The organism is Streptomyces sp. ICBB 8177 (genome assembly GCF_003144095.1).
GTDB lineage: Bacteria > Actinomycetota > Actinomycetes > Streptomycetales > Streptomycetaceae > Streptantibioticus_D.
Window position 1 is genome coordinate 1,825,333 of the sequence record NZ_NSKH01000018.1, and the last position, 115,343, is coordinate 1,940,675.

Sequence of the window (115,343 nt, forward strand, 5' to 3'; positions counted from 1 at the left end):
GCAAGTGCGTCGAGAACTACGAGGCCCTGCGTACCGTCATGGACGCGACCCCCAACTCGTACCTGGCGTACAAGGGCTGACGGCGAGCCAGGCCGGCCGGGCAGGCGTCGGCCGGGCCGGACTTGGCCGAACCGATCCGGGCGCCGAGGGCGTCGGCAGACGGCGAGGTCGGGCGGAGTCCGGCGCAGTCAGGCGGGAACCGGGACGGCAGGGAGAACGTTGACAGGTGGTGAGCGGCGCGAGGTGCGCGGCGGGGGCGCACTGCCGTGCCCTGCGGCGGTCGACGCGCCTGTTGGCGCTCGCGGTGGCCGTGGCGCTCGTCCTTCTCGCAGTCCCGGCGCGGGCGGCCGCGGGCCAGCCGGGCCGCGCCCTACCGGACCACGCGCGGTCCGCCGCTGTCGCTCCCGCCGCCCGCGTTCGACAGACCCCCCTCGGCGACCCGGTAACCGTCACCTTGAACGCGTTCACCCCGTCCCTCCCGAAACCGGACGACACCCTCACGATCACCGGAGACCTGGCCAACGCCACGGACCACCAGATCACCGGCAGCCATCTGGGCGTACATGTGGGCGATGGTGGCGAGGTCACCGGACACACCGAGCCGGTGGCCGCGGTGGTGCCCGGTGAGACGCTGCCGTTCACGTTCAAGGTGCCGGTGTCGGCGCTGAATCTGCGCGGAGCAGGCGACTACACGCTCACCCTGGCGCTGGCCGGGTCGTCGGGCGGCTCGCGGCTGGGACAGCTCCGGGTGCGGCTGCCCTGGTATCCGCCCGGCACGCAGGGCAAGCCGCTGGACGTCGCCGCTGTCTGGCCGGTCACCGACACGCCGCACGAAGAGGCCGTCTCGCTCGGTGAGGGCGACGCGGCGCAGCCCGTCTTCCGGGACGACGAACTGGCCCGTGAGTTCGCAGACGGAGGCCGCCTGCACCAGGTCGTCGCGGTCGCCGCCGGACTGCCGGTCACCTGGACGGTCGATCCCGCGCTGCTGGACGAGGCGCAGGGCATGGCGGGCGGCTACCGCGTCGCGAACACCCCGGACAGCGGCAGCCCCCAGGACAGCGTGCCCGGCACAGGCGACACGGTGGCCTCCTCGTGGCTGACGGCGATCCGCGGTGCGGTGAAAGACGGCTCGGTGGTCGCTCTGCCGTACGCCGACCCCGACCTGGCCTCGATCGCGCGCCAGGGCGCGGACACCGGACCGCTCGCCACGCTCCTCCACGACTCGGTGAGCTTGGGCGAGACCACGGCGGCGCGGACGCTGCGGACGTCGGTGCGCGACGACGTGGCCTGGCCGTACGCGGGCGCCCTGGACACCGGCATCGCCGCCCTGGCGAAGAAGCTGGGTTCGACCGTCCTCCTCGCCTCCGGTCAGGGTCTGAGCACCGGTGCCTCCGAGCCGAAGGTCTCGATCGGCGGCGGGGCGACCGCGCTGGTCGGCGATCCGGCGATCGACTCGGTCCTGACCCGGTCGCCGGCAGGCGCCGGAGACGTGGCCTCCGCCCGCCAGGAGATCCTGGGCGACCTGCTCAGCGCCGAGCGCGATGCTCCGGACGGGCCGGGCGGTCTGCTCGTCGTACCGCCGCGGCAGATGTCCGCCTCGACCGCCCAGGCCCTCGCGGCGGCGTTGAAGGCAGCCCAGGGGGCAGGATGGGCCAAGGTCGTCGGCCTGAACGGCATCGCGAACGCGTCCCCAACGCCTCGTGCGGCCTCCGACACGGCTTCCACGGTCGACGGTACGGCTTCCACGGTCGACGGTACGGCTTCCACGGCCTCCGGCACCTCCGATGAGGTTCCTTTGGCCTCCAGCGCCTCCGGCGAGGGTCCCACGGCCTCCGGTGCCCCCGGCGAGGCTTCCATGGCTTCCGGTGCCCCCGACGGGGCCTCCACGGCCTCCGCCGCTCCAGGGGGCCTCGGCCCGGTTTCCGGGCGAGCCCCCGCCACCCCCGCCATCCCCGTAGCCATCGCGCCCACCCGCCCAACCGTCTCCGCCACAAGCTCCAACCCGCCCACAAGCTCCGCCCCCGCCACAAGCCCCGTCTCCGTCTCCGTCTCCGCCGACAAGACCCCCACCGCCTCGGTCGGCCCTCCGGAGAGTTATCCACAGGCCTTGCGGGGGAGCGAGCTGTCGGCGGACGATCTTCACGCGGTAGCCGCGATCGAGCCGGACCTCGACACCTTGTCCCTGGTGCTGTCCGCCCCGGCCCGGACCACGGACGCGGTGCACCGCGGAATGCTGCGAGCCGTATCCACCGGGTGGCGGGTGGACGCGGTCAGTGGCGACACCGGCAGCGAGACCTCGTACACGAAAGGAGTGCGTGCCTATGTGGACAAGTCGATAACGTCCGTGCGCCTGCTGCCCAAGCTCGGCACGGTCACGATGGCGGGAAACTCGGCGTCGATCCCGGTCACGGTCGCCAACGGACTGCAGCAGCCCCTGAGCGGACTGGAGCTGCGGGTCACCTCCTCGGCGTCCGACCGGGTCACGATCGGCAACCCCACCACGGCCGTACGCGCGGCGGCCGAGGCCAACCACACCGTGCAGGTGCGGGCGCAGGCGCACGCCAACGGTCCGGTGCAGGTCACCGCACAGCTCTACACGACGGCGAACGACCGTCCCTGGGGGAGCCCGATCACCTTCCAGGTCCGGGTCAGCAAGATCTCCCCGCTGGCGATCGGCGTCATCGCGGGCGGCGTCCTGCTGGCGTTCCTGGCCGGAGCGTTCAAGATGCGGCAGGCCCGCCGCAGGCAGGCCCCCGACGGCCCTGGCCCGGACGGGTCCGGCCCCGGCGCGGCCGGGTCGTCTCCCGGGGGACCCTTCCCGGACGGCGAGACGCCGAAGGGCCCCGCGCCGGAAGACAAGGACTAGGCGGCCACCAGCCACTCCACAGTCCTCCGCCCCGCCTCCCACCGGACCGACCTCAACCGATCTCATCGGAACCGCTCCCACCGGACCGATCTCACCAGACCGACCGAAGGCGCCTTGAGAACCCTCGGGCGACCACGGCGACGCCCGCCCGAGGAGTGCGGTCGCCCCGCCCGAGGACGGCGGCTTCCCGCCTGCCCGATCGCCCCGCCCGCCCGCACAGCGACGCGCCCGGAGTCGCTGCCCGGCCGCCGCTACAACCGTGCCGCCGCCCCCGCCGGAGTGGCTCCGCGGGTGTCCAGCAGGAGCTGAGCCTTCACCGCCAGCCCCTGGAGGTCGTACGTGCGGTGGTGCTGGAGGAGGACCGTCAGGTCGGCGTCGGCCGCGGCCTCCCACAGGGAGTCGGCGCGGGGGACCGGGCGGTCCAGGACGCGCCAGTCCGGGACGTAAGGGTCGTGGTAGCTGAGGGACGCGCCGAGGTCCAGCAGCCGCGAGGCGACCTCGCGCGCCGGTGCGCCCTCGTCGTCGGCGACGTCGGCCTTGTAGGTGACGCCCAACAGCAGGACGCGCGCGCCGCGCACCGACTTGCCGTGTTCGTTGAGCAGCGCGGCGCAGCGCTGGACGACGTAGCGGGGCATGCGGGCGTTGACCTCCTGGGCCAGTTCGACCATGCGCAGCGGGTAGCCGAGGGTGCGGGCGGGATAGGACAGGTAGTTCGGGTCCAGCGCGATGCCGTGGCCGCCGACGCCGGGGCCGGGGCGGAACGCCTGGAAGCCGAACGGCTTGGTCTCGGCGCAGCGGATCACGTCCCACAGGTCGATGCCCGCGTCGTGGCAGAAGACGGCCATCTCGTTGACCAGCGCGATGTTCACCTGCCGGTAGTTGGTCTCCAGCAGCTTGACCGCCTCGGCCTCGCGGGGACCGCGGGCCCGCACGACGCGTTCGGTGAGGCGGCCGTAGAAGGCGGCGGCGGCCTCGGTACAGGCGGGGGTGAGGCCGCCGATGACCTTGGGGGTGTTGGCGATGCCGTGGTGCCGGTTGCCGGGGTCGAGGCGGCTGGGGGAGTAGGCGAGGTGGAAGTCGCGGCCGGCGCGCAGGCCGGAACCGCGTTCCAGGATCGGGCGCAGGATTTCCTCCGTCGTTCCCGGGTACGCGGTCGACTCCAGGACGACGGTGGTGTGCGGGCGCAGGTGCGCGGCCAGGGTGCGGGCCGCCTCGGTCACCGCGGACAGGTCGGGGGCGCGGTCCTCGCCCAGGGAGGTCGGTGCGCAGATCACGGCGGTACGGGTGCGGCCCAGGACAGCGGGGTCACCGGTGGCGCGGAATCCGGTGGCCAGCATTCGCCGTACCTCGGCCGCGGTGAGACCGTCGAGGTGGGAGCGCCCTGCGTTCAGGCCCGCAGTGATGGCCGGGTCGGTGTCGTAGCCGATGACGTCGATCCCGGCGGCGGTGGCGGACTGGGCGAGAGGCAGTCCGAAGTGGCGGAGTCCGATGACGGCGAGGTCTGCGGGCATGGAAGGTCAGCCCCTTAGGTGTCGCGCACGGCGCGGCCCGGGCCGGACCGCGTGTCGTCCCGGACCTGCGCGGTCCAGAATTCCTGGATGAAGCCATTTAAGGCTAAGCAGAAATATGACTGATATTCAGTATTGAACGCTTCGTGTGGCGCGTGGCCCCTTCGCCGGTCACCATCGAGGGGAAGGGCCAGGGCGGCACGGGAGAGACCGGGCGCGAGGAAGCGCGAGCGAGGAGGCGCAGTGAAATCGGCGCAACTGGGGCCGCAGGAACGCGCGCAGGCGCTGGCCCGGATGGCGGAGCAGGAACTCGACGTCCTGGTGGTCGGCGGCGGGGTGGTCGGCGCCGGCACCGCCCTGGATTCCGCGACCCGGGGCCTGCTGACCGGACTGGTCGAGGCGCGTGACTGGGCGTCGGGCACCTCGAGCCGGTCCAGCAAGCTCATCCACGGCGGCTTGCGGTATCTGGAGATGCTGGACTTCGCGCTCGTCAGGGAGGCGCTCAAGGAACGCGGGTTGCTGATCAACCGCCTGGCCCCGCACCTGGTCAAACCGGTGCCGTTCCTCTACCCGCTCCAGCACCGCGGCTGGGAGCGGCTGTACGCGGGCTCGGGCGTGGCGCTCTACGACACCATGTCGGTCTCCTCCGGGCACGGCCGCGGCCTTCCCGTCCACCGCCATCTCACCCGCACCCACGCGCTGCGGGTCGCCCCCTGCCTGCGCAAGGACGCTCTGGTCGGCGCGCTGCAGTACTACGACGCCCAGATGGACGACGCGCGCTACGTGGCCACGTTGGTGCGCACGGCTGCCTCCTACGGTGCCGCGGTCGCCAACCGGGCTCGCGTCACCGGCTTCCTCCGCGAGGGGGAACGCGTTGTCGGTGCCAGGGTGCAGGATGTGGAGCAGGGCGGCGAGTACGAGGTCCGCGCCCGCCAGGTCGTCAACGCGACCGGGGTGTGGACCGACGAGACACAGGCGATGGTGGGGGAGAGGGGGCAGTTCCACGTCAGGGCGTCCAAGGGGATCCATCTGGTCGTGCCCAAGGACCGGATCCACTCCTCGACCGGGCTGATCCTGCGCACCGAGAAGAGTGTGTTGTTCGTGATCCCGTGGGGGAGGCACTGGATCGTGGGCACCACCGACACCGGCTGGGACCTGGACAAGGCGCACCCCGCCGCGTCCAGCGCCGACATCGACTACCTGCTGGAGCACGTCAACTCCGTGCTGGCGGTCCCTCTCACGCGGGACGACGTGCAGGGCGTGTACGCCGGATTGCGCCCCTTGCTGGCCGGTGAGTCGGAGGCGACCAGCAAGCTGTCGCGCGAGCACACGGTGGCGCACTCGGTGCCGGGCCTGGTGGTCGTGGCGGGCGGCAAGTACACCACCTACCGGGCGATGGCCAAGGACGCGGTGGACGCGGCCGTGCACGGGCTGGACCGGCGGGTCGCAGACTGCTGCACCGAGGAGGTCCCGCTCGCCGGGGCCGACGGCTACCACGCGCTGTGGAACGCGCGGGCACGCATCGCCGCGCGCACCGGGCTGCACGTCGTACGGGTCGAGCACCTGCTCAACCGTTACGGGTCGCTGGCGCAGGAGGTGTTGGACCTGATCGCCGAGGACCCGTCACTGGGCGAGCCGCTCGCCGCCGCCGACGACTACCTGCGCGCGGAGGTCGTCTACGCGGCCTCGCACGAGGGTGCCCGCCATCTGGACGACGTGCTGACGCGGCGCACCCGGATCTCCATCGAGACGTTCGACCGGGGGGCGTTGAGCGCGCGGGAGGCCGCAGAGCTGGTCGCACCCGTCCTGGGCTGGGACAAGCAGCAGGTCGAGAAGGAGATCGAGCACTACGAGAAGCGGGTCGAGGCGGAGCGGGAATCGCAGCGTCAGCCCGACGATCTGACCGCGGACGCGGCGCGCTTGGGCGCGCCGGATATCGTGCCCCTTTAGACCGTGCGGCCACACCTGCATCAGGCGTGACGGGGGACGAGAGGGGCGGAGGGTGTCCGACCAGGGGCGGCTGGTGTCCGGGAGGTACCGGCTGGCCGAAATGATCGGCCGCGGGGGCATGGGCACGGTCTGGCGAGCCGAGGACGAACTGCTCGGCCGCCAGGTCGCGGTGAAAAAGCTGCGTGTGCCACCGCAGTTGCACGACGACGAGCGCGAGACGCTGTACGAGCGCACGCGCCGCGAGGCCCGCAGCGCGGCCCGCATCACCCACCCCAACGTGGTCGTGGTGCACGACGTGGTCGAGGACGAGGGCCTGCCGTGCATCGTCATGGAGTACGTGCAGTCACGCACCCTCGGCGACGTGCTCAAGAACGACGGCCCGATCACCCCGCGCGAGGCGGCGCGAATAGGGCGCGGCATGGTGGCGGCCCTGCGGGCGGCGCACCGTGCCGGCGTGCTGCACCGGGACGTCAAGCCGGCCAACGTGCTGCTAGGGCTCGACGAGCCGGAGGAGGACGACAGTTGGCCGGGCGGCCGGATCGTTCTGACCGACTTCGGCATCGCGTCGGCCACCGGGACGTCCACGCTCACCCGTACCGGCGAGCTGATCGGATCGTTCGACTACCTCGCGCCCGAGCGCATCACCGGCGGCAGCCCCGGGCCCGCCTCCGACCTGTGGGCGCTCGGGGCGACGCTCTATCAGGCCGTGGAAGGCGTGGCACCGTTCCACCGGGACACGCCGATCGAGACCGCGTACGCCATCGCCGCGGAGCCGGTGCCGCCGTCGCGCAACGCGGGCCCGCTCGCCCCGGTCATCTCCTCGCTGCTGGAGAAGGATCCGGAGCAGCGGATGTCGGCGGCGCAGGTGGAGCGGCTGCTCGTCTCCTCGGTCGAGACGGTGCTCACCAGCGGTACGCCGCCGCGTGGTGTCCCGGCGGCGGGCGGTCAGGGCCCGCGTACGACGCCGTCCTGGGCGACCGGCGAGGCGACCGCAGAGACGGCGCCGGGAGCGGCGGGCGAGACCGCGACAGGCGCCATCGGCACCAACGGCGCCACGGGCGCGACCACCTCGACGGGTGCCGTCGGGGCGGCCGAGGGCCCCACCGGGGTGGTGCCGAGGCAGGCGGGCGCCCCCGGCGAGCCGTCGCACGCCTCCGGGGAGTCCCCGTACACCGGCGGCGACGCCGTCGTTCCCGAGCCGCGCGCGGTGCCGGACCAGGAGACGACCGCGCCCACCACCAGGAGCGCGGGTCCGGCCACCGCGACGACCACCGGCCTTGCCGCTGTGGGCGCGGACGGCGGAGCCGACACTGCGGCCGAGGCGGGGACCGGCGGACAGGGCGGTTCCCGGCGCAGGGCACGGCGGCGCGGCCCGCGTGTCCTGGTGTGGACGGTGGCCGCGCTGGTCCTGGTGGTCGGACTCGGCACGGGCGGGCTGTTGTTGGTGCGTCACCGCGACGACGACCACGCGGGCGGCTCGCCGGGCGGTGGCAGCCCGGCGCCGTCCACTCCGGCACCCTCGCCCAAGCCGACCGCCCCGGCGGGGTACCACTTCGTCAACGACAAAGCCAAGTTCTCGGTTGCGGTCCCGGACGGGTGGGTTCGCGACTCGCAGTCCAACGGCACCGAGATCGACTACGCCAAGCACCAGGGCGACACGGCGTTCCTGCGCATCAGCATCGAGAACTTCGCGGGCCCGAGCCCCCTGCAGCACTGGCAGGATCTGCAGAAGACCCTGCAGGCGCACCACAATGGATACAGTCTGCTGCGGATGAACGCGACCAGCACCACGGTCAACGGGGTCCAGGAGCCGGCGGCCATCTGGGAGTTCACCTGGAACGGGCCTTCGCAGCTCGAGCACGCCATCGACCTCGGTTTCGGCCAGGAGGGCGGCACGGAGTACGCCATCTACGTGCAGGCCCCCGACGCCGACTGGGCGAACTGGCTGCCGGTGTTCGAGAACGCGATCAAGACGTTCCGCCCCACGTCCTGACACTGCCGTCGGCGACGTCGTGAACCGGCGTCATCGCGCGGCCGGTTGGGGCCGCAGGGCGGAAACGCGACGCATACCGGCCGAAGTGTGAACAACCGCATACCGGTCGAAGTGTGAGGAGCCGGTCGCGGAACCGGGGGCAGGGACGCGGATGTCCTTGGCGCGAGAGAGAATGGCCCGGGGCAAGCGCATCGACCCCGAGTCCACCTGGTGCGCCCGCCCGAGGCACCGTCACACCGATCTGCGAAGGACGTTGATGACCCAGGCGCAAGGCTCCACCGGCCGTCTCCTCGCCGACCGCTACCGCCTCGGCGAGGTCCTCGGCAAGGGCGGCATGGGCACGGTGTGGCGGGCGGTCGACGAGACACTGGGCCGCACGGTGGCCGTCAAGGAACTGCGCTTCCCCGGCAACGTCGACGACGACGAGAAGCGCCGCCTGGTCACGCGAACGCTGCGTGAGGCCAAGGCAACCGCCAGGATCCGGGCGAACGGCGCCGTGACCGTCTTCGACGTGGTCGAGGAGGACGACCGCCCGTGGATCGTCATGGAACTGGTCGAGGGCCGTTCGCTGTCCGAGGTGATCCGTGCCGACGGTCCGCTGCCGCCCAGACGCGCCGCCGAGGTCGGGCTCGCCGTGCTCGACGTACTGCGTGCCGCGCACCGTGAGGGCATCCTGCACCGTGACGTGAAGCCGTCCAACGTCCTGATCGCCGACGACGGCCGGGTCGTGCTCACCGACTTCGGCATCGCCCAGGTCGAGGGCGACCCGTCCGTGACGTCCACCGGCATGCTGGTCGGCGCCCCCTCGTACATCTCGCCGGAGCGCGCTCGCGGCCAGAAGCCGGGCCCGCCCGCCGACCTGTGGTCGCTGGGCGCGCTGCTGTACGCCTCGATCGAGGGAAGGCCGCCGTACGACAAGGGCTCGGCGATCGCCACGCTGACCGCGGTGATGACGGAGCCGCTGGAGCGCCCGAAGGTCTCGGGGCCGCTCGCGGAGGCCATCCACGGGCTGCTGATCAAGGATCCCGCCAAGCGGCTCGACGACGCGGGCGTGCGGGCGTTGCTCGTCGGTGCGCAGAGCGCGCCGGACACCCCCGTCGTCGAGGCGACGCGCACCATGGTGCTGCCCGCCGACCCGCAGCCCGTGCCCACCGACGTGCGCCGCCCCGCGCTCGCTACCCGGGCCGCCTCCGCCGCGTCGACGCCACCGGTGCCGACCCGCTCGCCGTCCGTACCTCGGCAGAAGAGCGCCGACCCCGCCAAGGCGGCCAAGGCGGCGCAGGAGAAGGTGCTCGGCGCGCTGCGCAGCGTGCGAAACGCGGCGGCCAAGCCCGACCCCGAGCCGCGGCTCAAGCCGGTCGCGGCCACCGCGCCGCTGTCCCGCTCCCGCGCGTCGCTGACCGACGTCGTTCCGCGCCGCACGCTGGTCGTCGTGGTGGCCGTCGTCGTGCTCGTCGTGCTCGGTACGGTCATCGCCATAGCGGCCAGCGGCGGCGGAGGCGGCAAGGGGAATTCGGGCACGAAGTCCGGTCAGCGGCACGGCACTTCGAAGGAAGCCGCAAACGGCGCGGCGAACACCAGCCCCTCGGCGCAGACGTCCTCGCGCGTGGCCGACCCCGCGAGCCCCGGCGCCTCCGGGGGCGCGTCGGCACCGCCGGCCTCCGCGTCGGACGGGACGGCGGCGGGTGTGCCCGCCGGGTATGTCACGCACCAGGACTCCGGCTTCCACTTCTCCATGGCGCTGCCCGCCGGCTGGCACCGCATAGCCACCGCCGGCGACTACTCGGGCGCGGTCTTCGCGGCCTCCGACGGCGGCTTCCCGCGGGTCCAGGTCGACTACAGCTCCTCGCCCGGCAAGGACGCGGCGGCCTCCTGGCGGCAGTTGGAGCCCAGTGTCGCCGCCAGCAGTCAGGACTACCACGGGCTGGGCATCAAGAAGATCGCGTACCAGAGCTTCGCGACCGCGGCCGACTGGGAGTTCACCCGCACCGACCACGGCACCTCGGTGCACGTCGTCGACCGGGGCTTCGCCGACGCCCACGCGGGCTACGCGATCATGTTCAGTTGTCCGGCGGCGGACTGGAACGCGGCCTCTTGCGCGCAGATGCGGCGGACCTTCTTCCAGACCTTCAAAGCGGCCGACTGACCCGCCCCGAGCACGTATCGTAAAAGTCCGCAGACCGTCCGCAGTCGGACCGTGTGTGATCGGATATGGACAGGCGCGACCGGACGTGTCCGGCGTCGTCCCTCGTGACCGGGGCGGCCGGGGCTTGGCCGGATGCTCGGGGGGTACGTACCGCGGTGGGCGGGCCGTGGGCCGATGACTGACGCGCTCTTGGGGAGGGGCCGTGGAGGAGTACGCCGGGCGGGTGCTGGCCGGCCGGTACCGCCTGCCCCGGCCGCGCGCCGACGAGTTCGAGCTGGTGGAGACCCGTGCGTTCGACACCTACAGCGAACAGGAGGTCCTGGTACGGCAGTTGTTGCTGCCCGAGATCGTGCAGGCCGAGGTCGTCGGCGACGCGCCGGCCGCGGGGGGTGGCGGAGAGGGGAGCGATCCGGCCCGCCGTGCGCTCGAAGCGGCCCGAGCCGCCGCGGCCGTACCGGACCACCCCAGGCTCGTACAGGTCTTCGACGTGCTGGTCGAGCACGGCAGCCTTTGGGTCGTCTCCGAACTCGTGCCCGCCCGGCCGGTGGCCGCGCTCATAACCGAGGAGCGCCTGAGCCCCTACCGCGCCGCCGAGGTGGCCTCCGATCTGCTCGGCGGCCTCGGCGCACTGCACGCGCACGGCTGGGCGCACCGCAACATCACCGCGCAGACCGTGCTGGTCTGCGACGACGGACGCGCCATACTCGACGGGCTCGCGTTCGGCGCGGCGCAGGAGGCGCTGTGCGGCTACGACCCGGTACCGGCCCAGGTGTTGACCGCCCCGCGCCGCGAGGGGACCGCACAGGGCGACGCGGACGCCGTCGGCGGCGGTGACGGCGATCGTGCGGAGGGCGGCGGCGCGCGCGATCGCGTGGGCTGGGGCGGGCCGGACTCCGCCCTCGCCCTGGAACGGGCCTGGCAGGCGCGCCTGACGGTCGTCGGACCGGTCACCGAACGCTGGGCGCCCGAGCAGGCCGCGGCCCCCGTGGGCGGCAACTGGCAGCTCGCTCCCCCGGTCGGCCCGGCGGCCGACATGTGGGCGCTCGGCGCGCTGCTCTTCCGCTGCGTGCAGGGGCACCCGGCGTTCCCCGAGGAGAGCGCCACCGAACTCGTCGCCCTGGTGTGCGCGCAGCCGCCCGCGCTCGCCGAGGAGTGCGGTCCGTTGCGGCCGGTCGTGGAGTCGCTGCTGCGCCAGGACCCGGACGAGCGGCCCGAGTTCGAGGAACTGCGCGGCTGGCTGCGCTCGCTGGTCCGCTCGGCGCCCGAACCAGGCGTCGGCACCCGCACCCTCCAGGTCCCCTCCGACCACGTCGATCCGCGCAGGCTGCCGGAAGTCCGACGCAAGGGCGAACTCGTGCGGCTGCGTGGACGCAGGGCGTCGCGCGGTCACGTCGAGCACGGACGGCACGCCCGCGCGAGGAGGACGCCGCGGACTCCGGTCGCCGTACCGGAGCGCGAAGCGCCGCTCGTGACACGGCAGGCGACGCGCGCGGACGCGCCCGCCCACCGCGGCCCCCGGCGTCTCGGCCTGCTACTGGTCGCATTGGTGATCGCCGCGCTACTGGCCGGACTCGCGTACGCGACGCTGCTGATGCCGCACCGGCGTACCGGCACCGGCGCGCGGCCCGCGCCCGGTACGGGGTCGGTGGCGTCGACCGGTACGCAGGACGCGCCGACGCCCAGCGACCACTCGATGGCGCCGGGGCCCGCCGTTCCGTCCGGCTTCGCGCTGCGCAAGGACCCGGCGGGGTTCACCGTCGCGGTGCCGGACGGCTGGACCAGGTCCACCGGCCCGGACAACGAGGCGGTCTACGCGTCGAACGACGCCACCTATCGTCTCGTCGTCGCCGACGGACGTGACACGGTGGCGAGTTACGGTTCCGACCCGCTCACGTACGAGAACCAGAAGGAGCCGGAGCTGTCCGACTTCCGCGCGAGCAGCTGGGCGTCATCGTCGGACGTGAAGAACGTGCAACTGACCGGCGCTCCGGCGGCGGAAGGCACGTTCACCTGGCGCGACCCCGATTCCGGTGAGCAGTTGTACGCCCGCAATCTCGCGGTGCTGAACGACGGCGCCTACGACGTCGTGCTCGTCATCGGCCCGGACGACCAACAGGCCTCGGTCGACACGGACTTCACGGCAGCGGCGGGCAGCTTCCGCCCGGGCGCCTCCTGAACGGCCTCACATACTCCTTGAGGTGCCGGCCTGTTTGCGCTTCGCAGCCGTTGACGCTTCGCACGCGCTCGCGTAGGCGCCTCGTCGCGGCTCGCCCTCCAACGAGTGACGGATGAGGAGGCGGCGCGTCCCCGGTGATAGACAACCCGGGTCCGGCGCACGCGAGTTTGGAGTCACCCCATGTCCATCGACACCACCTCCGCGCACGTTCCGGTACCGCGTCCGGCCCTCAGGCCCGTGGACCGACCGGCGGACGTCGTAGAGGAACACCGGCTCTCCTTTGACGGGTTCGGCTTCGTCGCCCGGGTGGTGCGCGGGGCGGACGCGGACGGTGAGCGGCACGCGGGCAACGGCAGGAGTGACGGGGGCGGCGGGGGCGCCGCCGTCGCGCCGCTGGTGGTGTTCGGCGGCTCGTCACAGGACCGGATGTCGTGGGCGCGGCATGAGCGGTGGCTCACGCCGTTGTGCCCCGTGGTCACCGTCGACCTGCCGGGCTACGGCGAGGCCGATCCGCTGCCGACCCGCTACGGCATGGACTTCCTGGCCGCCGCCGCCCGCCACATGCTCCACGAGCTGGACATGCCCCGTGTCAACCTGCTGGGCGCCTGCTTCGGCGGTGCCATCGCGCTGCGGTTCGCCCAGCACTACCCGGACACGCTGGAACGACTGCTGCTGGCCGGCATGACGCCGTACGTGCCGGAGGAGTACGCGCGGGCCGTGCCGCTGTGGCTGCGGATGCTGGACGACGACCGGCATGCCGACATGGCCGACCAACTCGTCGGACGGTTCATGTCGAACCCCGGCGCCGGTGACATCCGGCGGCACGCGGCCATCTCGCGGCTGATCCACCGGCAGTTCATGGAGCAGACGCCGCGGCAGATCCGGATGGCGGTCGTCGACCACAACACCCGCCTGCTCAACCACGAGTGGTACCGCCCGGAGCGGGTGGCGGCGGTGCCCACGCTGGTCTTCACCGGCGAGCACGACTCACTGACCACGCCGGCCATGGGCCGCGCGCTCGCGCAGCGACTGCCCGGCGCGGTCTTCACCACCGTCCGGGGCGCCGACCACCTCGTGCACATGGAGAGGATCGAGGAGTTCGCCGACCTGATCGCCCGGTTCCTCACCGGCCGGCCGCTGGACGGCCTGCCCTACCTCAACGCCGTGGAGACCCCGCGACCTTCACCCTGTGGATAACTCCCACGGCGCCCCGCCCGGGTCCATGATGGCCACACGGCGGACGAGAGGAGGCGGACGCCGGCGGGCACCGCGGCCGGCGGTGTCCATGAGGGACCTCAGGCGTTCGTGGGGCCTCTCTCAACGGCGGCCGTGCCCGGTGCGGGGCCCGTCCGACCGCACCCGTGACAGCGGGACGCGGCGGGGCGGACGCGCGCGTACCGTGGGAAGGGACTCCTGACGTAGCGCGCGCGAGGAGGACCCCATGGCTGCCGGTCCGGTGGACTACGCGGATGTGATCGTCGTGGGGCTCGGCCCCGGTGGGGAGGATGCCGCTGGAAGACTCGCCGACGCGGGACTGGACGTGGTGGGCGTCGACGAACGGCTGGTCGGCGGGGAGTGTCCGTACTACGGCTGCATTCCGTCGAAGATCATGGTGCGGGACGCGGACCTGCTGGCCGAGGGGCGCCGCATTCCCGGGCACGCCGGGACGGCGATGGTGCACCCCGACTGGCACCCGGTCGCCCGCACCGTGCGCGAGGCCACCACCGACTGGGACGACAAGATCGCGGTGGACCGGCTGACCGGGCGCGGCGTGCGCTTCCTGCGCGGCACCGGCCGCCTGACCGACCGCGACGAGGTGACCATCGCGGACGCCGACGGCAACGAGACCGCGATCCGGGCCCGCCGTGCGATCGTGCTCGCCGTCGGCAGCGAGCCCGCCGTGCCACCGGTCCCGGGCCTGGCCAGGACGCCGTACTGGACCAACCGCGACGCCATCACCGCCGAGGAGCCGCCGCGCTCCCTGCTGGTGCTCGGCGGCGGCGCGATCGGTCTGGAACTGGGGCAGGCGTTCAGCAGGTTCGGCACCGCGGTGACCGTGGTCGAGGGCGCCCCGCGCCTGCTGCCGCGCGAGGAGCCGGAGGCACACGAACTGCTGCTGCGCGTCCTGACCGAGGACGGGCTGAACGTGCACACCGGCGCCGAGGTCGGCTCGGTGGAGTACGGGGACAGCTGCGGCTTCACCATGCGGTGCGCCCGCGGTGAGCGCTTCACCGCGCAGCGGCTGCTGGTCGCCACCGGCCGCCGTACCCCGCTGGCCAGGCTGGGCGTGGTCGCCGTCGGGGTCGATCCGGACGCGCGCGCGATCCCGGTGGACGAGCGGATGCGGGTGATCGCGCCGGGCGGCGGCAGGCCCGGAGTGTGGGCGCTGGGCGACGCCACCGGCAAGGGCGCGTTCACCCACGTGTCGATGTACCAGGCGGAGCTGGTGGTGCGCGGGGTGCTCGGCGAGGGCGGCGCGCCCGCGGCGTACCACGCCGTGCCACGGGTCACCTTCACCGATCCGGAGGTCGGCGCGGTCGGGCTGACCGAGGCGGAGGCGCGGCAGCGGGGGCTGGCGGTGCGCGCCGGGTTCACAGACCTGGCGGCGAGCAGTCGCGGCTATGTCCACCAGACGGGCAACGCGGGCTTCGTGAAGGTGGTCGCCGACATGCTCAGCGGCGTCCTGGTGGGCGCGACCGCGGCCGGGCCGTACGGCGGCGAGATCCTCGGGGCGCTCGCGGTGGCCGTCCACGCCCGGGTACCGCTGGCGGTGCTGCGCGAGCAGATCTGGGCGTATCCGACCTTCCACCGGGCGATCGGCGACGCGCTGAAGGACGCCCTGGCGGGCACCCCGGCACCCTGAGCCAACGCTGGACGGCGACCGCGGCGACCGCGGCGACCGCGGCGACCGCGGCGACCGCGGCGACCGCGACCACCGCGGCGACCGCGGCGACCGCGGCGACCGCGACCACCGCGGCGGCTTCGGCCGCTCCGCGACTCCGGCGGCTCCGCGACTGCGTCCACTCCGCGATCCGGCGGACGCGGCGGCTCCGGCCACTCCGCGACTCCGGCGGACGCGACGGCTCCGGCGACTGCGGTGGCTCCCGCGATCGGGCTCGTTCGCCGACCTTGCGCCTTCGCCCTCGGGCCCGACGGCCTCGGCGTTCCCCAACCGTGCCAGCCCCGCTGCCCCCCGGCCCCGCCAACTCAAGCGACCGCCCGGCCCGCTCCCGCCCGTACCCGCAGCGTCTCCCGCCCCCGCGGCGTCCCACGCCCCGCCTCCCACTCCATCCGCCCCCGCCCCCCGAACGCCTGACCGCCGCCCTCCCGCCCCAGAAAGAAACCGCCTTCGCCCCAGAAAAAGCCTCACCGTGCCAGCAATCACTGGCGCATTTGTGGATGACCCGTGAATACCGGTTACCGCCGGGTATCCAAAAGCGCGCGGCGGTCGTAATCTCGCGCCATGACGGATGCGCAGGCCTCAGCCACGACTCCCGACGCTCCCGACGCCACCGACGACGGCACGCCGGGCGGTGTCCCCCGCAATCCCGTGCTCCCAGCGGGTCCCCGTACCGCGGCCGACGTCGTCACCCCGGAGCTGGTGGCCCGCCTGACCCGGGGCGTCACCGGCTCGGGCCGTACCGCCAACCACACGCCGTTCACCGGCGAGAAGCTGGCGGACCTGCCGGAGGCCACCCCCGAGGACGTCGCCGCCGCCTTCGAAGGGGCCCGCGCCGCCCAGCGGGCCTGGGCCGAGACCCCGGTGCGGCGGCGCGCCGCCGTGCTGCTGCGCTTCCACGACCTCGTGCTGCGCCGCCAGTCCGAGGTGCTCGACCTGATCCAGCTGGAGACCGGCAAGACCCGGCTGCACGCGCACGAGGAGGTCCAGGCGGTCACCGTCGCCGCCCGGCACTACGGCCTGAAGGCCCCCGCGTACCTGCGCGCCAAGCGGCACACCGGCGCCATCCCGGTGCTGACCAAGGTCACGGAGCTGCGCCACCCGCGCGGTGTCGTCGGGCAGATCGCGCCGTGGAACTACCCGCTGGAGCTGTCCATCGGCGACGCGCTGCCCGCCTTCGTCGCGGGCAACGCGGTCGTGATGAAGCCGGACACCGAGACCGCGCTGACCGCCCTGTGGGCCCGCGAGCAGCTCATCGAGGCCGGGCTGCCCGCCGACGTCTGGCAGGTCGTCATCGGGGACGGGCCGGTCGTGGGCCCGGCGGTCGTGGAGCACGCCGACTACGTGTCGTTCACCGGCTCCACCCGCACCGGCCGTGACGTCGCCACCCGTGCCGCCTCCCGGCTGATCGGCGCCTCCCTCGAACTCGGCGGCAAGAACGCCATGCTGGTGCTGCGCGACGCCGACCTGGACAAGGCCGCCGAGGGCGCGGTGCGCGCCTGCTTCTCCTCCGCCGGTCAACTGTGCATCTCCATCGAGCGGTTGTACGTCGAGGAGTCGATCGCGGAGGCGTTCCTTGAGCGCTTCGCCGTCCGCACCCGGGCCCTCAAGCTCGGCACCGCGCTCGCCTACGGCGCGGGCATGGGCTCGCTCGCCGGACAACGGCAGCTCGACGCCGTCGTGCGGCACGTCGAGGAGGCGGTGGCCAAGGGTGCCACGGTGCTCGCGGGCGGCCGGGCGCGCCCTGACGTCGGCCCGTACTTCTTCGAGCCGACCGTCCTCGACGGCGTCGAGTCCCCGATGGCCGTGTGCACCGAGGAGACCTTCGGTCCGGTCGTCTCCGTCTACCGCTTCCGCGACGAGGCCGAGGCGATCGAACGTGCCAACGCCACGCCGTACGGGCTCAACTCCTCGGTGTGGACCCGCGACACCCGCCGCGGCGCCCGCGTCGCCGCCGCCTTGCGCACCGGCACGGTCAACGTCAACGACGGCTACGCGCCCGCCTACGGCAGCGTCCAATCGCCGATGGGCGGCATGAAGGACTCCGGGCTCGGCCGCAGGCACGGTTCCGAGGGCATCCTCAAGTACACCGAGGCGCAGACCGTGGCGACCCAGCGGCTGCTGCCGATGGCGCCCTCGCTCGGCATGGACGACGAGAAGTACGCGGCGTTCATGAGCCGCAGCCTGCGCGCGATGAAGGCGTTCCGCCTGCGCTGACCGCGTTCGCCGGCGCGCGCCGCCTGAAACAGCCGCGCCGGTCCGGCCCGCCCCCGTCCCCTCACCACGCCACCCCGCCCGCACCACCTAAGGACTGAGCACTGGTGTCGTACGACTACGACGTGATCGTGATCGGATCGGGCTTCGGCGGATCCGTCAGCGCGCTGCGCCTGACCGAGAAGGGCTACTCGGTCGGCGTGCTGGAGGCGGGCCGCCGCTTCACCCGCGCCACCCTGCCGAAGAGCTCCTGGGACATCCGCAACTACCTGTGGGCCCCGGCGCTCGGCCTGTACGGCATCCAGCGCATCCACCTGCTCAACAACGTGATGATCCTGGCCGGCGCCGGGGTCGGCGGCGGTTCGCTCAACTACGCCAACACCCTCTACGTGCCGCCCAGGGCGTTCTTCACCGACCGCCAGTGGGGCCACATCACCGACTGGCAGCGGGAGTTGGAGCCCTACTACGCGCAGGCCCGGCGGATGCTCGGGGTGCGGCTCAACCCGACGATGACGCCCTCCGACGTCCATCTGAAGGCCGCCGCCGAGAAGATGGGCGTCGGCGACACCTTCCACATGGCCCCGGTCGGCGTCTTCTTCGGCGACGGCGAGGACGCCGACGGTTCGGCGAAGGCCGCGCCGGGGACCGAGGTACCCGACCCGTACTTCGGCGGCGCGGGGCCGTCCCGCAAGGCCTGCACCGAGTGCGGCGAGTGCATGACCGGCTGCCGCCACGGCGCCAAGAACACCCTCAACGAGAACTACCTCCACCTCGCCGAACGCGCCGGCGCCCGCATCCACCCCATGACCACGGTCACCGCGCTCGCCGAGAACCCCGAGGGCGGCTACGACGTCACGGTCGCCCCCACCGACCGCCGCCGCCGCGCGAAGGTCACGCCCCGGGCGCTGCGCTCCCGTTACGTGGTCGTCGCGGCCGGCACGTACGGCACGCAGACGCTGCTGCACCGGATGCGGGACGAGGGACGGCTGCCCGGCATCTCGCCGCGGCTGGGCGAGCTGACCCGGACCAACTCCGAGGCGCTGGTGGGCGCGCAGACCACCGACCGCCGCTACCGCGCGCGCACCGGGCAGCGGCGCGCCGACTTCACCCGCGGCGTCGCCATCACGTCCTCCATCCATCCGGACGAGAACACCCACATCGAACCGGTCCGCTACGGCCGCGGCTCCAACGCGATGGGCGCGCTGTCCATCCTCCAGGTGCCGCACGGCGGGCGGCTGCCGCGCTCCCTCGCCTTCCTGGCCAACTCCGCCCGCCACCCGGTGCTCACGGCACGCTCGCTGTCCAACCGCCGCTGGTCGGAGCGGACCATCATCGGCCTGGTCATGCAGTCCCTCGACAACTCGCTGACCACGTACCGCAAGCGCGGCGGCGTCGGCAAGGGCCTGCTCACCGCCCGCCAGGGGCACGGCGCGCCCAACCCCGACTTCATCCCCGAGGGCGCCGAGGCGGCCCGGCTGATCGCCGAGGACATCAACGGCTTCGCGGGCAGCAACGTCGGCGAACTCATGGGCACCCCGCTGACCGCGCACTTCCTCGGCGGCTGCCCGATCGGCGAGGACGGCGAGCACGGCGTCATCGACCCGTACCACCGCCTCTACGGACACCCCGGCATCGCGGTCGTCGACGGCTCGGCCGTCTCCGCCAACCTCGGCGTCAACCCGTCGCTGACCATCACCGCGCAGGCGGAACGGGCGATGTCGCTCTGGCCGAACAAGGGCGAGCCGGACCCGCGCCCGGCCCAGGGCGAGGCGTACGAGACCGTGGCCCCCGTGCCGCCGCGCAGTCCCGCCGTCCCGCCGGACGCCTTCGGCGCGCTCGTGCTGCCGGTGCCGACGGTGCCGCCGAAGAAGCGGGGGAGGGCGGAAGACTCTGCGAGGTCAGGGCGTGCGGAGCCGCCCGCGCCGCCTTCGGGCACGGCGGACCCGGTCCCGGGCACGGCCGAGCCGCTCCCGGACACGGCGGAGTAGGGGCGCGCCAGGAGGGGTCGGCGTCCACTGGCGTCCTGCTGACTCACTCGATCGAGCGTCGTAAGCCCCTGGGACCCCATGCGTACGAGTCGGGAGCGCATGCGTATGGGTAGGGTGCATCGCGTGTTGTTCGCAGAGCGGCCGGGCCCAGGCGTCCCCGGGACCGACCGCCTCTTTGTGTGCGGCGACCGGGCTGCTGTCCCCTGCTGACCGGTCACCTCTGGCACCGGGGCGAGGTCCCACGACGTGCAACCCAGGCACGCCTCATCGCCCCGGTGAACTCCACTCAGCTGCGCCTGAGCGGTCTCCACGCGTGGTTGTTTCCATCCCGACCGCCCCTGGCTGGAACGGCACTCGGTCCAACGAACCGCCGCCCGGCCGGTCACGTGCCGTACGGGTGATGGGCCCCGAACGGGCTACCCGGCGCACCCCGCGCCGGGCCGCGCCGCGGCCGGGGCCCCCGGGTCAGACCCGGCCCCGGCACAGCTCCAGCAGCGTCATCGCCAGCGCGGTGCCCGGCTTGCCCAGCTGGTCGCTGTACGTCCCGATGATCTCCATTTCGCGTGCCAGGTTGACGCGCCGCCCGCCGGAGCCCAGGCGGGCCCGCTGGATGCCCTCGGACACCGCGACCCGTTCCCGGACCAGCGCGACGATCCGCCGGTCGAGGTCGTCGATCCGTTCCCGCGCGCCGGTGATCAGTTCCGCGGCCTCGTCGGTGCGCGCGCCGGTGTCGACCGCCCCGGCCGCCGTCCCGATCGCGGTCGTGGCCTCCGTCGTGGCCGTGGCCGTGCTGCTCGTGCTCATCCGGTGGCTCCTGCCTGTGGTGCGGAGCCCCGCCGCGCGTACGGTCGCGGAGACGCCAGGCGCCCCGGACCGAAACCGGTCCGGGGCGCCTGATGGATGTCTGGGGTTCGTTCAGACAGCGTGACCATGGCAGCCGGGCCGGCCGGTGCCATAGGTAAACGCGAAACGCGTGCCGCTGAACATGCCGCCATTATGCCCGACGCCCGGCTGCTCCGACCGCCTCCTTCCCCAGGGCCGCCCACGGGACCCCCTGCAAGCCCGCCCACGAGGCCGCCCGCAAGCCCGCCCACGGGACCCCTGCAAGCCCGCCCACGAGCTCGCCCACGAAACCCCGGTGAGGCCGCCCCGAAGCCCGCCGCACGCCCGCAACCGGGCGCCGATCCGGCAACCGTCGTATCAACGGTAGAATCGGAGACCGATCCCTTGTAGCAATCGCCGGAAGGCCGCCCGTGGCATCAGCGACCCCCGCCCCGCTCGACAACGCGACGCCGGACACCCCGGACACCCCTGACGTCGTTCTCGTTGTCGACTTCGGAGCGCAGTACGCCCAGCTCATCGCCCGCCGCGTCCGCGAGGCCCGGGTCTACAGCGAGATCGTGCCGAGCACCATGCCGGTCGCGGAGATGCTCGCCAAGAACCCGAAGGCGATCATCCTGTCCGGCGGCCCCTCGTCGGTCTACGAGGAAGGCGCCCCGCGGCTCGACCGTGCGCTGTTCGAAGCCGGTGTGCCGGTCTTCGGCATGTGCTATGGCTTCCAGCTGATGGCCATCACCCTCGGCGGCTCGGTCGACAACAACGGCCGCCGCGAGTACGGCCGCACCCCGCTGCACGTCGCCAAGCCCGGCTCGACCCTGTTCGAGGGCACCCCGGACGAGCAGACCGTGTGGATGTCGCACGGCGACGCCTGCTCGGCCGCCCCCGAGGGCTTCACGGTCACCGCCTCCACCGACGAGGTCCCGGTCGCCGCCTTCGAGAACGACGCGCTGCGGCTCTACGGCGTCCAGCACCACCCCGAGGTCATGCACTCCACGTACGGGCAGCAGGTGCTGGAGCACTTCCTGTACCGGGGCGCGGGCCTGGAGCCCACCTGGACCACGCACAACGTGGTCGAGGAGCAGATCGCCGCGATCCGCGAGCAGGTCGGCACCAAGCGCGTCATCTGCGGCCTGTCCGGCGGCGTGGACTCCGCGGTGGCCGCCGCCCTCGTGCAGAAGGCCGTCGGCTCCCAGCTGACCTGCGTCTTCGTGGACCACGGGCTGTTGCGCAAGGGCGAGGCCGAGCAGGTCGAGAAGGACTTCGTTGCCGCCACCGGCGTGCAACTGAAGGTGGTCGACGCGCAGGAGCGGTTCCTGACCGCGCTCGCCGGGAAGACCGACCCGGAGGAGAAGCGCAAGATCATCGGCCGGGAGTTCATCCGGGTCTTCGAGCAGGCCGCCTCCGAGGTCGTCGCCGACGCGGGCGCGCACGGCGAGCAGGTCGAGTTCCTGGTGCAGGGCACCCTCTACCCGGACGTCGTGGAGTCCGGCGGCGGCACCGGCACCGCCAACATCAAGTCCCACCACAACGTCGGCGGCCTGCCGGAGGACCTCCAGTTCCGGCTGGTCGAGCCGCTGCGCAAGCTGTTCAAGGACGAGGTGCGCAAGGTCGGCGAGGAACTGGGCCTGCCCTCCGAGATCGTCTGGCGCCAGCCGTTCCCCGGCCCCGGCCTGGGCATCCGCATCATCGGTGAGGTCACCCGCGAGCGGCTCGACCTGCTGCGCGACGCGGACGCGATCGCCCGCGAGGAGCTGACCGCGGCCGGCCTCGACCGCGAGATCTGGCAGTGCCCGGTCGTGCTGCTGGCCGACGTCCGCTCGGTCGGCGTCCAGGGCGACGGCCGCACCTACGGCCACCCGGTCGTGCTGCGCCCGGTCTCCTCCGAGGACGCGATGACCGCCGACTGGTCGCGGCTGCCGTACGAGGTGCTGGAGCGGATCTCGACGCGCATCACCAACGAGGTCGCCGAGGTCAACCGGGTCGTCCTCGACGTGACGAGCAAGCCGCCGGGCACGATCGAGTGGGAGTGACCTCCCGTTTCGTCAACGACCGCACCGTCGCTCATTCGTTTGGGCGGCGGTGCGGTCGTTTGTGCTGGGTAGGGTGACGGTAACGACGAGACTGCCTGTCATGGGAGCACTGATGACCGTCGATCCGCGACGCGCAGGGGACCCGGACTACGAGTGGCCACGCCCGCCCGCGGGCGGTTACACGTCGGACGACCTCGACCGGCTTCCGAACCTGCCGCCGCACACGGAGCTGATCGACGGGAGCCTCGTTTTCGTGAGCCCGCAGACCCGATTCCACCTTCGTGCCATCCGCCTGCTGGAGTACGCACTGCTCGCGCAGGCACCGGACGAGTACGACGTGGACCGCGAGTTCAGCGTCGAGCTGGACCGGCGCGACCGTCCCGAGCCGGATCTCGCCGTGACCAGGGCAGAAGCGGACCGGGGGCCGAAGCAGACCAGACTCCTACCCGAAGACGTCGTCCTCGTCGTCGAGGTCGTCTCGGAGGAGTCCGTGGAACGCGACCGCGAGGTCAAGCCGCGCAAGTACGCCGCCGCCGGCATCCGCCACTTCTGGCGGGTGGAGGGCGACGACGGCCGCCCCGTGGTGTACGCCTACGAGCTGGACCCGGCCACCAAGACCTACGCGCCCACCGGCATCTTCCACGACCAGCTCAAGACCCGCGTCCCCTTCGACATCGAGATCGACCTCACCGCCATCAACGAACGTCCACGGGATCGGCGCTAGCGAACCCCTGGTCAACCGGTGTACCTGGCGGTAACTTCCGTCGCATGACGGACACCAGCGCGCGCCCCGCTCCCGAGCCGATACCCACCGACCAGCTCCAGTTCGCCCTGCCGCCGTCGTTCGGTGACGACGTCGCCGGTGAGCGCCGGTACCGCAAGGAACGCCTCGCCGCCGCCCTGCGGCTCTTCGGGCGGTTCGGCTTCGAGGAGGGCGTCGCCGGACACATCACCGCCCGCGACCCGGAGTTCACCGACCACTTCTGGGTGAACCCGTTCGGGATGTCCTTCAAGCACGTCACCGTCAGTGACCTGATCCTGGTCAACCACTCCGGCCAGGTCGTCGAGGGCCGGTACCACGTCAACCAGGCCGCGTTCGCCATCCACAGCCAGGTGCACCGGGCCCGTCCCGACGTCGTCGCCGCCGCGCACAGCCACTCCACGTACGGCCGCGCCCTGTCCGCGCTGGGCGAGCCGCTGGAGCCGATCACGCAGGACGTCTGCGCGTTCTACGAGGACCACGCGGTGTTCGACGACTACACCGGCGTCGTGGTGGACGCCGAGGAGGGCCGCAGGATCGCCGGGGCGCTCGGCCCGCACAAGGCGGTCATCCTGCGCAACCACGGCCTGCTCACCGTCGGCGACTCGGTGGACGCGGCGGCCTGGTGGTTCATCACCATGGAGCGTTCCTGCCAGGTGCAGCTGGCTGCGAAGGCGGCGGGCAAGCCGGTGCCGATCACCCACGAGAACGCGGTGCACACCCGCGACCAGCTCGGCAACGACCTCGTCGCCTGGATCAACTACCAGCCGCTGTTCCAGCAGATCAGCCGCAGCGAGCCGGACCTGTTCACCTGAGCCGGGGCGAGGCGGCCTTCCGGCTGCGCCGGTCGGGTGTACCGCTTGAGCGGATCGCTCCCGTACCCCGTACACCCGGTCACACAGGTTGAATCGGAAGAATCGGTGACGTGATGACCGGAATCGACGCGATGAACCACACGACCACTGGCTCGAACCCGAACCACCGCGCCGGCGGCGGACCGAGCGGACTGCGTGCCCAAGCCGCCCGCCACGCCCTGCTGCCGCTGCGCGTCTTCCTCGGCGTGACGTTCGTCTACGCCGGTCTGGACAAGCTCACCACGCCGGCGTTCTTCTCCGGAAGCGGGCCCGACGCCCTGGTGACCACCCTGCACGCGGTGCGCGACAGCGCCGCCATACCGGGGCTGGTCGACCTCGCCCTCAGGAGCCCGGCCGGGTTCGGCTACGCGATCGCGTTCGGCGAGCTGGCCGTGGGGATCGGCACGCTGGTCGGCCTGCTGGGCCGGGTCGCGGCGGCGGGCGGCGCGCTGATCTCGCTGAGCCTGTGGCTGACGGTCAGCTGGTCGACCACGCCGTACTACTACGGCAACGACCTCGCCTATCTGATGGCGTGGCTGCCGCTGGTGCTGGCCGGGACGCCCTACCTGTCACTGGACGCGCTGCTGGCGGCACGGCGCCGACGGCGCGGGACGTCCGGCGCGGTGGACGCCTAGGACCGCTTGCGGCGGCGGCGCTGCCGTACCGCCTCCGTCGCCCCCGCCGTCGCGCCGGTCAGGGCCAGGCCGATGCCCAGGGTGGGCGCGAGGAACCACGTGTCGGGGTGCCACAGCCCGGCCGCCTCGCAGCCGAAGGCGGCGGCGATGCCCAGGAAGAGCAGCCCGGCCACCAGGGACGCCGGTTCGAACCGCGGCTCGCGCCGGGCCTCGTCGTCAGGACTGGTCACGCAGCACCTCCAGCTCTCCGGTGCCCAGGCGCAGGTCGAGGGCGATCGTGCCGCCGGACGCGGTGCCCTCGGGGGGCGCGAGGGTGACGGAACGGTTCTGGTCGGGGGCGACCCTGACCTTGTGCTCGCCGTCGCCGAGCCGCACGTCGCCGACGCCGACGTGGGCGGTCACCCGCACGGTGGCGTTCCGCGGCACCCGTACCTCCAGGCGTCCGGCGCCCACCGACACGGACGTCGCCGTCGTCGCCTCGCGCCGCGGCGCGAGCCCGCTCAGGTCGAGCGCCGCCTCGCCCGCGCCCAGGTCGTAGTGCGGCCGGACCTGGGCGGCGGTGGCGGGACGCCAGGTCACGTTCTCCCACCGGGTGCCCACCGAGGGCGGCACCAGCGAGGCACCGGCCAGCAGGACGCAGGTCAGCACCGCCCACGTGATCGTGCCGCCCGCCCGGCGTCCGGTGAACGCGGCGACGACCAGGCCGAGTCCGAACACCGACAGCGCGGCGACCAGACCGATCTCCAGGATCGTGCGCAGCGCGTGCCCGTGCCAGGTCACCGTGGTCCCGATCCCGCAGGCGGCGACCGCCAGCAGGAAGGTGATCGCGCCGAGGTAGGACCGCCGCGGTCGGCTGCCCGTCGGCCGGTCCGCGTCGCCGTCCCGCTCCTTCTCGTACGAGTACGCGCCCTCGTAGCCGGAGGAACCGGCGCCCGGCCCCTCCTCCGGTCCCCACAGGTAGCGCGTCCCGCGGCCGTCCGAGCCGCCGCCCGCCGGGCCGTACGCGTCGGACTTGTCGAACGACACCGCCCCCGCGCCGGTCGTCCGCCACCACGAGGGCGTCGCGGTGGGCGGCGGCTGCGCGGCAGGCGGCGCGTCGGCGGCCTGGCCGGAGGCGCCCGCCAGGGAGCCCTCGCCGTCGCCCTGCCCCGCGCCCGGCATCGTCCTGCGCCGCCACGACCAGTAGACGGCGCCCACGGTGGCGGCGGCCAGGCACAGCGAGAACGCCTGGTTGTCGCCGTTGTCGATGGTGGACAGGAACAGCCCGGAGCCGACCAGCGTGCTCAGCACGGCGGTCAGCGAGCCGCCTTCGAGCCGTCCGGACAACAGCCTGCGCAGCTCCGTCTCGTCCTCGCCCTCCATCGGGATCAGCAGCCAGCCGATGCCGTACGAGATGAGGCCGATGCCGCCGGTCAGGGCGAGGACGGCGATCACGACGCGGAAGACGACCGGGTCGATGCCGAAGTACCGGCCCAGGCCGCCGCACACGCCGCCCAGCACCTTCTGGCGGCGGCTGCGGGTCAGCGGCCTGCGCGCCGGCCCGGTGTCCCGCGCGGCCCAGGAGGCGTCGGAGGAGCCGGTGGTGACCCCGGTCGTGTCGTCGGTCATGCGCCCATCGTGCCGGGTGGGGGAGGCCGACCGGTATCCGTGACGACCCTGGCGGGACCCTGATTCGGGGTCGGGGCACCCGGCGGGCGGTCGGGCCGGGTCCCCGACAGCACCTCGGCGAGGATGCCGCGTCCGCGACCGGCCGCGTCCGGGGTTCCCCGGGGACAACCCTGATGCCGGACCGCCTCCCGCCGTGTGACCATCAAGGCATGTCAGCCACGTCCGCGCCCGCGCCGCCCGCCGGGCCCGCCCGCGACGCCTCCGACGACCCGCCCCCGCCGCGGCTCTACCGCAGCTCCGAGGGCCGGATCATCGGCGGCGTGGCGCGCGGGCTCGCCGGGCACCTGGGCCTGCCGGTGACGTGGGTGCGCGTGGTCTTCGTCATCCTGGCCACGTTCGGCGGTCTCGGCGTGCCGCTCTACGCGGTCTTCTGGTTCGTCGTGCCGCTCGGCATCGGCGGTGTGGACGCGGCGTGGGAGCCTCGGGACGCGCGGTTCTGGCTGGCCGGGCGCAGGCCCGATCGCGGGTCGGTCCTCGCGCTGGTGGTGATGGTCGGTGGCCTCGCGGTCGTGGTGGACAACCTTCACCTCGGCGCCGCCAACGCCTACGTCTGGCCGATGCTGCTGATCGGTGCGGGCGTCGCGCTGGTGTGGCGGCAGGCGGACAACGCGCGGCGCGCCCGCTGGGTGGAGATGAGCCGGGGCAAGCGCTTCTGGCCGCTGGCGCGCGGCGTGGGCGGCGTGGTCCTGGTGGCCGCCGGGGTCACCGCGTTCCTCGTGCTCCAGGGCTCCGCCCGCCACCTCGGCGCGATCGTGCAGGCGTCGCTGGCCGTGCTGGTCGGCATCGCGCTGCTCGCGGGCCCGTACGTCGTGCGCATCACCCAGGACCTGTCGGACGAACGCATGATGCGCATCCGCGCGCAGGAACGCGCCGAGGTCGCCGCCCACGTGCACGACTCCGTGCTGCACACCCTCACCCTGATCCAGCGCAACGCCGACGACGCTCGCGAGGTGGCCCGCCTCGCCCGCGCGCAGGAACGCGAACTGCGCGCCTGGCTGTACCGGCCGGAGGGCACCGGCCGCGAGGACGAGCCGGACACCCTGGCCGATGCGGTGCGCCGCGCCGCCGCCGAGGTCGAGGACCACCACGGGGTGCCGGTCGAGGTCGTGTGCGTGGGCGACTGCCCGCTGGAAGGCGCGCTCGGCGCGTTGATGCAGGCCGCGCGTGAGGCGATGGTCAACGCGGCCAAGTACGGTGGCGGCGGGCCGGTGCAGGTCTACGCGGAGGTCGAGGACGGCCGCGTCTTCGTCTCGGTGCGCGACCGCGGTCCCGGCTTCGACCTGGACGCGGTGCCGGACGACCGCATGGGCGTACGCGAGTCGATCATCGGCCGGATGCGCCGCAACGGCGGCGAGGCACGGCTGCGCGCCGCGCCCGGCGGGGGAACGGAAGTCGAGTTGGAGATGGAGAGGTCGGCGGCATGACCGAGGAAACCCAGGAGACCCAGGGGCCGGCGGCCCGTCAGGTGCGGGTCGTGCTCGTCGACGACCACCGGATGTTCCGCACCGGGGTGCAGGCGGAGATCGGCGAGACGTCCCGTACCGGTGTCGAGGTGGTCGGCGAGGCGGCCGACGTCGACCAGGCCGTCACGGTGGTCACGGCCACCCGGCCCGACGTCGTCCTGCTCGACGTCCACCTGCCGGGCGGCGGAGGGGTCGAAGTGCTGCGCCGCTGCGCGCCGTTGATGGGCGACACGGAGCAGCCGGTGCGCTTCCTCGCGCTGTCGGTCTCGGACGCGGCAGAGGACGTCATCGGCGTGATCCGCGGCGGCGCGCGCGGCTACGTCACGAAGACGATCACGGGTCCGGACCTGGTCGACAGTGTCTTCCGGGTCGCGGACGGCGACGCGGTCTTCTCCCCGCGCCTGGCGGGCTTCGTCCTCGACGCCTTCGCCTCGACCGACGCCCCGCCGGTGGACGAGGACCTCGACCGCCTGACCCAGCGCGAACGCGAGGTGCTGCGGCTGATCGCGCGGGGCTACGCGTACAAGGAGATCGCCAAGCAGCTGTTCATCTCGGTCAAGACCGTCGAGTCCCACGTCTCGGCGGTCCTGCGCAAGCTGCAACTCTCCAACCGCCACGAGCTGACGAGGTGGGCCACGGCCCGACGGCTGGTGTGAACCCGGGGTGGGTACGGGGGGCGGCCTCAGGGCCGTTGGGCGGGCTGGTTAGGCTCGCCGGCATGGACGTGCTCACCCACCTGTTCGTCGGGCTCCACATCATCGGTATCGCCGCGCTGCTCGGTGGCGTGCTCACCCAGATGAACGCGATGCGCGGCGGCGGGGCCCGCGTCGTGCCCGCGATGTTGCACGGCGCGCTCACCATGCTGGTGACCGGCATCGTGCTGGTCGGGCTGAGCGAGGCACAGCACGTCCACCTCAGCGTGCCGAAGATCGGGCTGAAGCTCGCGTTCCTCGTGGTCATCCTCGGCCTGGTCTACGTCAAGCGGGACGAGGAGACCGTCGAGAAGGGCGTGGTGGCGACGGTCGGGGCGCTGACCGTCGCCAACATCTTCATCGCCGTGCTGTGGACCTGATCCCGCGGGTCTTCTGACCCGCTTCGCGCCGCCGGTGCGCCGATCCGCCGCCGCGCTCGGTCGGCGCCCGACCTGGCCCGCGCCCCTTATGCCGGACGCGTCACCCCGTAGATCGGCATCTCCGTGACCGGCTGGACGTCCACCACCGCGCCCGTGTGCGGGGCCTGGATCATCTGGCCGTTGCCGATGTACATCGCCACGTGGCTGATGTCGCTGTAGTAGAAGACAAGGTCGCCCGGCTGCATGTCGTCGACCGGGACGCGGGTGCCCACCTTGACCTGGTCCCACGTCGTGCGCGGCAGTGTCACGCCCGCCGCCGCCCAGGCCGCCTGGGTCAGGCCCGAGCAGTCGTAGGAGTTCGGGCCCGTCGCGCCCCACACGTACGGCTTGCCGAGCTGTGCCCTGGCGAACGCGATCGCCTTGGCCGCCTTCGCCGCGAACGACGCGTCGGACGAAGAGCCGCCGGACGACGAGCCGCCCGACGACTGCTTCGCCCGCTGCCTCTGCTCGGCCGCCAGCTTCGCCGCCGCCCGCGCCGCCGCCTCCTCGCGCTGCTTCTGCAACGCGGCGAGCTTCGCCTTCTGCTGCGCGGTGAGGCTGTTGAGCAGCCCCTGCGCCTGCGCGAGCTTCTTCTGCACGGTCGCCTTGTCGCGCGCCAGCTTCTGCTGCGAGAGCGTGAGCGCCTGCACGCCGCTCGCGGCGCGGGCCCGGGCGTCGGAGGTCCTCGCCTGCTGGGTCTCGTAGTCCGACAACGCCTGTTGCTGCCGCTGGGTCATGCGATCGAGGGTGTGCGTCTGCTCGAACAGCTGCTGGGGGTCGGAGGCGAGCAGGAACTGCGCCGTCTGCCCGAGACCGCCGGTCCGGTACTGCGCGTCGGCCAGCTGCCCCAGCGTGCGCCGCGCGTCGTTGAGCCGCTGGGCGCCCTGGGCGAGCTGGTCCAGCAGCGCGTCGGCCTCCCGGCGCCGGCCGGCGGTGTTCTGCGCGGCCTGGTCGTACCGGTCGGCGGCCAGCTCCGCCTGGTGGTTGAGGGAGTCCACCTCGGCCTGCACCTGGGCGATGGTCGGCTGGGGCCTCGCCGGGGCTGCGGAGGCGTTCTCGCTGAGCAGGGTGACGGTCGCCAGCGCGGCGGCCGTGATGCCGATCGCCGCGCGGGGGCCGGGTATCGCGGCGATGCGGGGGGACGGTTTGCGGTGCGACGCCATGGACGGCGCTCCTTCCGTGGACCGCCCGCCGGTGGCTTGTTCCGCGTGCGGCGGCCGTCGGCGTGCCGGAGGGGAGCCCCGGAAGGCGGAGGCGTACCGCACCGGCACTGCGCCGGTGGTGGGGGACGGCCGCCTTGGCCGAGCACGCTAGCGAACCCGTGGGGTGGGTGTGAAGCCTGAGACGTGATCTGTCCGAAATGCTTTCGTGATCTACGGCACGGCCGGTCGGCGCGTCCGGCACCGAGCCAGGTCAACGCACCGGCCACCGCACCGGTCACCGTTTCCGGGACGCGCCGCGGGCTGTCGGTGCCGCCGCCTAGACTCGTACGACGATGAGCAGCCTCTTCGACGACAACTTCCTCGCCTCGCTCGAACCGCCCGCGGACGAGGCGCCCCCGCCACCGGACGACGACGCCCACGCGGCCCACGAGGGCGCGCCGCCCGCGGGCCACGACGAGCCGGACGACCTGTTCGGCGGTCGCTTCGACGTGCCCGCGCCCCGGGACGCGCACTACCGTGACGGTGTGGCCCGCCCCGTCGTCGATGCGGCCGCGCTGCTCGACGGGCTGAACGAGCAGCAGCGCGCCGCCGTCGTCCACTCCGGCTCGCCCCTGCTCATCGTCGCCGGCGCGGGGTCGGGCAAGACCCGCGTGCTCACCCACCGCATCGCCCACCTGCTGGCCGACCGCGGTGTCCACCCCGGCCAGATCCTCGCGATCACGTTCACCAACAAGGCCGCGGGCGAGATGAAGGAGCGCGTCGAGCAGCTCGTCGGCCCGCGCGCCAACGCGATGTGGGTCTCCACGTTCCACAGCGCGTGCGTGCGCATCCTGCGCCGGGAGAGCAAGCACCTGGGCTTCACGTCCAGCTTCTCGATCTACGACGCGGCCGACTCCAAGCGCCTGATGGCCCTGGTCTGCCGCGACCTGGACCTCGACCCGAAGACGTACCCGCCGAAGTCGTTCAGCGCCAAGGTCTCCAACCTCAAGAACGAGCTGATCGACGAGGAGACCTTCGCCGGGCAGGCGGAGAACCCGTTCGAGAAGAAGCTCGCCGAGGCGTACGCGCTCTACCAGGCCCGGCTGCGCGAGGCCAACGCGCTGGACTTCGACGACATCATCATGACGACGGTCAACCTGCTCCAGGCGTTCCCGGACATCGCCGGGCACTACCGCCGCCGCTTCCGCCACGTCCTCGTCGACGAGTACCAGGACACCAACCACGCCCAGTACACGCTGGTGCGCGAGCTGGTCGGCACGCCGGGGACCGTCGAGCCGGACACCGCCGTGCCGCCGCAGGCCGCCGACCCGGACGAGGCGATGGCCGAACTGTGCGTGGTGGGCGACGCCGACCAGTCGATCTACGCGTTCCGCGGCGCGACCATCCGCAACATCCTCCAGTTCGAGGAGGACTACCCCAACGCGACCACGATCCTGCTGGAGCAGAACTACCGCTCCACGCAGAACATCCTGACCGCCGCCAACGCCGTCATCGAGCGCAACACCAGCCGCCGCCCGAAGAACCTGTGGACCGAGGCCGGCGCGGGCCCGGTGATCACCGGCTACGTCGCCGACACCGAGCACGACGAGGCGCAGTTCGTCGCCGAGGAGATAGACCGCCTCACGGACGCGGGCCACGCCAAGCCCTCGGACGTCGCGGTCTTCTACCGCACCAACGCGCAGTCCCGTGTGTTCGAGGAGATCTTCATCCGGGTCGGCCTGCCGTACAAGGTCGTCGGCGGCGTCCGCTTCTACGAGCGCAAGGAGGTCCGGGACGTCCTGGCCTATCTGCGCGTGCTGGCCAACCCCGAGGACACCGTCCCGCTGCGCCGCATCCTCAACGTGCCCAAGCGCGGCATCGGCGACCGCGCCGAGGCGATGATCGACGCGCTGGCGCTGCGCGAGCGGATCTCCTTCCCGCAGGCGCTGCGCCGGGTCGACGAGGCGTACGGCATGGCCGCGCGCTCGGCGAACGCGGTGCGGCGCTTCAACGAGCTGCTGGAGGAGCTGCGCACGATCGTGGAGTCCGGCGCGGGACCGGCCACCGTGCTGGAGGCGGTGCTCGAACGCACCGGCTACCTGGCCGAGTTGCAGGCGTCCACCGATCCGCAGGACGAGACCCGGGTGGAGAACCTCCAGGAACTCGCCGCCGTCGCCCTGGAGTTCGAGCAGGAGCAGCCCGAGGGCACGCTGGCGGACTTCCTGGAACAGGTCGCCCTGGTCGCCGACTCCGACCAGATCCCCGACGAAGGGGAGGGGGAGGAGAGCGGCGGGGTGATCACGCTGATGACGCTGCACACCGCCAAGGGCCTCGAGTTCCCCGTGGTGTTCCTGACCGGCATGGAGGACGGCGTCTTCCCGCACATGCGGGCCCTCGGCCAGACGAAGGAGCTGGAGGAGGAACGGCGACTGGCGTACGTGGGCATCACCCGCGCCCGCGAGCGGCTGTACGTGACGCGGTCGGCGATGCGCAGCGCGTGGGGCCAGCCCGCGTACAACCCGCCGTCGCGGTTCCTGGAGGAGATCCCGCCGACGCTGATCGACTGGAAGCGCACCGGCGGTTCCTCCCCGTCGCCGAAGGCCTCGGCCGGGTCGTCGGTACTGGCCTCCGGCGGGCGCGGTGGCGGCGGCACGTCCTCGCGGTTCGCGACGCGGCGGGCGGGCGCGCGGGAGCGCGAGGTGGTCGCGCTCACGGTCGGCGACCGCGTCACGCACGACTCGTTCGGCCTCGGCACGGTCGTCGCCGTCAAGGGCAGCGGGGACAACGCGGAGGCGACGGTGGACTTCGGCGGCGAGAAGCCGAAGCGGCTGCTGCTGCGGTACGCGCCGGTCGAGAAGCTGTAGGGCTGCCTGGGCTGTCGCAGGGCTCACCGCTCGCCGTCGTTGCAGGGCTGACCGCTCGCGTTCTCGGGGCTCAGCGGGGGTCGAGGCCGTGGGCGAGCAGCCAGGGCAGCGGGTCCACCGGCGCCCCGCCGTGCGGCCGCACCTCGAAGTGCAGGTGCGGCCCGGTGGTGTTGCCGGTGTCGCCGGAGTACGCGATGACCTCGCCCGCGTGGACCGCGCCCGAGGTGACCCGCGCCGCGCTCAGGTGGCAGTACCAGGTCTGCGTGCCGTCCGGCGCGGTCAGTTCGACCATGTTCCCGTACGACGGGTTCCACTTGACGCGCACCGTGCCGTCGGTGACCGCCCGCACCGGCGTGCCGGGCTCCACGGGGAAGTCGATGCCGGTGTGCATGGACAGCCAGTGCGCGCCGGTCTCGCCGAAGTACGCGCTCAGGCCGCGCTGGGCGACGGGCAGGACGTCGTGCGGCACGTCTCGCGCTCGTGCCTGGCGTCGCGGCAGAGCCGCGCGGCGGCGGGCGCGGTCGGCGGCGGGGGTGGCGGTACGTGCGGTGGCCCCCGAGGCGGTCGTGGCGGCGGCCGTCCCATCGGCGCCGTCATCGGGGCGCTGGTGGACGGCCGTTGACGCGGCGTCGGTCCGCGGGTGGCCGCCGCCGTGGTGCCCGGCCGCGAAGCTGCTCACCGCCGCCGCGGCCACCCCCAGCAACGCGAACGAGGGCACCGCCACCGTCAGCAGGGTGAACCGCTTCGGCGGCGTCTTGCGACGCCGTCCCCCCGCCCGACCACGAGCCCGGCCACGAGCCGGCCGCCGATGCCGGGCGGGCCCGCCGGCGGGGGAGTCGGGGACACGGGTTGCGGCCCCGGGCGGGGGGAGATCGGGGACGTCGGCGGGGTCGGTCCGGGCGGTGGCGGAGTCGTCGTACGCGCTCCCGTACGAGGCGGTCGGCGGCTCGTACGGTTCGCCGTACGCGTACGCGAACCCGCCATCGTGACCACCGGGCAACGGACCGAAAAGCGGATCGTATTCACGATCGTCCACCGTCGACATCTCTTTCGCGTCGGCGTCATGACAATGATCGGCGACTGTATACCGATGTGACAGAACCGGACAATGCCCAGGAATTTCGGGCATACGCGCGAGGAGTGCGAGTGGGGGACGACTCGGACGACTCAGGCCGCGTCGACCGCCTCAAAACTCCCGGAATCGCCTCGCAATGCCTGCCGTACTCCTGCCACGACCTGCGCGTTCACCGCCATCGCGAGATGGCCGACGCCATGCACACCGATATTCTCGATTATCAGATCCGGATGATCGATCCGCGCGGATTCCGTGGGCGCCATGATGTGGTCGGCGTCGCTCCAGAACGCGATGAACCGGGTGCGGCAATCGGGCGCGGGAAGCGCGAGTTCGGCCATCAGCGCGGAATGCGGTCGCATTTGCCGTACGACCGGATGCGGATCGGCGAACGGCACCGCTCGTGTCCCCGCGTGCGGCGTCGCCAGCGTGACCAGCGTCCGCACCCGGACGTCACCGCCGAGCCGCTGCGCGTAGTACCGCCCGATCAGCCCGCCGAGACTGTGCCCGACGAGGTCGATGCGCGGACTGCCGGTGCGCTCGCACAACTCCTCGACGTGGCGCCCGAGCAGCGCGGCCGCGTGCCGGACGTCGCTCGTCAGCGGCGAGTAGTTGAGCGCGCTCACCTGCCGCCAGCCGTGCCGGCGCAGGTTCCGGCGCAACGGGGTGAAGACGGAACGGTTGTCCACGAACCCGTGCAGCAACAGCACCGGCAGCTGCCCGTCGGCGCCTGATCCGGTACGGGCTTCGATGTCCGCGACGGGAACGGGCGCGGGCACGGGCCCGGCCACCGGCGTGCGGCCGGAGGGACGGGGCGGGCCGGAGGGGGCGTACGGAGCGTGCGGGGCGTGCGGCGGGCCGGAGGGCTGTGCCACCGCGGGGGGCGCGGTGCGCTGCCGGGGTACGAGCGCGGGGGGCGGGGGCTCCTGGAGGACGCCGGTCGGGTAGAGCAGCAGGTGCCCCGCGAGCACCGCCATCTCCATCATCGTCACCCTGGCCGCGGCGGCCATCCGCCACAGTCCGTACGGATTCCGGGTCTCGTCGGTCGTCTTGCTCGGGTCGCTGCTGTCCATGGCCTGCCTCCCCGCGCGGCGTACGCGGGCGGCATCGTCCCCGTACGCCCTTGAGGGCAGCCGTAGGGCAGGCGTGAGCGGCTCGGCGGGCGGCCGGGCCGGTACACGGGCCGGGCTGATGGCGTGCCGACGCGAGAGGTGGCGGTCGGCGGCCCGCTCGCACCGCCGTGCCGGGCGGCTGACGGCACGGCGGCGCGGGGCCTGGCTGCGGCTCCCCTGGCGCGCGCGGCCCCCTCGCCACGGAGTCCGGCTGTGGCGTGACGCCGGATCACGGAGGGCGGGACTCGGGCCGGGCGCGCCGTGAATATGTCCCACGTGTGATTTCCCCCTCCCCCCGCGCCGCGAAACTGCCTCGTGCGGGATGCTGGGGGATAACGTTCGTTCACAACATGAGTTCCGATGGCAGCGTCGGCAGCGATGGCACGGCAGGCATGGAGGCAGTGATGGGTGTGTCGGGTCCGATCCGCGTGGTGGTCGCCAAGCCGGGGCTCGACGGCCACGACCGCGGTGCCAAGGTCATCGCCCGCGCGCTGCGGGACGCGGGCATGGAGGTCATCTACACCGGCCTGCACCAGACGCCGGAGCAGATCGTGGACACCGCGATCCAGGAGGACGCCGACGCGATCGGCCTGTCCATCCTGTCCGGCGCCCACATGACGCTCTTCGCCAAGGTCATCGAACTGCTCGGCGAGCGCGACGCCCGCGACATCCAGGTCTTCGGCGGCGGCATCATCCCCGAGGCGGACATCCCGCCGCTCAAGGAACTCGGCGTCGCCGCGATCTTCACCCCCGGCACGACCACCGGCGACGTCGTGACCTGGGTCCGCGAGAACGTCCGCCAGCCCGCGGAGGCGTAGCCCGCCCCCCGGGCAGCCCCGGCCCGCCGGCCGCACCCGGCCGCACCAGCCTGTCGGCAGCGCTCGGCCTGCGGCGCAGCGCCCGTCCGCCGGCAGCGCCCGCCCGCACGGCCCGTCGGCCGCGCGCGCCCGCACCGGCCCGTCGGCAGCGCTCGGCCTGCGGCGCACCGCCCGTCCGGCTTGCCGTGCCCCGGCGCCCTACGCGTCCGGGGCCGGCTGGGCGCGCGTGTCCGGGGGTGTCTCGGCGTGCGCGTCCGGGGCGAGCTCCGCGTGCATCGCGGCCCGCAGCCGCAGCGTCCCCACCAGGCGCTGGAACGCCTCCGACCAGTAGCCCCCGGCGCCGGGTGAGCCGTCCGGCGGTTCTTCGGGTATCGCGGTGAGCGGCTCCAGCCGGTCCGCCTGCGCCGGGTCGAGGCAGCGCTCCGCCAGCCCCATCACCCCGCTGAAGCTCCATGGATAGCTGCCCGCCTCCCGGGCGATGTCCAGTGCGTCCACCACCGCGCGGCCCAGCGGTTCCGCCCACGGCACCGCGCACGCCCCCAGAAGCTGGAACGCCTCCGACAGCCCGTGCGCCGCGATGAACCGCGTCACCCAATCCGCTCGCTCCTCGCGCGGCAGCACCGACAGCAGCTTCGCCGGATCGCCCACCACGGAGGCCGTACCGCCCGCGTCCGCCCGCTCCGGCGGCGGCCCGAGCAGCGCCCGCGCCCACGCGCCGTCCCGCTGCCGCACCGCGGCCCGGCACCAGGCGGCATGCAGGTCCGCCTGCCAGTCGTCGGCGACCGGCAGCGCCACGATCTGTCCGGGCGACCGCCCGCCCAGCCGCTCCGTCCACACCCCCAGTGGCGCGGCCTCCACCAACTGCCCCAGCCACCAAGCCCGTTCGCCCCGGCCGGAGGGCGGTTTGCGGACCACTCCGTCGCGCTCCATCGCCGCGTCGCACTCGTGCGGCGCCTCCACCACGATGCGCGGACCGACCCCCGTACGGTCCAACGCCACGCAGCTGAGCGCCCGCGCCCCCATCCTTGTGGCCAGCGCGGAACCCGGCAGACATGCCAGCAACTCCGCGGCCGTCGCCCGCACGTTGCGGCTGCGGTCGGCGAGCGCCTGCTCCAGGAACGGCTCGTCGTCCGCCGACAGCCGCTCCCGCAGCGAGTCCAGGAACAACAGCCGGTCCTCGGCCCGCTCCCGCCCCCACGTCGAACGCAACAGCGCCAGCCCCTCGGCCGGATCGCGCTCCCGTATCGAGGTCAGCACCGCGACGCGCTCCGCGAACAGCCCCTCCTCCCACAACCGCCGCGCCGCCTCCGGGTCGTCCGCCGCCTGCCCCGCCGCGCCGCGCCCGCCGGAACGCAGCGCGAACCGCCAGTCAGGGTTCAGCTCCGCGAGCCACAGCCCGCGCGGTCCGGCCAGCGCCAGCGCGTCGGGCCGCAGATCGGTCCTGGCCCGCGCCGCGTCCAGCAACGCGGGCAGCACGGCCTCGGGAGCGCGATATCCGTACGACGTGGCTGCCGCCAGCCACTGCGGCAGCAACTCCGCGAGCGCCGGAGCCGTCCCGCGCCGCCCGCCCCCGCCCGAGCCGCCGGCGCCCACGCGGTCGCTGAGCAGCATGGTGAGCCGAACCCGGGCCGCCGCGGGGAGCGGTGGCCGGGGGTCGTGCTGTGCGGGCGCGGGCCGGGGCGCGGCGGGCGCGGGCCGCAGACCCGCCCGCCTGCGCACGGTCTCCACGGCCGCGGCGTCCAGCAGCGCCCGCGCCGGGTCGTCGCTCGCGCCGGGCAGGCAGTCGGGCCTACGGCGGTCGGTGCCGAGCAGGGCGGCGGACAGCAACTCCTCCCAGGAGGGATGCGGCTGAGCGGGGGCGCCGCCGGGAGTCGGCCCAGGCGCGGGGGCCGGGGATGGGGCAGGGTCGGGCGCGGGCCGGGGTGCCGCAGCGGGGGGCGGAGCCGGGGCGCGGGCGGGCCGGGGTGCCGCGGCGGTATCGCGGATGTCCGGGCCGGGCCGCCCACCCGGGGGGCTGTCGAAGGCTGCCCGCCTGCGGGACCCGGGCTTCGCAGGCTGGGCAGTGCCGGCCGACCCGGCTGGTCCAGCGCATCCTTCCGGTCCTGCCGGGCTGGTAGGCCCGGCAACGTCCCCCGCCGGCCCTGCGGGCCCGGTCGGCCTGGTTGCCCCGGCCGGCCCGGCAGCACCCTCCGGTCCCGCAGGGCTCGCGCTGCTCGCGTCGGTCCCGGCAGCGGGTGAACGCGGTTTCGTCAGTGCCATGACTGTTCTCCCCCTTCTGACTTCTGAGCGTGTCGTTCTGCACTCGGCGCCTCACGCTGTCGTTCCCGTGAGCGCGGTCGTGACCTTGTACGCGGCCCGCGGTATGCCGTACTCGGTAAGCGCGGTCGCGCGGTCACGGCCGCGCGGTTGACGCAGCCGTCTCGCCGGACGGCATCGCGGCGGCCGACCCCCGTACGGCTGCCGCGTGCCGTTCACAGCCGTACCGGGTCGCCCGGGGCCTGAGGTGACCAGGCCGTCAGGGGCGTGAAGCCGCGATGGCCCAGCGCGCCGAAGACGGTGACCGGGGCGCCGCCCGAGACCGCGGCCAGCCGCCACAGGCCAGGGCGGTCCAGGCGTCGGGGATCGACCGGCAGCGCCGAGTCCCCTTCCGCGTCCGCCAGTTGCCAGCCCTGCGGCGTCGGCACGGGCACGACCTGGCCCAGCACGACCGGCCACTCGTCCAGCCACGGATCGGCGCGCAGTGCCTCCCCGTACGCCCCGAGCGCGTCCCCGACCGCTACTCCGGCCGGTATTCGGCCCTGCTCCGGCGCGCCGTGCTGAGGTCCGAGCGCGGCGCGCAACGGGAGGGCGGCGGGGTGGTAGGCGAGTTCGGCGTCGACGATCCGGCCGACCGGAAGCGACAACTCCGGCGTGCGGCCCGCCGCACCGAACCCCAGGAGCAGCGCGGGGCGCCCCCGTTCCGTACCGAGCAGCCATATCCGCCGGGTCGTCAACTGCCCGTCCAGTGAGTCCTGCTGGGACAGCACCAGCCAGCGGTCCCGAACGGTGGGGCCGGCGAGCAGTTCCGTGGTGTCCGCGGTGAAGCCGACCCGGGTACGGACGGTGGCCGCCAGGCCCTCGGGCAGCCCGTCACAGCCGAGGTAGCCGCGGGCCAGCAGATGAAGCAGGCTCTGCTCCTCCAGCAGCCGCGTCGGCCAGTCGCCACCGGACCCCGGTATCACCGCCAACTCCCGTGCTCGCGAGGCCAGTCCGGGGGCTTGGGCATCCACCATGCGGGCGGCGACCTCCTGCCAGATCCGCCGGTCCTCGTGGCCCGCGGAGGCCAGGCCCGACCGCAGGGTGTCGGCCAGCCGCTGGTCCAGTTCCGCCGCGCCGGAGGCCACCCGGGACGCCCTGCGCTCCGCCCTGCGCCGGGCCGCCGCCGGATCGGCCACCTCGGCCCTGGGCGTGCGTCGCCGTGTCGCCGAGGCCTGGCGCCCAGCCCGCCACTCGCGCACCCACTCCGGCGCCTCGGCCCCCTCGATGCCGCCCTCCCGGCCCTGGGACCACAACAGGAGGAGCCCCAGGGCGTGCTTGCACGGGAACTTACGGCTGGGGCACGAGCACTTGAAGGCGGGAGCGGCGACGTCCACGACCGTGCGGTACGGGGTCTTGCCGCTGCCCCGGCACAGGCCCCAGACCATGAGCGCGTCTGGGCGCCCGTCGTCCCCGGCCGGGCCCCCGCCGCCCGGCGGCGCGCAGCCCTCCGAGGTGCCCGTGCCGGACCACGGGCCGGGCACGCCGAGCTTGGTGCCCGCCCTGCTTGACGCGGCGTCAGGAGCGAATGCGAGCACCTGCTCGGCCGACCACCGCTGTTCGGTGTCCTCCATGTCCGCAACGCTACGAGCGGCCACTGACAACCGGCTCTGACCTGCGGGTTCGCTGGTTCGGAGGGGTGTTGTCAGTGGTCGGGTGCAAGGTGGATTCACAGGCGGCCCACGGGGGTTGGACGAGGGCCGTGCTGCCCGCGCACGGCCTCGTTCGGGCGCGGCCGTTTCCACATCTTCAGGGGGAAGCCATGTCGAACAACGGGGTCGAGGCATCGCAGAGCAGGACTGAGGAATCCGGGGTCAGGACCGGGGGACCCGGGGCCAGGGTCGGTGGGCCCGGCGCCACGGTCGGTGAACCCGGCGCCAGGATCGGTGGGCCCGGGCCCGGGTCCGGGCCCGGGGCCGAGGGGTCGAAGAACGAGGCTCGGGAATCCAGGACCAGGGCCGAGGGGTCTGGGACCAGGGTCGAGGGGTTCGGGACCAGGGCCGGGAAGTCGACGTCGACGACCATGGCCGGGAAAGCGGCGACCGGGGCCCAGGAGGCAGAGGCCGGGACGGGGGAAGAGGCTCTCAGGCCGCACGCCGAGGACGCCTTCGCGCACGAGTTGAAGGCGCTGGCAGCCGCCGACGACCGCCCGCGTCCGGCGCGTTGGAACCTCTCGCCGTGGGCCGTCGCCACCTATCTCCTGGGCGGGGTGCTGCCGGACGGCACGGTGATCTCGCCCAAGTACGTGGGGCCGCGGCGGATCGTCGAGGTCGCCGTGACCACGCTCGCCACGGACCGCGCGCTGTTGCTGCTTGGGGTGCCGGGGACAGCCAAGACCTGGGTGTCGGAGCACCTCGCGGCGGCCGTCAGCGGCGACTCGACGCTGCTGGTCCAGGGCACCGCGGGCACGCCGGAGGAGGCGATCCGGTACGGCTGGAACTACGCCCAGTTGCTCGCCCACGGACCCAGCCGGGACGCGCTCGTGCCAGGTCCCGTCATGCGGGCGATGTCCGGCGGTGGCATCGCGCGCGTCGAGGAGCTGACCCGTATCCCGGCCGACGTGCAGGACACGCTGATCACGATCCTCTCCGAGAAGACCCTGCCCATACCGGAGTTGGGTCAGGAGGTGATGGCAGTACGCGGCTTCAATCTGATCGCCACCGCCAACGACCGCGACCGCGGGGTCAACGACCTGTCCAGCGCGCTGCGCCGCCGCTTCAACACGGTGGTGCTGCCGCTGCCCGCCACGGTCGAGGACGAGGTGGACATCGTCGCACGGCGCGTCGACCAGATCGGGCGCGCCATCGACCTGCCGCAGGCCCCGCCCGGCGCCGACGAGATCCGCCGCGTGGTCACCGTCTTCCGCGAACTGCGCGACGGCGTCACGGCGGACGGGCGCACCAAGGTCAAGTCCCCCTCCGGGACGTTGTCCACGGCCGAGGCGATCTCGGTCGTCACCGGCGGCCTGGCCCTCGCCGCGCACTTCGGCGACGGGGTGCTGCGCTCCGCCGACGTGGCCGCGGGCGTCCTCGGCGCGGTCGTCCGCGATCCGGCCGCCGACCGCGTCGTCTGGAACGAGTACCTGGAGTCCGTGGTCCGCGAGCGCGACGGCTGGAAGGACTTCTACCGGGCCTGCCGGGAGGTGAGCGCGTGACCACCCAGAAGGAGCCCCGGCATCTCCGGCCTCCCCGGCCGCCGGGCGACGACGACGTGCGGCTGCTGGGCGTACGGCACCACGGGCCCGGCTCGGCCCGCGCTGTACGGGCCGCGCTGGATCAGTACGACCCGCAGGTGGTGCTGGTCGAGGGGCCGCCCGAGGCGGACGCGGTCGTGGACATCGCGGCCGACGAGGGCCTGCGTCCGCCGGTGGCGCTGCTGGCGCACGCTACGGACGAGCCCGCGCGGTCCGCGTTCTGGCCCTTCGCGGAGTTCTCGCCGGAGTGGGTCGCCATCCGCTGGGCGCTCAAGCGCGGTGTCCCGGTCCGCTTCATCGATCTGCCCGCCTCCAACTCGCTCGCGACGAGAGGGGATTGGGCGGACGCGGGACCGGACGAACCGGCGGGGGCGGCTCCCGGCGAAGACGCCGGCCCCGCGCACGCCGGCCCCGCGCACGCCGGCACGGGGGACGCCGAGACCGAGGACCCTGTCCGCATCGACCCCATCGCGGTACTCGCGGAGGCCGCCGGGTACGACGACCCGGAGCGCTGGTGGGAGGACGCCGTCGAGCATCGCGGGGGCGCGGCGGACGGCGGTGACGCGCTCGCGGCGTTCGAGGCGGTGGCCGAGGCCATGGAGGAGTTGCGGGAGCGGTACGGCGACGGCGGGCACCCGCGCGACGCGGTGCGCGAAGCGCACATGCGGCTGCGCCTGAGGGAGGCGCGCCGCGCGTACGACCGTACGGCGGTGGTGTGCGGCGCCTGGCACGTGCCCGCGCTCGCCGCCCGTACGACCGTGGCCGCCGACCGCGCGTCGCTCAAGGGGCTGCCCAAGGTGAAGGCCGAGGTCACCTGGGTTCCGTGGACGCACCGGCGGCTGAGCCGGGACAGCGGGTACGGCGCGGGGATCGACTCGCCCGGGTGGTACCGGCACCTGTTCGGCTGCGAGGACCGGCCGGTGGAGCGGTGGATGACCAGGGTCGCGGGGCTGCTGCGCGCGGAGGACCGGCAGGTCTCCAGTGCGCACGTCATCGAGGCGGTCCGGCTCGCCGAGACGCTGGCGGCGATGCGCGGGCGTCCGCTGGCCGGCCTGGGCGAGACGACGGACGCGGTGCGAGCGGTGATGTGCGAGGGCTCGGACGTCCCGTTGGAGCTGATCCGTGAACGGCTCGTCGTCGGCGACGAGATGGGAGAGGTGCCCGACTCCGCGCCCGCCGTCCCGCTCGCCCGCGACCTCGCCCGGCAGCAGCGGGCGCTGCGGCTCAAGCCCGAGGCCGCCGACCGGGAACTCGATCTCGATCTGCGCAAGGACACGGACGCGGGCCGCAGCAGGCTGTTGCACCGGTTGCGGCTGCTGGGCGTGGAGTGGGGGGCGCCCACGCGTTCGCGTACCGCGGGCACGGGGACGTTCCGCGAGACGTGGCGGCTCAGCTGGGAGCCGGAGTTGACGGTCCGGGTGGCCGAGGCGGGCGTGTGGGGGACGACGGTGGAGTCGGCTGCCACCGCGAAGGCCGAGGACGCGGCGGTGACCGCCGTGACGCTCGCCGAGGTGACCGGGCTGGCCGAGTGGTGCCTGCTCGCCGGATTGCCGGACGCGCTGCCCACCGTGATGCGGGTGCTCGCCGACCGGGCCGCGCTCGACGCGGACGTGCTCCAACTCGCCGAGGCACTGCCCGCGTTGGTGCGTTCCGTGCGGTACGGGGACGTGCGCGAGACGGATTCCGGCGCGCTGCGGGAGGTCGCCGAGGGGGTCGCCGTGCGGGTCTGCGTCGGGTTGCCGTCGGCCTGCGCGGGACTGGACGAGGACGGCGCGGCCGGGGCGCGCCCGCACCTCGACGCCGTGCACACGGCGGTGGGCCTGCTGACCAGAGCCGGTGACGAGCTGCGGGAGCGCTGGGCCGGGACGTTGCACGCGCTCGCCGAACGGTACGGCGGCATAACGGGGTTGATACGCGGGCGGGCGGCCCGGCTGCTGCTCGACGACGGACTGCTGGACGCGGAGCGGGCCGCGCGGTTGATGGGTCTCGCGCTGTCGCCGGGGACCGAGCCACGGGTGGCGGCGGCTTGGGTGGACGGCTTCCTGTCCGGCGGCGGCATGCTGCTGCTCCACGACGAACGGCTGCTGGGGCTGGTGGACGCCTGGCTGTCGTCCGTTCCGGCGGAGGCGTTCACGGACGTACTGCCGTTGGTGCGCAGGACGTTCGCCGGATTCGAGTCCGGAGTGCGGCGCGGGGTGGGTGAGCTGGTGCGGCGGGGGACCGGCACGGCCGGCGGCTCCGCGACGGCTCCGGGCGCCGCGGTGGGCTTCGGTGCGGGGCTGGACCTCGCGCGGGCCGACGCCGTACTGCCCACGCTGAGGCTGCTGCTGGGGATCGCCGCACCGGTGCCCGAGGGGACCGCCGCACCGGCTCCCGCCCTTGCCGGCGCGGCTGCCGCCGCCACCACTCACGACGACGCAGGAGGTCCCGTATGACCGCGACGCGAAACCCCGTACCGGACGCGGTCGCCGAGGCCCCCGTGGCGGACGGCGACGAGCGGCTGCGCCGGTGGCGGCTGGTGCTGGGAGGTGGGGACGCGGACGGCACGGGCTGCGTGCTCGGTGGCCGCGACGCCGCGATGGACCGCACGCTCGCCGCGCTGTACGGCGGCGGCGCGGCGGGCGGTGGCTCCGGGAGCGAACGGGCTGCCGGGCTCGGGGGTTCTGCGCCGCGCGTCGCCCGCTGGCTCGGCGACATCCGCACCTACTTCCCGTCATCCGTGGTCCAGGTGATGCAGCGCGACGCGATCGACCGGCTCGGGCTGTCCGCGTTGCTGCTGGAGCCCGAGATGCTGGAGGCCGTCGAGGCGGACGTTCATCTGGTCGGCACACTGCTGTCGCTGCACCACGCGATGCCGGAGACCACCAGGGCGACCGCCCGCGTCGTCGTCGACAAGGTGGTGCGCGACCTGGAGCGGCGGATCGCCACGCGAACCCGTTCCGCGCTGACCGGGGCGCTCGACCGGTCCACCCGCGTCAGCCGCCCCCGCCACCGGGACATCGACTGGGACCGCACCATTCGCGCCAACCTGCGCAACTACCTCCCCGACTACCGCACCGTCGTCCCCGAGCGGCTGGTCGGCCACGGCCGGGCGGCGCGTGGTGTGACGAAGGACGTCGTACTCTGCATCGACCAGTCGGGTTCGATGGCGTCGTCGGTGGTGTACGCGTCGGTGTTCGGCGCGGTGCTGGCGTCGATGCGGTCGATCGCGACGAAGCTCGTCGTCTTCGACACCTCGGTGGTCGACCTCACCGACCAGCTCGACGACCCGGTCGACGTGCTGTTCGGCACGCAGTTGGGCGGCGGTACCGACATCAACCGCGCCCTCGCCTACTGCCAGACGCTCATCATTCGCCCCGCCGACACGATCGTCGTCCTCATCAGCGACCTGTACGAGGGCGGTATACGCGACGAGATGCTGGCGCGGGTGGCGGCGATGAAGGCGGCGGGCACGCAGTTCGTGGCGCTGCTCGCGCTCTCCGACGAGGGAGCGCCCTCCTACGACCGGCAGCACGCGGCGGCCCTCGCGGCGCTGGGGGCGCCCGCGTTCGCCTGCACGCCCGACCTCTTCCCCGACGTGATGGCGGCGGCCATCGAGAAGCGCCCGCTGCCGGTGCCGGACCCGGAACTCGACGGCGCGCCCCTCATGGTGGACCGATGACGCCGGATCGCCGACACCGACGCTTGGCCGCTCGCCGCTGGCGCAGTACCGCTCGCACTGGCGTCAAGCCGCCCGCCTCTGACGGCGGACCGCCGGCCGCCCGGTGACGGACCGCGCATAGCGGACATGACCCCGCATCAGCCGTAAGCCGGAGACGGGGGTTGCGCCGACCCCCGTCGAGCGTGCAAGGATCGAACCCGTCACCCGGAACGTGTGTCATCCGTACGGGAAGGTCCCCCCACTGTGCTGCCCCCCGCCCTCGCGTTGCCCGCTGCCGTCGTGCGTCCGCGCACCACGGCCGCCCGGCGTGCGCTGTGGGTGGCGTTGCTGCTCGGGGGGTTCCTGGCCCTCGCCTTCGTCTGCGGAGGGAAGGCGCACGCGGACACGCCGGGCAACCAGCCCGTGCGCGCCGCTGCCACCACCCTCCCCGGCGCCGCCACACTGCCCGATCGGTCGCTGTCGTCCGGTCAGGCCACACAGCGCGCCGCGGATCAGGCCACAAGGGGCGTGAACTCGGCCGCAGGTCGGGCGGGTTCGGGCGTGCGCGGCGCGGTGGCGGCGGCCACCGGGGCCGCGCGACCGCTGAACGGTCTGGCCGACTCCGTCCGCGCCACGGCGGGCCGGATCACCGTGCCCGTCGTCCGGGTGGTCGGTGGCGTGACCGGCGGTCACCACGGGTCCGCGCACGGGGGTTCCACCTCGGGCGGGACCGTGCGGCACCGGGGCGCCGGGCGTTCCGGCTCGGACCACGGTGGCGGTTCCGCGTCGCAGGTCAGCGGGCCGCGGGTCTACGACGTGATGGCGCACGGCGCCGCCCACCCGGTCCCGCTCGCGGGCTCGAAGGCGGCACCCCAGCAGGCCCCGGGGCACGCCCCGGCGCCCTCGGACCGCTCCGGACACCCCGTCGAGGGTGACGGCGCGGCCCACCACACGGGTGACGGGCACGCCGACCTTTCCGGGTACGGCGTGCGGTTCCCCCTGAACGCGGTCGCCTCGGGCGCCGCGCGCGGTCCGGTGCCGCCTCGGCGGGCGTCGGACGTCTCCGTACAGCCGGACTAGGCGGCACCGGCCCGGCCCACCCGCGCAACGGCGACGACGCCGCGCGGCGAGGGCGGGCGAGCGGTGCCCTTCGGGCGTGCGGCCTCTCCGGCGCCCACCACGGCCACTGGGCTTCACCACGGCCTTCCGGCGTTCACCACTGCCGCCTCGCGGTCGCAAGTAGGTGCGTCCGTGACGGCGGACGGCCGCCACGCGGTCTGCTCCGGTCGGCCCGTGGTCGGTGAACGGCCGCCCGAGCGCGGTCGGTCCGGATCGCGCCGCCACCGCTCGTACCCCCGTCGCGTCGTCCGACGCGCCCGCGTCATGTGGGACGGACCGGTCCCCGCTCCACCGGTTCCCCAAGCGTCACGTTCGGTTGACGCTCCATCAGTTCCGTTCGCTCATGCGTGAGTCGGGACGGACCACCATCATCGAGGAGCACCATCTCCATGCGTACGAGCATTCGTCGTGCCGTAGTCGTCGTCGCTGCCGCGGGCGGCATCTGGGGCCTCGGCAGCGTCGCCGCCAACGCCGCCACCCTCCCGGCCGTCCCCGGCACCGACGTCACCAGCGGCGCCGTGGGCACCGCCACCGGGGCCACGTCCGGCGTGACCGGCTCCCTGCCCGCCTCGCACACTCTGACCGGCACCGCCTCCGGTGCCCTGAGCGGCGCGACCGGCACCGCGACCCGTACCGCCTCCGGCGCCCTGGGCACCGTGACCGGTGCCGCCGGCAGCGTCGCCGACCCGTCCGGCGCGGTCGCGAACACCCTCGGCACCGTCCAGGGCCTCGCCGGGGTCGGCCAGGTCGAGCAGCCGCAGACCAAGGACGCCACCGGCGACACCCTGGGCGGCCTCGGCGCCGTCAAGTCCGTTCACGTGCCGGACACCACGGGGGTCGCCGGTGTCGCGGGTGCGGCCAGGAAGCTGCCGGTCGGTTCCGTCACGGGCGCGCTCCCGAAGGACCCGGCGGGCGCCGCGTCCGGTGTCACCGGCACCGCGAGCGGGCTGACCGGCGGCGCGGGCCGCGTTCCGTCGCTGCCGGCCGACCCGGGCAACGCGGCCGACGTCGCCAACGGCGTTCTCGCGGCGGGCACCCGGCTGGACACCCTGACCCGGATCGCCAAGTCCGCGCAGCTCACCCAGGCCCTGCCCGGCACCGGCCAGGCCACGTCCGAGGTGCTGCCCCCGGTGGCGCAGGGCGCGGTGGGCGACGTCCTGCCGGTGGCGCAGGGCGTGGTGGGAGACGTCGTGCCGGTGACGCTGAGCGCGGTGGGCAACGTGCTGCCCGTCGCCCAGGGCGCGGTCGGCGGCGTCGGCACGCTGGCGCAGGGCGTGGCCGGACAGGCCGTGCCGCTCGCCGACGGGGTGACGGCCGGCGTCGTGCCGCTGGCGCAGGGTGCCGCGGGCACCGTCGCCTCCAGCGCCCTGGCCACCGGAACCGGCGCCGTCAACGGCGTCCGCTACACCGTGACCGCGGTGCCGGCCGGTGGCGTGGTGTCCGGCGTGACCGGCCCGGTCGGCGGCGCGACGGCGATCCCGTCGCTCCCCGCCCTGCCGACCCTGCCCTCCGCGAGCGCGCTGCCCACGGCCGGCACGCTGCCCACGGCCGGTGTCCCCACCGCCGCCCTGCCGCAGCTGCCGACCGTCACCTCGCTCCCGCTGAGCATCTGACGGCTTGAGCGCTCAAGCGCCTGAGCCCCGAGCCCTGAGCCCTTGAGCGCTGTCCGCTTGGCCGCTTGAGCGGCTGAAGCGGTGCCCCGACCCCGGGCGGCCCGGACGCGTGGTCACTCCCCCCACGCGCCCCGGGCCGCCCGGCCAGCTGTGAATCCGGCCCGCCCCGCAGCGGCACCGGCCTCGCCGTAGAACCGGCCTCGCCGTAGAACCGGCCTCGCCGTAGAACCGGCCTCGCCGTAGAACCGGCCTCGCCGTAGAACCGGCCTCGCCGTGGATTCGTTCGCGCCGCAGAGCCGGTCGCGCCGCGGAACGCCGCCCGGCGGCCCGCTCTCCGGCGCCACCCGTCCGTAGCGCGCAGGCCACGTCCGCGTACGGTTCGCGTCACCCCTCGCGCACGATCCGTCGCTCTGTGACCGTTCTCACCGCCCGGGTGTTCCCTGGAATTTAGACCCTTGCCTGGGGCAGGGATAACCTGCGATGCGGACATGCCGCGTATTTGGCCGACGTGTGCGCCCTCTCACCGATCGCGTAGTCACGCTGCCGCTCACGGCACGCCCACGCAGACACCAAACCGCGATCACAGACCGCGATTCCAGAGAAGCTAAGGGACGGACGCGCGTGGACCTGTTCGAGTACCAAGCGAGGGACCTCTTCGCCAAGCACGGCGTACCCGTGCTTGCCGGTGAAGTCATCGACACCCCGGAAGCCGCGCGCGAGGTGACCGAGCGTCTCGGCGGCCGTGCGGTCGTCAAGGCCCAGGTCAAGACCGGCGGCCGTGGCAAGGCGGGCGGCGTGAAGCTGGCCGCCGACCCGGCCGACGCCGTGGAGAAGGCCGGGCAGATCCTCGGCATGGACATCAAGGGCCACACCGTTCACAAGGTGATGCTGGCCCAGACCGCGGACATCGCGGCCGAGTACTACGTCTCCTTCCTGCTGGACCGCACCAACCGCACCTTCCTCGCCATGGCGTCCGTCGAGGGCGGCATGGAGATCGAGGAGATCGCGGTCAGCAAGCCCGAGGCGCTCGCGAAGATCCCGGTCGACGCGATCGAGGGCGTCACCGACGCCAAGGCCCGCGAGATCGTGGCCGCGGCGAAGTTCCCGGCCGAGGTCGCCGGGGAGGTCGCCGAGGTCCTCAAGAGCCTGTGGAAGGTCTTCATCGAGGAGGACGCCCTCCTCGTCGAGGTCAACCCGCTGATCAAGTCCGGCGAGGGCAAGATCATCGCGCTCGACGGCAAGGTCTCCCTGGACGAGAACGCCGCCTTCCGGCAGCCGGAGCACGAGGCGCTGGAGGACAAGGCCGCCGCCAACCCGCTGGAGGCCGCCGCCAAGGCCAAGGGCCTCAACTACGTCAAGCTCGACGGCGAGGTCGGCATCATCGGCAACGGTGCGGGTCTCGTCATGAGCACCCTGGACGTCGTCGCGTACGCCGGTGAGCGGCACGGCAACGTCAAGCCGGCCAACTTCCTCGACATCGGCGGCGGCGCCTCCGCCGAGGTCATGGCGAACGGCCTGGAGATCATCCTCGGCGACCCGGACGTCAAGTCGGTCTTCGTCAACGTCTTCGGCGGCATCACCGCCTGCGACGCGGTCGCCAACGGCATCGTGCAGGCCCTGGAGCTGCTGAAGACGCGCGGCGAGGACGTCACCAAGCCGCTCGTCGTCCGCCTCGACGGCAACAACGCCGAGCTGGGTCGCAAGATCCTGACCGACGCCGACCACCCGCTCGTGGAGCGCGTGGACACCATGGACGGCGCGGCCGAGCGCGCCGCCGAGCTGGCTGCGAAGTAAGGGACGAGGACAACCACACCATGGCTATCTTCCTGACCAAGGACAGCAAGGTCATCGTCCAGGGCATGACCGGCTCCACCGGCATGAAGCACACCAAGCTCATGCTCGGCGACGGCACCAACATCGTCGGTGGCGTCAACCCCCGCAAGGCCGGCCAGAAGGTCGACTTCGACGGCACCGAGGTGCCGGTGTTCGGCTCCGTCAAGGAGGCCATGGAGGCCACCGGCGCGGACGTCACCGTCATCTTCGTCCCGGAGAAGTTCACCAAGGACGCGGTCGTCGAGGCCATCGACGCCGAGATCCCGCTGGCCGTCGTGATCACCGAGGGCATCGCGGTGCACGACAGCGCCGCGTTCTGGGCGCACGCCGGTGCCAAGGGCAACAAGACCCGCATCATCGGCCCGAACTGCCCCGGCCTGATCACCCCGGGCCAGTCCAACGTCGGCATCATCCCGGGCGACATCACCAAGGCCGGCCGCATCGGCCTGGTCTCGAAGTCCGGCACGCTGACGTACCAGATGATGTACGAGCTGCGCGACATCGGCTTCTCCACCGCGGTCGGCATCGGCGGCGACCCGATCATCGGCACCACGCACATCGACGCGCTCAAGGCCTTCCAGGACGACCCCGACACCGACCTGATCGTCATGATCGGCGAGATCGGCGGCGACGCGGAGGAGCGCGCGGCGGCGTTCATCAAGGAGAACGTGACCAAGCCGGTCGTCGGCTACGTCGCGGGCTTCACCGCCCCGGAGGGCAAGACCATGGGCCACGCCGGCGCCATCGTCTCCGGCTCCTCCGGCACCGCGCAGGCGAAGAAGGAGGCCCTGGAGGCCGCCGGCGTCAAGGTCGGCAAGACCCCGTCCGAGACCGCCCGCCTCGCCCGCGCCGCGCTCGGCGCCTGAACGCCGGCGCTCCGCCGAGGCGTCCGATGACGCCCGGCGCGCTCCACTGAGGCGTTCGAGGGCGCCCGTACGGCCGTGAGGCGGTGCGGGCGGCCCTCGTGCTCGTGACCGAAGGCCCGGTTCCCACCGTTCGCGTGGGGCCGGGCCTTCGTCGTGGTGCCCGGCGTGCCACGGGGGCGATGGCGGTACGAACGACACGTCGACCAATCGGCGGGTACCGGGATGAACCGGGCGTCGTCGGCATCATGGCTCGACGTGACCCAGCTCGCCTCGCCCCCGCCCTCCCCTCCGTCCGCGCGCTACACGCCGCCGCTGCGGGAACGCGCCGTACGCCGCGCTCCCGAGGCGGTCGTTGCGCTCCTGGGCGGGGTGGTGGCGGCCGGGCTCGGGCTCGGCGCGGTCGCCGTGCTGGTGCTGCTGATGTGGATCACCTCGCCCTACCCGGACGGCACTCCCGGTGACGCGCTGCACGTCGCGGCGGCCCTGTGGCTGCTGGCGCACGGCGCCCGGCTGCTGCGGCCGGACGCGCTCACCGGCGGCTGGGTGCCGGTCGGGGTCACCCCGGCGCTGCTGCTCGCGCTACCGCTCTGGCTCGTCCACCGCGCGGCGGCCCACGCCCTGTCCGAGGACGAGCCGGACGGCGACGCGGCCACGGAGGGCAGCCGGGACGGTGACGGTGACGGTGGCGGGGCCGGGGAGGGCGGTGGTTCGCCCGGCGGACCGCGTCGCTCCTGGTCCGGGCGACCGCGCCTGCTGGGCCCGGTCGGTACGACGGCCTGGCTGGTCGGCGGGTATCTGCTGGTCGCCGCGCTGGTCGTGTGCTGCGCCCAGGTGGGGCCGCTGCGCGCCGAACCGCTCTGGGCACTGCTGCGGGTGCCCGTCGTGGCCGCTTGCGCGGGGGCGTCCGGCGCCTGGACCGCCTGCGGACGTCCGCCGATCACGCTGCCCCGGCGGCTGCGCGGGTGGTCGTACGAGATCGCGGTGGCCGTGCGCGCGGGGCTGGCGGGTGCGGTGACGCTGGCGGGCGGCGGCGCGCTGCTGGTCGCGATCGCCCTGGCCTGGCACGCGCACGCGGTCGGCGACGCCTTCACCGGGCTCACCAACGCGCTGTCCGGCCGCTGCGCGGTGCTGCTGCTGGCGGCCGCGCTCGTGCCGAACGCCGCCGTGTGGTCGGCCGCCTACGCCCTGGGCCCCGGTTTCGCGGTCGGCCTGAGCGGCACCGTCAGCCCCGCCGGGGCGCACGGCTACCCGCCGGTGCTGCCGCGCTTCCCCCTGCTGGCCGCACTGCCGCACGGGAGTCCGGCGGTCGCCTGGGCCGCGCTGGCGGTGCCGGTGTGCGCCGGGGGAGCGGTGGCGTGGTTCGTGGGGCGGGCGGCGGTGGGGGACGGCTGGACGGTGGCGCGGATCGCGGGGTCCTGCTGCGGGGCGGCGGTGGTGTGCGGGGGCGCGCTGGCGGTGGCGACCACGTTCACCGCGGGGCCGATGGGCGTGCAGACGCTGTCCCGCTTCGGCCCGGACGGCCCGCTCACCGGAGGCGCGGCGGCGGCGTGGACCGCGGCGATCGCGCTGCCGGGGGCGCTGGGCGCGGGGTGGTGGCACCGCCGCGAGCCGAGGACGCCCGCCGGGGGCGCGGATGACCAGGCCGCCTCCGCCGGAAACGGCCAGGCCGAGGCCCCACGCCCCTGACGCCGAACGGCGTTCAGCCCTGGTTGCCGAACACCGTCCGCAGCGGCTTCGGCAGCAGATGGCTGCACGACTGCCGGGCGGGCGTGGTGAGGGCGTCGTTCACGCAGGTGTAGTAGTTGCGGTAGGCCAGCTGGAACGAGAACGTCGCCGCCACGATCGCCAGCGTGACCGCCGCCGCGACGATCCCGCACACCGCCCCCGTGAACTGCGGGCGGTATGGTCCGGGCCCGGCCTGCGGCGCCGACCGGCCCTGCCCGGCCGGGGCGGGTGACTGCCCCGCGGACAACGCGCGCTCCCGCGCCGCCTGGTCGGCCTGCCCCGCCTTCGCGGTCTGCCCCTCCTTGCCCGCCTGCCCGGTCGCGGCGGGCGGCTTGGCCTTGCCGCGCAGCGCGCTGATGCCCCAGTACAGCGCCAGCGCGCCCAGCAGCAGCGCCAGTTGCGGCAGGCCGAACAGCGCGAAGAACAGTCCCCACATCCCGCCCAGCAGCGCGTACCTGGCCCGCCGCTGCACCGGGTCGGTCACGTCGAAGCGCGGCCCCTGCTGCTGGCGCGCCGGTCGCCCGGGCCCCTGCTGCGCCGGCCCCGGCCCGCCGCCACCGAACGGCCCTCCGCCGAAGGGCCCCGAGGGGCCGCTGCCCCGGCCCGGCTCCGGCTGGTGGCTGCTCCAGCGGTCGCCGCGCGGCCCGTCACCCCGGTCGCCGGAGTGCTCGCCGCCCTCATCGCCCTCGCTCCCGCCGCCGTCGCCCCGGTCGGGCTGCCGCGGCTGCCACGGCCGGGCGGGCGCGTCCTTGGGCGGCGCGGCGAACGGGTTGTCCTTCCCGGGACCGGCGCCCTGCCCGGAACCTGACCCGGCGCCCTGCCCGGAACCTGAACCGCCGGGGGAGGACGGGGTCCGCCGCTCGCGCAGCGCCGGGAGCGCGACCGGAGTGGTCCCCGCGCCGCGCGTGATGGTGATCCGGCCGCTGCTCATCGTTGCTCGCGCCATGCCCTGCCGTCTGCTCCTCGTCCCGCCTGCGCGGCCGTGGTCCGGCCGTCGGCCCCGTTGCCCAAAGGGCGGTCGGCCCCCGGTACTGAGACGCTACCGGGCGCCGCCGCCCCAGTGCCTGCGGGGGCCGTTCGCCGTGCCGGTATCGTTGCTGACGGTCGGCGCCTTCGTAGGGTTCCCCGTATCTCCTGGCCCCTTCGGTTCGTACGACCACACAAAAACACGGTCCCACGAGAAGGAACCCACCCGTGGCCTCCGCCGATTCCCCCGGAATCACCCCCGCCCGTCCCGCCCGCATCGTCGTGCTCGTCTCCGGCTCGGGGACCAACCTCCAGGCCCTGCTGGACGCGGTCTCCGCCGACCCCGGCTACGGCGCGACGATCGTCGCCGTGGGCGCGGACCGGGACGGCATCGCGGGCCTGGACCGCGCCGAGCGCGCCGGGCTGCCGACGTTCGTGTGCCGGGTCAAGGACCACCCGGACCGGGCGGCCTGGGACCTCGCGCTGACCGAGGCGGTCGCCGCGTACGAGCCGGACCTCGTGGTCTCGGCCGGGTTCATGAAGATCGTCGGCAAGGAGTTCCTGGCCCGGTTCGGCGGGCGCTTCGTCAACACCCACCCCGCGCTGCTGCCCGCGTTCCCCGGGGCGCACGGGGTGCGCGACGCGCTCGCCTACGGTGCCAAGGTCACCGGCTGCACCGTCCACTTCGTCGACGACGGCGTCGACACCGGGCCGATCATCGCCCAGGGCGTGGTCGAGATCCGGCCCGAGGACGACGAAAGCGCGCTGCACGAGCGCATCAAGGAAGTCGAGCGCCGTCTGCTCGTCGATGTCGTGGGACGTCTCGCCCGCGACGGCTACCGCATCGAGGGAAGAAAGGTCATCGTCCCGTGAGTACCCCCGACAGCCCCGTGAGCCCCGACCGTCCCGCCGCCGGCTCCGCGGCCTCCCGCCGCCCGGTGCGCCGAGCCCTGGTCAGCGTCTACGACAAGACCGGCCTGGAGGAGCTGGCCCGCGGACTGCACGCGGCCGGCGTCGAGCTGGTCTCCACCGGCTCCACCGCCGCCCGCATCGCCGGGGCCGGGGTTCCGGTGACCGCCGTGCAGGACCTGACCGGCTTCCCCGAGTGCCTCGACGGCCGGGTCAAGACGCTGCACCCGCGCATCCACGCCGGCATCCTGGCCGACCTGCGCCTGGACGCCCACCGCGAGCAGCTGGCCGACCTCGGCGTCGAGCCGTTCGAGCTGGTCGTCGTCAACCTCTACCCGTTCCGGCAGACCGTCGCCTCCGGCGCGTCGCCCGACGAGTGCGTCGAGCAGATCGACATCGGCGGCCCCTCGATGGTCCGCGCCGCCGCCAAGAACCACCCGTCGGTCGCGGTCGTCGTCAACCCCGACCGCTACGCCGACGTGCTCACCGCGGTCGCCGCCGGCGGCTTCGACCTGACCGCCCGCAAGCGCCTGGCCGCCGAGGCCTTCCAGCACACCGCCGCCTACGACGTGGCGGTGGCCAACTGGTTCACCACCGCGTACGCGCCCGAGGAGCCCGCCGCGCCGCTGCCGGAGTTCACCGGCGCCGCCCTGGAGCGCGAGCGCGTCCTGCGCTACGGCGAGAACCCGCACCAGGCCGCCGCCCTCTACACCGACGGCCGCCCCGGCGGGCTCGCCAACGCCGAGCAGCTGCACGGCAAGGAGATGTCCTTCAACAACTACGTGGACATCGAGGCCGCCCGCCGCGCCGCCTTCGACCACGACGAGCCGTGTGTGGCCATCATCAAGCACGCCAACCCGTGCGGCGTGGCCATCGGCGCGGACGTCGCCGAGGCGCACCGCAAGGCGCACGCCTGCGACCCGGTCTCCGCCTACGGCGGCGTGATCGCCGTCAACCGCCCGGTGACCGCGGCGCTGGCGGAGCAGGTCGCCGAGATCTTCACCGAGGTCATCGCGGCCCCCGCCTACGAGGACGGCGCGGTCGAGGTGCTGGCGCGCAAGAAGAACATCCGCGTCCTGCGCGTCGAGGGCACCCCCGCCCAGCCCACCGACCTGAAGCTGATCTCCGGCGGCGCCGTCGTGCAGCACACCGACGTCTTCCAGGCCGAGGGCGACGACCCGGCGAACTGGACCCTCGCGACCGGCGAGGCGCTGTCCGCCGAGGGCCTGCGGGAGCTGGCCTTCGCCTGGCGGGCCTGCCGCGCGGTGAAGTCCAACGCGATCCTGCTGGCCAAGGACGGCGCGACCGTCGGCGTCGGCATGGGCCAGGTCAACCGCGTCGACTCCGCCCGGCTCGCGGTGCAGCGGGCCGGCGCCGAGCGGGCCGCCGGCTCCTACGCGGCCTCCGACGCGTTCTTCCCGTTCCCCGACGGCTTCGAGGTGCTGGCCGAGGCGGGCGTCACCGCCGTCGTCCAGCCCGGCGGCTCGGTGCGCGACGAGCTGGTCGTCGAGGCGGCGAAGAAGGCGGGCGTCACGATGTACTTCACCGGGACGCGGCACTTCTTCCACTGACGGCTGACGGCTGACGGCTGACGGCTGACGGCTGACGGCTGGCGGCTGGCGGCTGGCGGCTGGCGGCTGGCGGCTGACGCCGTCGCGCCGTTGACCATCGCCCGCGCGGGCGGCGGCCGTTCGGCCCTTCCGGGGTCAACGGGCGCCGCGCGCGCCCGCGTTGCCGGTGATGGCGATGACCGGGTGGCGGGCCGGGTCGAGCCAGCGCAGGATGGCGGTCAGGACCGGCTCCGGGACGGCCACGCAGCCGGCTGTCGCACCGTGCCGCGGTCCGAGGTCGTGCAGGAAGATGCCCGCGCCGCGGCCGGGCACCGCGGGGTCGGTGTTGAAGTCGACGACCACCGCGTTGTGGTACTGCACCGGGTAGCCGGCCAGGTGCTCGCTCGCGTGCGGTCCGGTCTCGGTGAGCGGGAAGCCGCCCTGCGACGCGCGGCGCATGCGGTTGTAGTAGCGGGAGTCGGGGTCCTCCACCCACCAGTCGTCCGCGGTGACCCGGTGGTACGGCAGCGCCGTCCCCGGGTCGGGACCCACCCCGAAGGCGTGCGTGAGGCGGTAGACGCCCGCGGGCGTGGTCTCGGTGCCCTGCACGCGCGTCGCCCCGTCGGTGACCCCGTTCGCGCCCACGCGGCCGTCCGCCGTCGCATAGACCTCGCGCCATCCGGCGCCCGTGCGCTGCCAGGCGGTCACGGTGGCGTACGAGGCGTGCGCCACGACCGCGACGACCTGGCCCGCGCCGCCCACCTCGGCCGCGTCGGCGGGACCCGGCGGCGGGCACCGGAAGCCCGCCGTGAGCAGCGGCAGCAGTGAGGCCACCAGTGCCGTTCGCAGCTGTGGTGCCCGGCGTCGCCGCCGGGTTCGTCGTTCTGGCCGGTCCGTCCGGTCCGCGCGAGTCATCGCCGACAGTATGCGGACGCGCCACCCCCGGCCGTGGCAGGACACGGCAAAGGCCCCCGCCCGGACCGCAACGGGGTCCGAGTCTGAGCCGGGGGCCTCCGGCCGGGCCCGACGGCCTGCTTGTCGATGCCTGCTTGTCGACGCCTACTTCTTGATGACGAGCGTGCCGGCCGCGCGGTCGTGCCAGCCCTGGAGCTTGCCGCTGCTGTCGAAGAACGGTGAGATGTAGACCAGCAGCGCGCCGATGTAGCACAGGAAGACGCCGACGACCGGGATGATGTACCGGACGAAGCCGCTGCCGAGACCGGGCACCTGGCCGTTGGCCTCCTTGACGACCCTGAGGCCGAGCGCCATCTTGCCGAGCGTCGCGCCGAGGAACGAGATCATCAGCCACTCGTAGAGCAGCGCGAATATCGCGAACACCGCCATGAATCCCAGCATCGCCGCGATCGCGCTGGTGCCTGCGGCCGCCTGGTCGTGCACGCACTGGCTGTACGCGTCGGTCGTCGGGTCGTAGCCCGAGCAGTCCTTCACCTTGTGCGCGATGCCCAGCACGCTAGCCAGCCCCGCGAACATCGCGATGCCCATGACGACGGAGGTCACGAGCCCGTCGAGCAGCCGGGCGAGGAACCGCTGGCCCATGGTGGCCACCTGGACGGTGCCCAGGTAGGCGATGTTGACGTAGCCGCTGTTGGCCTGGACGGTACCCGGCGGCTGCTGCGGGTAGCCGTACGAGGCGGCGTTCGGGTCGTAGCCCTGCTGCGGGTAGCCGTACTGCGGCTGCGGCTGCCCCTGCTGCGGGTAGCCGTACTGGGGCTGGCCCTGCTGCGGGTAGCCCTGCGGGGGCTGGCCCTGCTGGGGGTAGCCGTACTGCGGAGGCTGCTGCTGGCCGTACGGGTCGCTGGGGCCGGGCGGGTAACTCACTGGCAAGTCCTTCGAGCCGTGGAGCGGAGAAACGGGGACGGCCGGACGCAAGAAGACATCAGGACTCCTACCGCCCCGCACCCCCGTGGCCCAGCTGCCCCATCGTCTTAGCACAGGACATGCCATGTCCAGGCAGCTCCGTCCACCGCGGGCCCCTTGCGGTGAAATGCGTGTTTTGCCGACCGGCGCTGTGTTCTGATTGGTACACCGCGCGCCCCATCCGGGACACTGGGGGCATGACCGCCCAGATTCTCGATGGCAAGGCCACCGCCGCCGCGATCAAGTCCGAACTCGCCGCCCGCGTCGAGGCGCTCAAGGCCCGGGGCGTGACGCCCGGCCTCGGCACCGTCCTGGTCGGTGACGACCCCGGCAGCCACATCTACGTGGCGGGCAAGCACCGCGACTGCGCCCAGGTCGGCATCGCCTCCATCCAGCGCGAACTGCCGGGCGACGCCACCCAGGAGCAGATCGAGGCGGTCGTCCGCGAGCTGAACGACGACCCGGCCTGCACCGGCTACATCGTCCAACTCCCGCTCCCGAGGGGCATCGACACCAACCGGGTGCTGGAACTGATGGACCCGGACAAGGACGCCGACGGCCTGCACCCGATGAGCCTGGGCCGTCTCGTCCTCGGCCAGACCGGCCCGCTGCCGTGCACCCCCAACGGCATCGTCGAGCTGCTGCGCCGTCACGACGTCACCATCGACGGCGCCAACGTCGCCGTCGTCGGCCGCGGCATCACCGTCGGCCGCTCCATCGGCCTGCTGCTGACCCGACGTTCGGAGAACGCCACCGTCACGCTCTGCCACACCGGCACCCGCGACCTGGCGGCCGTGCTGCGCCAGGCGGACATCGTGGTGGCCGCCGCGGGCGTGCCGCACCTGGTCAAGCCGGAGGACGTCAAGCCGGGCGCCGCGGTGTTGGACGTCGGTGTCAGCCGGGACGAGGAGGGCCGGATCGTCGGCGACGTCCACCCCGGGGTGCGCGAGGTGGCGAGCTGGATCTCGCCGAATCCGGGCGGCGTGGGCCCGATGACCCGCGCCCTGCTCCTGCAGAACGTCGTCGAAGCGGCCGAGCGCCAGGCCGCCGCGGACCATGTCGGCTGAGCCGGCCGACGGGAAGGCCGGATTCCCGCAGACCACCGACACCGCGCGGCCCGAGGGCGGCGGCCGCGCGGTCGGCGGCGACCACTCCGCGCCGGTACGGCAGTGGCCGCTGCTGACGGTGCTGGGCGGGGTGGCGCTGGGGCTGGCGATCACCGGTGCGGGCGCCTTCCGGCCCGGGCTGATCGTCGTCGGCGCCTCGCTGCTGCTGGGGGCGCTGTTGCGCTGGCTGGTCCCCTCGGTCGGCATGCTGGCGGTGCGCAGCCGCTTCACCGACCTGATCACCTACGGCGTCCTGGGCGCCGCGATCGTGCTGCTGACGCTCATGGCGCAGCCCAACCCCGTGCTGCACCTGCAGTTCCTCGATCACCTGCTGCGGTTCGCCGTGCGCCGCTGAGGCGGTGGGGCGCCGCACCGGACGGCCCGCGCCCCTCTCGCGGCGAACCCGCCGCACCCGGAGGCCTGTTCCCTTCCCGGTGAAGGGGGCGGGCCTTCGCCGTTCTGCAGCACCGGGCGGTGAGAGCCGGGCGATCACCCTGTATCTGGCCGGATCTCGGCCCAGAGGGAAGGTTTTCCGAAACCAATCTGACCTGTATGCCGTCGCCTTGGGTAGTCATGGTGGGACACCACGCTACGAACGGGGGAATCGACATGGCAGGCTGTCGGCAGTTACCGCACGCGATGTCCGGGGCGTCCGCAGGGCCCGCGCGCACGCTCGCCGGGGACAGGCCCTACGTACCGCGGCCGCGGTCGCCGCTGCCCGGGCCGGGGGAGCGGCGGTGCCAGGATCCGGTGCTCGCCGACCGGCGCACCCGCCGAAAGCGGGCGGTCATCGCCGGGCTCATCGCCACCGCCATCCTCGGCGGCGGACTCGCCAGCGGTCTCGAACACTCCTGTCCGCCGCCCCCGCACACCACGCGAACTCCTTGAGGACGGTGTCCAGCCGTCCCCCGCGCGCCGGGCGTTGAACGGCCGCCCCGGGCCCGGGACGGAGTGGGACGCACCACACCCTCCCGGCGATCCCGGGCGGCCGCCGTCCGATAGCCTGACGGCGGTTCTCTCGGCGTCGAGAGATGAGGTCGCGGGAGCCGGACCAAGGGCCGACAGGGCCGGGGACGCCCACCGTCCCGGGACCGGGGGCATCCCCCCGTAAACACAGCGCAGGAGATCGCAATGACCCGCACTCCCGTCAACGTCACCGTCACCGGTGCCGCCGGAAACATCGGCTACGCACTGCTCTTCCGGATCGCCTCCGGTCAGCTGCTCGGCGCCGACGTCCCGGTGAAGCTGCGGCTGCTGGAGATCACCCCGGCCCTGAAGGCCGCCGAGGGCACCGCCATGGAGCTGGACGACTGCGCGTTCCCGCTGCTGCGCGGCATCGACATCTCCGACGACCCGAACGTCGCGTTCGACGGCACGAACGTCGCCCTGCTGGTCGGCGCCCGCCCGCGCACCAAGGGCATGGAGCGCGGTGACCTGCTGGAGGCCAACGGCGGCATCTTCGCCCCGCAGGGCAAGGCCATCAACGACCACGCCGCCGACGACGTCAAGGTCCTGGTGGTGGGCAACCCGGCCAACACCAACGCCCTGATCGCCCGCGCCGCGGCGCCGGACGTACCCGCGGAGCGCTTCACCGCCATGACGCGCCTCGACCACAACCGCGCGGTCACCCAGCTCGCGAAGAAGCTGGGCGCGGGCGTCGAGGACGTCAAGAAGCTGACGATCTGGGGCAACCACTCGGCCACCCAGTACCCCGACATCTTCCACGCCGAGGTCGCCGGCCGGAACGCCGCCGAGGCCGTCAACGACGAGAAGTGGCTCGCCGAGGACTTCATCCCGACCGTCGCCAAGCGCGGTGCCGCCATCATCGAGGCGCGCGGTGCCTCGTCGGCGGCGTCCGCCGCGAACGCCGCCATCGACCACGTCCACACCTGGGTCAACGGCACGGCGGACGGCGACTGGACCTCCATGGGCGTCGTCTCCGACGGCTCGTACGGCGTCCCGGAGGGCCTCATCTCCTCCTTCCCGGTCACCACCAAGGACGGCTCGTACGAGATCGTCCAGGGGCTGGAGATCAACGAGTTCTCGCGCGCTCGCATCGATGCTTCTGTCAAGGAGCTGACCGAGGAGCGCGACGCGGTGCGCGCTCTGGGCCTTCTCTGACCTCGGGGGCCTGAGCGAGTTCCACACTACTCGTGTCCAGGGAGTGACCCAGAGTTATCCACAGGTGGGGGCGGCAGCCCGCCGTCAGGTTTTCCACAGGCCTGGCGGCGGGCTGTCGCGCGTGGTCAACTTGTCGGGCAGGTGGCCCAGTCGAGGTGGTAGATCGTGGTCAGGCTGCCGTCGGTCGAGTCCATGGTCATGAAGCTCGTGCTCGACGGGTCGGAGGACCCGGCGCTGACGTTGAGCTGGGTGTTGATGTTGAGGTTGCGGGTCTCACCGCAGGGCGCGTAGACGAGGGAGGCGATGCCGGTGACGTCGGAGGCCTGCCAGTCGTCGTCCATCGGGCCGGAGAAGGTGTGCGTGGCGCTGCTGGTCTGCGACTCGCCCTGGAAGTAGTAGTTGGCTCTCTCCTGGGCACTGGCGCCGCTCGCCAGATAGGCGTAGCCGCGGTAGTCGGCCTCCGCGATGGCATACGTGAGCCCCTGGGGGGCGTTGACTCTGACGTCGAGCTGGCAGTTCTTGCGGAAGTCGGTGGGCGCGGCGCCGCCGCCGGTCTGGGCGAGGTAGTTGCTGTAGCTCACGGTGAACGCCGTGTCGTCCGGCGAGACGGCCACCGCCGCGGTCCCGGCAGGGCAGCCGGAGCCGTTGACGCTGACGAGCCCGACCGTGAACGACGGCGGCGGGACGTCGCCGATGGGCCACACCTGCGTGCTGTGGCCGCCGATGAGCGACGACGCGATGAGCGACGCTGCCGCCCCGCCTATGGCTAACGCACCGAGCATGGGGAGGTTCCCTTCGATCGCTGCCGCAGGTCAGGCGGGCGGCACCGGCGGGTGGAGCCAGTGGGTGGAATCGGTGGACCGGGAGCTGCTGCCTGACTGGGGCATGCCAATAATGGGTGTCTCGGCGCCGAGAGGATCCACACGATAGGGCCGCGTCCGACGGCCCCGACAGAGCGGGATCCGGCCGAACGACCGGCTTTTTCGGGGTGGTTGGACGGCCGGTTCTCGCCGTGACGGAGGGTGATGGTGGGCGGTGGACTTGCACGAGGCGGACGCACGTGCGCGATTCGTGTGAACGCCCCCCTTGTACGGGCTCGCGTGGAGCTGGTCTGCCTGTGCGGCCTGCGGGGGGGGCTTGCCCGCGTGAGCCTGCGTGGGACCGGCCTCCCCCGTGCGGACCTGCGTCGGACTGGGCATCGCCTACGGGCCTGCGTGGCCTGGCCTCCCGTGCGAACCTCCGGGGACCAGCCTCCCCGTGCGGATCTCCAGGGACCGGCCTCTCCGTGCGGCCTGCGCGGGTCGGCCCCGCGCGGGGCCGGTCGGGCCGGGCTTCGCGCGGGCCCGCGAACCTGCGGTCCTACCCCGCCAGCACCGCGCAGAGCCTCTCCAGCGCGCCGGTGAAGGCGTGTTCCGGAGGGCTGCCGTAGCCGATGACCAGGGCGGGACCGGCCGCGTCCACCGTCCCGTAGTAGCTCTTGCCGGCCAGCGCCAGGTCCAACCGGGCCGCGCGCGCGACGAGTTCGTCCTCGGACGGGGAGCCCGGGGGCAGTTCCACCACCGCGTGCAGTCCCGCCGCGATGCCCGACACCCGTACACGCGGGGCGTGTTCGGCCAGTGCGGCCACCAGGCGGTCGCGGCGGCCGCGGTAATGCAGCCGCATCCGCCGCACATGGCGGTCGTACGCGCCCGAGGAGATCAGTTCCGCGAGCGTCAACTGGTCGATCACGGGGGAGTGGTGGTCGGCCATCCGCTTCTCCGCCACGACCGGCTCCAGCAGGCGCGAGGGAAGCACCAGCCAGGCCAGCCGCAGCCCCGGCACCAGACTCTTGCTCGCGGTGCCCGCGTAGACGACCGCCGACGGATCGAGACCCTGCAACGCGCCGACCGGTTGCCGGTCGTACCGGAACTCCCCGTCGTAGTCGTCCTCGACGACCACCCCTCCCGTCGCCCGGGCCCACGCCACCACCTCGCCTCGCCGCGTCGGCGAGAGCGGAACGCCGGTCGGGTACTGGTGCGAGGGCGTGAGCAGGACGGCGTCGGTGTCGCCCAGGGCGTCCACGCGGGCGCCGTCCGCGTCCACCGGCAGTTCGTACGTGGTCAGCCCCGCCCGGCGCAGCACGGTGCGCGTGTCGGGGAAGCCCAGCGCCTCGACGGCGATGCGCCGACCGCCGCGCGGCGTACCGCGACCCGTCGACGACGCCCCATGCCCGGCCGCCAGAGCCCTGCCCAGCAGCCCCACGGCCTGGACGAACCCGGTGCACACCACCACCAGATCGGGGTGTGCGCGCACGCCCCGTGCTCGTGACAGGTATCCGGCGAGCGCCTCGCGCAGTTCCGGGCGGCCCCGTGGGTCGGTGTAGCCGAACGCTTCGTTCGGCGCGCGGTTCAGTGCCTGCCGGGCGGCGGCCAGCCAGGCCGCGCGGGGGAACGACGACAGGTCCGGCGAGCCCGGCCGCAGGTCGTACTGCCTGGGCTGCGCGAGCGTGGCCGTCTCCGACAAGCCGTGCTCCGCGGCCTGCGACACGGGGTCGATCAGCGTGCCCGCCGGCAGGGGCGGCTCCGGGCAGGCCCGCCCGGCGACCCGGGTGCCGGAGCCCTGCCGCGCCGTCAGCCACCCTTCCGCGACCAGTTGCCCGTACGCGTCGGCGACCGTGTTGCGCGCGATCCCGAGGTCCTTCGCCAGTGTGCGCGACGAGGGCAGCCGGGTGCCGGCGGCGAGGCGGCCCTCCCGCACCGCCGCCCGCAGCGCCCCTTCGAGTCCGGCCCGCAGACCGCCGTCGCGGGACAGCTCCAGATGCAGGTCGACGCCGTGATTGGCCCGCTCGTCCATGCTTCAAGTGGACCACAACAGCGAGCCAATGGCTGCCTAGGGTGGAACGTATGACGACGACAGCGAACACCACCCAAGCCCTGGAGAACGGCACCGACGCCCCGGTCCCCGCCGAGCCGCAACGCATGCGGCTGCCGAAGCTCGCCCCCGACTTCTACGCGGCGATGCGTGCCCTGGACGAAGCGGCCGGCGACGGCCTCGACCCCGTCGTCAGCGAGCTGATCCGCATCCGCGCCTCGCAGCTGAACGGCTGCGCCTTCTGCCTCGACATGCACACCCGTGACGCCCGGGCGCTCGGCGTCGGCGACCGCAAGCTGACCGGCGTCGCCGTGTGGCGCGACACGCCGTTCTTCACGGCACGCGAACGCGCCGCACTGGCCCTGGCCGAGGCCATCACGACGCTGGGCGAGCACGGCGTCCCCGACGAGGTCTACGACGAGGCCGCCCACGTCTTCGACGAGGCCGAACTGAGCCGGCTGATCGCGATGTCCATCACGATCAACGCCTGGAACCGCATCGGGGTTACGACCCGAATGTCCCCGCCGTCGCGCGAGTCCTGAGGACGCCTCCTGGGGCCCGCCGAGGCGGGTGATCCCCACCGGCGAAGGCGTTGTCAGACCCCTCTGGCAGGATCCAGGCATGAACGGGAACCAGGCCCCCGCAGGGAGGACCGACGGGCAGACGCCACCGGAAGTGCAGGCGCACGAGGTCCGCAGCCGCGCGGAGTTGTCGGCGCTGGTGGCCCGGGGCTTGCGCCCGGAGTACCTGATGTTCTGGGGGCATCGGCCGTCGCGGGACGGCGGCGTGGGACCCGGTTGCCTCAGCCAGTGGTGGCCCGCGCCCTTCGAGGTGGACGGCGTCCGCTACGCCACCGCCGAGCACTGGATGATGGCCGGCAAGGCGCGGTTGTTCGGTGACGAACGGACCCGAATACGGGTTCTTGCGTCGCGCACTCCCGCCGAGGCGAAGAAGCTCGGCCGCGAGGTGGCCGCCTTCGACGAGGAGGAATGGGCGCTGCGCCGCTTGGAGTTGGTGGTCGAGGGGAACGTGGCCAAGTTCGGCCAGGACCCAGCGCTGCGCGCCTACCTGCTGGGGACGCGTCACCGGGTGCTGGTCGAGGCGAGCCCGCTCGACCGCGTGTGGGGGATCGGCCTGGCCGCTGACGACGAGCGCGCGGCGGACCCCGACCGCTGGCGCGGCCTCAACCTGCTCGGTTTCGCCCTGATGGAGGCCCGCTCCAGGCTGGCGGGGGAGGAAGCCTGACGCGGTGCGCCGGAGGGCGCCCCGGCAGCCGTCCGACGGGATGCGGCGCGCCGGGCGGCGGACCGGCGTCGACGGGATCCGGCACAGCGGATGACGGCCCGGAACAGGCCCGATACCGTGCGCCGGGCGGCGGCCCGGGACAGAGACGGGGTGCGGCGCCCCGGGCGGCGGTCCAGGCACCGACGAATCCGGCACAGCGGATGATGGCCCGGAACAGGCGCGATACGTGCGCTGGGGGCGGGGCCCGGTACCCGGTACAGAGACGGGATGCGCCGCTCCGGGCGGCGGACCGGCGCCGACGGGATCCGGTACCCGGATGATGGCCCAGCACAGCCCTGACACGGTCCCGGCACGACCGCCTGGCGGCACGTCGTACGGCGGCGGCCGTCCCGGCCCCCCCAGGGCCGGGCGGTCAGTCCTCCCACCGCATGAGCAGGCCCGCGTCCATGACCTCCTTCAGCGACTGCGCCTTCTCGTCCTTGGGTGACATCAGCGGCTGTTCCGTGTAGCCCCACGGCAGCGCCAGATCGGGGTCGAGCGGGTCGATGTCGATCTGCGTGCCGGGCACGAACGTGCTGGAGAGCACGTAGCAGATACAGGCGTCGTCGGTGAGCGTGATGAACCCGTGGCCCACGCCCTCGGGCACGTACACCGAGCGCCCGGACTCCGCGTCCAGCACGTTGCTCGCGTACCGGCCGAAGGTCGGCGATCCCACCCTCAGGTCGACCACGAAGTCGCGCAGCGTGCCGCGCACACAGGTGACGAACTTCGCCTGGCCCGGCGGGTTCGTCACGCTGTGGATGCCGCGCAGGGTATTGCGGCGGGAGACCGAGTAGTTGATCTGACGGGGCTCGAAGGCGTGGCCGAGCACCCGCTCGAACTCGTCGGTGCGCATGGACTCGTAGAACGTTCCACGGTCGTCGACGATCTGGTCCGGTGTGACGACGTAGGTCCCGGGAACCTCAAGCTCGGCGAAGTGCACGACTTCCCCCACCCCTTTCTCCGAAGGTCGAGAGCGCTTCCAGGCGTGTGCCGGAGCGCCGTGCTCCTGCGGTCGTCAACTCGCGCATAACACAAGGAGCCTAGGGAGCGGGCCATGGAGCCCCGCTCGACTGCGCGACGACCCGGCGGCGGCCGGCCCTTCCCACCGGACCGGCCCACGCGGCCCCGTTCCACCCCGTGACCCGAGGCGCGGCGGCCTCGCGGAGCGATTGTCAGTGGTCGCTGCCAAGCTGGAGGGGAAGCGGGACGAGAGCCGGGAATGCCGGATCGAGAGCCGAGGAGTGTGCACCATGCTCACCACGCGATACGTGCCGGGAGCGCCCAACTGGGTCGACCTCGGCACGCCTGACCCGCAGGCCGCCGTCGAGTTCTACAGCGAACTGTTCGGCTGGGCCTTCCGCTCCGCAGGGCCCGAGGCGGGTGGCTACGGGATGTTCACCCTGGACGGCGCCACGGTGGCGGCCGTGGGACCGCTGACCGAGGAGGGCGCCACCTCGGCGTGGACGCTGTACTTCACCACCGCCGACGCGGACGCCACGGCCAAGGCGGTCGAACAGGCGGGCGGGCAGGTCCGCTCCGGGCCGTACGACGTCTTCACAGCGGGCCGGACAGCCAGGCTCGCCGACCCCACGGGGGCCGAGTTCGCCGTATGGCAGCCCGGCGGCACGAAGGGCCTGGACGCGGTCACCGATCCGGGCACGCTGTGCTGGACGGAGCTGCACAGCACGGACCCGGCCCGGGCGAAGGACTTCTACGCCTCGGTCTTCGGTTGGGAGACCCAGGACTCGCCTATGGAGGGGTTCACGTACACCGTCGTCAGCCCCGCGGGCGCGGGAAGCGCGGAGGCGGCGCACGGCGGCATCATGCCTCTCGCGGAGAACCTGGTGGAGGCCGGGACGTCGTCCAGCTGGCGGCCCTACTTCGAGGTCGCCGACGCGGACGCGGCCGCCGCGACGACGGCCGCCCGGGGCGGAAGCGTGATCATGCCTCCGGCGGAGATACCCGGCGTGGGCCGTTCCGCGGTCCTGGCGGACCCCTTCGGCGCGCCGTTCGCGGTCATCAAGAGCGCCCCGGCGGCGGCCTAGCCCGCGCCCGCGTCCGCGTCGAAGCCCCCGCCCGCGCCGGCCCCCGCGTCGGCCCGATGCGCGGCCGCCTGCGCCGCAACCCACGTCGCACCCGAGTCCGCGCCGGCCCGCGTCGTGCCCGCCCGCTCCGGAGCCCCCGCCGCTCGCGCCCGCCTCGGCTACGCCGAAGTCCCGCCTCCGGTGTCCTCCGCACGCTCGGGCGCCGTCGGAGCCTCCGCGCCCCCGGCCTGGGGCTCCGCTCCGCCCTCACCGAAGCGGGCCAGCGCCAGGGCGCCGACGACGGCCAGGGCGTAGCCCGCGATGGCCAGGCCCGCAAGCCCGTCGCGGGTGCGGTCGCCGAGGGCCAGGACGCCGACCAGCGCGGGGCCGATCGTCTCGCCGATCACCATGCCGGCGGTGGCCACGGTCACCGAGCCGTGCTGCAACGCGGTCGTCAGCAGCAGGAACGCGGTGCCGCCGCCCAGCAGCACGGCGTAGGTCGCGGGGTTGGTGAGCAGGTCGGTGATGCCGAAGTCGGGGATCAGCCGCACCGCGACGGTCACCACGCCGAAGCCGAGCCCCGCGCCGAGCCCCAGCGCCGCCGACCGCGCCCGGGCCGGCAGGCGGGCCGCGGCGAGACCGGCGACGAGTACCAGTGCCGCCGCGCCCAGGGTGCCCCAGCGCAGCGCCGGTCCGCCGGTGCCGTGGCCCTCCGCGCCGGAGGCCACCGCCAGCAGCCCGAGGCCGAGGCAGACGACGAGGACGGCACCCCACTCCGCCCTGCCCAGCGACACCTTCAGCACCCAGGAGGCCACCACCGCCGTCACCGCGAGGCTCGCGGCCAGCGCCGCGCCGACCGCGTAGATCGGCACGGAGCGCAGCGCGACCAGTTCCAGGAGGAAGCCCGCCCCGTCGAGCGTGAGCCCGAGCACGTACCAGCCCTGCCGCACCGCGCGCATCACCAGGCGCGGATCGACGCCCGCGGAGTCGTCCGCGGAGGCCGCGCGGCGGGCGGCCACGGCCTGGAAGACGGAGGCGGTGCCGAAGCAGACGGCGGAACCGAGAGCACAGAGCAGACCAAGTAGCACGCCCCGGACTCTACGGGGCCGCCCCGCCCGGAGCCGACTTCCCACTTCCGGCTGCCCGCCGCCCCGATCGCCGCCACCCTCCGACCCCCCGTCGCCCCGTCGCCCCCGATCGCCGTCCCCTCCCGACCGCCCCCAGTCCACCTGCCGCCCCCCGACAGCCGCCACCCCCCGACCCCGCCACCCCCCGACCCCGCCACCCTCCGACCGCCGTCCCCTCCCGACCGCCCGCGGCCCCCGACCGCCCGCGGCCCCCGACCGCCCGCGGCCCCCGGGACACCCCGCCGCCCACCCGCCGCCCCGCCGTCCGCTCCCCGGGCCGTCCCGGCGCTCGCGCCCTCTTACGTGAGATCCTGTTCGCGGCGTACAACGGCATTGACGTGCGACGGAAGTACGGGAGCGGGGAGAGCGGCGGCGGTATGACGGGACTGAGGTGGCAGGGACCAACCGGCTTGTGGGATCGGTTCGGCGCCTCCGACCCTGGGCTGCTGCGGCTGATGGCCGGGTTGCGCACGGTGGCGTCGATCGTGCTGGCGCTCGCGGTGCTGGCCGCGTTCGGGGCGCCCGCGCCGCTGCTGGTGGCCGGGGCGATGGCCGCCATGGTGGCGACGTTCGCGATCAGCGAGCGGGTGCCCAAGGACCAGGCGGTGACGCTGGCGTTGGGGTTCCCCACCGCGGTCGCGGCGGTCTCGCTGGGCGCGTTGCTCAACCAGTACGTGGTCGCCGGTGACCTGTTCTTCATCGCGTTGATCTTCAGCGCCGTGTACGCGCGGCGGTTCGGCGACCGGGGCACCGCGCTCGGCCTGATCGGGTTTCAGATCTACTTCATCTCGCTGTTCGTGCACGCCCGGGTCGGGATGCTGCCGGAGCTGACGGGGACGCTGGCGGCGGCCTTCCTGGCGGCGGCGGTCGGGAGGTTCCTGCTGGTGCGGGCGACGCCGGAGGGCGTGCTCGACCGGTTGCGGCAGGCGTTCCGGGCACGGCTGGCGCAGGTCGTGCTGACCGAGGCCGAGCTGGTGGGCGAGACGGCCGCCGACCGCGTGGAGAAGACCGTCGACGATTTGCGCCGCCACACCGCGCGGTTGCACGAGTGCGCGTTGATGATCCAGGGCCGGCTGGACGACGGCACCCGGGACGCCGCCTCCGCCGCGCTGCTGCAACGCCGCATCGCCGACGCCGAGATCGCCGCGGAACGCCTCGGCCTGATGTTGATGAAGGCCCGCGACTACGAGGGCGCCGACACCCTCACCCTGCACCTGCCGGACGTGTCCGCGCTCACCGCGCCGAGCGACAGCCCGATCGAGGACGCCACGACGCAGCGGCTGCGCCGCGACCTCGCCGGGCTGCACCTGCTGATCACCCGGCTCGGCCCCGACGCCCCGGGCACCGCGCTCACCGTCATCCGCAACCGGCTGCTGTCCTACCGCGACGAGGAGAACCTGCCGGACGCCCCGCTCGCCGTGCAGGACGTCTTCCGCTGCGTGGGCGAGGCGGCCCGCGCCGTGCTGGGACTGCGGCTGGCCATCAACGACGGCGTGGACGACGAGTCCGACGACGCGCCGGAGACGACGCGTTCGCGCGAGGAGTTCGAGGCCGAGGGGCTGTCGATCGCCGCAGAGGAGGCGGGCGATGAGGACGAGCAGCCGCGGGGCCTGGACCGGCCGACGACCAGGGCGGCCTGCCAGGTCGCGGTCGGCTCCGCGCTGGCCATCGTGGGCGGCGAGTTCCTGTCGTCGCAGCGCTGGTACTGGGCGGTGCTGACCTGCTGGGTGGTCTTCCTCAACACCTCCTCGACCGGCGAGATCGTCGTCAAGGGCTACCGCCGGGTGCTGGGCACGGTCTGCGGTGTCGTCGCCGGTGTCGGCCTGGCCGGGCTGGTCGGCCACCACACCTGGACCGCGTTCCTGCTGGTGCTGCTGTGCGTGTTCGGGATGTTCTTCACCGCGCCGCTGTCGTACGCGCTGATGTCGTTCTTCGTCACCGCGATGCTCGGCCTGCTCTACACGTTGCTCAACACCTACAGCGCCGCCGTGCTGGTGCTGCGGATCGAGGAGACGGCGCTGGGCGCCAGTTGCGGGATGATCGCGGCGCTGCTGGTGCTGCCGGTCCGCACCGGCGAACGCACCGACCAGCAGCTGCGCACCGTCCTGGAACGGCTCAGGGACGTGAGCACCGCGGCCGTGGCCCAGCTCAGCGGCGGCGCGGCCGTGGATCTGCTGGACATGGCACGGGACCTGGACACCGCGCTCGACGAACTGCGCCGCTCCACACGGCCGTTGACGCACCCCATCACGCCGTTGCGGGTGCGCAGGCGCACCGCGCGCTACGTGGTGGCGATGCTGGAGACGTGCGCCTACCACGCGCGTTCGCTGGCGGCCACCGCCGAACTGGTGCCCGACAGCACCAGGATCGCCGCCGACCCGCGACTGGCGCGGGCCGGACGGCGCATCCGCGACAACCTCGACGTGCTCACCGCGTACCTCACCGACGAGCACGCCACCGGCGAGGTCGAGTCGGGCGCCAGCATCGCCGCCATGCTGGAGGGACCGCAGGCGGCGGGCCCGCGCCCCGGTACGGTCACCTTCCGGGTCCTGCGCCACCTGCAACGGCTGGACGAGGGCGTGGTCGGCCTCGCCCGCCCCCTCGGTGTCCCGGTCGCGGGCACGGAGCGCCGGAAGAGTGCCGCCTGACCGACGCCCGGCGCCGAACGCCAACCGGCGCCCGGCGGACGCCCGGCGCCGAGCGCCAACCGCCGCCCGACGAACGCCCGTTACGCCCCCTACGCCCCCAGCACCTCGCGCAGCTGCGTCAGCCCCCAGTCCAGGTCCTCCTTGGAGATCACCAGCGGCGGCGCGATGCGGATCGTCGAGCCGTGGGTGTCCTTGACCAGCACCCCGCGTTCCATCAGCGCCTGAGACACCTCGCGTCCGGTGCCGTGCCCCGGGGCGATGTCCACGCCTGCCCACAGCCCGCGTCCGCGCACCGCGTCGACCGCCCCGCCGCCCACCAGCGCGGCCAGTTCCGCGTGCAGATGGTCGCCGAGTTCCGCCGCGCGCCGCTGGAAGTCGCCGGTGCGCAGCATCGCGATGACCTCCAGGGCGACCGCGCAGGCCAGCGGGTTGCCGCCGAAGGTCGAGCCGTGCTCACCCGGCCGGTAGACGCCCAGCACCTCGGCGGAGGAGACGACCGCGGAGACCGGGACCACGCCGCCGCCCAGCGCCTTGCCCAGCACGTACATGTCGGGCACCACGCCCTCGTGCTCGCAGGCGAAGGTGCGTCCCGTACGGCCGAGGCCCGACTGGATCTCGTCGGCGACGAACAGCACGCCGCGTTCCCGGGTGATCCGCCGCACCCCCGCGAGATAGCCCGGCGGCGGCACCAGGACGCCCGCCTCGCCCTGGATCGGCTCCAGCAGCACGGCCACCGTGCGGTCGTCGATCGCGGCCTCCAGCGCCGCCAGGTCGCCGTACGGCACCACGTCGAAGCCCGGCGTGTACGGGCCGAAGTCGGCACGCGCCTCCTCGTCGGTGGAGAAGCTGACGATGGTCGTGGTGCGGCCGTGGAAGTTGTCTGCGGCGACGACGATCCTCGCCTGGCCGTCCGGCACGCCCTTGATCCGGTAGCCCCACTTGCGGGCGGTCTTCACGGCCGTCTCGACCGCCTCGGCGCCGGTGTTCATCGGCAGCACCGACTCCATGCCGCACAGCTGGGCCAACTGCTCGCAGAACGCGCCGAACCGGTCGTGGTGGAAGGCGCGCGAGGTGAGCGTGACCCGGTCGAGCTGGTCCTTGGCCGCGTCGATCAGCCGCTGGTTGCGGTGGCCGAAGTTGAGCGCCGAGTACCCGGCGAGCATGTCGAGGTAGCGGCGGCCCTCGACGTCGGTCATCCAGGCGCCCTCGGCGGAGGCGACGACCACCGGCAGCGGGTGGTAGTTGTGCGCGCTGTGCGCGTCGGCCTGCCGGATCAGCTCGGCGGGCGAGGCAGGGGAAGAGGCAGGAGAAGCGGGCGAGGCGTGCGGGTCCTGCGGGGCGGGCGCTGTCGGCTGCGTCGGCTGCGTGGTCATGGCGTTCTCCGATCGTGCTGCGCAGGAGGACCTGCGCGCGCGCAGGGCTGACCTGCTCGGGCGTCCGGCGGGGGTGGCCTCTTTCTATCGTCCGCCCGCGCGGCGGGGAAGAAAGCGCGCATTCCGGGTTATCGATAGAGCGCAAGAAAATCCCGATGGTTAGAGTGGCGACGGGCCGTGACTGGCGCGCTGGGATGGGACCGACCATCGGGGAGCGGCCCGGGAAGCGAGTGCCGTGCGCCTGGGCCGACCGACCGTTCGCAAGCGTCCGTGAAGCACGCACGTACAGACCGCCGGAGGACCCCATGGCCCAAGACCCGACCCCGCGCTCCACCGAGTCCACCGCCTTCCGCGCCGCCCTCGACGTCATCCGTGACGTCGAACCGCGCGTCGCCGACGCCATCGGCGCCGAGGTCGAGGACCAGCGCGCCTCCCTCAAGCTGATCGCCAGCGAGAACTACGCCTCCCCCGCCGTGCTGCTGGCCATGGGCAACTGGTTCAGCGACAAGTACGCGGAGGGCGTCGTCGGCCGCCGCTTCTACGCGGGCTGCCGCAACGTCGACACCGTCGAGTCGCTCGCCGCCGAGCACGCCCGCGAACTGTTCGGCGCCGAGCACGCCTACGTGCAGCCGCACTCCGGGATCGACGCCAACCTCGTCGCGTTCTGGTCGGTGCTCTCCCAGCGCGTCGAGAGCCCCGCGCTGGAGAAGGCGGGCGTGCGGCAGGTCAACGAGCTGACCGACGCCGACTGGGCCGCGCTGCGCGCCGAGTTCGGCAACCAGCGGATGCTGGGGATGTCGCTGGACGCGGGCGGCCACCTCACGCACGGCTTCCGGCCCAACATCTCCGGCAAGATGTTCGACCAGCGCTCCTACGGCACCGATCCGGCGACCGGGCTGCTGGACTACGACGCGCTGCGCGAGACCGCCCGCGACTTCCGGCCGCTGATCATCGTCGCCGGCTACTCCGCCTACCCCCGGCTGGTGAACTTCCGGATCATGCGGGAGATCGCCGACGAGGTGGGCGCGACGCTCATGGTCGACATGGCGCACTTCGCCGGCCTGGTCGCGGGCAAGGTGCTCACCGGCGACTTCGACCCCGTGCCGCACGCCCAGATCGTGACCACGACCACCCACAAGTCGCTGCGCGGGCCGCGCGGCGGCATGGTGCTGTGCCACAGCGAGCTGGCCGAGCACGTCGACCGGGGCTGCCCGATGGTGCTGGGCGGTCCGCTGCCGCACGTCATGGCCGCCAAGGCGGTCGCCCTCGCCGAGGCCCGCCGCCCCGACTTCCGCGACTACGCCCAGCGCATCGTCGACAACGCCCGCGCGCTCGCCGACGGCCTGCTCAGCCGCGGCGCCAAGCTGGTCACCGGCGGCACCGACAACCACCTGGTGCTGCTCGACGTGACCGGCTACGGCCTCACCGGACGGCAGGCGGAGGCCGCGCTGCTGGAGTCCGGCATCGTGACCAACCGCAACTCCGTCCCCGGCGACCCCAACGGCGCCTGGTACACCTCCGGCGTCCGCCTGGGCACACCCGCCCTCACCACCCGCGGACTCGGCACGGCGGAGATGGACGAGATCGCCGCCCTGATCGACACCGTGCTCGGCTCCGCGCAGCCCGGCCTGACCGCGGGCGGCAAGCCGTCGAAGGCGCAGCACGCGCTGGAGGAGGGCGTGGCCCTGCGGGTCGCCGCCCGTGCGGCGGAACTGCTCTCCGGCTTCCCGCTCTACCCGGGCGTCGACCTGAGCTGACCTGAGCTGACTGGCCCGTACCCCGGGCCGCCGACCCGTCGGACCCCGCAGCCGACCCACCGGAGGCCGGGCCGCCGACCCGGCCTCCGGCGCCCGCACGGCCGCCGCGCGAGAGGGAGCGCGCGGCCGTGCCTGGCGGGGCCGGGGACCTGAGACAATGGCCGCATGGCCTTCGAACCGTCGCCCGTCGCCCGTCAGCGGCCTCGCGTGCTCTCCGGCATCCAGCCGACCGCGGGCTCGTTCCACCTCGGCAACTACCTCGGCGCCGTCCGCCAGTGGGTCGCGCTCCAGGAGACCCACGACGCGTTCTACATGGTGGTCGACCTGCACGCGATCACCGTGCCGCAGGACCCGGCCGAGCTGCGCGCCAACACCCGCCTCGCCGCCGCCCAGCTGCTGGCGGCCGGGCTCGACCCGGAGCGCTGCACGCTGTTCGTCCAGAGCCACGTGCCCGAGCACGCCCAGCTCGGCTGGGTGATGAACTGCCTGACCGGCTTCGGCGAGGCCTCCCGGATGACGCAGTTCAAGGACAAGTCCGCCAAGCAGGGCGCCGACCGCACCACCGTGGGCCTGTTCACGTACCCGATACTGCAGGTCGCCGACATCCTGCTGTACCAGGCCGACGCGGTGCCGGTCGGCGAGGACCAGCGCCAGCACATCGAGCTGACCCGCGACCTCGCCGAGCGCTTCAACGGCCGCTTCGACCAGGGCGCCGCCCGCCCCACGTTCACCATCCCCGACGCCTACATCGTCCGGGAGACCGCGAAGATCTACGACCTCCAGGACCCCGCGGTCAAGATGAGCAAGTCGGCCTCCTCGCCGAAGGGCCTGGTCAACCTGCTCGACGAGCCCAAGGCCTCGGCCAAGAAGTTCAAGAGCGCGGTCACCGACACCGACACGGTCATCCGCTACGACACCGAGGCCAAGCCCGGCGTCAGCAACCTGCTGACCATCTACGCGACGCTCACCGGGACCGCGGTCCCGGAGCTGGAGCGGCGCTACGAGGGCAAGGGCTACGGCGCGCTCAAGACGGACCTCGCCGAGGTCTTCACCGAGTGGGTCACCCCCTTCCGGCAGCGCACCCAGGAATACCTGGACGACCCGGAGTCGTTGGACTCTGTCCTGGCCAAGGGCGCGGAGAAGGCCCGCGCCGTGGCGGCCGAGACCCTGGCCACCGTGTACGACCGGGTCGGCTTCGTCCCGGCCAAGCACTGACCGTTCGCTACCGCGGGTGCCGGACGCGCGCGACGCGCCGAACGCACCCGGCCGTCACCCACCGCCAGGAACCGCCCGCCGAAGACCCCGCCGAAGACGTCGAAGGCCCGGCCTCCTCAACACCTCGAAAGGGGAGATCGCATTGGGGACACGGATGATCGGTGTATCCATCGCGGTCCCCGAGCCGCACGGCAGCCTGCTCCAGCAGCGCCGCGCGGACTTCGGGGACCCGGCTGCGCACGCCATTCCGACGCACGTCACGCTGCTGCCGCCCACCGAGGTGGACGCGGCCGTGCTGGACCCCTTCGGCGCCCACCTGGCCGAGGTCGCGCGCACCTGCCGGCCCTTCCCGCTGCGCCTGGCCGGCACCGGCACCTTCCGCCCGCTGTCCCCGGTGGTCTACGTGACCCTGGCCGAGGGCGGACCGGAGTGCGCCGCGCTCCAGGAACGGGTACGGTCCGGGCCGGTCGCCCGCGAGCTGCAGTTCCCGTACCACCCGCACGTCACCGTGGCGCACGGCGTCCCCGAGGAGGCGCTGGACCGCGCCCAGCGGGAGCTGGCCGGATACACCGCCTGCTGGACGGTCACCGGCTTCCGCCTCTACGAGCAGGGCGACGACGGGGTCTGGGGCGCCCTGCGCGACTACCCTTTCGTCCGGCCGTCCGGCCCGGCGCCGGTGGTGCCACAGCAGCAGTCGGGCGGCGTGGACGCGGTGGAGCCGGTGGGATAGACGGCGCCTGAGGGGGCCGTCCGGTTCGGCGTGAGGGCGTTCCGCCACGCGTCGCCTAACACGCGTGGGCGGCGTTCGCACGTCGGAGCCACGACGGAAAAGCCCGCCAACTCCACCCCTTTGGGGGAATTCGGCGGTTCCGGCGGCCCGGACGGTGTGCCCGACGGTATCGGGGGTATCCGGCGATCATGGACTGGTTGACGCGGCTTCCCGTCATCGGGCCGTGGATCGCGCAGGGCATGCGCACCCACGGCTGGCGGGCGTTCGAGCACGCTCAGCGGGTGCAGTGGTCCAGGCTCGCCGCCGCCATCACCTTCACCAGTTTCATCGCGCTCTTCCCGCTGATCACCGTCGGCGCGGCCATCGGTGCCGCGGTGCTCAGCCCCGGTCAGCTGCACACCGTCGAGCAGAAGCTCAACCAGCAGCTGCCCGGCCTGTCCAAGCAGATCGACGTGAGCAGCCTCGCCGCGCACGCCGGCACGGTCGGCCTGATCGCCGGTGCGCTGCTGCTGTTCACCGGCATCGGCTGGATCGCGGCGCTGCGCGGCTGCCTGCGCGCGGTCTGGGAGCTGGACGATCCCAAGGACAACCCGGTCGTCCGCAAGGTCCTCGACCTCGGCGTGCTGTTCGGGCTGGGCGCCGTCGGCCTGGCCACCACGGCCTGCTCGGCCTTCGCGACCACGGCCGTGGGCTGGACCGCGCACCACATAGGCATCCCGAGCAACGGCGTCGGCAGCTGGCTGCTGACGGCGGCGGGCTACGTCATCGCGGTGCTCGGCGACTTCCTGATGCTGGCCTACCTGCTGACCTGGCTGCCCGGGGTCCGCCCGGGCCGCCGTGCCGTGGTGAGCGCCGCGCTGCTGGGAGCTGTCGGCTTCGAGATCCTCAAGATCGCCATGAGCGGCTATCTCCAGGGGGTCGCGGGCAAGAGCATGTACGGCGCCTTCGGCACCCCGGTGGCGCTGCTGCTGTGGATCAACTTCATGGCGAAGCTGCTGCTGCTGTGCTCGGCGTGGACGGCGACGCAGTGCTCGCGCGGTGAGCTGGAGATGGATCGGGTCGCGGAGGCGGAAGCGCAGTCCGAGGAGGCGCGGGAGGCCCGGCAGGAGGAGTCGGAGCAGGAGTCCGAAGCCCGCCGTGCGGAGCGGGCCGAAGCCCGCCGTGCGGAACGCCTGGAGCGGGCGAGCGCCCGCGCGCACCGGGACGGCTCAGGATCCGGCCGCCGCGGCCGCCGGGCGCCGGCCGCGGGCAACTCCTGACGGTGAGGGGCGGACGGCACCTGGCGTGGGCGCGCGGGCGCGCCGCTCAGCCCCGGTGGCGGTTGCCCGACGGGAGCGGCCACTTGCGGCGGACCAGCACGAAGATCCCGGCCAGCACCGCCAGCGCGCCCGCGGTGATGCCCGCGGCCGTCCACATGCCGCCCGAGCCGGAACCGGCCTCCTTCGCCGAGGCGGAGGACGTACCGCCGCCCTTGCCGGCCCCCGCCGAGGCGGCGTCACCGGGCAGGGCGCTCTTCGGCGCGACCAGCGTGCCGACCGGCTTGACCTTGCCCGCCGCCTTGAAGCCCCAGTCCAGCAGCGACGCGGCCTCCTTGTAGACCTCGTCGCCGCCCGCGTTCGGATGCATCACGGTGACCAGCAGCTTCACGCCGTCGTGGTCGGCGACACCGGTGTAGGTGTTGCCCGCGTTGGTCGTGTAGCCGTTCTTGACGCCCGCGATGCCCGGGTACGGCTTGAGCCCCTCGACGGGGTCACCGGCCAGCAGGCGGTCGGTGTTCTGGATCTCGAAGCTCTCGCGGTCCTTCGAGCCCTTCTTGAAGTCGCCGGGGAACTGGGCGCTCACCGTCGAGCAGTACGACCGGAAGTCGGCGTTCTGCAACCCCGCGCGAGCGAAGAGCGACAGGTCGTACGCGGACGAGACCTGCCCCGGCATGTCGTAGCCGTCGGGGCTGACCACGTGGGTGTCGTCGGCCTGCAGGTCGGCCGCCTTGGCCTGCATCTCCTTGACGGTGGTCGCCACGCCGCCGTTCAAGGAGGACAGCACGTGCACGGCGTCGTTGCCGGACCGCAGGAAGACGCCGCGCCACAGGTCCTGCACGGTGTACGGCAGGCCGACCTTTATGCCCACCAGGCTGCTGCCGACGCCCATCCCCGCGAGGTCCTGCGCGGTGACGACGTGGGTCTGGGTGCGGGGCAGCTTCGGCATCACGGTGTCGGCGAAGAGCATCTTCAGGGTGCTCGCCGGTGCCAGCTGCCAGTGCGCGTTGTGGGCGGCAAGCACCTGGCCGGTCTCCGCGTCCGAGATGATCCACGAGCGCGCGGTGGTCTTCGGCAGCGCCGGCACCCCCGGCGTGAGCGCGACCTGTGTCCCCGCCTGACCCAGCAGGTCGCCGCCCACGGTCGACATGTGCTCGGGCGGCCGAGGCTCCGTGGGATCCGCGGCGTGCGCGACCGGGCTCGACGCCAGCACGGCGGAACCGGCCAGCACGGCGGCGCTGACGGTCAGGACGGGACGGCCTCGCAGGGCCGGACGGTTCAAGGACACCCAACGAACGTACAGGGCGATGCGACGAAAGCGGACACCTCGAAGATGACCCGGCTGAGTGAGGAAACCCACGTTCCGGTGGTGCAACCGGGCGAACGCCTCCCGCATCCGCACACCCCCTCCCACCCCCGCTCCGGGACGCCCGCCGGCCCCGTACATACTGGACGCCATGAAGCTCAGCCGCCGCGTCTGCTGGTTCCTGGTCGCCTTCGGCGCGTGGAGCTGGTGCATCTGGATCACCTTCGTCAAGAACCTCTGGGCTGACGCCAGCGGTCTCGCCTTCCACGACGGCAACCCGACCGCCTACTTCTGGATCCACCTCCTGCTGGCCATCGTCTCCTTCCTCCTGGGCACCGCCATCGGCATCCTCGGCCTGCGGGGGCTGAAGGCGCTGCGCACGAGCGGCTGACGGCCGGCGACCAAGACGACACGCCACGACGACACGACAACGCCGAAGGGGTCGCGTTCCCAGCGGAACGCGACCCCTTCGGCGTCGGGCGGTGGTGATCAGAAGCGCCGCGTGATCAGCGCTCGCTTGACCTCCTGGATGGCCTTGGTGACCTCGATGCCGCGGGGGCAGGCGTCCGTGCAGTTGAAGGTCGTGCGGCAACGCCACACGCCGTCACGGTCGTTGAGGATCTCCAGGCGCTGCTCGGCGGCCTCGTCGCGCGAGTCGAAGATGAAGCGGTGCGCGTTGACGATCGCGGCCGGGCCGAAGTACTGGCCGTCGTTCCAGAAGACCGGGCAGGACGAGGTGCACGCGGCGCACAGGATGCACTTGGTGGTGTCGTCGAAGCGCTCGCGGTCCTCGGCGGACTGCAGGCGCTCACGGGTCGGCTCGTTGCCCTTGGTGATCAGGAACGGCATGACGTCGCGGTAGGCCTGGAAGAACGGCTCCATGTCGACCACGAGGTCCTTGAGCACGGCCAGGCCCTTGATGGGCTCGACCGTGATCGGCTTCTCGGGGTTGATGTCCTTCAGCAGGGTCTTGCAGGCCAGCCGGTTGCGGCCGTTGATCCGCATGGCGTCGGACCCGCAGATGCCGTGGGCGCAGGACCGGCGGAACGTCAGCGTTCCGTCGATCTCCCACTTGATCTTGTGGAGGGCGTCCAGGACGCGCTCCTTGGGGTCCATCTCCAGCTTGTAGTCCACCCAGGAGGCCTGGTCGGACACCTCGGGGTTGTAGCGCCTGACCCGCAGCGTGACCGTGATCAGATGCGCGTCGGTGCTCTCGGCGGCGTCCAGCGCGGCGGAGTGGTTGTTGTCCACCGTTGCGGTGCTCATCAGTACTTACGCTCCATCGGCTGGTAGCGGGTCTGCACGACCGGCTTGTAGTCGAGACGGATCGTCTCGGTGCCGTCGTCGCCAACCTCGCGGTACGCCATGGTGTGCCGCATGAAGTTGACGTCGTCGCGGTTCGGGTAGTCCTCGCGGTAGTGACCGCCGCGCGACTCCTTGCGGGCCAGCGCGGAGACCGCGAGCACCTCGGCCAGGTCGAGCAGGTTGCCCAGCTCGATGGCCTCCAGCAGGTCGGTGTTGTACCGCTTGCCCTTGTCCTGGACGCTCACGTGCCGGTAGCGGCGCTTGAGCTCCGCGATGTCCTCGACGGCCTGCTTCAGCGTCTGCTCGGTACGGAACACCATCGCGTTGGTGTCCATCGTCTCCTGCAGCGCCTTGCGGATGTCGGTGACCTTCTCGTTGCCGGTCGCGCCGCGCATGCTCTCGACCATCTCGACCACCTGGGCCTCCGGGTCCTCCGGGAGCGGCAGGAAGTCGTGGGTCGCGGCGTACTCGGCGGCGGCGATGCCGGAACGGCGGCCGAAGACGTTGATGTCCAGCAGCGAGTTGGTGCCCAGGCGGTTGGCGCCGTGCACCGAGACGCACGCCACCTCGCCGGCCGCGTACAGGCCCGGGACGACGGTGGTGTTGTCGGCCAGCACCTCGCCCTGGACGTTGGTCGGGATGCCGCCCATCGCGTAGTGCGCGGTCGGCTGGATCGGCACCGGGTCGGTGTACGGCTCGATGCCCAGGTAGGTCCGCGCGAACTCGGTGATGTCCGGCAGCTTGGCGTCCAGCTGCTCCGGCGGCAGGTGCGTGAGGTCGAGGTAGACGTGGTCGCCCTCGGGACCGCAGCCGCGGCCCTCGCGGATCTCGGTGTAGATCGCGCGCGAGACGACGTCACGCGAGGCGAGGTCCTTCATGACCGGCGCGTACTTCTCCATGAAGCGCTCGCCGTCCTTGTTGCGAAGGATGCCGCCCTCGCCGCGGGCGCCCTCGGTCAGCAGGATGCCCATGCGCCAGATGCCGGTCGGGTGGAACTGGAAGAACTCCATGTCCTCCAGCGGCAGCCCGCGCCGGAACGCGGCGGCCTGGCCGTCACCGGTCAGGGTGTGCGCGTTGGAGGTCACCTTGAAGAACTTGCCGTTGCCACCGGAGGCGAAGATGACCGCCTTCGCGTGGAAGACGTGGATCTCGCCGGTGGCCAGCTCGTACGCGACGACGCCGGCGGTGTGCTTGACGCCGTCCACCTCGGTGAGCAGCAGGTCGAGCACGTAGAACTCGTTGAAGAACTCCACGCCCTCCTTGACGCAGTTCTGGTACAGCGTCTGGAGGATCATGTGACCGGTGCGGTCGGCCGCGTAGCAGGAGCGGCGGACGGCCGCCTCACCGTGGTTGCGGGTGTGACCGCCGAACCGGCGCTGGTCGATGCGGCCCTCGGGCGTCCGGTTGAACGGCAGGCCCATCTTCTCCAGGTCGAGGACCGCGTCGATGGCCTCCTTCGCCAGGATCTCGGCGGCGTCCTGGTCGACCAGGTAGTCGCCGCCCTTGATCGTGTCGAAGGTGTGCCACTCCCAGTTGTCGTCCTCGACGTTGGCGAGCGCGGCGGCCATGCCGCCCTGCGCCGCACCGGTGTGGGAGCGGGTCGGGTACAGCTTGGTCAGCACGGCGGTGCGGCTGCGCTTCGTCGCCTCGATGGCGGCGCGCATGCCGGCGCCGCCCGCGCCGACGATGACGGTGTCGTACTTGTGGATCTGCATGTCGCGTCAGCCCCGGATCTACTGGATGTTCGGGTCGAAGGTGAAGATCACCAGCGTGCCGAGGAGCACGGTGAACGCCGTGGCGGTGTACAGCAACGCCTTCAGCCAGCTACGGGTGGCGTCCCGCTCGGCGTAGTCGTTGATGACGGTCCGCAGGCCGTTGGCGCCGTGCAGCATCGCCAGCCACAGCATGGTGAGGTCCCACAGCTGCCAGAACGGGTTGGCCCAGCGACCGGCGACGAACGCGAAGCCGATCTTGCTCACGCCGCCGTCCAGCACCAGCTGGATCAGCAGGTGGCCGAGGACCAGCACCACGAGCACGATGCCCGACAGCCGCATGAACAGCCAGCCGTAGAGCTCGAAGTTGGTGCGGGTGGCGCGCGGGGTGCGCTTGGTGCGGGCGCGCGGCGGCTCGATGACCGGCGCCGGGTTGTCCGGGGAGAAGGCGCTCGCACCGCTGGTGGAGGTCAGTTCCACGGCGTCGACAGGGGTATCGGCAGACATCCTCAGCTCCCGAACAGAATGCGCAGCGAGTGCTGGAGCACGGGGTAGAACGCCCCGGCCATCAGCACGATCCAGATTCCGACCACGGACCACAGCATCTGCCGCTGGTACTTCGGGCCCTTGGACCAGAAGTCGACGGCGATGACGCGCAGGCCGTTGAGCGCGTGGAAGAGGATGGCCGCGACCAGGCCGTACTCCAGCAGGTTCACGACGGGGTTCTTGTAGGTCGCGACGACCTTGTCGTAGTCCTGCGGGGAGACACGAACGAGCGCGGTGTCGAGGACGTGTACGAACAGGAAGAAGAAGATGAGGACGCCGGTGACTCGATGAGCCACCCAGGACCACATTCCTTCCCGGCCGCGGTACAGCGTTCCAGCCGGCACGGATAACCCTCCGGTTACGGGACTAGGGACCTGCCGGCTTCACTGTCGGTCGGGCCCGGCCGGGTATGGTCCACCGGCCCTGGCCATCGTAGCGACGCCTTGTCGGTCCTCGCGTCCGGGGTCGGTCAGGTGTGATCGATCCCGCACGGGCGGGTGAACGTGAGCAGGTCGAGCGGGGTGTATGGGGGGATGTACCCGGCGCCGGGCGGGGCGGGGTGGCCGCGGCGTCAGGCGTCGGCGTGGACGAGGGCGGTGAGGCGGGCGCGGGCCAGGGCGCGCAGTTCGGCCGCGGCGATGTTGCGCTCCTCCTCGACGTTGTTGCCCAGGCGGGAGCGGATGCCGGCGAGCACGTGGTTGGCGTGTTCCTCGGGGTCGATCCCGTCGAGGCTGATCACGAAGGCGTGGCCGAAGAGCCGCTCGTACTCGGCGTGCGCGGCGCTCAGCGCGGTGTGGGCGGCGGGCCCGCCGTTGGTCGGCGGCAGCGGCTGGGCGCACTCACCGGCCAGCGCCTCGTCGAGGTCGGTGGGGCGCAGGTCGTACGCGGCCTCGTCGGCGGCGGCCAGCAGGGTGCCGAGGTCGCGATACGGGCGGTGGTCCGCCAACCGCCTCGCCCAGCGCCCGCTGGCGCAGCAGTCCAGCAGCATGCGCTCGGCGTCGCCGGGGGCCGCGGCGTTGAGGCGGGCCAGCCCGGTGCGAAGACGCGCGTCCTGCGCGGCACGGACCGGCGGTGGAGCGGCAGGCGACGTGGCCCCGCGGCTCTGCGCGGGTAGCGGGGCCGACGTCGCGCCGCGCGGGGCGTGCGGGACCGCCGGGAGGTCGCTGGCCAGCTTCGGCTCCAGGGTGTGTGCGGCTGGTGGTGTCGGGGCGCCGTGCGGCCCTACCAACGTATCGGGCGATGAGCGGAGCTGACCGACAGATGCGCGAATTTCACTCGTACGGGAGGAGAGCGTCGCTTGGGGTGGACGGGGGCGGGCCGCCGGGGCGGAAGGCCGGGTCCCGCGTGGACCGGGGGCGTCCACTTGCGGAGCGCAGGTTGACGTTTCAACCGGTCATGGGGGAGAAGAGTGAGAGGCGGCCGGAGTCGCCTCCCCCCACAGGAGCTTCCCCGGCCACCCTCTCGCGGCGCGTGCCGTTCGTGCGCGTCGCTTGTCCTAGTCAGCGTCCAAGGCCGGGAAAGTGTCACACCGCCCAGGTACGGCACTCGGCGCAAGCTTTCGGATCAGGCATGATGAGGCACGTGGCGGGGGCGGACCAGGAGACGGACGACGAGGCGGTGACGGCTGCCGTCGCCGCCGCCCAGCGCGGCGACGAGACCGCGTTCCGCACGGTCTACCGCACCGTCCACCCCCGGCTCCTGGCGTACGTGCGCACGCTGGTGGGCGACGCGGACGCGGAGGACGTCGCGTCCGAGGCCTGGTTGCAGATAACGCGCGACCTCGCCCGGTTCACCGGGGACGCGGACCGCTTCCGCGGCTGGACGGCGACCATCGCGCGCAACCGCGCGCTGGACCACATACGCAAGGTCGGCCGCCGCCCGCTGCCGGGTGGCGACGAGACCGTGCTGTACGGCATACCCGACCGCTCGGACACCGCCGACGAGGCGCTCACCTCCCTGGCGACCGGACGGGCGATGGCCCTGATCTCCCGGCTGCCCGCCGACCAGGCGGAGGCGGTCGTGCTGCGCGCGGTCGTCGGCCTCGACGCGAAGAGCGCGGCGCAGGTGCTCGGCAAACGGCCGGGCGCGGTACGCACCTCGGCGCACCGGGGACTACGGCGGCTGGCGGAACTACTGGAGGACGACACTGCGTCGGACGGTGTGACGTTTGCGGGGGCGCCGACGCAGAAGGACGTGAGATGAGCGGAAGCCGCCATGAATGGCTGGACGACGAAACCGCCGAGCGTCTGCTGAGCGGTGCGCCGGTCGACCCCGGACACGAACCGGACCGTCCCGGGCGCGAGCCGGCCGACCTCGGACAGGAACCGGCCGACCCCGAACCCGAGGCGGCCGACCCCGTGGCCGCCGGTGTCGGCGGCTCCCGGAGTGCGGGCGCCGGCCCGACCAGCTGTAACGGTTCAGCAGAGGCGGGCGCGCCGGGCGCCTCCGACGCCGTCCCCGAGGCGGTCGGCATCGCCCCCGACGCCGCGTCCACCGTCCCCGCCATCGATGTCACCCGAAATGATGGGTTCGCGGACAGCGGTGCGCACAAGCGCGGACTGACGGAACTGAGCGAGCTGTTGACGGCCGCCGTCGCCGAGGCCGACGCCGTCCCGGTCGACCCGGCACGCGAGACCGCGGCCCTGGCCGCCTTCCGCGAGGCGACCGCGGCGGCCGGGGTGAGCGAGGCGACCGCGGCGGCCGGGCGGGCCGGCGTGGCCGGGTCGGGCGGGCGCTTCGGCCTGCGCCGCGGGTGGAACGGGCTGCGCGGGCTGACCGGCTCCGCCCGGGTCGCGGTGGCGGCCGCCTTCGCCGCGACCGCCCTGGTCGGCGGTGTCGCGGCGGCGGCCGGGACCGGCGTCATCCCGTCGCCGTTCAGCAGCGGTGACCCGGTGCCCGAGGCGTCGGGCGGTTCCGCGTCGCCGTCCCTCGGCGGAACGGCGACCCCTTCCACGCCCCTGCCGACCGGCTCCTCCTCCGGACTGCCCGTCTCCCCGAGCGGGGGCGCGAACGGGCCGGGCTCCGCGAGTCCGGGGCCCTCGCACGCGGCGCCGGGCTCGCCGGGCCTGCCGTCCGGAACCCTGCTCCCGCCGGGGCAGTGGGGCAAGAGCGGCTCCGGCTCGCGCGACGCCGCCGCGTTCTGCGCCGCCTACCTCGCCGTCAAGAACGGCCACGGCAGCGCCGCGCAGAAGCGCCTCCTCCAGCAACTGGCCGGCGGCGCGGCCGAGCAGGCCTTCGACACCTACTGCGGCCGGCACCTCGCCCCCTTGCCGACCCGCAACGCCCCGGTCGGCCTTCCCCCCGGCTCCGCGGGCAGGGGCGGCGGAGGCAAGAGCACCGGGGGCAGGGGCTGGGGCGGACAGGGCTCCGGCGGCACCGGATCTGGCGGGAAGCCGCCTGTCGGTGGCGGATCCAACGGTTCCGGGGGCAACGGAGGCGGCGGGCACGGCCACGCTCCGAAGGGCCTCGGCAGCCTGCCCGGATCCCTGCTGAGCCACTGACCACGGCACGGGCGCCCCGCTCGCCGGGCCGCCCGGACACCGTCCGAAGTCGCCGCCCGCCCCCGCCCGCGGGCCGGTGTAACACTTTCCGGCCACCCGGCGCAGAGCATGGTGGGTCGACTGGTCATCGGCCCGCGGGCGTGCCGGTTCCCCCGTTACCGGCCTGAAGTCCGCGCCTGACGCGGGCGGGGCGTCTTTCCCCCCGCCCCGCCCGCGTCGACAGGCCCCACCCCTCCCCGTGCCGCATGCTGGCGTTGTCCGCGCGCTGGCTGATCGCCGGTGCCGAGTCGGCCATCGAGCGGGAGGCGTCGAGCATGGTGCGCGAATCGGAGTCGGGAGTGCCGATCCAGCCGGTCTACGGACCCGGCGACCTGTCCGGCTGGGACCCGGCCGAGAAGCTGGGCGAGCCCGGCGCGTACCCCTACACCCGCGGCGTCCACCCGACCATGTACACCGGGCGCCCCTGGACCATGCGCCAGTACGCGGGCTTCGGCACCGCGAGCGAGTCCAACGCCCGCTACCGGCAGTTGATCGCGCACGGCACCACGGGCCTGTCGGTCGCCTTCGACCTGCCGACCCAGATGGGGTACGACTCCGACGCGCCGATCGCGCACGGCGAGGTGGGCAGGGTCGGCGTCGCCGTGGACTCCCTCGACGACATGCTGGTGCTCTTCGACGGCATCCCGCTGGACGAGGTGTCCACCTCGATGACCATCAACGCCCCCGCCGCCCTGCTGCTCCTGCTCTACCAACTCGCCGCCGAGGAGCACGGCGTACCGGCGGACCGGCTCACCGGCACCATCCAGAACGACGTGCTCAAGGAGTACATCGCGCGCGGCACGTACATCTTCCCGCCCAAGCCGTCGCTCCGGCTCGTCGCCGACGTCTTCGCGTACTGCCGCGCGGAGCTCCCCCGGTGGAACACCATCTCGATCTCCGGCTACCACATGGCGGAGGCCGGGGCCTCGCCCGCGCAGGAGATCGCCTTCACCCTCGCCAACGGCATCGCGTACGTGCGCACCGCCGTCGCCGCCGGCATGGACGTGGACGACTTCGCGCCACGCCTGTCGTTCTTCTTCGTCTCCCGCACCACCCTCCTCGAAGAGGTGGCCAAGTTCCGCGCCGCGCGCAGGATCTGGGCCCGGGTCATGCGGGACGAGTTCGGCGCGAAGAATCCGAAGTCGCGGATGCTGCGCTTCCACACCCAGACCGCGGGCGTCCAGCTCACCGCCCAGCAGCCCGAGGTGAACCTCGTGCGCGTCGCCGTCCAGGGGCTCGCCGCGGTGCTCGGCGGCACCCAGTCCCTGCACACCAACTCCTTCGACGAGGCGATCGCGCTTCCGACCGAGAAGTCGGCCCGCCTCGCACTGCGCACCCAACAGGTCCTGGCCCACGAGACGGACATCACCGCGACCGTCGACCCGTTCGCCGGGTCCTACGCGATCGAGCGGATGACCGACGACGTCGAGGCGGCGGCGCTCGACCTGATGCGCCGGGTCGAGGACTTCGGCGGCGCGGTCGAGGCCATCGAACGCGGCTTCCAGAAGGGCGAGATCGAGCGCAACGCCTACCGGATCGCCCAGGAGACCGACGTGGGCGACCGCGTGGTCGTCGGCGTCAACCGCTTCCGGCTCGACGAGGAGGAGCCGTACGAACCGCTGCGCGTCGACCCCGCCATCGAGGCCCGGCAGGCCGAACGCCTCGCGCGGCTGCGCGCCACCCGCGACCGCGCCGCCATGGACGCCGCCCTCGCCGCCCTGGGCGGCGCCGCCCGGGGCACCGCCAACGTCCTGTACCCGATGAAGGAGGCCCTGCGCGCCCGGGCCACCGTGGGCGAGGTCTGCGACACCCTGCGCGAGGTGTGGGGGGCCTACGTGCCGACCGACACCTTCTGAGAGCGCAGCGCCCGCCTGATCCGGGGCGTGAGCGGCCGTTCCACCAGGACGTGGATCAGCCAGGCGAGCAGCAGCATGCTCGCCGCGCAGCCGGGCAGCACGACCCAGGCGGGCGGGCGCGCGCTTCCCGGCAGGTCGTGCCGCAGCACGTCGATGAGCACCCAGCCCAGGTGCTCGTGGACCAGGTAGAAGGGGTACGTCAGGGCGCCGGCGGTGGTCAGCCAGCGCCAGTCGAGGCGGCTGACCGGGGTCAGGGTGACGACGGCGACCGCGACGAAGGACAGGGTGACCAGGGCGATCACCGTCAGCTGGCCGCGGTGGTGGAAGACGTGGACGGTGCGCGGCGCCACCATCTCGCTCACCGCGTAGTGCTGCCCCAGCAGCAAGCCGACGGCCACCACCGACCAGTTCGCGGCGTCGTGCCCGAACCGGCGCACCAGATACAGGCCCATGCCGCCGACGAAGAAGGGGGCGTACTCGGGCATCAGCACCAGCTTCAGCAGCGGCTGGTGGGATCCGTCGGCCATCACCGCCGCCGCCGTCCACAGCACGCAGAACGTGAGGACCTGGCGGCGTCCGGCGCCCCGCCACAGGACGAACAGCGCGAACAGCAGGTAGAAGCGCAGCTCGGCCCAGAGCGTCCAGCACACCCCCAGCACCCGCTGCGCGCCGAGCGGCATCTGGAGCATCGTCAGGTTGGTCAGTAGGTCGCTGGGGGAGACCGGGCGGAAGGAGACCCACGGCAGCGCGAACACGGCGGTGACCAGCCCGATCGCGACCCAGTACGCGGGCAGCAGCCGTGCCGCGCGGGAGGCGGCGAACGCGCGCGGGGTGCGCCCCCAGCCGCTCATGCAGATCACGAACCCGCTGATCACGAAGAAGAGCTGAACGCCCAGGCAGCCGTAGGAGAACGGGCCGGACAGGGTGGGGAAGAGGGTGTGCGCGGACGCGCCCCAGGCGTGCGCGATGTCGCCGCCGCGTCCCGCGTAGTGGTACGCGCACACGGCCAGCGCGGCGATCAGCCGCAGGCCGTCCAGGGCCCGCAGCCGCTGCCCCGCCGTCTTCCGGCCTCCCCGGTCGGTGGGCGGCGCCGTCCCGGTGCCCGCGACCGCGGTGGGGGCCACGGCCGTCGCGGTGCCCGCCGGTATCGCGCCCTGCGCGGTGCCTTCGAGCGCCGGGCTCATCGGGCGGGGTCCTGGCGCGGGGTGGGCCGAAGGACGTGGCGGGCCCGGCGGACCGCGCGGCGCACGGTGCGGTTGCGGGGCAGGAACGCCAGCTGGGCGGGGACGCCGCCGGGGAGCGCGAGGGCGGTGAGGCGGCGGCGCTTGAAGTAGGCGCGGGTGTGGGCGTCGAGGTGCCGGGTCAGGTAGCTGACGGCATCGTCGCGCAGCCGGGGGTAGGCCTTGGACTGCATGCAGTAGCCCACCGCCCGCAGCAGCGCGGTGAGTCGGGGCACGGGCAGCGGGGTGCCGTCCGGCGTGGCCGCGGGGCGGTCCTGCGGCGTGAGCGGGGGCAGGAGCGCGTCGGCGATGGTGACGGGGACGCGGTTGCTGTTCTGGTACGGGGAGAGGCGCTCCAGCAGCAGTTCTGTCCCGGTGCGCGCGACCGGCAGGTCGAACAGGGCCGAGGCGGTCAGCAGCGCGGTGGAGAAGCAGCCGACGACCAGGGCGGGACGCAGGTGCTGGAAGAGCACCTCGGCGAGGACGGGTTCGTCGTGCACGGTGAGGTCGACGCCGAGTTCCGCGGCCTCTTTCTCCAGCAGGCGGGAGAAGCGGGCCGGGGCGGTCGGGTGCGGCTTGAAGACGATCGTCCGGTGGCCGCGGGAGACGGCTCCGCGCAGCATGCGCAGGTGGAGCCGTTCCTCCTCGTCGGCGGTGAGGATGCCGAGCGCGGAGAGGTACTGGCCGAGCAGCAGCGCCGGGCCCGAGGCACCGGTGCCGGAGCCGGCCGCCGGTGGCGTGGTCGACGGCTCGCCGACGGCGGCGAGTTGGGCCAGCACCTTCATGAACGCGGGGGTGGGCACGATGTGCGGGCGCACCCGGCTCTCCGACAGGAGCAGCGGAGTGAGGCCGGGGACCAGGTCCAGGTGGAGCAGGCGGCGGATGCGGGTGACGACCAGCAGGTCGAGCTTGTTGCGGGTCGGCCCGTAGCTCATCAGGCCGTCCGCGTAGACGTCGATGGGCGCGGCGGGGAAGAGCTGGACGAGGGCGAGGGCGGGCTCGACCTGGATCGACTCCACGGCCAGTTCGACCTCGGTGTCGTGGAGGTTCCACAGCAGGCGCAGGTGGCGCTCCCACAGGGGGACGTCGTCCGGGCGTGGGGACCAGCCGCTGGGGTGGAAGGGGGAGATGGCCTCGTTCCAGGAGAGGACCTCGTCGAAGCGGTCACGCAGGGCGGTGAAGCCGGGGGCCTCGTTCAGCGGGAGGGTGGTCTCCGGGACCGCGGCGTTGTTGCTGACCAGCAGGACGCGGCGGTCGGCCGGGCGGAACAGGCCCGCGTCGAGGGCGGCGGCGAGGGTCGCGGCTCCGTAGAGCGTGGAGGCGAGGAAGATCTGGGTGCGCGTCCCGCTCCCGGACCCTGGTGCCGTCGGGTCGGCCGGGGCCTCCGGTTCGACGCCGGGGGTCGTCGCCTGCGGTTGCGTCGCGGTCACGCCGCCTCCTCCTCGTTGCCCGCCGCGCCCGCGCCCGGGCCGCCGGCGCCGCCCACGCGCAGGCGGTCGATGACGCGCAGGCGCCTGAGGCGGACCGTGCGGTCCAGGTCCATCGTGTCGAGGGCGTCGCGCAGCAGGTCCTGCGGCATGCGGCGCAGGGCCGCCGCGCTCAGGGTGCGCAGGCGGCGGGCGACGTGCGGTTCGAAGCGGTCGATGTTCGACAGGTGGTGGGCGATGATCGCGCAGTAGGTGCGCACCGCCTTCGGCAGGAACTCCGCCGCCCGCGCGTCGGTCGCCGTCTCGGCGAGGACCTGGTCGAACGAGCGGATGAAGTCCAGCTGCCGCACGTCGCCGATCTGGGTGAGCGAACTCGCCACGCCGCGGCGGTAGAAGACGCCGAGCAGCCCGAGCACGGCGAACGAGTCCGCCTCGCGGTGCAGCCGCCAGATCCACGGCCGGTCCTCGGCGGTGCGCAGGCCGTCCGGGAAGTGCAGCAGCCCCGCCTCGCGCAGCCGCCGGTGGTAGATGCCCGCCCAGGCGTACGGGTAGTCGACGGAGGTCGAGGTGTGCGCGGGCAGGATGGCGTCGCGCGGGTCCATGACCTCGCCGCGGCGGCCGTGCGGGACGCGGTGGATGGTGCGTTCCGCGCCGGTGCACTGCACGTGGTCGGTGCGCACGAAGTCGCAGCCCAGCCGTTCGATCCCGGTCAGCAGGCGCTCCAGGTGGCCGGGCGCCAGCCAGTCGTCGCCGTCGAGGAAGGCCAGGTACTCACCTTCGGCGGCGCCGAGACCGGTGTTGCGGGCGGTGGCGAGACCGCGGTTGTGCTCGTGCCGTATGAGACGGGCGCCGGGCAGTCCGCCCTTCCCCACGGCACGTTCCAGTATCTCCGGGGTCCGGTCGGTCGAACAATCATCCACAAGAATGAATTCGAAATCGGAGCGCGCATTCGACGCCAGGCTTCTCAGCATGTCGGGCGCGAATGTCTGCACGTTGTAGAACGGCACGATGACGGAGAGCTTGACCACCCGCGGAACGGTAGGGGGCGGGCGGCCACACGGGATTGCGGTGCGCGGGCCAGTCGGTGAACGACGTGTGGCAGCGCCGTGAACCCGGCCCGGGCCTCCCCCTCGACGATCTTTCCGGGCCATTTCGGAGCCCCGTACGTCGGCGGTCTGTTAACCGTTTGTTGCGACTTCGTATGCCCCGCGCTCCGATTCGATTCCTACGGTCTGCGTCGTGCCCGTAAGTCCCGATCAGATCCACCACATCACCGTGCTCGCGGATTCCGACACGCGTTGGAAATGGGGTGCGCTGGCCGCCCGGCGTATCGCGCCGCGGGCCCGGCTCGACGGACGGCTGCTGCGCGGCCGGGCGACCCCGACGGCCCGTCAGCTGAGTGAACTGGACATCTCTGCCGACTCGTTGCGCGAAGTGACGATGCGTCAGTTCCTCGCGGAGGCAGACCCTCGTGGCGGTCACCACGACGGCGTGAGCGACTCCGCACGCGGCGGCCCCGGTGTCGTCCTGCTCGCCTGCGTGGGCGGCACCGTCCAGGCCGCGCTGCACGGGCTGGCGCGGGTCTGGGGCCAGGCGCCGCGGCCCCGGCCGGTGACCGTCACCGGCTACGTGGGCGTGGTCTACGAGAAGCTGGCCGACGGCCTGCTGCTGCGGCACGGCGCCGACGTCGTGATCGCCAACAGCCCCGCGGACGCCCGCCGTTTCCGCGACGTCTACGAGGGGGTGGGCGCCGACGCCTCCTGCGTGACCGAGGCCGCGCTCCCGTTCCTCGACGGCGCCGCCTACCAGGGACCGGACGCCGCACGCCGCTTCACCGTGGTCTTCGCCGCCCAGCCCTCCGTACCGCAGTCGCGGGAGGACCGCGCGTACCTGCTGCGCCGCGCGGCCCGGCACGCCGCGCGCCACCCGGACCGCGACGTCCTGGTGAAGCTGCGCAGCAAGCCGGGCGAACACACCACGCACGTCGAGGAGTTCCCGCTGCAACGCCTCGCGGCGCGCCTTGACCCCCCGCTCCCGCCGGGAGTCCGCCTGGTCTACGGACAGATGGGCGAGGTGCTGGACCGCGCCGACCTGCTGGTCACCGTCTCCTCGACGGCCGCCCTGGAGGCGATGCACCGGGGCGTGCCGACCGCCGTGCTGACCGACTTCGGGGTCCGCGAGGCGCTGGGCAACCACCACTTCACCGGCTCCGGGTGCCTGGCCTCCTGGGACGAGCTGGACGACGGGCTGCTGCCGCGCGCCGACGCGGACTGGCTGCGCGCGAACGGGGTGGGCGCCGACGACCCGTTCCGGCTGGTGCGCGACCGTGTGGCGGACCTCGCCGCCCGCGCCGCCACCGGCCAACTGCCGCCCCCGCGCCCGTACTACACCCCCCGCACCGCCCCCGCCTACCTGCCCGGGGTGCTCGCCCGCCACGGACTCGACCCCGAAGGGCGCCCCGCGGGATCCGCGCCGCGCGCCCAGGACGGTCAGGTGCGGCGCCTCACGCGGGAGTTCACCCGCAACGCCGCGCGCGCCGCCTACCGCCACGGTGTGCAGCGTGTGGCCCCCGTCATCCGCCGCATGGGAGAACTGTGAACGCCACGCCCGAGCCCCCGTTCGTCCTCGCCGTCGTCCCCGCGCGCGGCGGCTCCAAGGGCGTGCCGGGCAAGAACCTGCAACCGGTCGGCGGCGTCCCGCTGGTGGCCCGCGCGGTGCGGGCCTGCCTCGGCGCCGGGCTGGTCGGCGCCACCGTCGTGTCCACCGACGACCCCGGCATCGCCGAGGCGGCCCGCGCGGCCGGCGCGGACGTCGTGCCCCGCCCGGCCGCCATCGCGGGCGACACCGCCACCAGCGAGGCCGCCGTACTGCACGCGCTGGACGCCTACCAGGCGATGCGCGGCCGGCACGTGGACGTCGTCCTGCTCGTGCAGTGCACCAGCCCCTTCGTCACCGCCGCCGACGTCGACGCGGTCGCCGCCGCCGTGGTCCACGAGGGCGCCGACAGCGCGCTGACCACGGCACCGTTCCACGGCTTCGTGTGGCGGGCGCAGGAGGGCCCGCCCGCGGGGCCCGGCGGTGACGCGGTGGGCGTCAACCACGACAAGGCGTTCCGCCCGCGCCGCCAGGACCGCCCCGAGGACCTGCTGGAGACCGGCGCCGCGTACGCGATGCGGGTCGACGGCCTCCGCGAGGCCGGGCACCGGTTCTTCGGCAGGACCGCCCTGGTGCGCACCGACCCCGCCCGCGTGCTGGAGATCGACGAGCCGGACGACCTGGCGAGGGCCCGGGCCCTCGCCCCGCTCCTCGACCCCGCTCCCGGGCCCGTCGCCACCGGCACCGGACTCCCGCTCCCCGCCGCTCTCCTGTGACCTCCCCGAAGCCTCCTGCCGCCCCCACCCCCCATCGAAAGGACCCGTCCCCATGACCCCCGCACCCCAGCGCCTGCGCACCCTCGGCGAGCGCGTCGTCGGCACCGGCCGGCCCGTCTACGTCACCGGCGAGATCGGCATCAACCACAACGGCGAGCTGGAGAACGCCTACCGGCTCATCGACGCGGCCGTCGACGCGGGCTGCGACGCGGTGAAGTTCCAGAAGCGCACTCCCGAGATCTGCACCCCGCGCGACCAGTGGGACATAGAACGCGACACCCCGTGGGGCCGGATGCGCTACATCGACTACCGCCACCGCGTGGAGTTCGGCGAGGAGGAGTACCGCGCGATCGACGCGTACTGCCGGGAGCGCGGCATCGACTGGTTCGCCTCGCCGTGGGACGTGCCCAGCGTGGAGTTCCTTGAGAAGTTCGACCTGCCCGCGCACAAGGTCGCCTCGGCCTGCCTGACCGACGACGAACTGCTGCGCGCCCTGCGGGCGACCGGCCGCACCGTGATCCTGTCCACCGGCATGTCCACCCCGAAGCAGATCCGGCACGCGGTCGAGGTGCTGGGCAGCGACAACATCCTGCTGTGCCACGCCACGTCCACGTACCCGGCGAAGCACGAGGAGCTCAACCTGCGCGTGATCCACACCCTTCAGGCCGAGTACCCCAACGTGCCGATCGGCTACTCCGGCCACGAGGTGGGCCTGCAGACCACGCTGGCCGCCGTCGCCCTCGGCGCGGTCTTCGTCGAGCGGCACATCACCCTCGACCGTGCGATGTGGGGCTCGGACCAGGCGGCCTCCGTGGAGACCCCGGGCCTGCATCGCCTGGTCCGCGACATCCGCATCGTCGAGACCTCGCTCGGCGACGGCGTCAAGCGGGTCTACGAGGGCGAGTTGGGGCCGATGCGCAAGCTGCGGCGGGTCCCGGGCGTCGTGGCGCAGGCGGAGGCACGGGCCGAGGCGGAGGCCGCGGGCCGGGCCGAGGAGCAGGGCCGAGAGCCGGTCAACGCGTGACCGCTACCGATCCCGAGCAACCACGGGCGGGGGCCTGCGAGTCCGCCGGGCCATCCCGCGGTGACGGAGCCGCGGCGCGCACCCTGGCCCTGGTCGAGTCGCCGGTGCAACTGCTCAACCTGCTGGAGTGGGCGCACGCCGAACGCGGCGGACCCGCGCCCGCCGACGCCGCCGGTCGCGACGGCGCTCCCGACGGCCCGCCCGCAGCCTGCACGGTCGTCGTGCTGCCGCCGCGCGACCCGATGAGCCGTGGACAGCTGCGCCGGATGGCCGAACTCGCCCGGGACGAGGGGCTGGCGGTGCGCTGGTGCGAGCCGCGCACCGCCTCCGCCGGTCCGCTGCGCACGCTGGCGGGCCTGGCGCCCTCGCTGATGCGGGCGTCGCGGCTGGTGCTGGGCGATCCGTTCTCCCGCTTCGTGCAGGCGCTGCTGCCGTTCAGCCGGGCCCGCGAGCTGGTGGTGATCGACGACGGCACGGCGACCATGGAGTTCGCCACGCTGATCGCCGAGGGCAGGCGGCTGGTGCGCTGGCACCGGGCTGGTGGCGCGCGCGGCCCCCGCGACCTGGCCTTCGCCGCCTTCGCCGCGCACGCCAGGCGCCGTCTGACCGCCGGGCGCGGCACCGGGATCGAGCTGTTCAGCGCGATGCCGGTGACCGCGCCGCCCGGCGCCGTGGCGCGCGCCAACCGGCTGGAGTGGACGCGTTCGCGCTTCGGCCCGCCGATGGTGCGCGACGGCGCCGACCTGATAGGGACCTCGCTGGTGGAGACCGGTGTCGTCGACCACGACCGCTACCTCGCCGCCGTCGCCGCCATCGCCGCCGAGGGCGGTGCCACCCGCTACTTCGCGCACCGGCGTGAACGCGAGGACAAGCTAAGGGAGTTGTCCCGCCGCACCGGGCTGGAGATCGTCCGCCCCGACCTGCCGCTGGAACTGGTGGCCCGGCGCGGCCCGATCGGCTCACGGCTGCTGAGCTTTCCCTCCACCGTGGTGCACACCCTGCCGCTCGCGCTGGCCGGCACCGGCGTACGGGTCGACGTGCTGGAGGTCGACCCGTCCTGGCTGACCGGCCACGCCTCGCCGCGCGCGCACGGCTTCCTGTCCGGCATCACCCAGGCCGCCCGCAGCAGGCACGGGCTGCGCACGGCCCGCCCCCCGATCTCCAACTCGATCCTCCCGGCGGTGACTTCGTGACCCTCACCCTCGACACGCACTACGCTCCGGCGGAACTGACCGACGCCGAGGTCGACGCCCTGGTGGCCCGCCACGGACTCGCCCCGGCGGCGCGCCGCCCCGGACTGGGGGAGTACGTAAGGGAGTTGTGGTCGCGGCGGCACTTCATCACGCAGTACGCGCACGCCCGCCTGACCGCCCTGTACACCACCGCCAGGCTCGGCCAGATCTGGCACGTGCTGACGCCGCTGCTCAACGTCTTCGTCTACTGGCTGATCTTCGGCGAACTCCTCCAGCGCACCGACGGCACCGGCGACAACTACATCGCGTTCCTGACCGTCGGCGTCTTCGTGTTCACCTACACCCGCGAGTCGATCGCCACCGGCACCTGGTCGATCTCCGCCCGCATCGACCTGGTGCGCGCGGTGCACTTCCCGCGTGCCTGCCTGCCGCTGTCGGCGACCCTCATCCAGCTCCAGCAACTGCTGCTGTCGATGGGCGTGGTGCTCACCGTGGTGCTGGCCACCGGCGAACCGATCAGGGCGCGCTGGCTGCTGCTGATCCCCGCGATGACGCTTCAGACGCTGTTCAACTTCGGTTGCTCGATGCTGATGGCGCGCATCGGCTCGCGCAACCACGACATCGGCGAGCTGGTGCCGTGGCTGCTGCGCACCTGGATGTACCTGTGCGGTGTCTTCTACAGCGTCTCCAAGGTCGTCGCGCACGCGCCGCACGTGGTGAAGGTCCTGATGGACGCCAACCCCGGCGCGATCTACATCGAGCTGGCCCGCCACTGCCTGCTGGCCGGCTACGGCGGCCTGACCCCGCACATCTGGCCGCTCGCGCTCTTCTGGGCGTTCTTCACCCTCGCCCTGGGCCTGGTGGCGTGCTGGCAGGCGGAGGACAAGTACGGGCGGGGGTGAGCCGGGGGCGGCGGGCACGTGACGGGCGGTGAGGCGGCGGCAGGACGGATGTGCCGGCGGCGCGGCGCCGGGCGGCGGGTGGCAGCGCGGCGCCGGGTGGCGGCGCTCCCGCGGCGGTGGGACGGCGGGGCGGCGGCGACAGGCACCGGTGGCGCTCCCCGTGGTGGCGGAAAGCCTCCGCAGGGCGCGGAAAGCCTCCGCGTCGCGTTCAGCGGCGCGCCACGCCCGGGCCATCGGCCGATCACCGGCCTCGGGTTCCCTGCTGCCATGGGGAGCACATCGCCCTTGGACGGCACGGCCTCGCCCGCCCGGCGCGCGGCCCCGCGCGTTCTGGTGGTCTCGGACAGCGCCGCACTCGGCCACGACTCGCGCGCGCACCGCGTCGCCCGCGCCGCCGCCGCGGCCGGGTACGACGTGACGCTCGTCGGCAGGGCGGACGACAGCCCCCCTCCCGTGCTGCCCGGGGTGACGGTGCGCCGCGTGGACGTGCCCGGCACCCTCGCCGGCTACCGCGCCGCGCGGCCGAGGCCGGGCCTGCGCTGGCCCCTGGCGTACCGCAGCGCCGAGGTCCACCACCACCGCACCGCCCGGCTCGCCGTGCGCGCCCGGATGCTGCGCACGCGGGAGGCGGAACTATCGGTGCGGTACCGGCCGTTGTCCAGGCAGGCGGTGGCGCGCGCCATCCACGTCGCCGCCCGGCTCGGGCACGTCCTCCGCGGGACCTGGACGCGTCTGCGGGCCGCGCAGTACGAGGCGGCGGTGCGGCGCCGCCTGACGCCGGACGGTGCGCTGGACGACGTGGTGACGGCCTTCGTCGGACTGACCGCGCGCAGGCGGGCCTGGCGGCGGCTCGACCCGTCGCTGCTCGACCTGGAGGCGGCGTACGGGCCGGTGCTGGACGCCTGCCGCCCGCACCTGATCCATGCCCGCGGCCGCCGCTCGCTGGGCGTCGCCGTCCGCGCGGCGGTGCGCGCCGAGGCCGCCGGGCGCACGGTCAAGGTGGTCTGGGACGCGACCGACTGCTCGGCGCTCACCCCGGCCGCCGGCCGGCGCGCCGCAGCGGCCCGCGAGTCGGACGAACGCGCCCACGCCGAGCAGGCCGACGCGGTCGTCACCGCCTGCGCGGCCTACGGCGACCACCTCGCCGCCCGCCTCCAGTCCGCCCGTCCGCCGCTGGTCGTCCTGAACGCCCCGGTGTACGCGGACGCTCCGGCGCACGCGTCGGCCCCGGAAGCTCGGGGGCGGTCGGCGGGCGCGGCGGCACGCGCGAGCGCCGGGGCAGGCGTGAGCGCGGCACCACGGGCGACCGCCGGGGCAGGCGTGACCGCGGCAGCGACGACCGCCGCGGGGGTGACCGCTGCCGCGGGCGCGACCGCCTCGGCGCGGGCGATCACCTCGGCACGTCCCGTCACGCCCGCACGCGGAAGCGCCCCGGTGCGGAACGTCGCCTCCGCGCGCGCCGAGGCGATGGTCGCCCCGGTGGCGGCTCCGCCCGTCACCGCTCGCGGCGGGGTGCGCGCCGCCTGCGGGCTCGGGCCGGACGTCCCCCTGCTGGTCCACAGCGGGGGCGTCGCCCCGGAACGCGGCCTCCTCACCGCGGTCGAGGCGCTGCCCAAGCTGTACGACCTGCACGCCGCCTTCGTGGTGCCCGATCCCGGCGACGAGCGGGTGCGCCTTCTCGCCGACCGGGCGGGCGCGCTGGGGGTCGCCGCACGCCTGCACGTCCTGCCCTACACAACGCCCGAGGAGGTCCCCGCGTTCCTGGCGAGCGCGGACATCGGCGTGGTCCCCGTGCACCATCTGCCGCACCACGAAGTCACCCTCGCCACCCGGTACTTGGAGTACGCGCACGCGCGGCTTCCGGTCGTGGTCAGCGACGTGCGGGCGATGGCCGCGGCCACCCTGGCCACCGGCAACGGCGAGGTCTTCCGGGCGGCCGACACCGCCGACTTCGTGCGCGCGGTGGGTGCGGTGCTGACGAACCTGCCGCGCTACCGCCGTGCCTACGAGCGTTCCGGCGTGCTGCGGCAGTGGTGCTGGCAGACCCAGGCGGGGCCGCTCCTGGCGCTGTACGCCGGGCTGCTGGACGAGGCCGGTCACCGAGCGTAGCCGCCCGGGCATCCGCCATCCGGACCCGTTGCCGCGCGTCAGGTTGCTCGTTGGTCCACCATGGAAAAGGTGGGGCTCGTCTAGGCCTAAAGGGTGGCAATACCCACGCCGTGGCAGGGTATGCGCGACGCGGGAACTTTTTTGGTCTCACGGGCTGGAATTTTCGCCAACGACGTTACTCGGGAGTGGTCATGAGTCCTACGCTGTCGGGGGTGGACCACTCAACTCCGGAGTCCGGCGCCCTGACCGACGAGCTCTTCGCCGAGCTCGTCGAGTTCCGCCGCGACCTGCACATGCACCCCGAACTGTCCCGCCAGGAGTTCCGCACCACGGCCGCGATCAAGGCCCGTCTGGAGCAGGCGGGGCTGACCCCGCGCGAGCTTCCCGGCACCGGCCTGATCTGCGACATCGGTCCACAGGACGCCGGACCCCGGCTCGCGCTGCGGGCCGACATCGACGCGTTGCCGATCCCCGACACCAAGGTCGTGCCGTACCGCTCGACGCACGAGGGCAAGGCCCATGCCTGCGGTCACGACATGCACACCACCGTCGTCCTCGGCACCGGCATCGTGCTCGCGGGACTGGACCGCGCCGGACGGCTCACCCGCCCGGTCCGCCTGGTCTTCCAGCCCGCAGAGGAGGCCATGCCCGGCGGCGCGCTCGACGTGATCAAGGCGCGGGCGCTGGACGGCGTGGAGCGCATCCTCGCGGTCCACTGCGACCCCAAGGTCGAGGTCGGCCGCATCGGCCTGCGTACCGGCCCCATCACCTCCGCGTGCGACCGCCTCGTGCTGTCGGTGGACGGCGCCGGCGGTCACACCGCGCGCCCCCACCTGACGACCGACCTGGTCACCGCCGCCGCCAAGATGGCCACCGAACTGCCCGCGGTGCTGGCCCGCCGGATCGACCCGCGCGCGGGTCTGTCGGTGGTGTGGGGCCGCATCCAGGCCGGGCACGCCTGCAACGTGATCCCGCAGCACGCCGAGCTGGAGGGCACCGTCCGCTGCCTGGACCTGAACGCCTGGCGGGACGCGCCCGACCTCATCCACGAGGTCATCGACCAGATCGCCGCGATGTACCGGGCCAAGTGGGAGCTGACCTACCACCGGGGCGTGCCCCCGGTGGTCAACGAGCAGACCTCGGCGGAGCTGTTGCGCGACGCGATGACCTCGCGCTTCGGCACCCACGCGGTGGAGGACACCGAACAGAGCCTGGGCGGCGAGGACTTCTCCTGGTACCTGGAGCACGTCCCCGGCGCGCTCGCCCGCCTGGGCGTGCGCACCCCCGGCGACCCCACCATCCGCGACCTGCACCGCGGCGACTTCGACGCCGACGAGAACGCGATCCGCGTAGGCATCGAACTCTTCACGGCCGCGGCCCTGGACGGCACCCCCCGCCCCACGACCGCCTGACCCCGCACTGCCCCGACCGCCCGGGCCGTACGCCCCGTATGCGGCGGGGCCGCCGGTGGGTCTTCCGGCGGCCCCGCAGTGGCTTCGTGCTACTGGCCGGAGGTGTCCAGCGTGCCGGTGACCCGGGTCAGTACGGCGGGCCCGGCGGCGGACAGACCGCTGACCAGGTTCGCCGTCACCGCGCCCCCCGCGCCGACGGTCCACAGGTCGGGCACGCCGTCACCGTTGATGTCGGCGGCGTCCAGATCGAGGTCGGCTCCGGTGTTCCATCCGGTGGCGACGGAGTAGGACGTGTGGGTCAGGGCTCCGGTGTCCGGGTCGGCCGACAGGTTCTCCCACAGGTCGAGTTCGCCGGTGGACTTCCTCCACAGGAACATCGCGGTGGAGCTGCCGCCGCCCGACGCGGGCACCTGCGCGGTGGCGATCGTCCACTGGTCCCAGTCGTGCGTGCCGTCCGGAGTCGCGGCGGTGAGCGGGACGGGCCAGCCGAACATGCCGGCGCCGCCGCTCCCCTGGTAGAGAGTCAGGCCGTAGCCGTGGGTGCTGTCGCCGGAGACGCCGATGAGGTCGGGGAAGCCGGAGGTCCCACCGGAGACGGACCCCGCGTTGACGAGCTGCGTCGGGTTGTCGCCGTTGGCGTCCTGGAGCATGCCTGAAGAGAGGTCGACGATGTTGCTCAGGCCGCCGCCGTTCACCTTGTAGACGGCGCCGGTCCCCGCCCGGGGGCCGCTCGGGTGGTAGACCAGCACGTCCTGCTCGGGTTCGTCCGCGAAGTGCCCGGTGATCGCGATCGTGCCGTCGAAGTCGGAGGGCGAGCCGGTGGTGCTGGACCCGTCGCCCGCGGCACCGATGTCGGTGGGCTTCGCGGCCACGTGCCCGTCACCGGTGCCGGCGGCCAGCCACAGGCCGGACGCCAGCCCGTCGCGGCCGCCCACGGCGAGCAGGTCCGGAACGCCGTCGCCGGTCAGGTCGCCGTCCGGCGCGGCCTGGGGCTGGGCCGCGCCGAACATGACGTTCGTCGCGTCGCCGAAGTTGCCGCCGGGCGAGACGCCGGTCACCGTCAGGGTGTTCTCCGGCTGGGTCGGGATCACCGTGAACGTCGCGCCGCCGGAGGCGTCGGCCGCGACGACGACCGGCGCCCCGCTGTTGAGCTGGTACGAGTAGGTGGCCGGCAGGCTGCCACTGCCGGCGGTCACCGTCACGGTCACCGGCTTGCCGATGGTCGCGGGCCCGGGCTGCGCGACGACCGGCGTGCCGGGGCGCGTCGGGTCGAACGAGAAGTGGCACGTCGTCGACCAGCCGCCGGCGCGGGTGCCGTCACTGGCCCGCACCTTCCAGTCGAACTCGGTGATCTTCCCGGCGGCGGCGGTTTCCAGAGTCGCCCTGGGCACCTTGTAGACGGCGGTCGAACCCGACGGCACGGTGAGGGTCTTGCGGTCGGAGGACGCGATGAGCGCGTGGTCGCCTGCGTGCCGCGTCACCTCGAAGGCGGCGCCGAGCGTGCCGCCGTCCGGGTCGGACAGGGCCGCGTACAGGGTGACGTCACCGTCCCCCACAGCGGTGTCGGCGGCGCAGGCGGTGGCCGGCGAGGTGCTGAGCGCGGTGGGGACGGCGGGAGCGTGGTCCGCCCGCGCGGCCGCGCCGGCCGGGCCCGCGGTGGCGAGGACGGTCACCGTTGTCAGGACGCCCAGCGCGACGGCGGTCGCCGTGCGCCGGGAGCGAGGTCTGCCAGACGAAGAAGACGTGGTCAACGGAACGTCACTCTTTCCCGATAGGGGCCCCCTTGGCCCCGGTCGGCCACACAGTAGACCTTCACGTCCCCAGCAACCGCTCGACCCCCGCCAGCAGCACGCACACCGTCAACGCCTCCAGCGCTTCGGACAGTTCGGGCAGGGACGGGTAGCTGGGGGCGATGCGGATCGTGTGGTCGCGCGGGTCGCGGCCGTACGGGTACGGGGCGCCGGCCGGGGTCAGGGCCACGCCCGCCTGCGCGGCCAGCGAGACGGTGAGGGTGGCGCAGCCGTCCGGCACGGTCAGGGTGACGAAGTAGCCGCCCTCCGGGCGGGTCCACGAGGCGATGCCGCTGCCGCCGAGGCGTTCGGTCAGCACTCGCTCGACCAGGTCGAACCTCGGCGCCAGCACCTCGCGGTGGCGGCGCATGTGCTCCCGTACGCCGTCCGCGTCGCGCAGGAGGAGCGTGTGCCGCAGCTGGTTGACCTTGTCCGGGCCGATGGTGCGGCGCGACAGGTGGCGCAGGGTCCAGCGGACGTTGGCGGGCGAGGAGCCGAGGAACGCCACGCCCGCGCCGGGGAAGGTGATCTTCGACGTGGAGCCGAAGACGAACGGCCGGTCCTCGTTGCCGTGCGCGGCGGCCAGCGCCAGCACGTCCGCGATCTCGTGCTCCGCGGCGGTGAGGTGGTGGACGGCGTAGGCGTTGTCCCAGAAGATCCGGAAGTCCGGCGCCGCCGTGGGCATCGCGGCCAGCCGCCGTACCGTCTGGGGCGTGTAGCTGACGCCGGTCGGGTTGCTGTACTTCGGCACGCACCAGATGCCCTTGATCTGCGGATCGCGCGCCGCCAGGTGCTCCACCCGGTCCATGTCGGGACCGTCGGCGGTCATCGGCACCGGGATCATGTCGATGCCCAGCTGCTCGCAGATCCCGAAGTGCCGGTCGTAGCCGGGCACCGGGCACAGGAAGGCCACCGACTGCTCGGCCGCCCACGGCCGCACCGATCCGGGCAGGCCGAGCAGTAGAGCGTGCGCCACGCAGTCGTACATCAGCTCGAGACTGGAGCCGCCCAGCGCCAGCAGCCGGTCGGCGGGCACCTGGAACGGGCCGCTGAAGATCTCCCGCAGTTCCGGCAGCCCCTTCGCGCCGCCGTAGTTGCGCACGTCCGTGCCGTCCGCCCCGGTGTACGCCTCGGGCCCGGGCAGCGACAGCAGCGGTGCGGACAGGTCGAGCTGGGCGGCGGACGGCTTGCCGCGGGTGAGGTCCAGGGAACGCCCCCGGCTTTTGAGCGCGGCGTACTGCTCGCGCAGCCGGTCGCGTCTGGTGAGCAGTTCGGCTTCGGTCGCCGTGGTCAGGTTCACCGGGCATCACACCTGGGCTGGTCGGGGACGGTGCTCGACGTCGTTACACGTACCTCGTACACGTAGGGCGCGGGTGGAACGTTCATGCCGCTTCGGATCACCCTCCGGGCTCGGCCCGCACCCCGTCAACGACCCTTCCGATGAACAGCCCGCGCAACCTTCCCGAACCGGCCGGCCAGTCGGGTCCGGACGGCTGAACCATCCGGCCGCCCGGTACGTCGTCCGCCGCCCCGTCCCCCTCCTGAGCTGCGGATCCTTCGTCGCGCCGGGCGGATAGGGTGGTCTTCCTCCGCCATCGGGCGTTGATCGCCGTGAAACCTGGCGTTGGCGTCGATCCGATAACGGGTTCCCAACCCCCCTTTACCTGACATCTACGCGCGTTAAGCTGCCGCAGAACCAGCGCCGGACGGGGCGCTAGATGGATGAAGGGGTACCCCTCGTGCGCCGGGTAACCAGGTTTGCCGCCGCCGGTATAGCCACCGCGGCCCTCGCCCTCAGTGCCACCGCGTGTGGCGCCAGCTCGACCCAGAGCTCGGGCTCCTCCTCCGGGAAGAGCAGTCTCAAGGTCGGCATCGCCTACGACGTCGGCGGTCGCGGCGACCACTCGTTCAACGACTCCGCCGCGCGCGGCCTGGACAAGGCCACCAAGGAGTTCGGTGGGACGCCCAAGGAGCTGACCGCCAAGACGACCGACACCGACCAGGACCGCGAGCAGTACCTCGACGACCTCGCGTCCAACGGTTACAACCCGGTCATCGCGGTCGGCTTCGCCTACGCCAACGCCCTCAAGGCCGAGGCCCCGAAGTTCCCCAAGACCACCTTCGCGATCGTCGACTCGGTGGTGCCGGGCGCGAACATCGACAGCATGAGCTTCGCCACCCCGGAGAGCTCCTACCTCGCGGGTGTGGCCGCGGCGCTGAAGTCCAAGACCGGCCACATCGGCTTCATCGGCGGCGTCGACAACGCGCTGATCAAGGGCTTCCAGGCGGGCTTCCAGCAGGGTGTCACCGACACCAAGCCGTCCGACAAGGTCACCGTGCAGTACCTGAGCACCGGTTCCGACCTGTCCGGCTTCTCCAGCCCCGACAAGGGCGCCAGCGCCGCGGCGGGCATGCTCTCCCAGGGCATCGACGTCGTCTACTCCGCGGCCGGCAGCTCCGGCACCGGCTCCATCGAGACGGTGGCGGCCAAGAAGGGCGCCTGGGCGATCGGCGTCGACTCCGACCAGTACCAGGACCCGGCACTGGCGAAGTACAAGAACTCCATCCTGACCTCCGCGGTCAAGAACGTGGACGTCGCCGTCTTCGACCTCATCCAGAGCATCCACAACGGCAAGCCGCTCACCGGCAACAACACCTACAACCTGGCCAACGGCGGTGTCAGCCTGGCGACCAGCGGTGGGTTCATCAAGGACATCCAGCCGCAGCTGGACGCGGTCACCAAGAAGATCATCTCCGGTCAGATCAAGGTCAAGCAGACCCCCTGACACGGACCACGGGTCTGACCCCGGGTCACCCGTGACCGGGACCGCGGCGCACCGCCCGGCCCCCGGTCGCGGGTCCGGGGCGGGCCGACCGCGAGGCGTACGGGGCCCGTCGGGGGAGGAACCCCTCCCTCCGGGCCCCTCGCGCCGCACCGAGGAAACCCGTGAAGCCGCCGGGGAGCACCGCCGGAACGCGCTGCCGCCCGGCGGTGGATTCCCCTCGGTACCGCTACGCGCGTAGACGCCCGTAGCCGCGGTACCTTCGCCCTTCGCCTTCCGCCCGACCAGGGCACGGTCATCCGGCCGGCGCGCCCACCACCCGTGTCCACCGCCCACCGCCCGGCTCCTTCGCCCCGAGGAGAGTGCGCCATCAACGCGTCCAGTCCCCCTTCCGCCGCGGCAGCCCCCGCGAGCGCCGCCCCCGCCGTGGAACTCAAGGGAATCACCAAGCGGTTCCCCGGCGTCGTCGCCAACCACGACATCGACATCACGGTCCGCCGCGGCATCGTGCACGCCCTCGTCGGCGAGAACGGTGCGGGCAAGTCCACCCTGATGAAGATCCTCTACGGCATGCAGAAGCCGGACGAGGGCACCATCGCCATCGACGGCGAGCAGGTCTCGTTCTCCAACCCGGGCGACGCCATCGTCCGGGGCATCGGCATGGTGCACCAGCACTTCATGCTCGCCGACAACCTGACGGTCCTGGAGAACGTGGTGCTCGGCAGCGAGAAGCTGCACGGCATCGGCGCGAAGGCGCGCGCGAGGATCACCGAGATCTCCGACGCGTACGGCCTGGGCGTGCGGCCCGACGTGCTGGTCGAGGACCTCGGCGTGGCCGACCGGCAGCGGGTGGAGATCCTCAAGGTCCTCTACCGCGGCGCTCGCACCCTCATCCTCGACGAGCCGACCGCGGTCCTGGTCCCGCAGGAGGTCGACGCGCTCTTCGACAACCTGCGGGAGCTGAAGGCCGAGGGCCTGACCGTCATCTTCATCTCGCACAAGCTGGGCGAGGTGCTCTCCGTCGCCGACGAGATCACCGTCATCCGGCGCGGCACCACCGTCGGCACCGCCGACCCGAAGTCCATCACCACCAAGCAGCTCGCCGAGCTGATGGTGGGCAGCGAACTGCCGTCGCCGGAGACCCGCGAGTCCACCGTCACCGACGTGCCGATGCTCCAGGTCGAAGGCCTGAGGCTCACCGCCCCCGACCAGGACGGCGTCGAGCGCACCGTGCTGGACGACATCGCCCTGACCATCCACAAGGGCGAAGTGCTGGGCATCGCCGGTGTGGAGGGCAACGGCCAGGCCGAACTGGTCGAGGCCATCATGGGCATGCGCGCCCCCGACGCGGGCGTGATCACCCTCGACGGCCAGGACATCTCGCGCACGCCGACCCGCAAGCGGCGCGAGGACGGCATCGGCTACATCCCCGAGGACCGCCACCGGCACGGCCTGCTGCTGGAGGCCCCGCTGTGGGAGAACCGCATCCTCGGCCACGTCACCGAGCAGCCCAACAGCAAGGGCGCGCTGCTGGACCCGGCCGCCGCCCGCCGCGACACCGAGCGCATCGTCGCCGAGTACGACGTGCGCACCCCCGGCATCGACGTCACCGCCGCCTCGCTGTCCGGCGGCAACCAGCAGAAGCTGATCGTCGGCCGGGAGATGAGCCACCACCCCAAGCTGCTGATCGCCGCCCACCCCACGCGCGGCGTGGACGTCGGCGCGCAAGCGCAGATCTGGGACCAGATCCGCGCGGCCCGCCGCGAGGGTCTGGCGGTGCTGCTGATCTCCGCCGACCTCGACGAGCTGATCGGCCTGTCCGACTGCCTGCGGGTGATGTTCCGCGGGCGGCTGGTCGCCGACGCCGACCCCGCCACCATCACCCCCGAGGAACTGGGCTCCGCCATGACCGGCGCCAGCTCCGGCCACCTCGAACACGCCTCCGCCGCGGGGGCCGTGACCGGCACCGCCGTCTCCGACACCGCCTCCGAGAAGGCCGGGGGAGAGGACTGATGAAGAAGTTCGCCAAGATCGACAAGGACCGGCTGCTGCTCGGCATAGCGGCGCCCGTCCTCGCGGTGGTCGCCGCGCTGGTCGTCACCGCCCTGGTGCTGCTGGCCACTGGCAAGGAGCCGTTCAAGGCCTTCCAGATCATGGTCAGTTACGGCTTCAAGAGCGACAGCCAGGTCTTCATCCTCAACGAGGCCACCACGTACTACCTGGCCGGTCTCGCCGTCGCGATCGGGTTCCGGATGAACCTGTTCAACATCGGCGTCGACGGCCAGTACCGGATGGGCGCCTTCTTCGGCGCCGTGGTCGGCGGCATGGTCACCCTGCCGTCGTTCCTGGAGATCCCGCTGATCATCGTCGTGTCGATGGTGGTCGCCGCCGCGTGGTCCGCGATCGCGGGCTTTTTGAAGGTCGGCCGCGGCGTGAGCGAGGTGATCGCCACGATCATGCTCAACTCGATCGCCACCGCGGTCATCTCCTACCTGCTCCAGCCCGGCAGGCTCGCGCACCTGAACTCCAACACCAACAGCGTCTACACCACGATGCTGCCGAAGTCGGCGTGGTTCTTCACCATGACCACCAACCCGGCGGCCGGCCCCATCGAGGGCTTCATCGTGATCGCGGTGCTCGCCGGTGTCGCCTACTGGTTCGTGCTGGCGCGCACCCGCTTCGGCTTCGACCTGCGCACCGTAGGCCAGTCGGAGTCGGCCGCCGAGGCCAGCGGTGTCAACGTCAAGAAGATGATCGTCACCAGCATGGTCATCTCCGGCGCGCTGGCCGGTCTGGTCGGCATGCCCGCGCTGCTCAACGAGGCCCACACCTACAGCGACGAGTTCCCCACCGGCATCGGCTTCATCGGCATCGCCGTCGCGCTGCTCGGCCGCAACCACCCGGTCGGCATCGGCATCGGCGCGCTGCTGTGGGCGTTCTTGGACCGCACCTCCAACTGGCTCGAGTTCAACGGCTACGACAAGGAGATCGTCGGCGTCATCCAGGGCGTCATCGTGCTGTGCGTCGTCATCGCCTACGAGGTCGTCCGGCGGTACGGCCTGGGCCGGCAGCAACGCAAGGTCGGCGAAGAGCTGGCCGCCGCCGCTTCCGTGAAGAAGACCGAGGCGCAGGGGGCTGCGGTATGAGCACCACCACCACCGCGGCTCCGGCCGCCAAGACCGCGCCCGCGAAGGCGCCGCGCACCAAGCTGTCCACCCCGGTGATCCTGCTGATCGTCGCCGGCGCGCTGATCGCCGTCGCGGCGGTTCGGGCCATCACCGGCGCCCGCGACGTCACCTCCTCGGGCCAGATCGGCGGCGCGCTCCAGATGGCCGTCCCCGTGGGCCTCGCAGGTCTCGCGGGCCTGTGGTCGGAACGCGCCGGCGTGGTCAACATCGGCCTCGAAGGCATGATGATCCTGGGCAGCTTCTTCGGCGCCTGGGCGGGCTGGCAGCACGGCCCGTGGATCGGTCTGCTCGCCGGTGTCATCGGCGGCGCGCTCGGCGGGCTGGTGCACGCCATCGCCACCGTCACCTTCGGCGTCGACCACATCGTCTCCGGTGTCGCGCTCACGCTGCTCGCGCAGGGCGCCACCGAGTACCTCGCCAAGATCTGGTTCAACACCGGCAAGGCCGCCACCCTCGGCGGCAACCCCAAGCAGTCCCCGCCCATCGGCAGCGTCCCGTCGATCACCGTGCCGGGCCTGTCGCCGTGGCTGGCGCACATCGAGGCGCACCACTGGTTCCTCGTCTCCGACCTGGCCGGTGTGCTGGGCGGCCTCATCACCAACCTGTCGGTGTTCACCGTGATCGCCGCGCTGCTGTTCGGCGCCACGTACTGGGTGCTGTGGCGCACGTCGTTCGGCCTGCGGCTGCGCTCCTGCGGCGAGGCGCCGGTGGCCGCCGAGTCGCTCGGCGTCGACGTCTACCGCTACAAGTACGCCGCCGTCATCATGTCCGGCGCCCTGGCCGGATTCGGCGGCGCGTTCCTCGCGATGGTCCCGGCGCACGCGTACAACGAGGGCCAGACCGGCGGCCGCGGCTACATCGGCCTCGCCGCGATGATCTTCGGCAACTGGCGGCCCGGCGGACTCGCCATGGGCGCGGGCCTGTTCGGCTACACCGACAGCCTCCAGCTGCGCAACGGCGGCCCGGCCGCGCACGCGCTGCTGCTCCTGCTGGTGCTGCTGCTGGTCCTGATGGCGGCCTGGAAGTTCTCCCGTAAGAGCTACCGGCAGGCCGTGCTGAACGCGGTCTTCGCGGGCCTGCTGCTGTTGTGGTTCCTCATGACGGACACCATCCCCTCCGAGTTCGTGAGCGCCACCCCGTACGTCGCCACGCTGCTGGTCCTCGGGCTGTCCGCGCAACGGCTGCGCATGCCCAAGGCGGACGGCAAGCCGTACCGGAAGGGCCAGGGCAAGTGACGGCACGCGACGAATCCGGCGCCGTCGACTGGGAGGCCCTGCGGGAGCGGGCCCGGGAGGTCATGACCCGGGCCTACGCCCCCTACTCGGGCTTCCCCGTCGGCGCCGCCGCCCTGGTCGACGACGGCCGCACCGTGACCGGGTGCAACGTGGAGAACGCCGCCTACGGTGTCGCGCTGTGCGCCGAGTGCGGCCTGGTCTCCGCGCTGCACGCCTCGGGCGGCGGCAAGCTGACCGCGTTCACCTGCTGCGACCGCGACGGCTCGGTGCTGATGCCGTGCGGACGCTGCCGCCAGCTGCTGTGGGAGAACGGCGGCCCCGAGCTGCTGGTCGACACCGCCCGCGGCATCCGCCCGATGCGCGAGCTGCTCCCGGACGCCTTCGGCGCCGACGACCTCAACCGCTGAGACAGGTAAGGATCTGAACCGCATTCATGGACGTCATCTCCGTCATCCGTACCAAGCGTGACCGCGGCCGCCTGACCGACGAGCAGATCGACTGGGTGATCGACGCGTACACCCGTGGCGAGGTCGCCGACGAGCAGATGTCCGCGCTCGCCATGGCGATCCTGCTCAACGGCATGGACCGCGCCGAGATCGCCCGCTGGACGGCGGCGATGATCGCCTCCGGCGAGCGGATGGACTTCGCGTCGCTGCCCCGGCCGACCGCCGACAAGCACTCCACCGGCGGCGTCGGCGACAAGATCACGCTGCCGCTCGCCCCGCTGGTCGCCGCCTGCGGCGCGGCCGTTCCGCAGCTGTCCGGCCGCGGCCTCGGCCACACCGGCGGCACGCTGGACAAGCTGGAGTCCATCCCCGGCTGGCGGGCGCTGCTGTCCAACGACGAGATGATGGGCGTGCTGCGGGACGTCGGCGCGGTCATCTGCGCGGCCGGTGACGGGCTCGCCCCGGCCGACAAGAAGCTGTACGCGCTGCGCGACGTCACCGGCACGGTCGAGGCGATCCCGCTGATCGCCTCGTCCATCATGTCCAAGAAGATCGCCGAGGGCACCGGTTCGCTGGTGCTTGACGTCAAGGTGGGCTCCGGCGCGTTCATGAAGAACCTCGACGACGCGCGGGAACTCGCCTCCACCATGGTCGGGTTGGGCACCGACCACGGGGTGCGCACGGTCGCGTTGCTGACCGGCATGTCCACCCCGCTGGGCCTGACCGCGGGCAACGCGCTGGAGGTGCGCGAGTCCGTCGAGGTGCTCGCGGGCGGCGGCCCGGCCGACGTGGTCGAGCTGACCCTCGCGCTGGCCCGCGAGATGCTGGACGCGGCCGGGCTGAAGGACGCCGACCCCGAGAAGGCGCTGCGCGACGGCTCCGCGATGGACCACTGGCGGCGCATGATCGCGGCGCAGGGCGGCGACCCGGACGCGCCGCTGCCCGTCGCCCGCGAGCGGCACGTGGTGACCGCCTCCGCGACCGGCGTGCTCACCGGCCTGGACGCGTACGCGGTCGGCGTCGCCGCCTGGCGGCTCGGCGCGGGCCGCGCGCGCAAGGAGGACCCCGTGCAGGCGGGCGCGGGCGTCGAACTGCACGCCAAGCCCGGCGACCAGGTCACCGCGGGCGAGCCGCTGATGACGCTGCACACCGACACCCCCGAGCGCTTCGCGTACGCCATCGAGGCGCTGGAGGGCGGCGTGACGATCGAGCCGGCCGGCACGGCGTACGAGGCCGCCCCGATCGTGCTGGAACGTATCGCCTGACGCATGGCCTGACCTGCGGTTTCCCCTTCCGGGGTGGACGGGATCGGTGGACGGCCACCGGTCCCGTTCGTCATGCTTGGGTGGGTGGCGTACCGAGTGAGGAGACACCATGAGCGCACTCACCGTCGACACCAGTGTCTTCCCCGTGAGGTGAGAGCCCCTCACGCCGTCCGCACGCGGCCCGAACTCCTGCGGGCCGCACGGGTGCCGTACAGCGTGATGCCCGTCGCCGCCGCCATCGCGATCAGTCCCACCGCGACCGTGCCGGGCCAGCCGTCGCCGTGGTACGCGGTCGCGCCGACCATGCCGCCCACGCTGTTGCCGATGTAGTACGCCGTCAGATAGAGCGCGGAGGCCTGCGCGCGGGCCGCCTTCGCGGTGTGGCCGACCGCGCCGGACGCGGTGGCGTGCCCCACGAAGAACCCGGCCGTGATCAGCACGAGCCCGCCCAGCACCGCGGCCAGCGACGCCAGCAGCGTCAGCCCGAGACCGGCGGCCACCAGCGCGATCCCCGCGTACAGGGCGCCGCGCCGCCCGAGTCCCGCCACCAGGCGGCCGGTCGCCGCACTGGACGCCGTGCCGACCAGGTAGACCAGGAAGATCGCCCCGACCAGCCCCTCGGGCAGGTTGAACGGCGCCGCGGTCAGCCGGTAGCCGAGCACGGTGTAGACCGAGCCGAAGACCGCCATGAACAGCATGCCCAGCAGATACAGCCGCACCAGCAGCGGATCGCCCAGGTGGCCGCCGACGGTGCGGGCCAGCGCCCGCGGCGAGATCGGTGCGGGACGAAAGTGCCGGGCCTTCGGCGCCAGCAGCACGAACGCCACCGCGCACGCCAGCGACAGCACGCCCAGCACCCCGAGCGCCACCCGCCAGCCCGCGAACTGCGTGACGAAGCCCGCGATGACCCGCGAGCACATGCCGCCGATGCTGTTGCCCGCCACGTACAGCCCGATCGCCGAGGCGATCGCGGCCTGCGAGACCTCCTCCGCCAGGTACGCCATCGCGGTCGCCGGCAGCCCGGCCAGCGCGACGCCCTGGAGCGTGCGCAGGGCCACCAGCGTGGTGAGGTCCGGCGCGAACGGCACCGCGAGCCCGATCAGCGCGGCGCTGAAGACGGAGGCCGCCATCACCGGCACCCGGCCGAAGCGTTCCGACAGCGCGGACAGCGGGATCAGCGCCACCGCGAGCCCCGCGGTCGTCATCGCCACCGTGAGACTGGCCTGCGCCGGGGTCACCCGCAGGCCGGCGGAGATCGCGGGCAGTACGCCCTGCGTGGAGTACAGCAGCAGGAAGGTCGCCGTGCCCGCGGCGAACAGCGCGAGGATCGCCCGGCGGTAGGCCGAGGTGCCGGGCAACAGCTTGGTGTCGGCGGGCAGTCGAGAGGTGGTCTGCGTGGCGAGGGAGGCGGCGTCGCGAGCCGCCCCGGTATCCGCGGAAGGCATGCCTCGACGCTACGGCGGCGCTTTTCATGCGTCCAATGCACGAATGGCCGATAATCGATGCTGTGGCGCATGAGAGCAGGTCAGAGCGGTCGATGTCACGCGGTCGCAAAGAAGAGGACATTTCCGTGACGAACGCGACGGCTCACCCGGAGCACGCGGAGGTGGCGTGGGACGGGCTGCTAACGCCCCGGCTCGCGCAGTTCGCCGCGGTCGCCCGGCACGAACACGTGACGCGCGCCGCGCAGCAACTCGGCGTGCCGCAGTCCACCCTCAGCCGCGCGATGGCCCGGCTGGAGGCCGACCTCGGGGTCGCGCTCTTCGCCCGGCACGGCCGCACCGTCTCGCTCACCCCGGCGGGCCGCGCCTTCCTGGCCTCGGTGGAACGCGCGCTGGACGGCGTGCGACGGGCCGCGGAGGAGGTACGGGCCGACGCCGACCCGGACAGCGGCAAGGTGGCGTTCGGCTTCCTGCACACGCTGGGCCCGGAGACGGTGCCGAGCCTGCTGCGGGAGTTCCGGGCGGATCACCCCGGGGTGCGCTTCCAGCTCGTGCAGAACTACGGCGAGGCGATGCTGGAGAGGCTGCGCGCGGGGGAGTTGGACCTGTGCCTGACCGCGCCGCTGCCGTACGCGCCGGACCTGGTGGTGCGCAGGCTGGACGAGCAGCGGCTGCGGCTGGTCGTCCCGGAGGGCCACCGGCTGGCCGGACGCCGACGGGTGCGGGTCGCGGAGGCGAGGGGGGAGTGGTTCGTGACCCTGGAGGCGGGCTACGGGCTGCGGCGCATCACCGACGCGCTGTGCGAGGAGGCGGGCTTCACCCCGAAGGTCGCCTTCGAGGGCGAGGAGGCGGAGACGCTGCGCGGCCTGGTCGCGGCGGGCCTGGGTGTCGCCCTGCTCCCGCCGCCCGCGGTCCCGCGCCCCGGCGTCGTCGAACTCGCGGTCACCGCCCCGAAGGCGGTCCGGGAGATCGGCGTGGCCTGGCTGGACGGCCACCCCGACACCCCACCGGTGGCAGCCTTCAAGCGCTTCCTCCTCGCCAGACGGGGGCGCCTGCTGCCGCGCTAGACATCACGGCTGGGTCGTGGGGCGGAACGACCGGTCGGCTCAGCCGTACCAGACCACGCGGACGACGAAGACCCGCTCCAACCGCTCGATCACCAAGAAGGTCAGGAAGCCCCGGCCACCGAAGAGGTCCAGGGTCCGCAAACCACCGCCTTCGAGTCGGCCGCGGCCCGCGTCCAGCGCGTCCCGCCCGAGGATGGCGAGCTGGCCGGCGAGCCGCTCCACCTCGATGACCGCTTCGCCGGGCAGGCCTGCGACGACGTGCCGCTCGTCCGGGTCGTACTCCCAGGACCAGCCGTCGGTCACGCGTGCACCTCGCGCTGCGCCTGAGCCATGATCTCGCGGACACCGGCCAGCGCGGCGCGGGCGGCGGCCGGGTCCGTGGCGTTCTGCGCGGTGTTCTCCAGCTCGCGCAGCCGCGCCGCCCGCGCCGGGTGGCGCTGGACGGCGACGAACTCACCCCAGTAACGGAGGAAGGAGCGCAGCGGCGCCGTCGAGCTGGAGGAGGCCGCCTGCTCCGCCGCCTCCTCCAAGTGGTCCCGGAAGGCCGCCAGCTGGGCGGGGGCGATCTGCGCCACCGCGCGTCGAAGAGCGGTGGGCGTCAGGGGCGGCATCGGGACGAGCGGGCCGTCCCCCGTGGTCTGCTCCGCGCCCATGTCTCCTCCTGCGCCGGTCGGTCCTCACACCGTAACCCGCGACGTCGGCTCCGTGTCGCCGTCCGCCCCCGCTCACCGCCCCCGTCCGAACCCCGAAGCCAGTGGCATGCGCAGGCCCAGGGGCGGGGGGGCGGCCAGGGCGTCGACGACTGGGCGGGAGAGCGGGTGGCCGCACAGGGTGCCGAGGGTGAAGTCCTGGGCCAGGGCGAGGACTTCGGGGCGGTGGTGGTGCAGGGCGTGGCCGTCGGAGTGGACCTCGAAGCGGCAGACGTCGGGGTTGATCTTCTTCGCGCGGGCCGCGTAGCGGTACGACAACTCCGGGTCGCAGACCGAGTCGTCCGTGCCGTGGGCGATCAGCACGTGGCGGCCGGCGAGCTGTTTCACCGGATCGGGTTCGGGGCCGGACGGCAGCCAGGGGGCGAGGGCGACCACCGCGTGGACGGCCGGGTGGCCCGCCGCGTGCAGGGCGGCTCGCGCGCCCATGTCGAAGCCGACCAGGCACACCGGCACGTCCCCGTACCGCCGCACGACCTCGTCGGCCGCCCAGGCCGCGTCCCGCGCCGGATGCGCGTGGCCGCCGTTCCAGCCGCGGAAGCGGTACCGCACGACGTGCGCGACCAGCCCCTCCTGCGCCCCGGCGCGGGCCAGCCGCCGCACGATCGGGCGGACCGCCGCGGTCGACAGCGGCGAGCCGTGCCGGGTGCTCGTCGGCAGCGCCGCGGGCAGCACGATCACCGCCGCGCGCACGCCGCGGACCGCGTCGGCGCCCACCGCGCGCCCCAGCCGGGCACCACGTACAGGCAGAGCTTGCGAAGCCATGGCAAAACCTTGGCAGAAGGATCGGTGGTCACCACCTGGCCAGTAGGTCAATCTTCGGTATCAGAACGCCCCCAGAGCCTTCTTCGGCCACTGTCTACGCGCGTAGGGGCTAACATCGGCCAATGCAGAGCGAGAACAGTCACGCCGGCGAGACCGGCACGCCGCACACCGCGGCCGAGACCGCCCCGCGCGCCGGCGCCGGGGCCGCCGTACCAGCCGCCGCCGGTGCCTCCCGCGCCGGCCGGGCGGTCGTCACCCCCGCCACCGCCACCGCGGAGCGCATCGTGCGCGCTCCCAAGGTGCTGCTCCACGACCACCTCGACGGCGGCCTGCGCCCCTCGACGGTGATCGAACTCGCCGACGCGGTCGGCTACCGCGACCTGCCGGAGACCGAACCGGGCAAGCTCGCCGAGTGGTTCCGCGATGCCGCGGACTCCCCGGGCAAGGCGCAAGGCGACGACGGCGGCAAGGGCCTGGAACGCTACCTGGAGACCTTCGCCCACACCTGCGCCGTGATGCAGACCCGCGACGCGCTCTTCCGGG

General features: G+C 73.3%; 90 protein-coding genes, 1 pseudogene and 1 riboswitch (2 of these 92 only partly in view). Of the genes and pseudogenes, 59 read left to right on the top strand and 32 right to left on the bottom strand.

Annotated elements, in window-relative coordinates; translation table 11 throughout:
- Positions 1–80: the end of a rod shape-determining protein gene (locus CK485_RS16715; RefSeq protein WP_109451410.1), read on the top strand. The gene continues 1,144 nt to the left of window position 1, outside the view; only the last 80 of its 1,224 coding nucleotides appear in the window; its start codon lies beyond the left edge, outside the window; the stop codon is at positions 78–80.
- A 374-nt stretch (positions 81–454) separates the two neighbouring features.
- Positions 455–2,866 carry a hypothetical protein gene (locus tag CK485_RS16720; RefSeq protein ID WP_109451412.1) on the top strand — a complete coding sequence of 804 codons (2,412 nt, stop codon included), beginning with the start codon at positions 455–457 and terminating at the stop codon, positions 2,864–2,866.
- A gap of 251 nt (positions 2,867–3,117) precedes the next feature.
- On the opposite strand, the gene CK485_RS16725 is transcribed toward CK485_RS16720, so the two are convergent.
- Positions 3,118–4,377, bottom strand: coding sequence for a nucleotide sugar dehydrogenase (locus CK485_RS16725; protein WP_109451414.1), 1,260 nt, complete (start codon positions 4,375–4,377; stop codon positions 3,118–3,120).
- Between the two features lie 240 nt (positions 4,378–4,617).
- Here CK485_RS16725 and CK485_RS16730 point away from each other — a divergent pair, with 240 nt between their 5' ends.
- The 8 genes from CK485_RS16730 to CK485_RS16770 all read left to right on the top strand — a co-directional run bounded on the left by CK485_RS16730 (position 4,618) and on the right by CK485_RS16770 (position 19,740).
- Positions 4,618–6,324, top strand: coding sequence for a glycerol-3-phosphate dehydrogenase/oxidase (locus CK485_RS16730; RefSeq protein ID WP_109451415.1), 1,707 nt, complete (start codon positions 4,618–4,620; stop codon positions 6,322–6,324).
- 52 nt (positions 6,325–6,376) lie between these two features.
- Positions 6,377–8,317, top strand: coding sequence for a serine/threonine-protein kinase (locus CK485_RS16735; RefSeq protein ID WP_109451417.1), 1,941 nt, complete (start codon positions 6,377–6,379; stop codon positions 8,315–8,317).
- A 256-nt stretch (positions 8,318–8,573) separates the two neighbouring features.
- Positions 8,574–10,463 (top strand): serine/threonine-protein kinase, encoded by a 1,890-nt coding sequence (locus tag CK485_RS16740; RefSeq protein ID WP_109451419.1) that lies wholly within the window; start codon positions 8,574–8,576, stop codon positions 10,461–10,463.
- A 202-nt stretch (positions 10,464–10,665) separates the two neighbouring features.
- Entirely contained in the window at positions 10,666–12,639 is a 1,974-nt protein-coding gene (locus CK485_RS16745) for a protein kinase (protein ID WP_109451421.1), read from the top strand.
- A gap of 180 nt (positions 12,640–12,819) precedes the next feature.
- Entirely contained in the window at positions 12,820–13,836 is a 1,017-nt protein-coding gene (locus CK485_RS16750; RefSeq protein WP_109451422.1) for an alpha/beta hydrolase, read from the top strand.
- A gap of 244 nt (positions 13,837–14,080) precedes the next feature.
- Positions 14,081–15,502 carry an NAD(P)/FAD-dependent oxidoreductase gene (locus CK485_RS16755; RefSeq protein WP_109451424.1) on the top strand — a complete coding sequence of 474 codons (1,422 nt, stop codon included), beginning with the start codon at positions 14,081–14,083 and terminating at the stop codon, positions 15,500–15,502.
- A 600-nt stretch (positions 15,503–16,102) separates the two neighbouring features.
- Complete coding sequence (locus tag CK485_RS16765; RefSeq protein WP_109451426.1) at positions 16,103–17,755, top strand: succinic semialdehyde dehydrogenase; 1,653 nt, start codon at positions 16,103–16,105, stop codon at positions 17,753–17,755.
- Positions 17,756–17,856: 101 nt separating this feature from the next.
- A complete protein-coding gene (locus CK485_RS16770) occupies positions 17,857–19,740 on the top strand; it encodes a GMC oxidoreductase (protein WP_109451427.1) in 1,884 nt (627 codons plus the stop codon).
- A 465-nt stretch (positions 19,741–20,205) separates the two neighbouring features.
- Here CK485_RS16770 and CK485_RS16775 read toward each other — a convergent pair whose 3' ends face one another.
- The gene (locus CK485_RS16775; RefSeq protein ID WP_109451429.1) at positions 20,206–20,544 is read right to left on the bottom strand and encodes a chorismate mutase; all 339 of its coding nucleotides are present in this window, start codon (positions 20,542–20,544) and stop codon (positions 20,206–20,208) included.
- Positions 20,545–20,993: 449 nt separating this feature from the next.
- Between CK485_RS16775 and guaA the strand changes: the two genes are divergently transcribed.
- The 4 genes from guaA (at position 20,994) to CK485_RS16795 (ending at position 24,859) form a co-directional block, all read left to right on the top strand.
- The gene (gene guaA, locus CK485_RS16780; RefSeq protein ID WP_109451431.1) at positions 20,994–22,610 is read left to right on the top strand and encodes a glutamine-hydrolyzing GMP synthase; all 1,617 of its coding nucleotides are present in this window, start codon (positions 20,994–20,996) and stop codon (positions 22,608–22,610) included.
- Positions 22,611–22,710: 100 nt separating this feature from the next.
- Entirely contained in the window at positions 22,711–23,334 is a 624-nt protein-coding gene (locus CK485_RS16785; protein WP_109451433.1) for a Uma2 family endonuclease, read from the top strand.
- 44 nt (positions 23,335–23,378) lie between these two features.
- The gene (locus CK485_RS16790; protein ID WP_109451435.1) at positions 23,379–24,185 is read left to right on the top strand and encodes a class II aldolase/adducin family protein; all 807 of its coding nucleotides are present in this window, start codon (positions 23,379–23,381) and stop codon (positions 24,183–24,185) included.
- A 131-nt stretch (positions 24,186–24,316) separates the two neighbouring features.
- On the top strand, positions 24,317–24,859 hold the full coding sequence (locus CK485_RS16795) for a DoxX family protein (RefSeq protein WP_109453105.1): 543 nt from the start codon (positions 24,317–24,319) through the stop codon (positions 24,857–24,859).
- Here the strand turns inward: CK485_RS16795 and CK485_RS16800 are convergent.
- Complete coding sequence (locus CK485_RS16800; RefSeq protein ID WP_109451436.1) at positions 24,856–25,089, bottom strand: hypothetical protein; 234 nt, start codon at positions 25,087–25,089, stop codon at positions 24,856–24,858. The genes CK485_RS16795 and CK485_RS16800 overlap by 4 nt on opposite strands.
- Positions 25,076–26,467: a PspC domain-containing protein gene (locus CK485_RS16805; RefSeq protein WP_109451437.1), complete on the bottom strand. Its 1,392-nt coding sequence runs from the start codon at positions 26,465–26,467 to the stop codon at positions 25,076–25,078. Before CK485_RS16805 ends, CK485_RS16800 begins: the two co-directional genes overlap by 14 nt.
- Positions 26,468–26,676: 209 nt before the next feature.
- Here CK485_RS16805 and CK485_RS16810 point away from each other — a divergent pair, with 209 nt between their 5' ends.
- The 3 genes from CK485_RS16810 (at position 26,677) to CK485_RS16820 (ending at position 29,062) form a co-directional block, all read left to right on the top strand.
- Positions 26,677–27,951 (top strand): PspC domain-containing protein, encoded by a 1,275-nt coding sequence (locus CK485_RS16810; RefSeq protein WP_109451439.1) that lies wholly within the window; start codon positions 26,677–26,679, stop codon positions 27,949–27,951.
- Positions 27,948–28,646, top strand: a complete 699-nt coding sequence (locus CK485_RS16815) for a response regulator transcription factor (protein ID WP_109451441.1) — start codon at positions 27,948–27,950, stop codon at positions 28,644–28,646. The genes CK485_RS16810 and CK485_RS16815 overlap by 4 nt, the downstream gene beginning before the upstream one ends.
- 62 nt (positions 28,647–28,708) lie before the next feature.
- Positions 28,709–29,062, top strand: coding sequence for a hypothetical protein (locus CK485_RS16820; RefSeq protein ID WP_109451443.1), 354 nt, complete (start codon positions 28,709–28,711; stop codon positions 29,060–29,062).
- A gap of 86 nt (positions 29,063–29,148) precedes the next feature.
- Here the strand turns inward: CK485_RS16820 and CK485_RS16825 are convergent, their stop codons facing one another.
- Complete coding sequence (locus CK485_RS16825; protein WP_109451445.1) at positions 29,149–30,264, bottom strand: C40 family peptidase; 1,116 nt, start codon at positions 30,262–30,264, stop codon at positions 29,149–29,151.
- 332 nt (positions 30,265–30,596) lie between these two features.
- On the opposite strand from CK485_RS16825, the gene pcrA reads away from it, so the two are divergent.
- Entirely contained in the window at positions 30,597–33,107 is a 2,511-nt protein-coding gene (gene pcrA / locus CK485_RS16830; RefSeq protein ID WP_109451447.1) for a DNA helicase PcrA, read from the top strand.
- Positions 33,108–33,177: 70 nt separating this feature from the next.
- Here the strand turns inward: pcrA and CK485_RS29670 are convergent, their stop codons facing one another.
- Together CK485_RS29670 and CK485_RS16840 are read right to left on the bottom strand one after the other, a co-directional pair.
- On the bottom strand, positions 33,178–33,831 hold the full coding sequence (locus CK485_RS29670) for a M23 family metallopeptidase (protein WP_241968371.1): 654 nt from the start codon (positions 33,829–33,831) through the stop codon (positions 33,178–33,180).
- A gap of 443 nt (positions 33,832–34,274) precedes the next feature.
- Entirely contained in the window at positions 34,275–35,189 is a 915-nt protein-coding gene (locus tag CK485_RS16840) for an alpha/beta fold hydrolase (protein ID WP_199239436.1), read from the bottom strand.
- A 506-nt stretch (positions 35,190–35,695) separates the two neighbouring features.
- Here CK485_RS16840 and CK485_RS16845 point away from each other — a divergent pair.
- Entirely contained in the window at positions 35,696–36,109 is a 414-nt protein-coding gene (locus tag CK485_RS16845) for a cobalamin B12-binding domain-containing protein (protein ID WP_109451453.1), read from the top strand.
- Between the two features lie 198 nt (positions 36,110–36,307).
- Here CK485_RS16845 and CK485_RS16850 read toward each other — a convergent pair whose 3' ends face one another.
- Both CK485_RS16850 and CK485_RS16860 read right to left on the bottom strand, forming a co-directional pair.
- Positions 36,308–37,936 carry a DUF5691 domain-containing protein gene (locus tag CK485_RS16850; RefSeq protein WP_109451455.1) on the bottom strand — a complete coding sequence of 543 codons (1,629 nt, stop codon included), beginning with the start codon at positions 37,934–37,936 and terminating at the stop codon, positions 36,308–36,310.
- A 644-nt stretch (positions 37,937–38,580) separates the two neighbouring features.
- Positions 38,581–39,978: an SWIM zinc finger family protein gene (locus CK485_RS16860; protein ID WP_109451456.1), complete on the bottom strand. Its 1,398-nt coding sequence runs from the start codon at positions 39,976–39,978 to the stop codon at positions 38,581–38,583.
- Between the two features lie 449 nt (positions 39,979–40,427).
- Between CK485_RS16860 and CK485_RS16870 the strand changes: the two genes are divergently transcribed.
- The 8 genes from CK485_RS16870 (at position 40,428) to CK485_RS29080 (ending at position 52,354) form a co-directional block, all read left to right on the top strand.
- The gene (locus tag CK485_RS16870) at positions 40,428–41,558 is read left to right on the top strand and encodes an AAA family ATPase (protein ID WP_109451460.1); all 1,131 of its coding nucleotides are present in this window, start codon (positions 40,428–40,430) and stop codon (positions 41,556–41,558) included.
- A 56-nt stretch (positions 41,559–41,614) separates the two neighbouring features.
- Positions 41,615–44,032: a DUF5682 family protein gene (locus CK485_RS16875; protein WP_109453107.1), complete on the top strand. Its 2,418-nt coding sequence runs from the start codon at positions 41,615–41,617 to the stop codon at positions 44,030–44,032.
- A complete protein-coding gene (locus CK485_RS16880) occupies positions 44,029–45,258 on the top strand; it encodes a VWA domain-containing protein (RefSeq protein ID WP_109451461.1) in 1,230 nt (409 codons plus the stop codon). Before CK485_RS16875 ends, CK485_RS16880 begins: the two co-directional genes overlap by 4 nt.
- A gap of 243 nt (positions 45,259–45,501) precedes the next feature.
- Positions 45,502–46,317: a hypothetical protein gene (locus tag CK485_RS16885; protein ID WP_109451463.1), complete on the top strand. Its 816-nt coding sequence runs from the start codon at positions 45,502–45,504 to the stop codon at positions 46,315–46,317.
- Between the two features lie 428 nt (positions 46,318–46,745).
- Positions 46,746–47,969: a hypothetical protein gene (locus CK485_RS16890; RefSeq protein WP_109451465.1), complete on the top strand. Its 1,224-nt coding sequence runs from the start codon at positions 46,746–46,748 to the stop codon at positions 47,967–47,969.
- A 621-nt stretch (positions 47,970–48,590) separates the two neighbouring features.
- The gene (sucC, locus tag CK485_RS16895) at positions 48,591–49,763 is read left to right on the top strand and encodes an ADP-forming succinate--CoA ligase subunit beta (protein ID WP_109451467.1); all 1,173 of its coding nucleotides are present in this window, start codon (positions 48,591–48,593) and stop codon (positions 49,761–49,763) included.
- A gap of 20 nt (positions 49,764–49,783) precedes the next feature.
- Positions 49,784–50,668 carry a succinate--CoA ligase subunit alpha gene (sucD, locus tag CK485_RS16900; protein WP_109451469.1) on the top strand — a complete coding sequence of 295 codons (885 nt, stop codon included), beginning with the start codon at positions 49,784–49,786 and terminating at the stop codon, positions 50,666–50,668.
- Between the two features lie 255 nt (positions 50,669–50,923).
- Positions 50,924–52,354: a DUF6350 family protein gene (locus CK485_RS29080; protein ID WP_199239369.1), complete on the top strand. Its 1,431-nt coding sequence runs from the start codon at positions 50,924–50,926 to the stop codon at positions 52,352–52,354.
- A 13-nt stretch (positions 52,355–52,367) separates the two neighbouring features.
- On the opposite strand, the gene CK485_RS16915 is transcribed toward CK485_RS29080, so the two are convergent.
- Positions 52,368–53,339 carry a hypothetical protein gene (locus CK485_RS16915; RefSeq protein WP_241968372.1) on the bottom strand — a complete coding sequence of 324 codons (972 nt, stop codon included), beginning with the start codon at positions 53,337–53,339 and terminating at the stop codon, positions 52,368–52,370.
- 248 nt (positions 53,340–53,587) lie between these two features.
- Here CK485_RS16915 and purN point away from each other — a divergent pair, with 248 nt between their 5' ends.
- Both purN and purH read left to right on the top strand, forming a co-directional pair.
- Positions 53,588–54,232: a phosphoribosylglycinamide formyltransferase gene (gene purN / locus CK485_RS16920; protein ID WP_241968373.1), complete on the top strand. Its 645-nt coding sequence runs from the start codon at positions 53,588–53,590 to the stop codon at positions 54,230–54,232.
- Between the two features lie 17 nt (positions 54,233–54,249).
- Positions 54,250–55,839 (top strand): bifunctional phosphoribosylaminoimidazolecarboxamide formyltransferase/IMP cyclohydrolase, encoded by a 1,590-nt coding sequence (gene purH / locus CK485_RS16925; RefSeq protein ID WP_109451471.1) that lies wholly within the window; start codon positions 54,250–54,252, stop codon positions 55,837–55,839.
- Between the two features lie 135 nt (positions 55,840–55,974).
- On the opposite strand, the gene CK485_RS16930 is transcribed toward purH, so the two are convergent.
- Together CK485_RS16930 and CK485_RS16935 are read right to left on the bottom strand one after the other, a co-directional pair.
- Positions 55,975–56,652 carry a L,D-transpeptidase family protein gene (locus CK485_RS16930; RefSeq protein WP_158288218.1) on the bottom strand — a complete coding sequence of 226 codons (678 nt, stop codon included), beginning with the start codon at positions 56,650–56,652 and terminating at the stop codon, positions 55,975–55,977.
- Positions 56,653–56,877: 225 nt separating this feature from the next.
- Positions 56,878–57,657 (bottom strand): RDD family protein, encoded by a 780-nt coding sequence (locus tag CK485_RS16935; RefSeq protein ID WP_109451475.1) that lies wholly within the window; start codon positions 57,655–57,657, stop codon positions 56,878–56,880.
- 236 nt (positions 57,658–57,893) lie between these two features.
- Here CK485_RS16935 and CK485_RS16940 point away from each other — a divergent pair, with 236 nt between their 5' ends.
- From CK485_RS16940 to CK485_RS16950, 3 genes are all read left to right on the top strand, one after another.
- A complete protein-coding gene (locus CK485_RS16940; RefSeq protein WP_109451477.1) occupies positions 57,894–58,763 on the top strand; it encodes a bifunctional methylenetetrahydrofolate dehydrogenase/methenyltetrahydrofolate cyclohydrolase in 870 nt (289 codons plus the stop codon).
- Complete coding sequence (locus CK485_RS16945) at positions 58,753–59,157, top strand: DUF3017 domain-containing protein (protein WP_109451479.1); 405 nt, start codon at positions 58,753–58,755, stop codon at positions 59,155–59,157. Before CK485_RS16940 ends, CK485_RS16945 begins: the two co-directional genes overlap by 11 nt.
- 776 nt (positions 59,158–59,933) lie before the next feature.
- Positions 59,934–60,923 (top strand): malate dehydrogenase, encoded by a 990-nt coding sequence (locus CK485_RS16950; protein ID WP_109451481.1) that lies wholly within the window; start codon positions 59,934–59,936, stop codon positions 60,921–60,923.
- Positions 60,924–61,048: 125 nt separating this feature from the next.
- Here the strand turns inward: CK485_RS16950 and CK485_RS16955 are convergent, their stop codons facing one another.
- Both CK485_RS16955 and CK485_RS16960 read right to left on the bottom strand, forming a co-directional pair.
- Positions 61,049–61,705 (bottom strand): DUF4360 domain-containing protein, encoded by a 657-nt coding sequence (locus tag CK485_RS16955; RefSeq protein ID WP_109451483.1) that lies wholly within the window; start codon positions 61,703–61,705, stop codon positions 61,049–61,051.
- Between the two features lie 577 nt (positions 61,706–62,282).
- Positions 62,283–63,755, bottom strand: coding sequence for a PLP-dependent aminotransferase family protein (locus tag CK485_RS16960; RefSeq protein WP_109451485.1), 1,473 nt, complete (start codon positions 63,753–63,755; stop codon positions 62,283–62,285).
- A gap of 50 nt (positions 63,756–63,805) precedes the next feature.
- Between CK485_RS16960 and CK485_RS16965 the strand changes: the two genes are divergently transcribed.
- Together CK485_RS16965 and CK485_RS16970 are read left to right on the top strand one after the other, a co-directional pair.
- Positions 63,806–64,315 carry a carboxymuconolactone decarboxylase family protein gene (locus CK485_RS16965; RefSeq protein ID WP_109451487.1) on the top strand — a complete coding sequence of 170 codons (510 nt, stop codon included), beginning with the start codon at positions 63,806–63,808 and terminating at the stop codon, positions 64,313–64,315.
- Positions 64,316–64,394: 79 nt separating this feature from the next.
- Entirely contained in the window at positions 64,395–65,018 is a 624-nt protein-coding gene (locus CK485_RS16970; RefSeq protein WP_109451489.1) for an NADAR family protein, read from the top strand.
- Positions 65,019–65,430: 412 nt separating this feature from the next.
- On the opposite strand, the gene CK485_RS16975 is transcribed toward CK485_RS16970, so the two are convergent.
- On the bottom strand, positions 65,431–66,000 hold the full coding sequence (locus CK485_RS16975) for a dTDP-4-dehydrorhamnose 3,5-epimerase family protein (protein ID WP_109451491.1): 570 nt from the start codon (positions 65,998–66,000) through the stop codon (positions 65,431–65,433).
- Between the two features lie 310 nt (positions 66,001–66,310).
- On the opposite strand from CK485_RS16975, the gene CK485_RS16980 reads away from it, so the two are divergent.
- Complete coding sequence (locus tag CK485_RS16980; RefSeq protein ID WP_109451492.1) at positions 66,311–67,105, top strand: VOC family protein; 795 nt, start codon at positions 66,311–66,313, stop codon at positions 67,103–67,105.
- A gap of 158 nt (positions 67,106–67,263) precedes the next feature.
- Here CK485_RS16980 and CK485_RS16985 read toward each other — a convergent pair whose 3' ends face one another.
- The gene (locus CK485_RS16985) at positions 67,264–68,160 is read right to left on the bottom strand and encodes a hypothetical protein (protein ID WP_241968469.1); all 897 of its coding nucleotides are present in this window, start codon (positions 68,158–68,160) and stop codon (positions 67,264–67,266) included.
- Positions 68,161–68,588: 428 nt separating this feature from the next.
- Here CK485_RS16985 and CK485_RS16990 point away from each other — a divergent pair, with 428 nt between their 5' ends.
- The gene (locus CK485_RS16990; protein ID WP_241968374.1) at positions 68,589–70,859 is read left to right on the top strand and encodes an FUSC family protein; all 2,271 of its coding nucleotides are present in this window, start codon (positions 68,589–68,591) and stop codon (positions 70,857–70,859) included.
- Positions 70,860–70,948: 89 nt separating this feature from the next.
- On the opposite strand, the gene rocD is transcribed toward CK485_RS16990, so the two are convergent.
- Entirely contained in the window at positions 70,949–72,232 is a 1,284-nt protein-coding gene (gene rocD / locus CK485_RS16995; protein WP_109451494.1) for an ornithine--oxo-acid transaminase, read from the bottom strand.
- Positions 72,233–72,399: 167 nt separating this feature from the next.
- Positions 72,400–72,486, top strand: a riboswitch (ZMP/ZTP riboswitch).
- Between the two features lie 51 nt (positions 72,487–72,537).
- Here rocD and CK485_RS17000 point away from each other — a divergent pair.
- The 4 genes from CK485_RS17000 (at position 72,538) to CK485_RS17015 (ending at position 77,193) form a co-directional block, all read left to right on the top strand.
- Positions 72,538–73,989, top strand: a complete 1,452-nt coding sequence (locus CK485_RS17000) for a glycine hydroxymethyltransferase (protein WP_109451496.1) — start codon at positions 72,538–72,540, stop codon at positions 73,987–73,989.
- A 165-nt stretch (positions 73,990–74,154) separates the two neighbouring features.
- A complete protein-coding gene (gene trpS / locus CK485_RS17005) occupies positions 74,155–75,204 on the top strand; it encodes a tryptophan--tRNA ligase (RefSeq protein ID WP_109451498.1) in 1,050 nt (349 codons plus the stop codon).
- Positions 75,205–75,346: 142 nt separating this feature from the next.
- Complete coding sequence (locus CK485_RS17010; RefSeq protein ID WP_109451500.1) at positions 75,347–75,934, top strand: 2'-5' RNA ligase family protein; 588 nt, start codon at positions 75,347–75,349, stop codon at positions 75,932–75,934.
- A 188-nt stretch (positions 75,935–76,122) separates the two neighbouring features.
- A complete protein-coding gene (locus CK485_RS17015; RefSeq protein WP_109451502.1) occupies positions 76,123–77,193 on the top strand; it encodes a YihY/virulence factor BrkB family protein in 1,071 nt (356 codons plus the stop codon).
- 46 nt (positions 77,194–77,239) lie between these two features.
- Here the strand turns inward: CK485_RS17015 and CK485_RS17020 are convergent, their stop codons facing one another.
- Positions 77,240–78,478 carry a D-alanyl-D-alanine carboxypeptidase gene (locus tag CK485_RS17020; protein ID WP_342673480.1) on the bottom strand — a complete coding sequence of 413 codons (1,239 nt, stop codon included), beginning with the start codon at positions 78,476–78,478 and terminating at the stop codon, positions 77,240–77,242.
- 169 nt (positions 78,479–78,647) lie between these two features.
- Between CK485_RS17020 and CK485_RS17025 the strand changes: the two genes are divergently transcribed.
- Positions 78,648–78,887 carry a hypothetical protein gene (locus CK485_RS17025; RefSeq protein WP_109453116.1) on the top strand — a complete coding sequence of 80 codons (240 nt, stop codon included), beginning with the start codon at positions 78,648–78,650 and terminating at the stop codon, positions 78,885–78,887.
- 98 nt (positions 78,888–78,985) lie between these two features.
- Here the strand turns inward: CK485_RS17025 and CK485_RS17030 are convergent, their stop codons facing one another.
- The 5 genes from CK485_RS17030 to CK485_RS17050 all read right to left on the bottom strand — a co-directional run bounded on the left by CK485_RS17030 (position 78,986) and on the right by CK485_RS17050 (position 83,287).
- Complete coding sequence (locus tag CK485_RS17030; RefSeq protein WP_109451504.1) at positions 78,986–79,762, bottom strand: succinate dehydrogenase iron-sulfur subunit; 777 nt, start codon at positions 79,760–79,762, stop codon at positions 78,986–78,988.
- Positions 79,762–81,516 carry a succinate dehydrogenase flavoprotein subunit gene (gene sdhA / locus CK485_RS17035; RefSeq protein WP_109451506.1) on the bottom strand — a complete coding sequence of 585 codons (1,755 nt, stop codon included), beginning with the start codon at positions 81,514–81,516 and terminating at the stop codon, positions 79,762–79,764. The genes CK485_RS17030 and sdhA overlap by 1 nt, the downstream gene beginning before the upstream one ends.
- 18 nt (positions 81,517–81,534) lie before the next feature.
- On the bottom strand, positions 81,535–82,020 hold the full coding sequence (locus CK485_RS17040; protein ID WP_109451508.1) for a succinate dehydrogenase hydrophobic membrane anchor subunit: 486 nt from the start codon (positions 82,018–82,020) through the stop codon (positions 81,535–81,537).
- Positions 82,021–82,022: 2 nt separating this feature from the next.
- Complete coding sequence (gene sdhC / locus CK485_RS17045) at positions 82,023–82,403, bottom strand: succinate dehydrogenase, cytochrome b556 subunit (protein WP_109451516.1); 381 nt, start codon at positions 82,401–82,403, stop codon at positions 82,023–82,025.
- A 227-nt stretch (positions 82,404–82,630) separates the two neighbouring features.
- Positions 82,631–83,287, bottom strand: coding sequence for a 2-oxo-4-hydroxy-4-carboxy-5-ureidoimidazoline decarboxylase (locus tag CK485_RS17050; protein WP_342673481.1), 657 nt, complete (start codon positions 83,285–83,287; stop codon positions 82,631–82,633).
- 353 nt (positions 83,288–83,640) lie between these two features.
- Here CK485_RS17050 and CK485_RS17055 point away from each other — a divergent pair, with 353 nt between their 5' ends.
- The 3 genes from CK485_RS17055 (at position 83,641) to CK485_RS17065 (ending at position 87,454) form a co-directional block, all read left to right on the top strand.
- Positions 83,641–84,261, top strand: coding sequence for an RNA polymerase sigma factor (locus CK485_RS17055; RefSeq protein WP_241968375.1), 621 nt, complete (start codon positions 83,641–83,643; stop codon positions 84,259–84,261).
- Positions 84,258–85,559 (top strand): hypothetical protein, encoded by a 1,302-nt coding sequence (locus CK485_RS17060; RefSeq protein WP_109451518.1) that lies wholly within the window; start codon positions 84,258–84,260, stop codon positions 85,557–85,559. The genes CK485_RS17055 and CK485_RS17060 overlap by 4 nt, the downstream gene beginning before the upstream one ends.
- 314 nt (positions 85,560–85,873) lie before the next feature.
- Positions 85,874–87,454, top strand: coding sequence for a methylmalonyl-CoA mutase family protein (locus tag CK485_RS17065; RefSeq protein WP_109453130.1), 1,581 nt, complete (start codon positions 85,874–85,876; stop codon positions 87,452–87,454).
- Here CK485_RS17065 and CK485_RS17070 read toward each other — a convergent pair.
- The 3 genes from CK485_RS17070 to CK485_RS17080 form a co-directional block, all read right to left on the bottom strand.
- Entirely contained in the window at positions 87,430–88,638 is a 1,209-nt protein-coding gene (locus CK485_RS17070) for an acyltransferase (RefSeq protein ID WP_109451520.1), read from the bottom strand. The genes CK485_RS17065 and CK485_RS17070 overlap by 25 nt on opposite strands.
- The gene (locus CK485_RS17075) at positions 88,635–90,005 is read right to left on the bottom strand and encodes an alpha-2,8-polysialyltransferase family protein (protein WP_109453132.1); all 1,371 of its coding nucleotides are present in this window, start codon (positions 90,003–90,005) and stop codon (positions 88,635–88,637) included. The genes CK485_RS17070 and CK485_RS17075 overlap by 4 nt, the downstream gene beginning before the upstream one ends.
- 95 nt (positions 90,006–90,100) lie before the next feature.
- On the bottom strand, positions 90,101–91,129 hold the full coding sequence (locus CK485_RS17080) for a glycosyltransferase family 2 protein (protein WP_109451522.1): 1,029 nt from the start codon (positions 91,127–91,129) through the stop codon (positions 90,101–90,103).
- Between the two features lie 211 nt (positions 91,130–91,340).
- Between CK485_RS17080 and CK485_RS17085 the strand changes: the two genes are divergently transcribed.
- The 7 genes and pseudogenes from CK485_RS17085 to CK485_RS17115 all read left to right on the top strand — a co-directional run bounded on the left by CK485_RS17085 (position 91,341) and on the right by CK485_RS17115 (position 100,112).
- Positions 91,341–92,699 (top strand): DUF6716 putative glycosyltransferase, encoded by a 1,359-nt coding sequence (locus CK485_RS17085; protein ID WP_241968376.1) that lies wholly within the window; start codon positions 91,341–91,343, stop codon positions 92,697–92,699.
- Positions 92,696–93,412 (top strand): annotated as a pseudogene (locus CK485_RS17090) (acylneuraminate cytidylyltransferase family protein); the annotation flags it as partial. The gene CK485_RS17085 and the pseudogene CK485_RS17090, both read left to right, overlap by 4 nt.
- 112 nt (positions 93,413–93,524) lie before the next feature.
- Positions 93,525–94,496 carry an N-acetylneuraminate synthase family protein gene (locus CK485_RS17095; protein ID WP_109451526.1) on the top strand — a complete coding sequence of 324 codons (972 nt, stop codon included), beginning with the start codon at positions 93,525–93,527 and terminating at the stop codon, positions 94,494–94,496.
- Between the two features lie 83 nt (positions 94,497–94,579).
- Positions 94,580–95,689 carry a hypothetical protein gene (locus CK485_RS17100; RefSeq protein ID WP_199239438.1) on the top strand — a complete coding sequence of 370 codons (1,110 nt, stop codon included), beginning with the start codon at positions 94,580–94,582 and terminating at the stop codon, positions 95,687–95,689.
- Positions 95,686–96,591, top strand: a complete 906-nt coding sequence (locus tag CK485_RS17105) for an ABC transporter permease (protein WP_109451530.1) — start codon at positions 95,686–95,688, stop codon at positions 96,589–96,591. Before CK485_RS17100 ends, CK485_RS17105 begins: the two co-directional genes overlap by 4 nt.
- 267 nt (positions 96,592–96,858) lie before the next feature.
- The gene (locus CK485_RS17110) at positions 96,859–98,700 is read left to right on the top strand and encodes a glycosyltransferase (protein ID WP_241968377.1); all 1,842 of its coding nucleotides are present in this window, start codon (positions 96,859–96,861) and stop codon (positions 98,698–98,700) included.
- Positions 98,701–98,891: 191 nt separating this feature from the next.
- Positions 98,892–100,112 carry an amidohydrolase gene (locus CK485_RS17115; RefSeq protein WP_109453144.1) on the top strand — a complete coding sequence of 407 codons (1,221 nt, stop codon included), beginning with the start codon at positions 98,892–98,894 and terminating at the stop codon, positions 100,110–100,112.
- Positions 100,113–100,201: 89 nt separating this feature from the next.
- Here CK485_RS17115 and CK485_RS17120 read toward each other — a convergent pair whose 3' ends face one another.
- Positions 100,202–101,785 carry a hypothetical protein gene (locus tag CK485_RS17120; RefSeq protein WP_109451532.1) on the bottom strand — a complete coding sequence of 528 codons (1,584 nt, stop codon included), beginning with the start codon at positions 101,783–101,785 and terminating at the stop codon, positions 100,202–100,204.
- Between the two features lie 139 nt (positions 101,786–101,924).
- Positions 101,925–103,196: an aminotransferase class I/II-fold pyridoxal phosphate-dependent enzyme gene (locus CK485_RS17125; RefSeq protein WP_342673490.1), complete on the bottom strand. Its 1,272-nt coding sequence runs from the start codon at positions 103,194–103,196 to the stop codon at positions 101,925–101,927.
- Positions 103,197–103,641: 445 nt separating this feature from the next.
- On the opposite strand from CK485_RS17125, the gene CK485_RS17130 reads away from it, so the two are divergent.
- The 6 genes from CK485_RS17130 to CK485_RS17155 all read left to right on the top strand — a co-directional run bounded on the left by CK485_RS17130 (position 103,642) and on the right by CK485_RS17155 (position 110,819).
- Positions 103,642–104,688, top strand: coding sequence for a BMP family ABC transporter substrate-binding protein (locus CK485_RS17130; RefSeq protein ID WP_109451536.1), 1,047 nt, complete (start codon positions 103,642–103,644; stop codon positions 104,686–104,688).
- A 366-nt stretch (positions 104,689–105,054) separates the two neighbouring features.
- Positions 105,055–106,698 (top strand): ABC transporter ATP-binding protein, encoded by a 1,644-nt coding sequence (locus tag CK485_RS17135; protein ID WP_109453146.1) that lies wholly within the window; start codon positions 105,055–105,057, stop codon positions 106,696–106,698.
- Complete coding sequence (locus tag CK485_RS17140; RefSeq protein ID WP_109451538.1) at positions 106,698–107,831, top strand: ABC transporter permease; 1,134 nt, start codon at positions 106,698–106,700, stop codon at positions 107,829–107,831. The genes CK485_RS17135 and CK485_RS17140 overlap by 1 nt, the downstream gene beginning before the upstream one ends.
- A complete protein-coding gene (locus tag CK485_RS29680; protein WP_109451540.1) occupies positions 107,828–109,108 on the top strand; it encodes an ABC transporter permease in 1,281 nt (426 codons plus the stop codon). The genes CK485_RS17140 and CK485_RS29680 overlap by 4 nt, the downstream gene beginning before the upstream one ends.
- Positions 109,105–109,515, top strand: a complete 411-nt coding sequence (locus tag CK485_RS29685; RefSeq protein WP_109451542.1) for a cytidine deaminase — start codon at positions 109,105–109,107, stop codon at positions 109,513–109,515. The genes CK485_RS29680 and CK485_RS29685 overlap by 4 nt, the downstream gene beginning before the upstream one ends.
- Before the next feature lie 26 nt (positions 109,516–109,541).
- A complete protein-coding gene (locus CK485_RS17155; RefSeq protein ID WP_109451543.1) occupies positions 109,542–110,819 on the top strand; it encodes a thymidine phosphorylase in 1,278 nt (425 codons plus the stop codon).
- Positions 110,820–110,980: 161 nt separating this feature from the next.
- Here the strand turns inward: CK485_RS17155 and CK485_RS17160 are convergent, their stop codons facing one another.
- Positions 110,981–112,264 carry an MFS transporter gene (locus CK485_RS17160; protein ID WP_109451545.1) on the bottom strand — a complete coding sequence of 428 codons (1,284 nt, stop codon included), beginning with the start codon at positions 112,262–112,264 and terminating at the stop codon, positions 110,981–110,983.
- A gap of 92 nt (positions 112,265–112,356) precedes the next feature.
- On the opposite strand from CK485_RS17160, the gene CK485_RS17165 reads away from it, so the two are divergent.
- Positions 112,357–113,328 carry a LysR family transcriptional regulator gene (locus CK485_RS17165; RefSeq protein WP_109451547.1) on the top strand — a complete coding sequence of 324 codons (972 nt, stop codon included), beginning with the start codon at positions 112,357–112,359 and terminating at the stop codon, positions 113,326–113,328.
- 39 nt (positions 113,329–113,367) lie between these two features.
- On the opposite strand, the gene CK485_RS17170 is transcribed toward CK485_RS17165, so the two are convergent.
- The 3 genes from CK485_RS17170 to CK485_RS17180 form a co-directional block, all read right to left on the bottom strand.
- Positions 113,368–113,631 carry a hypothetical protein gene (locus CK485_RS17170; protein ID WP_109451549.1) on the bottom strand — a complete coding sequence of 88 codons (264 nt, stop codon included), beginning with the start codon at positions 113,629–113,631 and terminating at the stop codon, positions 113,368–113,370.
- Complete coding sequence (locus CK485_RS17175) at positions 113,628–113,981, bottom strand: hypothetical protein (RefSeq protein ID WP_109451551.1); 354 nt, start codon at positions 113,979–113,981, stop codon at positions 113,628–113,630. Before CK485_RS17175 ends, CK485_RS17170 begins: the two co-directional genes overlap by 4 nt.
- A 72-nt stretch (positions 113,982–114,053) precedes the next feature.
- Positions 114,054–114,800: an alpha/beta hydrolase gene (locus CK485_RS17180; RefSeq protein WP_109451553.1), complete on the bottom strand. Its 747-nt coding sequence runs from the start codon at positions 114,798–114,800 to the stop codon at positions 114,054–114,056.
- Between the two features lie 122 nt (positions 114,801–114,922).
- Here CK485_RS17180 and CK485_RS17185 point away from each other — a divergent pair, with 122 nt between their 5' ends.
- Positions 114,923–115,343: the 5' end (the start) of an adenosine deaminase gene (locus CK485_RS17185; protein ID WP_109451555.1), read on the top strand. 896 nt of this gene lie beyond the right edge of the window; only the first 421 of its 1,317 coding nucleotides appear in the window; its start codon is at positions 114,923–114,925; its stop codon lies beyond the right edge, outside the window.

Bases quoted from the DNA above. Each gene is read 5' to 3' on its own strand.
- CK485_RS16890 (WP_109451465.1), top strand. From the start codon at position 46,746: ATGCGTACGAGCATTCGTCGTGCCGTAGTCGTCGTCGCTGCCGCGGGC.
- CK485_RS17015 (WP_109451502.1), top strand. From the start codon at position 76,123: ATGGACTGGTTGACGCGGCTTCCCGTCATCGGGCCGTGGATCGCGCAG.
- CK485_RS16755 (WP_109451424.1), top strand. From the start codon at position 14,081: ATGGCTGCCGGTCCGGTGGACTACGCGGATGTGATCGTCGTGGGGCTC.
- CK485_RS16805 (WP_109451437.1), bottom strand. From the start codon at position 26,467: ATGACCGACGACACGACCGGGGTCACCACCGGCTCCTCCGACGCCTCC.
- CK485_RS16810 (WP_109451439.1), top strand. From the start codon at position 26,677: ATGTCAGCCACGTCCGCGCCCGCGCCGCCCGCCGGGCCCGCCCGCGAC.
- CK485_RS17175 (WP_109451551.1), bottom strand. From the start codon at position 113,981: ATGGGCGCGGAGCAGACCACGGGGGACGGCCCGCTCGTCCCGATGCCG.
- CK485_RS16765 (WP_109451426.1), top strand. From the start codon at position 16,103: ATGACGGATGCGCAGGCCTCAGCCACGACTCCCGACGCTCCCGACGCC.
- sucD (WP_109451469.1), top strand. From the start codon at position 49,784: ATGGCTATCTTCCTGACCAAGGACAGCAAGGTCATCGTCCAGGGCATG.
- CK485_RS17040 (WP_109451508.1), bottom strand. From the start codon at position 82,020: ATGTCTGCCGATACCCCTGTCGACGCCGTGGAACTGACCTCCACCAGC.
- CK485_RS16825 (WP_109451445.1), bottom strand. From the start codon at position 30,264: ATGGCGTCGCACCGCAAACCGTCCCCCCGCATCGCCGCGATACCCGGC.
- CK485_RS16870 (WP_109451460.1), top strand. From the start codon at position 40,428: ATGGCCGGGAAAGCGGCGACCGGGGCCCAGGAGGCAGAGGCCGGGACG.
- CK485_RS16740 (WP_109451419.1), top strand. From the start codon at position 8,574: ATGACCCAGGCGCAAGGCTCCACCGGCCGTCTCCTCGCCGACCGCTAC.
- CK485_RS16775 (WP_109451429.1), bottom strand. From the start codon at position 20,544: ATGAGCACGAGCAGCACGGCCACGGCCACGACGGAGGCCACGACCGCG.
- CK485_RS16795 (WP_109453105.1), top strand. From the start codon at position 24,317: ATGAACCACACGACCACTGGCTCGAACCCGAACCACCGCGCCGGCGGC.
- CK485_RS17165 (WP_109451547.1), top strand. From the start codon at position 112,357: ATGTCACGCGGTCGCAAAGAAGAGGACATTTCCGTGACGAACGCGACG.
- CK485_RS16750 (WP_109451422.1), top strand. From the start codon at position 12,820: ATGTCCATCGACACCACCTCCGCGCACGTTCCGGTACCGCGTCCGGCC.
- CK485_RS16990 (WP_241968374.1), top strand. From the start codon at position 68,589: ATGACGGGACTGAGGTGGCAGGGACCAACCGGCTTGTGGGATCGGTTC.
- CK485_RS16940 (WP_109451477.1), top strand. From the start codon at position 57,894: ATGACCGCCCAGATTCTCGATGGCAAGGCCACCGCCGCCGCGATCAAG.
- CK485_RS17140 (WP_109451538.1), top strand. From the start codon at position 106,698: ATGAAGAAGTTCGCCAAGATCGACAAGGACCGGCTGCTGCTCGGCATA.
- CK485_RS16725 (WP_109451414.1), bottom strand. From the start codon at position 4,377: ATGCCCGCAGACCTCGCCGTCATCGGACTCCGCCACTTCGGACTGCCT.
- CK485_RS16790 (WP_109451435.1), top strand. From the start codon at position 23,379: ATGACGGACACCAGCGCGCGCCCCGCTCCCGAGCCGATACCCACCGAC.
- CK485_RS16860 (WP_109451456.1), bottom strand. From the start codon at position 39,978: ATGGAGGACACCGAACAGCGGTGGTCGGCCGAGCAGGTGCTCGCATTC.
- CK485_RS29680 (WP_109451540.1), top strand. From the start codon at position 107,828: ATGAGCACCACCACCACCGCGGCTCCGGCCGCCAAGACCGCGCCCGCG.
- CK485_RS16845 (WP_109451453.1), top strand. From the start codon at position 35,696: ATGGGTGTGTCGGGTCCGATCCGCGTGGTGGTCGCCAAGCCGGGGCTC.
- CK485_RS16815 (WP_109451441.1), top strand. From the start codon at position 27,948: ATGACCGAGGAAACCCAGGAGACCCAGGGGCCGGCGGCCCGTCAGGTG.
- CK485_RS17115 (WP_109453144.1), top strand. From the start codon at position 98,892: ATGAGTCCTACGCTGTCGGGGGTGGACCACTCAACTCCGGAGTCCGGC.
- CK485_RS17030 (WP_109451504.1), bottom strand. From the start codon at position 79,762: ATGAGCACCGCAACGGTGGACAACAACCACTCCGCCGCGCTGGACGCC.
- CK485_RS17025 (WP_109453116.1), top strand. From the start codon at position 78,648: ATGAAGCTCAGCCGCCGCGTCTGCTGGTTCCTGGTCGCCTTCGGCGCG.
- CK485_RS16965 (WP_109451487.1), top strand. From the start codon at position 63,806: ATGACGACGACAGCGAACACCACCCAAGCCCTGGAGAACGGCACCGAC.
- CK485_RS17060 (WP_109451518.1), top strand. From the start codon at position 84,258: ATGAGCGGAAGCCGCCATGAATGGCTGGACGACGAAACCGCCGAGCGT.
- CK485_RS16820 (WP_109451443.1), top strand. From the start codon at position 28,709: ATGGACGTGCTCACCCACCTGTTCGTCGGGCTCCACATCATCGGTATC.
- CK485_RS16960 (WP_109451485.1), bottom strand. From the start codon at position 63,755: ATGGACGAGCGGGCCAATCACGGCGTCGACCTGCATCTGGAGCTGTCC.
- CK485_RS16945 (WP_109451479.1), top strand. From the start codon at position 58,753: ATGTCGGCTGAGCCGGCCGACGGGAAGGCCGGATTCCCGCAGACCACC.
- pcrA (WP_109451447.1), top strand. From the start codon at position 30,597: ATGAGCAGCCTCTTCGACGACAACTTCCTCGCCTCGCTCGAACCGCCC.
- CK485_RS16980 (WP_109451492.1), top strand. From the start codon at position 66,311: ATGCTCACCACGCGATACGTGCCGGGAGCGCCCAACTGGGTCGACCTC.
- CK485_RS17070 (WP_109451520.1), bottom strand. From the start codon at position 88,638: ATGAGCCCGGCGCTCGAAGGCACCGCGCAGGGCGCGATACCGGCGGGC.
- CK485_RS17155 (WP_109451543.1), top strand. From the start codon at position 109,542: ATGGACGTCATCTCCGTCATCCGTACCAAGCGTGACCGCGGCCGCCTG.
- CK485_RS16785 (WP_109451433.1), top strand. From the start codon at position 22,711: ATGGGAGCACTGATGACCGTCGATCCGCGACGCGCAGGGGACCCGGAC.
- CK485_RS16915 (WP_241968372.1), bottom strand. From the start codon at position 53,339: ATGGCGCGAGCAACGATGAGCAGCGGCCGGATCACCATCACGCGCGGC.
- CK485_RS17160 (WP_109451545.1), bottom strand. From the start codon at position 112,264: ATGCCTTCCGCGGATACCGGGGCGGCTCGCGACGCCGCCTCCCTCGCC.
- rocD (WP_109451494.1), bottom strand. From the start codon at position 72,232: ATGACCACGCAGCCGACGCAGCCGACAGCGCCCGCCCCGCAGGACCCG.
- CK485_RS17180 (WP_109451553.1), bottom strand. From the start codon at position 114,800: ATGGCTTCGCAAGCTCTGCCTGTACGTGGTGCCCGGCTGGGGCGCGCG.
- CK485_RS16880 (WP_109451461.1), top strand. From the start codon at position 44,029: ATGACCGCGACGCGAAACCCCGTACCGGACGCGGTCGCCGAGGCCCCC.
- CK485_RS16950 (WP_109451481.1), top strand. From the start codon at position 59,934: ATGACCCGCACTCCCGTCAACGTCACCGTCACCGGTGCCGCCGGAAAC.
- CK485_RS17000 (WP_109451496.1), top strand. From the start codon at position 72,538: ATGGCCCAAGACCCGACCCCGCGCTCCACCGAGTCCACCGCCTTCCGC.
- CK485_RS17065 (WP_109453130.1), top strand. From the start codon at position 85,874: ATGGTGCGCGAATCGGAGTCGGGAGTGCCGATCCAGCCGGTCTACGGA.
- CK485_RS17110 (WP_241968377.1), top strand. From the start codon at position 96,859: ATGGGGAGCACATCGCCCTTGGACGGCACGGCCTCGCCCGCCCGGCGC.
- sdhA (WP_109451506.1), bottom strand. From the start codon at position 81,516: ATGCAGATCCACAAGTACGACACCGTCATCGTCGGCGCGGGCGGCGCC.
- trpS (WP_109451498.1), top strand. From the start codon at position 74,155: ATGGCCTTCGAACCGTCGCCCGTCGCCCGTCAGCGGCCTCGCGTGCTC.
- CK485_RS16955 (WP_109451483.1), bottom strand. From the start codon at position 61,705: ATGCTCGGTGCGTTAGCCATAGGCGGGGCGGCAGCGTCGCTCATCGCG.
- CK485_RS17095 (WP_109451526.1), top strand. From the start codon at position 93,525: ATGACCCCCGCACCCCAGCGCCTGCGCACCCTCGGCGAGCGCGTCGTC.
- CK485_RS16970 (WP_109451489.1), top strand. From the start codon at position 64,395: ATGAACGGGAACCAGGCCCCCGCAGGGAGGACCGACGGGCAGACGCCA.
- CK485_RS16840 (WP_199239436.1), bottom strand. From the start codon at position 35,189: ATGGCCGCCGCGGCCAGGGTGACGATGATGGAGATGGCGGTGCTCGCG.